Raw genomic sequence first — 115,343 nt, 5'->3', positions numbered from 1 at the left:
GTTATTTCCGCAGTCGTACTTGTAGAGGAGCCACTCCAATGACTGAAGGCAAAGCCCGGTAACGGAATCGCCTTTATCTTAACCGGAATGTTGTGAAAATAAATGCCGGTCCACGGATAAGGTGTTGACGGAACGCCTGGAGTTGACGGAAGAATATCTATCGTATTCATTTTGATATACCCGTGCGCCAGATCGGATACGTTTAGGGTTACATTGATGTCACTGCTGATTCCGAATTTCTGGCGGATGTGCTGTCTTTGGAAGGCAGGGCGTTCGTTGGCAAAACTATGCATATTGCCGATACTTTCTTCCCACCATTCGAAATCGGAGGCTTGCCATCGGTTCAGATGTTCCTGTATTTCGGGTAGGATTCTGTTTTTCATGGCCGTTGAAACCGCTATAAACCGGCTTGGAAGAAAATAGGTATTCATTAAATCGGCAAAACGGTTGATGAAGTCGTTTTTAAAAGTAGGATTTACCAATAAACTTCTTAGTATTACGGTTGATTCCACCACTTCAGGGTCGGTGTCCGTAGCCACAAATAAATTATCGTGGTTGTTAACGCCATTTGTTGAGCCAAAGCAATCGTCATTATCTTTCATGGCAGCGCGCCATCGTCCGTCCAGTCCATATAAGGCATTTGGGTTATAAGCGGTTCTTTTTCTCCAAAGGAGCATGTTCGCATCAGGCCAGTCGGTATTGTCATAATAAATGTTCGCAATATGATAATCCCGCATATTGTCTACATCCATTTGTGTTTTTATGTAATCATAATTTGCAGGTATTGCCAAGCTGTTGTTGTTCAGAAAGGTGGCCATAGCCTCATAATGTAAGGTGTCTCCTTCGGATTCGTTTATGTTTTCGATTAAGTCCAATTCCGTTTCTCCGATTCCGCATACATTGTTGAAATAAAATTTGTCATACCTTTCACGGAGGTTCAAAATTCCCCAGTATTCTCCGTTGACAAAAGTTATTGTCGGCTGATATGCCATGGTTTCCAAGCCGATCCCTTTGATTAGTTCATCGGCAAGAGCGTCTCTGTACATCGTGTCGAAAAAGTCACCACCGGCGTTTCGTAAAAGCAGTCGGTTAAAAACTGTCAGATTTTCATCATTGAAAAAGGAGTAATTCATACTGTCGTCTCCATAATCGTTTCGGGCCAGTAACCGGAAAGATTTGCTTTGCCAGCCGCGGGAATAACCACCGTTGATCCGGATTCCGATATCCTGATTAATAACTTCGGTTCCGTTTACAAAGTAATTGAAGTTTCCGGATCGCTCTGTAGGATCGCCTTCAAGCCTGAAATTCCCATCATAATTATATTCGGTGGCGTCTACAGTCGGATTGGCATCCCGCCACATATCGAAGACTATTCCCGCTACAAAGATACCGTTGGAGTAGTCAAAAAGTTTGCTCTCGGTTAAACTCAAAGAGGCTACCGGTAATGAGAATTCACTGCTTCCGGACGGAGTAACGAAATAGGTTTTGGTGACCGTTTTACTGGGGATGGATCCGGCTTTGATTACTTTTGCCCTAACCACGGTTCCTTTGAAAATGGGACTGGTAGGAATGTAATACGGAACATTGTGATGCGTGGAAGACATCGATGCCAGTTTGTTAGGGAGCGATGAACGGTTGGCGATGGGAATCGGAGCGGTGTATGTAAAGGAACGATAGCTGTTTTGCAGTAATGGCCCTTCGGTTTGTCCGACCAGTTCCTCGTAACTGTTCTTATAAGAATACGTGGTGCCCGCCAGATTGTTCGGGTCGGGATCGGAACCGTCCAGGGTGTATATGATAGTAGTGCCAGGTGTTGCGTTGGAAAGCGTCAGATTGAATCCGGCAGTGCGAAAGCCGCCCGGCTGTGAAAATACAGGCACGGTCATAGCTTCGGAATAGGCTGTGGTGGAATTTGGCTGACCCGGAGTGGGGACATTGAAATAAAAATAACTTCCGGTACCGTTGGGCGACCTTCCGTAAGAGATATTTTCCTGTAGTGCAGTGGCGGGGAAAGTAGCCAGGTTCAGCGTTGACTGGTTGGTAAGATACAGTGTTTCTCCCGGTGAAGCGCTAATTTTAAAATTGGTGTGTAACGGACTTCCGGGTGTGGTTCTGTTTTTATCGGAACACCATACCAACAGGTATTGCCCCGGATTTAAGGTAACCGCAGGAAATGACCATTTGTGAGGCAAGAGCACATCATCGGAAAGGCCGAAACCGTTTAGATTTATGGGTGTGGCGCCATAGTTATACAATTCCACCCAATCTTCGTAATTCCCGTTCTCATCCTGGTTCACGTTAGTGTTGGAGGCAAGTACTTCGTTTATGGTGACACTTTGGGCAAAAGTTATGTTAGTATAAAGTATGCCGATGAAGAGCAGTGTAAAAATCGATTTCATAATACAATATCTTGATAATTAAACACATAAATTTATTTAATATAGATGGGAGTTGCTCTTTTTTTCGGTTAAGGGGGGATATAAACGATGAATTACCCAATATGATTTTTTGGACAAACATTTCTTTGTACTAAAAAAAAACACTTTTTTTGATAAAAATAGAATAGTTTTACGGTGTTTATTTGAATGTCGATTTGTTGTAATAACATATTGATTTGAAAACGAAATAGTAACTTTTAATTTTTCAATGTGATTGATATTTCGATTATTGTACCACTGTACAACGAGGAAGCTGTTTTTAGTCAATTAATAAACAGATTAAAAAGCGTTATCGACAAAACAGAATTTACCTGTGAAGTCATTTTAATTAATGATGGAAGTATTGACAACACTGCTCAATTAGTGGAAGAAATTTGTCTTCAGGATAATCGATTTACGGGGATATTATTATCCAGAAATCATGGGCATCAATTAGCGGTAAGCGCTGGATTAGCAAATTTTAGAGGAAAAAAAGGAGCGATGATTATTGATGGAGATTTACAAGATCCTCCTGAATTAGTTAACGATTTCTATAAACTGTTGATGAATGGGTATGATGTGATTTATGCCATTAGAAAAAACAGAAAGGAGAGTTTCTTTAAAAAAACGGCCTATTCGGCCTATTACCGTCTTCAGAAAAAAATATCCAGTTTTAACATCCCAATCGATAGCGGTGATTTCTCTATGCTGAGCAGAAGGGTTGTGGACAATATGAATGCCATGCCCGAGCAAAGCCGTTATTTGCGAGGAATGCGTGCCTGGGTTGGTTTCAAGCAGATAGGCTATGAGTATGACCGTGACGAAAGGCAAGCTGGGGAAACCAAATACAGCTGGTCAAAATTGTTTGAATTGGCGTTTAACGGCATTTTTAATTTCAGTGATTTCCCGGTGAAGTTTATAACAAGATTAGGTTTTATAACGGTTGTGTTTTCATTGATTTATTTTGCCTATAATCTTTATAGAAAATTCTATTTTAACGATGTCCCGCACGGTTTTACCGCGACGATATTGGCAATAATCCTGTTCAGTGGAGTCCAATTAATTTCATTGGGGCTGATTGGAGAGTATGTGTTAAGAATTTACAATCAGGTAAGAAACAGACCGCTTTTCATTGTAGATAAAATTGTACGAGACGGGGAACAGATAGCTAACGAAGGTAAAGAATGAAGCACGATTATTACAAAGAATATTATGAATTAGAGCGGAACCATTGGTGGTTTGTGGCTCGTGAGAAAATAATCTCGAACTACATAAAAAAATTACTCAAGCAGGATAATTTACAGGATACGAAGATTAAAATCTTAAATATTGGCTGCGGACCCGGAAGAAGTTCTGAATATTTATCGCAATTTGGAGAGGTCGTTTCTATAGAATATGATAAATTCTGCTGTGAGTTTGCTTCTGAAAAAACCGGACTCGAAATCATTAACGGTTCCATTACAGAGTTGCCATTCGATGATAACGTATTCGATTTGGTCTGCGCTTTCGATGTAATCGAACATGTGGAAGACGATCAATTGGCTGTTTCGGAAATGAAGCGGGTTGCCAAAAATAACGGACTCCTTTTTATTACCGTGCCCGCCTTTATGAGCTTGTGGAGTCATCATGATGTGATAAACCACCATTTCAGAAGGTACAGATTAGCGGAAGTGAAGAATTTGTTCTCCTTTAAAAAGGACGGGAAAATGATTTTTTCTTCCTATTTCAATACGCTTCTCTTTCTTCCGATTTTCCTTTTCCGTCAATTGAGCAATTTGTTGCAATCGGGTGAAAAAAGAACCGGTTCCGGAAGTGATTTTGAGGCTTTCAAACCCGGAATACTCAATTCGATCCTGTACCGTATAATGTATTTTGAAAGCAATTTTATAAATAGACACATCAGGTTGCCTTTTGGTGTGTCAATAATGTATACTTGGAAAAAAAATAATCAGAATGAATAAGATTTTAGAAAACAAATATCTAGTATCAACAATAATTGCAGTAGTTGTTTTTGAAATTACGTATGGATTTTTAACGCTTGATCCAAGAAATATAAATTGGTTGATGTCTGCCTATCATGATTGGGGGACACATTATTTAGGATGGGCTTTTTATCGTAACGATCCATGGGGGTTTCCGTTGACGGAAATGAATAGTTACTATTATCCTATTGGGACAAATGTTGGTTTTACAGATACAATCCCTCTTTTAGCTTTATTCTTTAAGATTTTCTCGGGATTTTTACCGGAAGATTTTCAATTTTATGGAATTTGGTTTTTAATTAGTTATTTTCTGATAGCGTTTTATTCTCTAAAAATTTTCAGTTATTATAAGATCCGACCTTTTTACGCTCTTTTAGGAACAATAATTATAACGGCTAACCCTGTTTTGGCGTTTAGAGGAATGCATCCTTCCCTTTGTGCTCATTGGCTTTTATTAGCATCTTTTTATAATTACATTATTGTCAGTAATGAAAGTAATGTATTGAAAATCAATAAATCGCAACTTTTTCTTTTTGTGTTGAGTGCAACCATAAACCCATATTTGGCTGCTATGGTAGCAGGATTTAATATTATAGTTCCTTTTAAACATTATTTTTACGAGAAGACTTTGAAACTTAGTCGGTTTGTTTTTTTTCCAACGGTTTCTTTTTCCATCGGAATACTAGTTTGGATAGTTTTTGGACTTATCGTTTTCGAGAACAGCACAAATTTAGACGTTGGGAATATTTATGGTCTTTATGCCTTCAATCTTAATTCATTTTTTAATTCATACGGATATTATTCAAAATTTATTCCGGATTTAAAGATGGTTACTGAACGTCAGCATGAAGGTTTTGCTTATCTGGGTTTAGGAATGATTATCTTAACTTTCATAAGTGTATTCTATGTTTTATTATTTAACAGAAGAATATTTCAAAACAATAAGCCGTATTTACCGGTAGCTGTTTTAACGCTGTTGCTTTTCGTTTTTGCGATTTCTAATCAAGTTACTTTCGGAACCAAGGTATTGTTTCATTATCCAACCCTAGGGATAGTTGAAAAATTAGGAAATATCTTCCGGGCAATAGGGAGGTTTGTCTGGCTCCCCTACTATCTTTTGATTTTGGTTTCCTTCGTTGTTTTTTCAAGAATGAAGATAAATCATCATCTTAAACTTGGAGTCGTTTTATGCCTTACAATACTTCAACTTTATGATATAGAAAATGTTTTGACATCCAGAGATCTTAAGAGTGGTTCATTCCATACGAAATTACAAGATGAGAAGTGGATGCAGATTCTGAGAAACTTCGATGAGATAGTTACGTATCCCGTTTATACGAATAACTTGGTGTACAACATGGACTATCAGGATTTGTCTTTTTTGGCTTTAAAAGCCAAAAAGCCAATCACAAATGGATATGCGGCACGTGAAAACCTTGATGCAATAAAAAAATTCAGAGATAGCTTGTCTGAAGTATTGAAAGGAGGAGAAATCGAGAACAATAGAATTTATATAACAAACAAAGCAAATATTAAAGACTTCAACGTATTGTTATATAAGGATAAAGTAGAGTTAAAGATTATAGATAATTTCTTTCTTATTTATTCAAAAAAAGTAAAATTGCCATTAGATTATCGCAACAGTGCAGCAGAAAGTAAAACATTAGATTCAATTAAAAAATCATTTTCCGGAAGCAGATTCAGATTATTGCAGAATAATTGGAAAACCAAGGATAACTTAGAAAACAATATCGAAAGGTACAGTTTTTCGGAAGACGTTTTACAAATTAGTGGCTGGGCATTTAACAGAGAAGCTGCCAGTTGTCTAAATGATTCCATTTTTATTGCATTCTCGAATAAATCAGTTTCGTATGTATTCCCAGTCAATAAGGTTGTGAGAGGAGATATTTCAGATAAGTATAAAAGAAAAGACCTTGACGGAGCAGGCTTCAATGCTACAGTTTTTACAGATAAATTGCCCAAAGAAGCTTTTAGTGTTGCATTGTTGGTTAAAGACGGCAAGGGCAATTATCATTATTCCGTTACCGACAAAATGTCTGAAGTTGGAAAGAAAAAATACCAAGCACCTGTTTTGATTAATAAGTTGCCAGCTCAGGCTTCCATAATGCTTAATATGGAAGTGGTTAATATTGTGAACAAGGTTGTAAATGTAAGTGGCTGGGCAGCTTTAGAAAATGTGTCTTCTAAAGATAAAAAAATAAAAATTGTCTTGATTTCAGGCACTAAAATTTATAAGTATGATACGAATCTTGTTATGAGAAGTGATGTGACTGAAGCAATGAAAACTAAGATTAACTACAATTATTCAGGATTTGAACTAAAATTTTTAACCAAAGATTTAGCTAAAGGGACCTATAAGACAGGTGTCATAATTGAAGATATAGCGAGCGGAAAATCTTTTTATAAAGAATTTGATAAAACAATATCTTTGTGAAAAAAGATTTAATATTTTTAGAAAAATTATATATTTGCGCATTAAATAAAACTTAGAATGAAAAAATTTATTTTATCAGGATTATTGACAAGTGTTTTATTCATTTCCTGTAAGGATGATAAGGCAGCATCAAGTGAGTCAAGTGTTAAAGATGAGGAAAAACCTTTTACAGTGACTGTTAATGCCGTTGTAAAACAAGATGACATATTCCAGTTTTTCTACAATGAGGATGGTTCAGATTCTTTTGCGCCAGAAAATTCAATAACAGTTAACGTGAAGGGGAATCAAAATCCACAGGATATTGTGTTCAGTTTTCCAAAAGATGCAGCACCATATGCACTTCGCTTTGATTTAGGAGGTAATGAAAAACAAGAAGATGTTAAAATAAACAAGTTTGAAGTGAACTACCTGAAAAAATCAATTGTAGTTAAGGATACATTGTTCAGATATTATTTCTACGCAAATGAACATATTAAATATGATGTTAAAACGGCAATTGCTAAGCCTTCTCCAACCGGAGATATTCCATATGATCCGATTTTTATGCCTACAGCAGATTTAAAAAAGGAATTAACAAAAATCTATCAATAATAATTTGTTTGTAAAAATAGAAGTACTAAACAGGTTAGATAAATTAAATAAAAAAAGGAGCTTATTTAGCTCCTTTTTTTATTTTACCGCCATAACATTTCAAGAACGTAATGTAATGATTGAGATAAATGGTAAGTTTTGAATCGTAGTTATATTTCAACCGAACCTTAAGTGCCTCCTTCAACGCTTTGTTGATCTGGTTGCTCACCCCGTTATTTTCCATGGTTGCGGTAACCTCCTTAAAATAGTAAGGTTTGATATAGTCCTTTCCGCGAATATAAAAATCCAAGTCACTCACAATTCTGTACTCCAGCGAAAAAGGACCGATTTCCTGAAACAGCTCCCTTTTGTGAAAAGAACCCACTTGTGCGATATTCATGTTTTTCAACATGTTTTTCCATTGGTATGCTTTTCCCATGGTTCGCATTACGTTTCCGTTTTCATCGACCACATGAACTTGCGAAGAGATATAATTCTCATTATTTTGAAGCTGCGAAATTTTTTCGAAATAGGTAATTAATGCATCAGGGAAGTAGCAATCGTCAGAACCCAAAAAACTAATCCATTTTCCATCAGCCATGGCGACTCCTTTATTCCAGGCGTCATAAATCCCTTTATCTTTTTCCGATATGAATTTAAAGGTGATGTTTTTTGCTGCAAATTCAGGTTCAAAGGATTTAATGATGGTTACTGTTTTATCGGTTGAATTGCCGTCAACTATAATGTACTCAAAGTCGCTAAAATTTTGAATCAACAGCGATTCAATGGTTTTTTTTATGGTCCGTTCGCTATTATAGCTGGCTGTAATTACAGAAAAGAAAGGGGCAGTATTCATTTGGCATGTTTGTTTAATACAATCGACGATTCTACTCTAAAGAATAGGGCCCAAAGTAACATAAAAATAAATAACTGCAAAAATATTCCATTTAAACCATACCCGTTTTTTAATAAATAGACGGTTAAGGGAATCTTTATCAGGGCTGTCACGCCCATTACTATTATCTGACTTTTCAGTTTATTTATCCCATTGAAAAAATTGGCATAAAAAGTAAAATATACCCTTGATAATATTGCCAGTGTCATCAGGAACAAAACAGACATTCCTATAGAATCGCTAATGCCTTTTCCAATCCAAAACTGTAAAATATATTTGGCAATCACCGTAAAGAATAACAGGGCAATTGTGATTAACAAAAAGATCCGTTCGAATTTTTTAAAAATATCCCTAAACCATTCAAAATCTTTTTCATGAAATTTTTGAGAAAAAAAGGGCCAAAAGGACGCTAACCCGGAAGTAATCACTAATAGAGGGAGTTGATACAGTTTGTTGATGACGTCAAAAATTGAAACCTCCTCCGGGCTGCTATAGGATGCAATAAAGTATGGATCGGAAAAAAAGATAACAACCATGAAAGTTTGAATAATCATAAACTGCATGCCGTTTTTGAAAATATCTTTCGAGATAACCTTGTTTATGGGGGCAAACACCGAAAGGGCATAGCTTTTTTTCCGGAAAAAAGAATAAAAATAAAAACCGTTAATTAACGTTGCGCTCAAACCATTCGCTACAGAAATCAGCACCAATCTCAATGGAAGGGAAAGGTGGTCTAATGCAAAATAAAAAATGCAGACGATAAGCAAGAACAGGATTTGCGTTATTGTAGCCGACAGTTCTGCAATTTTCGGATTGAGTATCCCTATGAAAAGTGATTTGTTTATGGATAAGACAAAATTCAAACAGAAGAAAATGCCATTAATCAGGAATAAAAACTGAGTAAATTCAGAATCGAGCTTAATGTTGAATATTGAAGTAAGATTCAATGAATAAATTAAAACACTACCCAATAACAATAACAAAATCGAAATTATTAGGGTGAGTTTAACCGATTCTGAAATATAACCATTGATTTTTTCAAAATCTTTTTTCGTCAGCAATTCGGGTATTTTTGATTTTAAAACATTGGAAACACCAAAATCAAAATACAACCCCCATTGCGAAAAACTGAAAACAAGGACCCATATCCCGTACCCGCTTTCACCCAAATACCGCACCAGCAATGAAATTGAAATGAACATACAAAAACCGGTCAGCCCTTTTAATAAAGCACTCTGTGTTGCTTGGCTGGACAGTTTTTGTATGCAATAATTCCAAAACATTAAGATAAAACTTTATACAAGTGATGAATTTCTTCGGTTAAGTCTATTTGATGGTTTCCGACAAAAAATCCGTGGCTGTCTAGGTACTTTGCATTTTTCATGTCACCAAAAATTTCATGGTCAAAATATCCCAACACTTCATTTTTTGTAAAATTTCCGGTCACAATCGGGCGGCAGTCAATATGGTTTTCATCCAATAGTTTTACGACCTCTTCTCTTTTTAAATCAGAGTCGGGTTTGATGATTAAACTGAATCCAAACCAGCTGCTGTTGTCGATGTTTTTCTGAATGTAAAAGTCTTTGTGATTTTCGAATAACGAAACGAATAATTCGGCATTTTTTCTTCGCTGCTCGATAAAAGACGGTAATTTTTTTAACTGCTCAACGCCAATAGCACCACTCATTTCTACCGGTCGGACATTATAGCCAGGAAGAAGAAATCGAAAAGATTCTTCGAACCAATTATCACTCTTATTTGAAATTTTATTTTCCTTTGGCAAATGGCGTGTCCATCCGTGGGCTCTTAAGCAAATCATGACATGGAACAGTTCCTCGTCATCCGTACAGATAAGTCCCCCTTCCATAGTGGCCATGTGGTGCGAGAAGAATGTCGAGTAGGTGCCTGCCAGTCCAAAGGTTCCGGTTTGTTTTTTCTTATATTCGGCCCCCATCGATTCACAGTTGTCTTCCATTAAAATGATGTCGCGATTGCCTATAATTTTACTAATGGCATCAAAGTCATTTGGGTTTCCTAAAAGATTTACAGCCAAAATCATTTTTGTACTATCTGAAACAGCATTTTGCAACTGATTCAAATCAAAATTTAAGGTATGCAAATCAACATCAACGAATTTTAATTTTAATCCGTATTGGTATAAGGGGAAATAGGTGGTTGACCATGAAACCGCCGGAACGATTACTTCGTCACCACGTTTTAATTTTGGGTTCTTGGTATAAAACATGGCGGCAACAGCAATCAGGTTTGCGGAAGAACCGGAATTAACCATCACACAATATTTAGAACCGGCAAATCGTGCGAAATCTTCTTCGAACTGTTTCACACTTTCTCCCATGGTGTACATGTCTTTTGCAATTACGCTGTTGATTGCGTTTATTTCTTTCTCATCCCACGTTGAGGATGCCAATGGATACTTAATCATTTGATTTTTGATTTTTATAGTAGGCTATTGTTTTTTTTATTCCGTCTTCCAAGGAAGTTGTGTGCTTCCAGCCAAATTCTCGCAGCTTGGTGTCGTCGATTAGTTTTTGTCTCATGCCTACAGGTTTTGACAAGTCATGAACGAATGTTCCTTTAAAATCCAGGACTTTGGCGATGACTTCATAATATTCGTTTATGGTATAGTCATGACCTAACCCAACATTAATGTTTTGAGGCAGGTCTTCAAATTTATCAAGAGCGAAGAAAACAAAATCAGCCAGGTCACCGGCATACATGAATTCCCTCCTGGATAGGCCATCTCCCCATATGTCTATGCTGGTATGATGATTTTTTTTGGCATCATAAATCTTCTTGACAGCTGAAGGAATCATGTGTGAATGCTTGGGAGAAAACTTATCATGCCTTCCGTATAAATTACACGGGATGACGGTTTTGTACTTGTACTCGGGATTTTCTCTGGAAATATATTCGCAAAGTCGGGTCGACACTATTTTAGCCAAAGCGTAACCTTCATTGGTGGGTTCCAGTTCGCCTTTTAAAATTAAATCTTCCTGTAAAGGGTTTTGAGCGTTTCGGGGATACATACAGGAACTTGCCAAATTCATAAAATATTTAACGCCGTTATTTCTGGCCGCTAAAATTATATTTCGGCCCATATCAAGATTGTCAACGAGAAAGTCAACAGGTCGCTCGATATTGGCTTGTATGCCACCGACCAATCCCGCTGAATGTATAACGATTTCGGGCTGGTGTATTTTTATGTAATTTTCAACCTCATGATAATTTTTAAGATTGAGTTCTTTGCTTGTAGGTGAAAAAATGGTATGAAAGGAGGCTTTTAGATGTTCTAAAATGTTTTTTCCCACCATTCCATTGCCTCCGGTTAACAGAATCTTCATAACCTGCAAATTATTCGTAACGAAGAAGAGAATCCCTGTCTTTGAAACGGGAGACATAATTTAAATCATGACTCATCATTATTTTAACCAATTCTTCAATGGAAGTTTTACTTGGGTTCCAACCTAATTTCGTTCGGGCGTTGGTCGGATCGCCAAGTAAGCTTTCAACTTCTGCCGGGCGATAGTAATTAGGGTCAATTTCAATGATTACTTTTCCGGTAGCTTTGCAGATACCTTTTTCATTTTCATTTTCGCCTTGCCATTCGATTTCAATCCCGGCTTCTTTAAAGGCCAGTTCACAGAAGTACCTTACAGAGTATTGTTTCCCGGTAGCAATAACGTAGTCTTCCGGTGTTTCTTGCTGTAGCATTAACCACATGCATTCCACATAATCTTTGGCGTATCCCCAGTCGCGTTTGGCGTTTAGGTTCCCCAAATATAATTTTTCCTGTAAACCATGTTTGATTCTGGAAGCCGAAAGTGTAATTTTTCTGGTTACGAAAGTTTCTCCCCTGCGTTCTGATTCATGGTTAAAAAGAATTCCGTTAACAGCAAACATATCATAGGATTCACGATAGTTTTTGGTTATCCAATATGCATATATTTTTGCAACTCCATACGGAGAACGCGGATAGAAAGGAGTCGTTTCTTTTTGAGGCACTTCCTGCACTTTTCCATATAATTCCGAAGTAGATGCCTGGTAAATACGGGTTTTAGTTGTTAAATCACAAATTCTTATGGCTTCTAACAATCGTAAAGTTCCGACAGCATCTGTTTCGGCAGTATATTCCGGCATATCAAAAGATACTTTTACATGAGACTGAGCCGCTAAATTATAAATTTCATCAGGACGTATTTGTTGTATTAGACGGATCAAATTGGTTGAATCCGTCATATCACCATAATGTAGGTTTATTTTTTTGTTTTTATGAAGATCACGAATCAGTGAGTCAATATATAAATGTTCAATTCTTGCTGTGTTAAAGGTAGAACTCCTTCTTATTATGCCGTGTACTTCATATCCTTTATCAAGTAAAAATTCTGCAAGATAAGAACCATCCTGACCATTTATACCTGTAATTAATGCTTTCTTCATTCGAACTTAAATTAAGAAAACAAATATAGGTTTTATTCATAAAAATTTGTTTTAATTTTTATGAATTGAAGTATATTTGAAAATATTTTGAAAGTTTTGAAATTAAGGGCAGTTGTAACTTTATCGTTGTTAGTTTTTTTGCTGTTTTGTGAAAGGTATTTGCCTTCTTACAAAATCAATTTTTTAATCCAGTTTCTGACATTACTTTTTGTAATTCTTACCTCCAAAAATTTCTTAAGTACAAATTTTGTAAAGGTTATAATGCCGTTAGCGGCTGTTTTTCTTCTCGGATTTTTAGGAATGTTTTTTTTTGAATGGAAAACAGATTCAACACTAAAAGATGTAACATATTTCACAAAACCCATTATAGTGGTGGTTTTGAGTTATTTTTTGGTAAAAAAAGTAAATGATTTTAGTCTTTTTTTAAAGACAGTTGTTTTGGTCGGGTTTTCAATGGCCTTAATTCATATTTCCGGTATTTTTCTGTTTGGTAAGTCAAACACAAGCATAAATGATCTTAGAGGAAGTTTTGGTCTAGATAATTTTATAGAGATTGTTTCTTTTTACATCGTTCTTTTTTACAGGAAAACATATAAGTCATCACTAGTGAAAAATTTGTTTTTTGAAACAATTATAGGTGTGGTTTTATTGATTTCTATTTACCTCTATTTTTCGCGAACGATGTTAGTGTCTTTGATTTTGATTGGACTTTCTGTGTTTGGATATACAAAAGTAACTAAAAACAAATTGGTGTTTTTAGGGGCTTTTCTTGTTTTTTTAAGTCTTTTATATGCTTATTTGTTTTCTGTGAAAATTGACAGAAACGGTAAAGGAATTGAGGCTTTTCTTTATAAAGTGAAAATAGCCCCGGAAGAGATTTTTAAAACTAAAATTGACAGGGAAAACCATAAGGATCTTTGGGATCACTGGAGAGGATATGAGGCCAAAAGAGCTTTCTCACTAATGGATAGCAGACCTATTAGCTATATGATCGGAAATGGTTTTGGTTCTTTGGTTGATCTGAAATTTACCGCGCCTCTAGATGAAAAAGGAATGCGTTACATTTCAAGATTACACAATGGTTACGTTTTTGTTTTTTATAAAACCGGAGTTATCGGCTTGTTTTTTTACTTGTATTTTATTTTTCTGTTGATTAGAAAAACAAACAAAGAAGGGATTTCAAGTTACATGTCAAATAGGTTTACTGGAAGCATTGGGCTTTTCTTTCTTTTCACATCATTAATAATTAGTGGGATTTACATCCCCCTGGATTTAATGCTGTTTCTTCTGGGTGGATTTTTAAGTTTTACCAATAGGGAACAGGTAATAGTTAAAGCCATATGAAAAAAATATTAATCGTTCATCAATCTTCGGAATTATATGGTTCAGACAAAACCCTGCTTTTGTTTTTAAAATATTTGAATAAAGAACAGTTTTACCCTGTTGTAATCCTGCCAACTGAAGGCCCTTTGTTGACTGAACTTCAAAAGTTAAATCTCGACGTGTATGTGATGCCAGTAATAAAACTGCACCGTAAGATGTTTGTTTTTAAAAATTTGTTTTTAACAGTGATACAAACGGTCAGAAGCATAAAGCAACTTAAAAAACTTGACGGGAAATACAAGTTCGATTTGGTTTATTCTAATACTCTAGCTGTTTTACTGGGGTATTTATATGCAAGATTTAGCGGGAAGAAGCATCTTTGGCATGTACATGAAATAATCAGGTCTCCAAAAATAGTAACATCATTGTTTTTGTTACTGTTAAAAAGCAAGGCAAATCATTTTACCATTTACAACTCTTTTGCTACAGCGAATTACTGGGAAGACCATTTTCCTCTTCCAAAAAGAGAAAATTATTCTGTTGTCCATAATGGGGTAGAATCAGATAAATTAGACCAACACTCATCTTTAAGCAAAGAAATTAGGAAGGACTTTTTTGATGTGAATGATGAAATTGTAATTGGGTTAGTCGGGAGAATAAACAAATGGAAAGGACAAGAATTATTGTTGAATGTGTTTAATTCACTATTAAATAAGCATAACGGTATTCGTCTGGTGTTTGTGGGTTCTCCACCCCCTAAATTAGAAGTGTATTTAGAGGATTTAAAAAATAAAATTAGTGCTTTAAAAAGAGAAGAGTTCGTCAAGATAATACCTTTTAGGGATAAAATTGGCGAAATTTGGAAAGCTATTGATATTGCCGTAGTCCCTTCAACGGAACCTGAACCATTCGGATTAGTGGCTGTAGAAGCTATGTTCGCAAAAAAACCCGTAGTGGCATCCAATCACGGTGGTTTAACAGAAATAGTAGAAAATGGAGAATCAGGTTTTTTAGTCGAACCTAATAATGTTGAAGAATTTGTGGAAGCAATTGAAAAATTAATTTTGAATAAAAATTTAAGAATACAAATGGGTGAGCGTGGTCATCAAAGAGCAGAAAAGATGTTTTCCGTCAAATCTTACGTCGATTCAATTCAAGAAGTTTTGTTACGTCAAATTTGATATTCAGTTTTTTATCTACAGAAATTTACAGTAATGAAAATAGCCATACTTGGAACCCGTGGCGTTCCAAACTATTACGGAGGATTTGAGCAGTTTGCCGAGTTTTTTTCAGTCTATCTGGCCCAAAAAGGGCATGAGGTTTTCGTTTACAATTCCCACAATCATCCATATCAGGAAAAAACATTTCAAGGGGTAAATATTCTTCATCAATACGATCCCGAGTTTAAGATAGGTACTGCAGGTCAGTTCATTTACGACCTGAACTGTATTCTGGATTCCCGTAAGAGAAATTTCGACATCATTCTGCAACTCGGTTACACCAGTAGTTCGGTTTGGCATTTTCTGTTACCCAAAAAACCTCTGATTATTACCAACATGGATGGGCTGGAGTGGAAAAGAACCAAATATTCCAAACCGGTGCAGAAAGTATTGTTGTTTGCCGAGAAATTGGCCGTAAAGAGCAGCGATTACCTGATTGCCGATTCCTTAGGAATAAAAAAATATCTATTAGAGAAATACGCAAAAGATTCCACTTATATCGCTTATGGCGCCCATGTTTTCGAAAATCCGGACGAACAAATCCTCGCAGCGTATGAGGTGGAAAAACATAATTTTAATATGATACTGGCACGTCTGGAACCGGAAAACAACATCGAAACCATTCTTGACGGTATCGCTCTGAGTGATGATACAACCCCAATGCTGGTCATCGGCAACCATCAGACAAAATTCGGAAATTACCTTAAGGAAAAATTTCAGTCTTATCCCAATATCCGGTTTATCGGAGCCGTTTACAATCTGGAGCATCTGAATAATTTAAGATGGTATTCCAATCTTTATTTTCACGGGCATTCGGTAGGAGGAACCAACCCTTCTTTGTTGGAGGCTATGGCATCCAAGGCTTTAATCATCGCGCATGATAACGATTTTAACAAAGCCATTCTTAAAGAAAATGCCTATTATTTTTCGAATTCCGAAGATGTTAAAAAATTAACACTTCAAACCAAAAAAAATGATAACTTGCACCTTATTCAGAATAACTTTGCTGCGATAGCAAGCGAATTCAATTGGGACAAGATAAATGGCGAATACTTACAATTATTTCAATCAAGCATATCAGAAAATTAATGGATTAATAAAAGAAAACAGTGTCTTTACCTACCTTTTAGCAGCAATATTAATTGCAATACCATTAAAGTATGCCTTTAGCAGTATAGCCACTATTCTTTTTGTTGCTGTTGCTTTTTCTTCTTTTTTTAAAATTAAATTTTCATTTAATAAGTGCTTAATTTTTCCGGTTGTATTTTATGTCCTTATGGTACTCTCATTGATTTGGACCAAGGATGTCGATTTAACCTCAGGAGGATTACAAAAAGAACTTGCTTTTTTATTCGTGCCAATACCCTTTTTGTTTGTTGGTGAACTTAAAAGAATCTCAAAGCATGAAATTTTAAGGTTGTTCAGTTTCAGCATGGCTTTTTATGCAGTTTTCTATTTTCTGAAGGCAGCAATCCAATATTTTTCCACTGGCGATATATCTGTTTTTTTCTACCATGAATTGGTTAGCCAGGATCTCAATGCCATTTATGTGTCTGTTTTTGCTTCTTTGGGGATATTTTATTTTGTTTCCCAAAAAAAGAAATCATTGTACGATAATGCAGCATTGTTTGTTTTAGTGATTTTGGTATTCCTGTTGTCTTCCAAAAGCATTATTACGATCGATTTTATTCTGATTGTCTGTTACTATTCTTTCTTTTCAACGATACCCAATACTGTAAGAATAACTACCGTTGTAGCGGTATCTTCATTTCTGTTTTTTTCATTAGTTTTTGTGAAGGAAGTCAAAGAACGGTTTCTGCTGGAATATGAAACAGCCTTTGTGGATAATACGGTTAATAATAAAATAGGGAATGACAGCGCCAAAATTTACAATGTCAGTTTAAAACAGGCCTGGTACAATGAAAAATTCCAGCCTAACCATTTTTTTCCGGGAACCGCACTCCGGGTCTATCAGTTCAGAATTTTTAAGGAGATGCTCAATACCGACAGTATCTTCTTTACCGGCTACGGATTGGAAGCTTCGCAGGATAAGATTAGGGAAAAAGTTTCCGAAAACAATCTCTATTCGGGATATGGTGATTTTAATTTCCATAATCAATATGCGCAGACTTTCGCCGAATTGGGAATTTTTGGATTTTTGATATTGATCGCAATGCTTTTTCTAAACCTGAAAAATGCATGGAGACACAAAGATTTTCCTCATATTGCTTTTGCAATAACAATGATAATCCTATTTTTGACAGAATCCTTTTTTTGCCGACAAAGAGGAATTCTTTTTTTCATCACACTCTATTGTATATTTAATTCCGTAGTGAAGTCTGAAGAAAAAAAACTATAAATTTAAAATCATGAAAAGAATACTAATTACAGGTGCCGCCGGATTTTTAGGCTCGCATCTGTGTGACCGTTTTATAGCAGAAGGTTACCATGTTATAGGCATGGACAACCTGATTACAGGAGATTTGAAAAACATCGAGCACTTATTTAAATTGGAGCATTTTGAGTTTTATCACCATGATATCACCAAGTTTGTCCATGTACCGGGTAAGTTAGACTACATTTTGCATTTTGCTTCTCCGGCTTCCCCTATCGATTATTTGAAAATTCCTATCCAAACACTGAAAGTAGGTTCTTTGGGAACACATAATCTTCTAGGATTGGCCAGAGTTAAAAAAGCACGAATTCTTATCGCGTCTACGTCAGAAGTATACGGTGATCCGTTGATCCACCCACAAACCGAAGAATACTACGGAAATGTAAACACCATCGGACCGCGAGGTGTTTATGACGAAGCCAAACGTTTTCAGGAATCCATCACCATGGCCTATCATACCTTCCACGGCGTTGAAACCAGAATCGTTCGTATATTCAATACTTACGGACCACGAATGCGACTGAACGACGGCCGTGTTATTCCTGCTTTTATTGGTCAGGCACTTCGCGGCGAAGATTTAACCATTTTCGGTGACGGTTCTCAAACGCGTTCGTTCTGTTATGTGGATGATCAGGTAGAGGGTATCTTCCGTCTGCTGCATTCCGATTACCATTTGCCGGTAAATATTGGGAATCCGGACGAGATTACCATAAAGGATTTCGCAGAAGAAATTATAAAATTAACAGGGACCAATCAAAAAGTGGTGTACCATCCTTTGCCGGTTAATGACCCGATGCAACGCCAGCCAGACACCACCAAAGCCAGAGAAATTTTGGGTTGGGAAGCAAAAGTATCCCGTTCGGAAGGAATGAAAATTACGTATGAGTATTTCAAATCTTTGTCACCGGAAGAACTGGCTAAGGAAGAGCATAAAGATTTTTCTAAATATATTTTCTAAGTGGGAAAACATACAGGAAGATATTCGGGTTATCTGAGACCATTTTCGTATTTGCTGGACTTAATTATCATTAATGTTTTAGCATCTATTTTGTTACTGGACTCACTTAATGTTGTCTATTACCATCTGTTTGTTTCTGTTTCATGGATAATAATTGCATGGAACGTAGGTTTTTATGAAGTCTATCGTTTTACAAAAGTATTGGAGATATTAAGCAAAATCTTAAACCAGTATGTCTTGTTTGTTATACTGAATTTTGCTTATTTAGGGTATTTTTTAAAGTTTTCGGAGCCTTCCCAAATCATGAAATTTGTTACGTTGGCAATCGTTCTGATCTCGCTGGTTAAACTTTTCATTTTCTATTTTTTAAGGCGTTTCAGAGCCGTTTTCGGAGGGAATTTCAGAAGGGTTGTAATTGTTGGTGAAGGGAAAAATGTGATGGAACTGACCGACTTCTTCAATGAAAATCCGGATTACGGTTATAATCTCGTCTCCCATTTCAATCTGAGGGGAAATAAAGAGGAACAGATCAAATCCTGTTTTTCATTTGTTTTGGATAACAAAATAGACGAGATCTATTGTTCGCTTTCGGATATAGAGAACGAGCAATTAAACAGGTTTATCGACTTTACAGACAATAATCTGAAGGTGCTGAAATTTCTGCCCGACGATGATGAAGTATTGTCGAGGAATATGAAGTTCGATTATTACGGCTATATACCGGTGGCTTCGTTAAGGGACATTCCTTTGGATAAAACGGTGAACATGATTGTGAAAAGAGGATTCGATATCATATTTTCATTGATAGTTATTATTGGAGTGTTGTCTTGGTTGACCCCAATTTTAGCTTATCTTATAAAAAAAGAATCGAAGGGACCGGTTTTTTTCAAACAAAGAAGAAACGGCTTGGATTATCACGAGTTCGACTGCTATAAGTTCCGCTCCATGAGGCCCAACGAAATAGCCGATCTGGAACAGGTTTCCAAAAACGATCCAAGAATTACCAATATCGGGAGGTTTATCCGTAAAACCAGTATTGATGAATTACCGCAATTTTTTAATGTTTTGTTAGGCGATATGTCTGTAGTGGGACCAAGACCCCACATGGTAAGCCATACGGAGATGTATGCAAAAAGCGTGGATAAATTCATGGTGCGCCATTTTGTTAAACCCGGAATTACAGGTTTAGCCCAAACCAACGGCTACAGAGGGGAAGTGGAAAACGACAAGGATATCATCAATCGCGTGAAATACGACATTTTCTATCTTGAAAACTGGTCTTTGCTGCTCGATCTGAAAATCATTTTCATGACCGTGTTTAACGCAATCAAAGGCGAAGAAAAAGCATATTAATGAACGAATTGGTTTCCATAGTTACACCTACTTTTAATTCTGCAAAATTTATTGCTGAAACCGTTCGGTCTGTCCAAAATCAAACGTATCAGAATTGGGAAATGATTATCGTTGATGACGGATCTTCCGATGACACGGCAGCTGTTGTGAACGGACTCGCTTCAGAAGAACAGCGGATTAAATTTTTTCCGTCAGCCACGAATGCAGGTCCCGCCAAAGCCAGAAATAAAGGCATTGAAAACGCATCGGGTTCGTATATGACCTTTCTTGATGCCGACGATGTCTGGTATCCGGATTTTATCGAAAACAGTATCGCCGCCATAAAGGAGACAGGGGTTCATTTTGTGTTTTCGTCGTACCGCCGTTCCAATGAAAATATGGAATTTGTCTATTCTGATTTTATCGTACCTGAAAAGGTAACCTATACGGATATATTAAAATCCAATTCCATCAGTTGCCTTACCGCTTTTTTAGACATTAAAACTTTAGGAAAGAAAACCATGCCCGAAATCCGAAAACGTCAGGATATGGGATTATGGCTGAAATACCTGAAAGAAATTCCTTTTGCACACGGTATTCAGGAACCCAAAGCCATTTATCGTATTCGTGAAAACTCCTTATCCCGAAACAAGAAAAATCTGATCCGATACCAATGGCAGTTCTACCGTGAAGTGGAGCAGTTAAATATCCTTCAGTCGGGATATTACATGCTGCATTGGATGTATCGTGGGTTTATGAAATACAGAAACTAAAGTTCAGACTGAAATTGTTTCAGCTTCCCCCTAAGGGTTCTTTCAAGAGTTTTTTTCCGATTGTAAGCAAAACGCAATCCCGGTTCCAGATATTGGTCAATCGCCTGTTGAATCCCTTTTATCTGTTCCGGAGTCAGTTCTTTTTCGGAAACATAATCGATTTCAAACGTATCGATTTTCGTCTGACGGATGATAAATTCCTTTACGTTACCATCGTCTTCGATAATGCTCTTGGTTACGTAGTAAAAGGTTAATCCCGGCGATTTCTTGCCGCTGGGCAAAAGGGCCACGTCATTTGTTCTTCCGATCAGTTTTTTCAGAATCGGTTTTTTCGGAGTACTTCTTTCGTCCAAAATTCCAACGTCTCCGATATCATAACGGATAAAAGGATGTGCTTTGTTGTACAGCGAAGTGATGACAATCCGACCTTCCTGTCCGTTGGGAACCGGCCGATTGTTTTCGTCTAAAATTTCTAAAAATAAGGTTTCCGAATTCACCTGCCATTCGCCCTTCGGATTCTGAAAAGCAATCAGATCCAGTTCAGAAGCCCCGTATTCATTTACAATCGGAATGCCGAATTGCATTTCCATCAGTAGTTTATCCTCCTCAAAAAGCATCTCCGAAGTGACCATGCATACTTTTAATGTCGGACAAATGTCTTTGAGATGAATGTTTTTTTTCTGCAGAAATTTAGCAAAAAGCACAATCGAACTTGTATAACCGTTGATGTAATCGAATTTTTTGCTTCGGAAATGCTTCAGTACTTTCTCAAGAAAAACATCGGATAAATCAAAAATAGGAAAACGGTAACGCTGTCCCAAAAAGTCTTTCAGGCGTTCTTTCCGGTAGCCGATAAAATCCAGCGGAATCCCATAAAACCGTGCCTGATAGGATTTGTTGAAGTCGATTCCGTACCAACCGAAACGGTGAATAATCGAGGCCCAGGTAAGGGCATGTGCTTCCTTGTCTTTTGCAAAAACAAAAGGGTCACCACTGGAACCGGACGTTTTATTAACGAAAACCGATTTCGGGGCATACCCTTCGGAAAGCCGTTCCGCCAAGGGTTGCTGCAAATCCTTTTTGGTCAGAACGGGTAAATCTTCCCAGTTTTGGAAAACATTTTTCCCGACAAGTTCCTGATAAAAAGCATTGTTTTTTAAATGGAAATCGGTTATTTGTTTCCGCTGTCTTTCAATGTACTGCTGATAGTCTTCTTCCGGAATGGCAAGAATTCTATCAAAAGCGGTATGGGCTTCCTTCATCGGGAAACCGCTCATTTTTAAGGAAAAATCAAATAATCGAAACACGTATCGGGTAAATTTCTCCAAAAATAATAAAACCCATCGCCATAAACTATCGCCATAAACTTTTTTTTCCGTTCAAAACCGACTATTTTTGCAGGCAAATCAACAACACAACAACATGACTATTTTATTGTTAGGTTCAGGCGGAAGAGAACACGCTTTGGCTTGGAAAATGCTTCAGAGTTCTCATTGTTCGAAATTATTTGTAGCGCCCGGAAATGCCGGGACTGCTTCAATAGCGACAAATGTTGCCATCAATCCCAATGATTTTGCAGCGGTTAAAAATCTGGTGCTTGCCGAAAACATCGGAATGGTGGTCGTAGGTCCGGAAGATCCCTTGGTGAACGGTGTGTATGATTTCTTTAAAAACGATGCTGATCTGAAAAATATTCCCGTAATCGGTCCTTCAAAACACGGAGCACAATTGGAAGGAAGTAAAGAATTTGCCAAGGAGTTTTTGGTGAAACACAACATCCCGACAGCGGCTTACGACAGTTTTACGAAAGACACCGTTGAAAAAGGCTGTGAATTCCTAACGACGTTGCAACCACCGTATGTGTTGAAAGCTGACGGATTGGCGGCCGGTAAAGGTGTTCTGATTTTAAACGATTTAGCTGAGGCACAACAGGAATTGCGAAATATGTTGGTGGATGCGAAATTTGGAGATGCTTCTTCCAAAGTGGTTATCGAGGAATTTCTGGACGGAATTGAATTGAGTTGTTTCGTTTTAACCGACGGGAAAAACTATAAAATATTGCCAACAGCTAAAGATTATAAGCGAATTGGAGAAGGAGATACCGGTTTGAACACGGGCGGAATGGGAGCGGTTTCCCCGGTTCCGTTTGCGGATGCCGAATTCATGCAGAAAATTGAAGAGCGTGTGGTGAAACCTACGATTGCTGGTCTTCAGAAAGATAATATTGAGTACAAAGGGTTTGTATTTATCGGATTGATTAAAGTAGGTAACGATCCTTTCGTAATTGAATACAATGTACGAATGGGTGACCCGGAAACCGAAGTGGTTATGCCACGTCTGAAATCGGATTTGGTGGAAATTTTCCAGGCGATTGCCAATCAGACATTAGATACAGTGGATTTTGAAATCGATGAGAGAAGCGCAACTACCATTATGGTTGTTTCCGGTGGTTATCCTGAAGACTATCAAAAAGGGAAAGTAATTTCCGGTTTGGATAACGTTGATGGTTCCATTGCTTTTCATGCCGGAACGGCTTTAAAGGACGGTCAGGTTGTTAGTAACGGTGGCCGTGTAATTGCGGTAACTTCGTATGGTGATAACTTTAAGGAAGCGATTGCAAAATCCTATGAGAACATCGCAAAAATTCAATTTGACGGTATGTATTACAGAAAAGATATCGGGTTTGATTTATAGATTTCTACTGAGCATCTAATATATAACTGATAGCTATATTAAAAGCCGCCTCAAAACAAAATTTTGAGGCGGCTTTTTATTTCGTTTAGTCGCCGATTCCTTTATTTCAAATCACCAAAACACATTTCAATCATGACCGTTTTTCCTGGAAGACGTCGTAATTATTCTTTAGTTGCGTATTTGTAGCTATCAGGAACATTATTGGAGGGCATCAATTTCTCCGGTTTTTTCATTATCTCCATTTTTTATTGCCCAGAGAATAACTGGCATATAGCATCACGCCGCTATGCCCCCAATCCACATCGTAACTTACATTATCAGTATCAAAATTTACATTTAAATCCAAACCGGAATAACCAAGTGACAAATCGAGTTTTTTCCAAACTCTGTAAACCGCTGACACGTTGTAGCCGAAAGTTCTTCCGTCGAAAATGTCAACCTTTAACTGAAAGTAGTTTATTTCTCCTCTCAACGCAAACCTGTCGGTAAAAGCGTATCCGCCCCACACCCCAAAATCAACCAGCGGTGCAACTGCATCATAGGTTTTGTTCTTTTCAAAATCGGCATTTTCTCCTTCAACCTTTATTCCGATTTTTGTGGTAATCGTATGGGTTCCTACCAGTAATCCAACCTCATATTTTGGTTTGCTCAAAATGGCATATCCATAGGAAAAACGGAAAAAATCAGTTTCAATAGTAGTATTTAGATTGGTATTTATAGCATAGGTTTCATCGCCAATTGTAATATCCCTGTCCAGGGTTCTGCTGTTTTTTCTTCGTGAATTGAAATAATTAAGATTAAAACGGGAACGACTGGAAGACCTCCATTCAAAATCAGCATAAAACGTTTCATTGGTCTTGTCTATTCCTAAATCCCTCTCGAAATCAAGATCAGTTCCTTGATTAGAAGAGCCTTGAATCGTTACATTGGTTTTGTTGATCATTTCGTAAAAACCTGCCGATATCCTATATCGTTCCACATACCAGGGCACATCCCGAAGATTACTGTCTCCAACTGTATCCTTAGCGACAGGGATTACTTCTGTAGTTTTTGTTATTTCTTCTGTTTGTGCATGCAAAACACTGCCAAGCAGTAGCATCAATGGAACCGATACTTTTGGTATAAATTTTCTCATAGCTAAAAAATTGATTTAGTTGAAAAGAGTGATTTGAAAAAAGAAAACACGGTACTCAAATTTACGAAAACATTTGTTAATATTCTATGTGATTTTTTTGGTAATCATGGCTTTATAACGAAGATTTCTAGCAAGTTATCCTATATTTTTTTCATTTATGATAAATGTCAAAATAGTATACGGCAATGGCAGAATTTTTTCAATTATGATATACTTGTTTCCCTCTTTAGTGTCCAAGCCGTCTTTTAATCTGTCTATAGCACATATGGGAGTTCATTTTCATATAAACGTTGAGAATAAGATTCTAAGCATTAAACTTCATCAGGTTAGGACTTCCCAGTTTATTTTTTGTTTAGGGATAGTATTAGTCTACTGTGCCATTTTGTTAATTTTAATTAAAACAACAAAGTAGATTTTCAAATTATAAAAGGAGTCAATAGTTTTAAAATCAATATTTTGCGTCCTTAAAAAGTTTCTCCGGCGTTCAGGTAAAATGCTTTTGAATCCCGGCCCCAGGCATAATTAAGAATGATGTTGGTCCTGGTGGGTTTGTCGATTAAAAAGCGGAGCCCAATACCGGCAGCCGGTTGGATATACTGAAACAGTTTGACATCGGTATCATCATTACTGGCCGTGGTGAAGTTGGCAAAGACGGTTCCGCTGATCAGCTGATTGCAGGTAATGGGAAACCGGTATTCCGTTTCAAAATACACCAGGTCAAATCCGCGAAACAGACCCTGAGTATATCCTTTTCCGCCCCTACTGCGCTGATCCCATCCGATAGCCGGTAAATTGAGATATGGCAGATCGCCTTGTATCAGGAATTGTCCATAAGTCCAAAAACCCAGCACATGTTGTTTGTTGGTAGGACTTAACGGGATAAAATGGCGGTACTCGCCGAAAAGGATCTGACTTTTTCGCTGTCTGTCGTTCAGACTTGGATTGAATCGATAATTAAAGTTCGCAAACCAGCCATTGTTTGGATTTATCTGATTGTCCCGCGAGTCGTGAACCATGTTAAAGCTCAAACCATTCACAACATATTCCAGATTGTCAAAGCCGTGCAGTTGGCTATAATTATAGTGTTCGGTATATTGTCCTTCTTCGACTTTCAGGTTCTTATCTTCTATAGAAGTATAGATGTCAATTGCAACACCACCCCCCATGTAATAATTTTTTTCAAATTCCCAGGAGATCGTTTGGTGAAACTTAAAATAGTCATAATCCATGGGTTCGGTAATAGCGTCCAGACTGAATCCATCGTCGGAACTGTTGGGTGGAATAATATCGGTGCCCAAACCATAATTGGATTGTGTGAAAATGTAATAACGCCAATCACCACTCAGGAATATGGAATTGTTTTTCAGCAAAACGTTGTTTTTAACGTTTATCATCAATTGTTTTTTCGTGGTATAGGTCACATTCAGGCTTACGGTAGAATATTTGTCTTTTGGCTGATCGCCTTTAAAGGTATATTGCGCCACGGCACCATACATGAATCCCGTTGCCGGTTGGGAACCGATTATCGGCATGACAATTAAAAAACTGTTTTTGATGGGTTTGAGAATGGTAGTGGAATCCTTTTTTTTAAAAAGGTCCGGTATGGCAACTATCTTACACGGACTGATCGAATCCGCTTGTGTCTGAGCCGAAACAGTGCCGCAGAACAGCAGCATCACTACACCATAAAGAATCGGAATGGATTTGTTTCTTAAAATCTGCATCGTGTTTCTGCTTTAAATTATTTCGGTCTATATAAAATTAAACAGAAACATCCTATAAAGTTTCCACGGAACCGATTTTATCGATGAACCGCTTTTTTTTAACGAGCATTTTAAAAACCGAAACAATTTTTTATTTCCCTTTTTGGAAACAGATAAAAAAAATCCCGATGAGAATCGGGATTTTATAAAATTCTTATTTTAAGAAAGAATGTGCCGTAGTATCCTGCTCATCTTCTCCTTTGTCCTTGAACATTTTCAGTTCTTTTGTCCAGTACCATGTAGCATAACAGCAGATAACGATAAAAATCCAATTTAAAATATTTGCTGTCCACCAGTTAGATAATTCTAATTCTCTCATCCAATTCATAGGAGCAAAAAGAATTTCTTCGAATAAATAGGCTATTCCTTCAAAAAAAGCTTTCATAGTGTTTTGTTTTAGTTTATTTCGAACTCACAAGCAAAGAAAATAAAACTTCTCCTGTCTTGTTAGTCTCTTTTTTATACAAGTGTTATCTTTACCGTCACAAAAATATAAAATATCTGCATGATAGCAAGTCTTTTTAATAAATCTCGACCAATTAATTATGTTTTAATCAGTTTATTGCTGATTGGATTTTACTTTTTGTACCTGACCAAGGACTTTTCATGGACCGAACAGTATTACACGGTCGCTCAAAAAACAGGATTGTTATTTGTGCTGATTGCCTCTTTGTTTTTGGTTCGGTTCATCACCAAACGAAACGGATTGAGTAAAGACAACAGTTATGCGCCTTTTTTGTTTGTTATTTTTCTGATTCTTTTCCCCACGACATTAGTCAATACGAATATCATTCTGGCCAATCTGTTTTTACTGTTGGCTTTGCGCCGATTGATTTCCATGCAGTCGTTAATTACCCCGAAAGAAAAGATTTTCGACGCGTCCTTTTGGATTTTAGTGGCCTCGCTGTTCCATTTCTGGTGTATCTTGTTTCTTGTTTTGGTTTTCATTTCGATCATTTTCCACGTATCCAGAGATTACCGCAACTGGATAATTCCGTTTATAGCCTTTTTTGCCGTATTGGTTTTATTTGTGATGGCGGTTCTCCTTTTCGATCACGATCTGTTAGCTTATGTGGCCGATAAGATGCAAATCAGTTTTGATTTCACCTATTTTGAAAACGTGTTTCAGAACATAGCGCTGGCTTTTTTCTCTTCGGTAGCTGTTTTGTTCTTCTCCACTCAGGTTTTGGTGTTGCAGAACCGACCGTTGAACATGCAGTCATCGTATAAAAAAATACTTTTTACCTTTCTGTTTGGGGTGGCGGTATATGTGTTGTCGTCATCTAAAAACAACAGCTTTCTGATATTTACCTTTTTTCCGTTATCGGTTCTCGGAACCAATTTTCTGGAAGGACTGGATAATAAATGGGTAAAGGAAAGTGTGTTGGGCGGATTGGTTTTGGCGGCGTTTATTATCTTTTTTGCACAATTATAATTTATTCCCGTAAGCCAAATCTCCCGCGTCGCCCAATCCGGGAACGATGTAGTTGTGTTCGTTAAGTTTTTCATCCAAAGCGGCTACCCACAAATGACAATTTGATGGCAGGTTTTCTTCCAGAAACGCAATGCCTTCCGGTGCGGCGATAACCACGGCAATGTGAATTTCCTTCGGCTTCTGTTCCAAATGAAGTTTATGAAGTACCGCGACTAAGGATTGCCCGGTGGCCAACATCGGATCAACCAAAATCAGGTTCTTTCCTTCAAACGAGGGTGCAGCCTGATATTCCACCAGAATTTCAAATTTGTCGTCGTTGTCGTAATGGTGTCGGTAGGCCGAAACAAATCCGTTTTCCGCATCATCGAAAAAGTTCATAAACCCCTGATGTAATGCTAGGCCAGCTCTTAAAATGGAACACAAAACCACCGGTTCCGCAATCGTTGTGGTGTGTTTTATTCCTAGCGGAGTCTGTACGGCTACATTTTTGTATTCCAGAGTTTTGCTTAGTTCATACGCCATTATTTCTCCGATACGTTCGATATTTTTTCGAAAACGCATGCTGTCTTTCTGAATCGTAATGTCACGAAGCTGGGATAAAAAGTGATTCAGAATGCTGTTTTTTTCGGAGATATAATGAATGTGCATAATTTTTATTTAAAGTTTGAAGCTCAAAGTTAAAGGTTAAAAGTATAAAAACTATCTTTGCAAATAAAATTAAGAGCTATGTTTGCTGAATTTGCATTTCCTATTTTTGGGCAGAGCATCAAAGATTATCATATCATTGACGATGTTTACCAACCAACGTTGAACCCGTATGAAAAAGGGTCTATCGAATATTTGTTATATGCTAAAAACTGGGTAGATACCGTGCAATGGCATTATGAAGACATTGTTCGTGATCCCAATATTGATCCGGTAGCGGCATTGGATCTGAAACGTAAAATCGATGCGTCCAATCAGGTTCGTACCGATATGGTGGAATACATCGACAGTTATTTTCTTCAGAAATACAAAGATGTTCAGGTAAAACCTACTGCAAAAATCAACACCGAAAGTCCGGCATGGGCTATCGATCGTTTGTCGATTTTAGCTTTGAAAATTTACCACATGAGCGAAGAGGCCAACCGTGCAGAAGCCACTGAGGAGCACCGTGCCAAATGTCAGGAGAAACTAAATGTATTGTTGGATCAGAAAAACGATATGTTTACGTCCATCAGTCAATTGATTGAAGACATCGAAAACGGAGACAAATACATGAAAGTGTACAAACAAATGAAGATGTACAACGACGAGGAATTGAATCCGGTACTGTATCAGAATAAAAAATAGTCATCGTATTGGTGTCTAAAAAACAACATATTGCTGTAATAAGGCTCTCGGCCATGGGTGACGTCGCAATGACGGTTCCTGTACTGAGAGCCTTAGTTTTGCAGTATCCTGACGTGGAAGTGACCGTGGTTTCCCGTCCTTTTTTCAAACCTTTTTTTGATGGCATTCCGAATGTGAATTTTTTTCCGGTCGATCTGAACAAACGCCATAAAGGATTCCCTGGTTTACTCCGATTGTATTCCGATTTGAGAAAACTGAATGTTGACAAAATAGCCGATTTGCATAACGTATTGCGCTCCAAAGTCGTTCGGAACCTGTTCGCGATGAGCGGAAAAAAGGTAGCCGCCACCGATAAAGGCCGATCCGATAAAAAAGCGCTCACGCGTTCCGTAAATAAAATTTTTGCTCCGGTCAAGCCGATGACGGAAAGACATGCAGAGACCTTCGCACAATTGGGATTTCCTCTGAATTTGTCCCAGCCGAAGTATCCCAAAAAAGCGATTTTATCGAATGAAATCATTTCAATTACCGGAAATAAAGACGAAAAATGGATCGGAATTGCGCCTTTTGCTCAGTACGAAGGCAAGGTGTATCCCATCGATCTGATGCAAAAGGTAATTGACGGTCTGGCTAGCGAAGCCAATCTGAAAACATTTTTATTTGGAGGCGGTGAAAAAGAAATACAACGGCTTAATCAACTGAAAAATAATCATTCCAACGTATCTGTTTTAGCCGGAAAACTGAAATTCAAACAGGAGCTGGAAGTCATTTCCAATTTAGACCTGATGCTTTCCATGGATTCCGGAAACGCACATATTGCCGCCATGCTGGGGGTGAAAGTGATTACGCTTTGGGGCGCGACGCATCCTTATGCGGGATTCCAGCCGTTCGGTCAACCCGACGATTTTTGTCTTACCGCGAACAGGGAGCAGTATCCGCTGTTACCAACATCCGTTTACGGAAATAAAAAAGTGGAAGGCTATGAAGACGCCATGCGGACCATTCTGCCCAATACCGTAATTGATAAAATAAAAAAGGAGCTTTAAAAAGCTCCTTTTGTTTTATACGTCGTCGAAATCGATGTAAATTTCTGGTGTGGTCGGATGGGCCTGACAGGTCAGGATCAGTCCTTCTTCAATTTCTGCATCAGACAGAATCGAATTCTTTTTCATTTCTGCCGCGCCTTTTGTGATTCGGGCTAAACAGCTACTGCAGATGCCACCCTGACAAGAGTAAGGGGCGTCAATTCCCTGTTTTAATGCAGCTTCCAAAAGGGTTTGCTTCTGTGCCATTTCGAAGGTCGTTTCTTCGTCATCCACCATAACGGTAATCTTGGTGTGCCCTCCTAAAGTGTTTTCAATTTTGGTTTCGGTTGTAGAAGTGGTAAACAACTCAAATTTAATGTCTTTCTCCGGAACATTGTGTTCCTTCAAGGTGTTGCTTACATTGGCAATCATGTCTTCGGGTCCGCATAAATAGAATTTCGAAAAATCTTTTTCGGCGTGTTTGTTTTTGATTACAAAATTCACCACCGACTTGTCAACCCTTCCGAATAAAGCATCATCAACATTCGCTTTAGTGTATACAAACTGAACAAAGAATCGGCCCACATGTTTTAACTGCAAATCATGAAGCTCATCGTGAAAAATGGTCTGCTCCGGATTTTTGTTACCGTAAGTCAGCACAAACGTACTTTTCGGTTCGTTTTCCAAAACCGATTTTATGATGGACATAATCGGCGTGATTCCGCTCCCAGCCGCAAACGCCGCATAATTCTTTTGGGCATCGGCTTTCGGTTCAAAGGTGAATTTTCCTTCCGGAAAACCGACTTCGATTAAATCACCTTGTTTTAAAATGGTATTGGCAAATTGTGAAAAAACGCCATCTTCCACCGCTTTAACGGTAACGCATAACTCGCCACTGTTCGGAGAGGAGCATATCGAATAAGCTCTTCGGATTTCTTTTCCGTCCAACGTTAGTTTTAAAGTAACATACTGGCCGGCTATAAAGGTATAGTTTGGTTTTAATTCTTCTGGTACATTGAAGCATACCGAGACCGCACTTGGCGTTTCCCGACGTACTTCTTTTATAGTTAGTTTATAAAATGTCGACATGGTATAGTTTGTTTAAGTAGCAAAAATAACTATTCTATTTTTTTTAAATATGATAAAAATCAGAAATTAATACCCAAGTCTTTTATATATAAGAAACTTATGTATATTTGTGAAAAGGATTTTATGAAAAGTTCACAATTGTATAAAGGCAGCCTGAATACCATCATCATGAAACTGTTGGAGGAAAACGGACGCATGTACGGCTATGAGATTACGAAGAAAGTGAAGGAAATCACCAAAGGGGAACTAAAGATAACAGAAGGCGCGTTGTATCCCGCACTTCATAAACTGGAAGCCGAAGGTTTTCTCGAGGTCGAGGTGGAGAAAGTAGACAACCGGCTTCGAAAATATTACAAACTTACCGAAAGCGGCACAACAGAAACCGTGAACCGGTTGTCGGAACTGGAAGAGTTTATCCGAAACATGCAGACCTTGGTGAATCCTAAATTGAGTTATTAAGATGAAATTAGAAAAAGAAGACATTTCGTTTATTGACAACTATTTAAAAAAGGAAGGTATAACCTATTCGGATATCCGTTATGAGATGGTGGACCATATCGCTTCCGCCGTTGAGGAAAAGATGGAAGTGCAACAAGCAAGTTTTTATTATGCTTTCAAAGCGTATATGGCTGCGAATAAAAGTGAGATAATCAAGAATAACAGAAAATATATTCTACTTGCCGGTTATAAGGCTTTATCTGTTTTGTTTAAAAATTTCATAAATCCGGTTTTCATATTTTTAATAAGCTTATTCTTTTTGTTGTTTTACAGTCTAGCAGCTGTTTTTCCTGATTTTGATTACCAGAGCACTTTTCAGATTTCACATTTTATAGTGACGATCTTATTGGGAGGAACTTTTCTGTACAAACAATTTTCAGGAAAAGAGCGGTTTTCCGTGGCGGATAAAATGCTGGGGTTCTATTGTTTTCTGAATTATCTTCCGAATTCATTATTTAGAGTTCAAGATAAAATAGCATCACTTAATTTGCTTTTTATTTATTATTCGGTAACGCTCAGTTTTTCAATTGTGGTCTATTTGTCTTATCGGGAGATAACAAAAAGTTATAAAAACCAATATCAATTGCAATGAAACTAACTTCCGACCAAATAGAACGCCTTTACCAATTCACCCGCCAGCATTACGTGGAATATTACGATTTGCAGACCGAACTGACAGATCATCTGGCCAACGGTATTGAAGCGCTATGGAATGAAAATCCGAAATTATCTTTCGAGGAAGCGCTTCAGATCGAATTCAAAAAGTTCGGCATTTTCGGATTTATGAATGTGGTAGAGGAAAGACAGATAGCACTGACCAAAAAATACAACGGTCTGGTCTGGCAGCATTTTAAAGATTTTTTTAAACTGCCGCAAATTTTAGGAACACTAAGTGCAATATTGGTAATATATCGGATTTTGACCTTTTTGGCAGATGTTTATATGATATTCATGATTCTTTTTGCGGTCATTATGATTTTCTTTTTTGGAGGATTGATTGTTATGCGAATTAAAAACAATCGATTGAATAAGCAATCTGGTAAAAAATGGCTTTTTCAAGAAATTATCTTCAGTTATGGAAGGTTCGCCGGTTTTAGTTACTTACCTATGCAATTGTTCATTCACCTTGAAGGAATATCAAAAACAAATTATGGAATCATATTTATTAGTGTGGTTTTAGTTCTCATGATTTTATTGGACTATATCTTGTTGATTCGAATTCCTAAAAAATCCGAAGAATACCTTACTGCCACTTATCCGGAATATAAATTAATGTAAGAAGTGTAACAGTTTTACTTTTTTTGCAACTAACTTCTTACAACAAGTAATTGCATTTATATGTTTAAACGTTTTATTACACTGGAATGGAAATCGTTTTTAAGATCGGCTTCGCTTTCCACTAACTTGGTCCTTAAAATTCTGATGATTTTAGGAGGCATCTATTTCGGCGCCTGCTTTTTGGTTCTCGGTGCAGCATCCTATTATCTGATTGCAGATTATGGGCTGCAACCGCTGGAAACCATAAACAAATACCTGATTTACTACTTCTTTTTCGATCTGGCAATTCGTTTTTTCCTGCAGAAAACTCCGGTTATGAATATCAAACCGCTGCTGTACATTAATATAAAAAGAAAAAGCATCGTGAATTTTGCGTTGGGAAAAACCATGCTGTCGTTTTTTAACGTCATACATATTTTCTTTTTTATTCCGTTTTCGATCGTTCTTTTAAGGGAAGGGTTTGATGTGGCAGGTGTACTTTGCTGGTTTACGGCCATGTTCGCGATCATCTTCTTTACTAATTTCCTGAATATCCTAATCGACAAAAAAGAGGTGGTGTTTTATGCAGTGGCTGCAATTTTTGTGACTTTGGGAGGTTTGCAGTATTTCAACCTGTTTGATATTACGCAGTACACAGGTGCGTTTTTTCAGATGATTTTTCAAACGAAGTGGATGGCGTTGTTACCGGTATTGCTTTTCTGCGCTTTGTATATTGTAACCTTCCGGTTCTTTAGAAAAAATCTTTATTTGGATGAAGGTCTTTCCGTAAAACAAACCATCGCCAAAACCGAAGACCTAACCTGGCTGAATCAGTTCGGGACGTTAGGCACTTTTCTGAAAAACGACATTAAGCTCTTAAAAAGAAACAAGCGTTCCAGAACAACCGTTTTCATGAGTGTGCTTTTCATTTTTTATGGTTTGCTGTTTTTTACTAACAGTATTGAGGCTTATCAAAACCCGGTCATGCAGGTTTTCGCAGGGGTTTTTGTTTCCGGAGGTTTCCTTTTTACCTTCGGACAGTTTGTGCCGAGTTGGGACAGTTCTTATTATCCGTTACTGATGAGTCAGAACATCCAATACAAAGAATACCTGAATTCCAAATGGTGGCTGATGGTAATAGCAACGGTTGTTTCCACAATTTTGGCTTCCTTCTATTTGTATTTCGGTTGGGAAATTTACCTTTTAATTGTGGTGGGTGCCATCTATAATATTGGAGTAAATGCGCATTTGGTACTGTTGGGAGGCGCCTATGTTAAAACCCCGATCGATTTGTCTTCGTCCAAAGGCGCTTTTGGAAACAAGCAGGCATTCAACGTGAAGACGATGTTAATTTCCATTCCGAAATTAGTGGTACCGATGCTGTTGTATGGGCTTGGGAAGTTCTTTTTCGGTTTCGAAATCGGCTTATTGCTTGTAGCAGTGGCAGGAATAATCGGCTTTGCGTTTAGAAACAAGATGTTCCGCATCATCGAGAATGTGTACAAAAAGGAAAAATACAAAACCATTGCCGCATATAATCAGAAAGACTAATACAGAAAAATCATGATACAAGTAACGAATTTATCAAAAACATATAACGGGGTAACCGTATTGAACATTGAAAACCTTGAAATTAAGAAGGGTGAAAGTTTTGGCCTGGTGGGTAACAACGGTGCCGGGAAAACCACCTTTTTCAGTTTGTTGCTGGATTTAATTCAGCCGTCCAGCGGAAAAATTTCAAGCAATGGAATCCAGATCAACACCAGTGAAGACTGGAAACCGTTTACCGCCGCTTTCTTGGATGAAAGTTTCCTTATCGGTTATTTGACTCCGGAGGAATATTTTTATTTCATCGGCGAATTGCGCGGTCAGAACAAAGCGGATGTAGATGCTTTATTGGCCAAGCACGAAGATTTTTTTAACGGTGAAATCCTTAAAAATAAAAAATACCTACGCGATTTGTCCAAAGGGAACATGAAAAAAGTGGGGATTATTGCGGCTTTAATCGGTAACCCGGAAGTAATTATTCTGGATGAACCCTTTGCCAATCTGGATCCGACCACACAAATCCGTTTAAAGAAGATTATTAAAGAACTGGCCGACACTCCGGAAGTGACCATTCTGGTTTCCAGCCACGATTTACAACATACCGTAGAGGTTTCCGACCGAATCGTAACCCTTGAAAAGGGAAAAATTGTGAAGGACATCCAGACCTCAGGGGAAACTCTGAAAGAGCTGGAAGCCTTTTTTGCAATATAAGCTTAAATCCTCTGAGAAATCAGGGGATTTTTTTTCCGATAAGCTGATTTTTCCCTTCAAATTTCCCATATATTAAAAAGAAACGTATTTTTACCCGTAGTTATACTAAAAAAAGTTTTTAAAAGTTAAAGGAATAAAACGTTTTGCCTTGAAAAACACACGATTAAAATACCTGTTTGCGGTTGCATTTCTGGTGCTGTTAATAGCCTGTTCAACAAAAAAGAACACATGGCTCAGTCGGAATTCACACGCTGTTTCAGCCGAATACAACATTTTATATAACGGCCAGATGGCTTTTGATAAAGGGGTGGAAGATTTGAAAAACACTTATAAGGACAATTTTTGGGATATCCTCCCGGTAGAACGTATGCAGGAACAGACAGAGGCGATACTTCCCGGACAAACCAAAAATCCCAACTTCGAAAGAGCTGAAACAAAAGCAATTAAGGCTATTCAGAAACATTCCATGAATATCGACGGAGGGGAAAAGAATCCGCAAATGGATGAAGCGCACCTGCTCTTAGGGAAAGCCCGTTATTACGACAATCGTTTTCTTCCGGCACTGGAAGCGTTCAACTATATATTGTATAAGTACTCCGACAGCGATAAGATTTATGAAGCCAAAATCTGGAGAGAGAAAACAAACATTCGTCTTGAAAACGATGCACAGGCAATAAAAAATTTAAAACTGCTTCTTAAGGGGAATGACCGAAAATTGGACGGCCAGATCCATGCCGATGCAAGTGCGATTTTAGCACAGGCCTATCTGAATACAGGCGTTAAGGATACGGCCATTGCGAAACTGAAAGTCGCCCGCGAACTGACCAAACACAAAGAGGAAAAAGCGCGTTACAATTTCATTTTGGGACAATTGTATGAAAGCCAGAATTATCCTGACAGTGCCTATGCTGCCTTTCAGGAGGTAATCGATATGAAACGGAAGTCGCCGAGACGCTACGTAATCTGGGCACATGCCAAACAGGCGCAACAGTTTGATTACAAAAAAGGAGATACGCTCGCGTTTTCGGAAAAATACGATGATTTACTGAAAGACCGTGAAAACCGCCCTTATTTGGATGTAGTCCACTATCAAAAGGGATTATTTTATGATAAGCTGGGTAAAAATAAAGACGCTAAAAAACAGTACAACAAATCGCTGAGGGCTGTTTCTCAGGATAATTACTTGGTAGCTTCGACCTACCGTAATCTTGCCGCCATTTATTTTGAAGAGTCGAAATACAGAACGGCCGGTCAGTATTATGACAGTACGTTGCTTCGTCTGGATGTGAAATCGAGAGAATATTACAGCGTTAAGAAGAAGCGTGAAAATCTGGCCGATGTAATAAAGTATGAAGATATAATTCAAATCAACGACAGCATTCTCAATGTGGTGGCAATGAGTGAAAACGACAGAAGAAATTTCTATCAGGCCCACATTACCAAGCTGAAGATTGAGGATGAACGAAAAGCACTGGAAGCAGCCAAAAAGGAGAAAGAAGCCCAAGAGCAAAAAGGCGGGGATCCCCAAAGCATGACTCAGGGTGGCAATCAGCCTCTGTCAACAAAAGACGGGAAGAAGGCAATGGTAACCGATGAACCTTTAAGTATGCTGCCGCCAACGATGCAGCCTCCAACTACGCAACCACCCGTACAGCCACGCGGAGGTCTGGAAAATCAATCGAGTTTCTATTTCTATAATCCCACCACGGTGGCTTACGGAAAAAATGAATTCCGAAAAAGATGGGGTAGCCGTACTTTAAAGGATAATTGGCGCTGGTCTTCAGCAGAAGAATCGGCTGATATTAAAGAAGAAGATATTGTGCCGACAGAAGAAGTGGTTAAAGTAGATGAAAGTCCGGTAACGGAAATGGAAAAACCGGAATATTCCGTAGATTTTTATACCAATCAACTGCCTACCGATCAGAAAATATTAGACAGTTTGGCCAGAGACCGGAATTTTGCCTATTTCCAGTTGGGGAATATTTACAAAGAAAAATTCAAGGAATACGAATTGGCCGCATCCAGACTGGAAACGCTGCTGACCAAGAATCCGGAAGAGCGACTGGTGTTGCCTGCAAAATACAATCTGTATAAAATATACGAACTTATCAATCCGTCGAAAGCGGAAATGATGAAAAATGAAATCATAGCGCAATATCCGAACAGCCATTATGCGAAGATTTTATCCAATACCGCCGTGGATCTGATAACAGATGCTCCGGAGGTGGCTTACGGCAATCTGTATAAAGACTATGAGAAAGGACTGTATCAGGAAACTTTGGTGCAGACCGAACGTATGATTCAGAATTTCGCCGGAGATCCGATGGCGTCAAAATTTGAATTGTTGCGTGCCAGAATCATTGCCCGATTGGAAGGTTTGGAACAATACAAAAAAGAATTGACAACCATCGCCAAAAATTATCCTACTATTGATGAAGGTAAAGAAGCGGATGCCTTGCTTAAAAACGATATTCCGAAGTTAGAGCAACTGCAATTGGGTAAAGAAACACCGGTGAGCTGGAAAATAGTTTTTCAGATTCCGTATCCGAATGTTGGTGATGCAAAAGTTAAGGCATTAACGGATAAACTGGAGAAATTCATCAAAGACAGGGACAGCAAAAAAATCTTTTTATCCAATGATGTCTATCTGGCGGATAAGAGTTTTGTCGTAATTCACGGTTTCGCAAGTAAAGAAGGAGCGGAGTCAACCATTTCGGTGTTGAAGGATTTCAAAGGATATAAAGTTAAGGAAGATGCTTTCGTGATTTCGAATGAAGATTATAAAGTGATTCAGATCAAGAAGAATCTGCCCGAATACCTGACAGCAATTAAATAGTTTATGTTCGATAAGCCACAAAAATCATACACGGATTTGTTGGGTAAAACCAACCGGATAGTTGAAGGGACAACCATTGAAGGAACCATTGTCTCTCAAGCCGATTTTCGTTTGGACGGACATCTGAAAGGGAACTTTACCTCGTCCGGTCGTTTGGTTATCGGTCCGGCCGGAAGTGTTACGGGAGACGTGATTTGTAAAACGGCGGATATCGAAGGGAAATTCAACGGAAAAATCGACGTTACCGATATTTTAAATGTTCGTTCGAAAGCTTCTATAAAAGGAGAGGCTGTTGTAGGGAAACTGTCTGTAGAACCTGGCGCCGATTTCAGTGCATCCTGTGTGATGCGGAATGCCGGTAAAAATCAGTAATTTATATGGAAGAGCCCAAAAAAAAACAACCGAATAATAAATGGATGGCACTGATCAATATTCCGTTTCAGATGGGTGTGATTATTGCTGCCGGGGTTTTTTTTGGCAGTTGGCTGGATGATAAATTTAGCGACAAAGGTTCTCTTTTTACAATTATATTTTCACTCTTAGCTGTGTTTTTAGCACTTTATAATGTGATCTTGCAAGTAAAAAAATTAAACAAAGAATAATTTATCCCATAATGAAAGAAAAAATAATACCTTTTTTAAAACAATTTCTTCCTTTTTCTGTTTTGTTGTTCTTTGCTCAAAAAATTCTTGTTGAAACTTATTTTACCGGGATTACTTTCTATTATGAAACACTGAGTATTTATCTGTTTCATTTTATATGCACACTATTGTTTTTTTTCTTTTTGGTGTTTGTAAATCAGACCTTTTTCGATAAAACCGGGTATGCCTTTTTAGCCACCGGAATTTTAAAAATGATGGCGTCGGTTGTTTTTCTGCTGCCTTTGATTCAATCGGATCTGGACGACAAAAAACCGGATGTCATTGCTTTTTTTATTCCTTTTTTCCTTTTTTTATTATTTGAAACTATTCACTCCGTAAGGCTTTTAGGTCAGAAATAAATATTTAATTCAAAGATTTCAAGAGAATTAGCCACGCTTTTTAAAATTTGTGATTTTATATTTTTGTTTATTAATTTAAAATGTACCTTTGCACAAAATTTATAGACCGTAAAAATTAAGATATTTAATAAGGTATGGCGATTTCAAAAAAACCTGTTAGTTTTATTGTAGCAACTTTTGTAGGACTTGTTTCTTCAATTGCTTTGGCGAACCCAACAACTGATTCAGTTCAAGTAAAAACAGAAGTAGCACATGAAGAGCATCATACAGCTGCTCCAGCAGCTCATGGTGAGGGAAAAGAGTTTAGTGCTACGGAATTAATCAATTCGCATATTGGTGATGCACACGATTTTCACATTGCAGATTGGGATGGTCATCCAATATCGCTTGCCCTTCCTATTATTTTATGGACTGATAATGGTTTGAAAGTTTTTTCTTCAGCAGAATTTCACCATGACAATACAGGTCATCACGTAGTATCGGTTGACGGAGAGAGTTTCGTTCGCTATAATGAAGTGGTTTATTATGCGGATAAGTTTGCAGAGATAAAAGACTTTGGTATGATTCCTTTAGACTTTGATGTTCGTCCATTGAATTTTTCTATTACGAAAAATGTTTTCTCAATGTTGTTGTCTGTAATCGTATTGTTGTTATTGTTTACAGCTATGGCGCGTTCTTATAAAAAGAATGACAAAGCGCCGAAAGGATTGGCCGGATTCTTGGAGCCATTGGTACTTTTCGTAAGAGACGAAATTGCAATCCCGAACATCGGTCATAAGAAATACGCTAAATACATGCCGTATTTGTTAACGATATTTTTCTTTATCTGGATTAACAACTTGATTGGTTTGATTCCTTTCTTCCCGTTCAGTTCAAATTTAACGGGTAATATTTACTTTACCTTTGTAATGGCTTTCATTACCTTTATGATTACTACAGCCAGTGCCAATAAAGCATACTGGGGTCATATTTTCGCGCCACCTGTGCCGAAAGCATTGTACCCGATTATGTGGCCGGTGGAAATTATCGGTATGTTTACAAAGCCCTTCGCTTTAATGATTCGTTTATTCGCGAACATTACTGCAGGTCACATTATTATTTTGAGTTTAATTTCGTTGATTTACATATTTAAGTCGGTTGCAATAGCACCGGTTTCCGGAGCATTCGTTTTGTTTATGAGTGTGTTGGAGATGTTGGTTGCTGCGTTGCAGGCTTATGTTTTCACATTGTTGTCAGCGTTGTTTATTGGTCAGGCTGTAGAAGAGCACGATCATCATTAATAGCGAGTTTTATTAATTATTAACTATATAAATTTATTCTTATGGTATTAGCTGGAATCGGTGCTGGATTAGCTGTAATTGGTGCAGGAATCGGTATTGGAAAAATTGGTGGATCTGCTATGGACGCTATGGCAAGACAACCAGAAGCTGCTGGAAAAATTCAAACTGCAATGATTATTGCTGCTGCTCTTATCGAGGGTGTTGCTTTATTCGCTGTTGTAGTAGCATTAATTGCTAAGTAATTTAAGATAAAAGTTTCGCAACGGTTGGTTGCGAAACTTTTTAAAAGTAAAACACAATTTAATTATATAAGAATATGAACTTCACTTCACCGGAAAGTTTAATTTTTTGGACAACCTTAATCTTCTTGGTTTTCTTTTTGCTAATGAAAAAATTAGCTTGGAAACCAATCTTAGGCGCTGTTAAAAGCAGAGAGGAATCTATTAATAATGCCTTGGCTTCTGCAGAAATTGCCAAAAAAGAGCTATTAAACCTTAAAGCTGATAATCAAAGATTATTGGACGAGGCGCGTGCGGAAAGAGATACAATGCTTAAGGAAGCCCGTGAAATAAAAGAAAAAATAATTGCAGATGCAAAATCAGAAGCACAGATACAAGGTGCTAAAATGATTGATCAGGCAAAAGCGTCTATCGAAAGCGAGAAAAATGCCGCTTTGGCTGAATTGAAAAGCCAGGTATCTGATCTTTCAGTGGAAATTGCTGAAAAATTATTAAAAGCTGAACTTTCTAACAAAGCGTCTCAAACAGCATTGGTTGAGAAAATGTTAGACGAAGTAAAATTAAATTAATCGTATATGTCAAGAGCAGCGATTAGATATGCAAAAGCAATTTTAGATATTGCGAACGCCAACGGGAAAGCGACAAACGTAAACGAAGATATGAAATCTATCGTAGCGGCTGTGGCGGAAAGCGTTGAGTTGAAAGAATTTTTATCGAACCCGACAGTTAAGGGAGATGTAAAAGTTGCCGCATTATCCGAAGTATTTGCTTCCGTGCAACAGGAAACCAAAAGTTTGTTCCGATTGTTATTAGAAAACAAAAGATTTGAGATTTTACCTGCCGTAGCGTCTCAGTACAATCTGTTGTTTGACGAATTAAGCGGTGTGGAAGTGGCAAAAGTGACAACAGCTTTTCCTATCACTCCGGAATTGGAAGTAAAAGTATTGGCGAAAATCAAAGAATTTTCCAATAAATCCGTAACCATCACGAATATCGTGGATGAGTCCATCATCGGAGGATTTATTTTAAGAATCGGCGACAAACAGTACAATGCGTCTGTGGCAAACAGTTTGCAAACATTAAAAAGAGAACTTTTAAATTAGTATTTACCACACCGAAAGGTGTTTAAATTATAAACAGAATGGCAGAAATTAAAGCTGCTGAAATTTCAGCAATATTAAAGAAACAATTATCTGGTTTTGAATCAGGTGCTACTTTAGAAGAAGTGGGAACAGTTCTTCAGGTAGGAGACGGTATCGCTCGTGTTTACGGTTTGTCTAATGCACAATACGGTGAGTTAGTACAATTCGAAAACGGGTTGGAAGCTATTGTATTGAATCTTGAGGAAGACAACGTAGGGGTGGTATTATTAGGACCATCAACCGGAATCAGAGAAGGTTCAACTGTGAAAAGAACTCAGCGTATCGCTTCTTTAAAAGTTGGTGAGCAAATGGTAGGTCGTGTTGTGGATACCTTAGGTTTCCCTATCGACGGTAAAGGACCAATCGGTGGTGACCTTTATGAAATGCCATTGGAAAGAAAAGCTCCTGGAGTTATCTTCCGTCAACCGGTAACTGAACCATTACAAACAGGTATCAAATCTATCGATGCGATGATTCCTGTAGGTCGTGGACAACGTGAGTTGGTAATTGGTGACCGTCAAACTGGTAAAACTACAGTATGTATTGATACCATTTTGAATCAAAAAGAATTCTATGATGCTGGTAAACCAGTATTCTGTATATATGTTGCTATTGGACAAAAAGCGTCTACAGTAGCAGGTATCGCAAAAACATTAGAGGAAAAAGGAGCTATGGCTTATACGGTTATCGTTGCAGCTAATGCTTCCGACCCTGCTCCAATGCAGGTATATGCTCCAATGGCAGGTGCTGCTATCGGAGAGTACTTCAGGGATTCTGGTCGTCCTGCTTTAATTATCTATGATGATTTATCAAAACAGGCGGTAGCTTACCGTGAGGTGTCTTTGTTGTTAAGAAGACCACCGGGACGTGAGGCGTATCCTGGAGACGTTTTCTACTTGCACTCTCGTTTGTTAGAAAGAGCTTGTAAAGTAATTGCTGATGACAGCATTGCTAAAAACATGAATGATTTACCTGAAGTGTTAAAACCAATCGTTAAAGGTGGTGGATCGTTAACAGCGTTGCCAATCATTGAAACACAAGCGGGTGACGTTTCTGCTTATATCCCAACAAACGTAATTTCGATTACGGATGGTCAGATTTTCTTGGATGGTGATTTATTCAACTCTGGTGTTCGTCCGGCGATTAACGTAGGTATTTCGGTATCGCGTGTTGGAGGTAATGCACAGATCAAATCGATGAAAAAAGTATCTGGTACTTTGAAATTAGACCAAGCGCAATTCCGTGAATTGGAAGCGTTCGCTAAATTCGGATCGGATTTGGATGCGGTTACTTTAAACGTAATCGAAAAAGGTAAACGTAACGTTGAAATCCTGAAACAAGCGGTAAATACTCCGTTTACAGTGGAAGAGCAGGTTGCTATTATCTACGCAGGAACGAAAAACTTATTAAGAAGCGTACCTGTAAACAAAGTAAAAGAATTCGAAAAAGATTTCTTGGAATACTTAAATGCGAAACACAGAGATACTCTTGATGCATTAAAAGCAGGTAAATTCGATGATAACATCACTGATGTATTAGAGAAAGCTGCAAAAGAAATTTCTGCAAAATATTAATAAAAAGTGATTGGTGATTAGTAGTTAGCAAAATACTGACTACTAATTACTGACTACTAATTACTAAAAGAAGAATGGCAAATTTAAAGGAAATACGTAACAGGATCACTTCCGTTTCGTCCACGATGCAGATTACATCGGCGATGAAAATGGTATCTGCAGCAAAGTTGAAAAAAGCACAAGATGCAATTACAGCGATGCGCCCTTATGCCGAAAAATTAACCGAGTTAATCCAGAATCTTAGTGCTTCATTGGAAGGTGATTTCGCCGGACAATACACTGAGCAGAGAGAGGTTAATAAAGTATTGTTGGTTGTGGTGACATCAAACAGAGGTTTGTGTGGTGCTTTCAATGCTAACATATTGAAACAGGTTAAAAATCTTTCCGAAACTACTTATGCTGGTAAAGAAGTAGGTGTTTTCGCTATCGGTAAAAAAGCACATGATGCTTTGGTGAAAACGAATTTCGTGGTAGCCAACCGCAGTGACATCTTCGATGACTTAACATTTGACAATGCAGCTCATATCGCAGAAAGCCTGACACATTTATTTGTGGATGGAGAATACGATAAAATCGAATTGGTATACAACCAGTTTAAAAATGCCGCTACGCAAATTGTAGTTACAGAGCAATTCTTACCACTGGCGCCAATAGAAAGCAAAGAGGTTAGTACTTCCGATTATATTTTCGAACCGTCAAAAGAGGAAATTGTATTGACTTTAATACCGAAGTCGTTAAAAACACAATTGTACAAAGCAGTGAGAGATTCTTTCGCAGCAGAACACGGCGCACGTATGACCGCAATGCACAAAGCAACGGACAACGCAACCGAATTGAGAAACCAATTGAAATTAACTTACAATAAGGCTCGTCAGGCTGCTATTACCAATGAGATCTTGGAAATCGTTGGTGGAGCGGAAGCGTTGAATAACTAAGATTATTTTCAAAATATATTTTAAGAGCCGACAATTGTTGGCTCTTTTTTTGTTTAAATTTATACGATAATTCAATCGACTCGAAGTGGAAATCAGAGAACTCACTTTATTGGATGAAATGACGGAACAATTGGAATTAATCCGACAGTTGTATCCAAAGATGACCTTGGAGAAATACCAGTCTTTTTTGAAGGAAATGATTCCGCGCAACTATACCCAGATTGCCGTATTCCATAACGGGGAATGCATCGGAATAACAGGCTGTTGGTTTTCGATCAAATTGTGGAGCGGAAAATATCTGGAGATCGATAATTTTGTGGTACACGAAGCCTATCGTTCACAAGGTGTCGGAAAAATGCTGACGGATTTTGTCGAAAAAAAGGCGTTACAATTGGGTTGTACCAACATTGTTCTGGACGCGTTCACAACAAATTTCAAGGCGCATCGTTTTTATTACAATCAGGGCTACGCACCGAAAGGCTTTCACTTTGTGAAAATTTTGGATGAGGAGGGGCTGACTTAAATCACCAATATGAAACACTTTATTTTCCTGATTTCCTTTATGGTCTTTGTTTCCTGTGTGTCACAGAAACAGGTTCCGGAAAAAGTAACTGAATCCATCGATGAGATTTATTTCCAGAAGTGGGTGGCCGGAGTTCGGGGTGGTGGTGCCGGTATTACTTTTTGCGTGAATTTTAAAACTCCGCTTCAAGTGGGAACCGCATTAAACAAAGTCATTTTTAAAGGTAAAGAAGCCGTCTTTACCACACAGGATGGTCTGCACTATATGGCAACTATCATCACAATAAAAGGAGGAAAATCTAGTAGTGATGAGGAAGAAAACAACGAGGTTCTACCGGAAAGCAATGCCGCCAAACTGTATTTTACGGTAAAAGGCCAATCGGCGGTTCACGCACTGGAAAATGTTAAAGAAAAAGAAATGCTTGCCTATCCTTCTATGAACAAAGAAAGATTATAATTACTTTTGCGCATCATCTGTCAAAACAAAATACCTTGAGTTTATACAAAAATCTTTTCAAGCAAACCTTCATTTACGGAATCGCCACAGTGCTTCCGCGGATGTTGAGCTTCCTGCTTGTTCGTTTATACACGGATTTGATGCCCACCAGCGCGTACGGCGAAGTTACCATAGTTTTATCATGGATGGTGTTTTTCAACGTGATACTTTCCTATGGGATGGAAACTGCTTTTTTCCGTTTCTACAATAAAGAAGAAAATAAAAAAAGCGTCATTGAAACCACAACGATTTCTATTTTTTGGACTTCAATATCATTTCTGTCCATCGCCTTATTGTTTCGGAATACATTGGCAGATTGGGCAGGTGTGGAAATTCAGTATGTAACGTATGCCATCTGGATTTTGGTTTTTGATGCGTTGGCAATCATACCGTTCTCAAAATTACGCGCCACGCAACGACCAATGAAATACGCAGTGATTAAAATTGGGAATGTGGTTGTAAACCTGGGACTCAATGTTTTTTTCTTATTGGTTTTGCCCAATTTGTCAGATTCAAATCCGGATTCCTTCTGGAGCAGCATTTACATTCATGATTTTCAGGTAGGTTATATATTTGTGGCCAATTTGATAGCGAGTTTGGCGACATTACTGGTTTTTCTTCCGGATTATATTTTCCTGAAATGGCAATTCAACATTCCGCTTTGGAAAAACATGATGAAGTACGGCTGGCCCATTTTATTTGCAGGTTTGGCTTTTGGAATTAACGAGCATTTCGATAAAATTTTATTGGAAAAATTATTGCCCGAAAATATAGCTTTATCCGAAGTCGGAGCTTATTCAGCCTGTTATAAATTGGGATTGTTCATGGTCCTGTTCCGAACTGCCTATACTTTGGGGATTGAGCCTTTTTTCTTCAGTCATGCCGGAAATGAGAATGCTCCGCAAACCTACGCGACCGTTACTAAATACTTTGTGATTTTCGGTTCCCTGATTTTATTGTGCGTGGTCGTGTTTGCCGATGTGTTGAAAGTAATTTTAATCGGAAATTCGGATTACTGGGAAGCCATGAAAGTGGTTCCTTTGATTATCCTGGCGAACTTCTTTCTCGGAATTTACACCAATCTTTCGGTTTGGTATAAGTTGATTGACAAGACAAAAGTCGGTGCTTATATTTCTGTTTTAGGGGCCGTAGTTACCCTGGTTTTAAACTTTTTGCTGATACCGAAATTCAGTTATATGGGTTCGGCCATAGCCACTTTGGCAGCCTACGGCTCTATGATGGCCATTTCATATTATCTGGGAAATAAGCACTATCCGATTCCGTATGATAAAAAACGCATCTTCGGGTATTTAGGCATCTCAACACTTTTGGCCGGACTTTCGTTTTATGTTCCGATTTTCCGCGAAAGCTATATTTTCGGAATCGTTGCCATCTTGGTTTTTACGTATTTCATTTATCACAACGAAAAAGAAACTTTACTGCGCGTAATCCGACGTAAAGTGGCTTAATTTTTTTACTTTTAGACTTTCATTATTTAAATTATCCAAAGAATGACCATTAAAATCATCAATAAATCACAACATCCGTTACCTAATTACGAAACAAACGCTTCGGCAGGGATGGATTTGAGAGCCAACCTAACTGATCCGATCACACTAAATCCTTTGGAAAGAGCCTTAGTGAAGACCGGACTTTTCATAGAATTGCCTATTGGATATGAAGCCCAAGTGCGTCCGAGAAGCGGATTGGCTTTCAAAAAAGGAATCACAGTACTGAATTCCCCCGGAACGGTTGATGCGGACTACCGTGGTGAAATCGGAGTTATATTGGTAAATTTATCCAACGAGCCTTTTGTAATCGAAAACGGTGAAAGAATTGCTCAACTAATCATCGCTAAACACGAACGCGCCGAATGGCTGGAAACCGTTGAACTTACCGAAACTTCCCGTGGCGAAGGCGGATTCGGGAGCACAGGAGTGAAGTAAGTCGGCAGATTTCAGTGTTCAGTTGGCACAGTTAGAATATCTGAGAAAAATAATATAAAATATCACTTTGCGCACCTGGGAAAAAACCTTTGCGCACTTTGCGGTTAAATTGAAATAAAAATGAAAATAATAGTACCAATGGCGGGACGTGGTTCCCGTCTTAGACCACATACATTAACTATACCAAAACCATTAATTCCCATTGCCGGAAAACCAATCGTTCACCGTTTGGTGGAAGACATAGCCGGAGTGATTCATCAGAAAATTGAAGAAATCGCCTTCATCATCCACGAAAGTTTTGGAAAGCAAGTGGAAAAGGATTTGATTGCGATTGCTGAAAAATTAGGTTCGAAAGGAACAATTTATTATCAGAATGAAGCCTTAGGGACAGCCCATGCCATTATGTGTGCCAAAGAAAGTATGAGCGGACCGATAGTGGTGGCTTATGCCGATACGCTTTTCCGTGCCGATTTTACGTTGGATACTTCGGCCGACAGCGTAATTTGGGTAAAACAGGTAGAGGATCCAAGTGCGTTTGGTGTGGTTCAATTGAATGAAAACAACGTGATAGTCGATTTCGTAGAAAAACCGAAAGATTTTGTGTCGGATTTGGCCATCATCGGTATCTATTATTTCAAAAGCGGCGAAACTTTACGTGCTGAATTACAATATTTATTGGATAATAATGTTGTTAAAGGAGGCGAATACCAATTGACCGACGCATTGGAGAACATGAAACAGAAAGGCCTGAAATTTGTACCGGGTAAGGTAGACGAATGGATGGATTGCGGAAACAAAGACGTAACGGTGGATACGAATTCCAGGATGCTGCGTTTTCTTCATAATGACGGTTCCAATCTGGTTTCGGATACGGTATGCATCGACAATTCCACCATTATTCCGCCGTGTTTTATCGGGGAAGATGTGGTTCTGATCAATTCGACTGTCGGACCCTATGTGTCATTGGGAAATGCAACGCATGTGATTAATACGAAAATAAAACATAGTCTGGTACAGACGCATGCACATATCAAAGACGCAAGTCTGGATAACGCCATGATAGGAAATCACGCCAAGTTTGACGGTAATTTCAAAAGTGTAAGTATCGGAGATTATTCCGTTTTAGAATAGTTTATGAAGGTAAGAGTTTGGATAAAAGAAGTAACTGTTTTGGGAACCATATTGTTTTCGGGACTGGCTTTTGCCCAAACCGAACCGGATTCGATTGCTTTGGCTAAGAACGATTTTGAAGAGCATTTTTTCGAAGCGTTAAAGCAGAAAGGCATAGAAAATTATGATAAAGCGATAGTTGAAATTGAACAATGTCTCGCCAAAGAACCCAATAATCCGGTGTTGCATCACGAGCTGGGAAAAAATTACCTGGCACTGAAAAAGTATCCGGAAGCACAACGGGCTTTTCAGAAAGCGGTCGATCTGAATCCGAAAGAACGCTGGTACTGGAACGGATTGTATGATGTTTTTTATGAAACGAAGGACTATGCACAATCGATCGTTGTGGTTCAGAAATTAATTGAGTTTGATAAGGATTTCCAGGACGATTTGGTTTCGCTGTACATGTACACCCGTCAGTTCGAAAAAGCCCTTGCCCTTATTGAAGAAATGGAGCGCACTTCGAATATTTCCCAAATGATGGAAACCTACAAGCTTCAGATTCTGAGCGAAAGTCAGTTCAAAAAACCGCAGAAGGAACATTTGGAAGAAGCCATACGCAAGTATCCGCAGGTGGAGGAAAACTACATTCAGCTGATTTACTTGTATACCGAAAGCAATCAGGAGGAAAAAGCAATGGAAGTGGCCAGGAAACTGGAACAGAACATTCCGAATTCCGATTGGGCGCAGGTAAGTCTGTTCAAACTTCATCTGAATAACGGAAACGGGGAAAAAGCTTCACAGGCAATGTATGCTATCCTGAACAGTTCCAAAATCGAACAGAAAATCAAGCACCGGGTTTTAAACGAATTCCTGATTTTTGTCAACAATACCAATACGTTTGATAAAGAATTGGAAAAGGCCGTGGATACTTTCGGAGACGAAACAACGGTCAACGTTGCCAAAGAGGTCGGCATCTTTTTTTTCAACAAGAAGAAAGCTGACAAAGCGATTTATTATTTTGAGAAGAGCCTGCTGAAACAAAAAGACGATATACTCGTTATAGAATTATTGCTACAAGCTTATACCGAAAGTAACCGGTTTGATAAAGTGTCCAAACGCTCAGAAGAGTATTTGGAGATGTATCCCACTCAGGCCCGATTGTATTATTACGCCGGGTTGGCACAAAATCAACTGAAAAATTATAAAAAAGCCATTACTTTTTTAAATACAGGAATGGATTTTGTAGTAGGTGATATTGATCTGGAAATTAATTTCAATATTCAATTGGGAGAAGCCTACAACGGACTGGGAGATCAGACAAAAAAATACACCTATTTCAACAGGGCGGAACAATTGTTAAAACAAAAAAAATAATGAAGAAATGGCTCGCAGTCTTCGGACTTCTTCTTATAGTTTGCTGTAAACCAAAGCAGTTGGTTGCCGAGAGCGGCGCCTCTGAAAATGTGGCTGTGTCCAAAGTGATTTCCGGGCATTACGCCAACAGGAAAAATTTTGAGACGGTAAATATTAAAGCCAATGCCCGTTACGAAGACGATAAGCAAGCACAAAATGTTACCGCAGAAATCCGCATCAAAAAAGATGAAAAAATATTGGTGATCGTTCGTTTTTTTGGGATTACGATGGCCAAGGCGATGATTACTCCCGAGAAAGTAAGCTATTACGAAAAAATGAACGGCAAATATTTCGAGGGGGATTACTCGCTTTTAAGCAAATGGTTGGGGACCGATTTGGATTTTCAGAAAGTACAGAATTTATTCCTCGGACTCGCTTTGGATGATCTGACGAAAGGGAAATATGAAGAATCGGTAGAAAACAACATGCATAAGCTGAAAAGTAAAAACAACGGTGCCACCGAAAAGGAGTTTTTGTTTGAAGGAGCCAATTTTCTGCTGAAAAAGGAAATTCTTACGCAAGAACAGGAAGGCCGTTCGGTGGAAATCAATTATCTTTCACACAAGGAATCCTCCAAAGGGATCATGCCTTTTGATATTTTCATACAGGCAATGCAAAAGGAGAAAGTTTCCATAGAAATAGGTTACAATTCGGTTGCTTTTGATGAAGAATTATCTTTTTCTTATGATGTGCCGAATGGCTACGAACAAATTTTTATTGATTAAATTTGCCAAAATTATTTACAATGCATAAAGTACTGCTCACTATATTTTTCTTTTGTTTAGCCACCGTTGCCTGGGCACAACCCAACGACGAGAAACAACGCCAACTGGAAGAACGAAAAGCCCAACTTCAGAAAGAAATTCAGGAGGTGCAACTTCGTCTTCAGGAAGAAAAGAAAAAAGAAAAAAATATTTTGGGACAGATAGCACAACAGAATAAAAAAATTCAGTTGAGCCAAAAACTGATCAACACCACTTCAAAGCAGAAGCGTTTGCTTTCGGATGATATTTATCTGAAACAATTGGAAATCAATAAACTGAACCGCGAACTGAAAGACCTGAAAACGGATTATTCCAATATGATTGTGAAATCCTATAAGAGTCGTTCCGAACAGAGCCGTTACATGTTCATCCTTTCTTCGCAGAATTTCCTTCAGGCCTACAAGCGCATGCAATACATGAAACAGTATGCCAGTTTCCGGAAAATGCAGGGGGATGAAATCAAAGTAAAAACCAATCAACTCTCCCAGGCAACCACGGTACTTGAAGTGAAGAAGAAAGAAAAAGAAAAAGTACTTAAGGAAAGCGAGCAAGAGAAAAGGGAGTATGAAAAAGACAAGGCCGAACAGCAACGCTTAGCCAAAATCGTTCAGAAAGACAAGAAAAAATACGCTGCCGAAATCAAGAAAATGCAGGCAGAGACAAGAAAGATCGACAAACAAATCCAGAAAATGATTCGTGAGGCGATTGCCGCAGCCAATAAAAAAGCCGCCGCTTCCGGAAAAACGATTGTCAACAAACCTTCATCCGGAGCAGCCGATCCTTCAAAATTTGTTTTAACAACGGAAGGAAAAGAATTGGCCGACAATTTCAAAGCCAGTCGCGGAAGATTGCCATGGCCGGTACAAAAAGGATTCGTATCGTTGGGTTACGGTGACCAGCCACACCCATCCTATCCGGATTTAACGGTTCATAACAGTGGGGTGGAAATTACCACGGAAAGCGGTTCCAATGCCCGTGCCGTTTTCGCCGGTGAGGTTTTGCAGGTACAGGTGATTAATGCTAATAATAAAGCGGTCTACATCCAACACGGAGATTATATCACGGTATATCTTAACTTGTCGAGCGTGGCAGTTGGGAAAGGTGATAAGGTTTCAGCAAAGCAGAGTATCGGTAGAATTCATACCAACTCCTCCGGAAAATCAGTGATGAAATTCCTGGTGTTGCAAAATACGACGACGCTTAATCCGCAGAGTTGGATTAGTAATATGTAAGAATAAAAAAGGCTGTCAATTTTTTGACAGCCTTTTTTAAATCTATAATCTTAATTCTGCAATCTGTAATCTGCAATCTACATTATTCCCCTAAAAACAACGCCTTCAATTCCGTAGCATCCGCCGCTTTCATTTTACCGGCCAGAATCAAACTCAATTGTTTTCTTCGTAAAGCCGCTTCAAAACGTTTTTTGTCTTCTTCGGTTTCCGGCACTACCTGAGGCACAGGTACCGGGCTTCCGGTATCGTCTACGGCTACAAAGGTGTAAATGGCCTGACCGACACTGTTTTTTATTCCGGTTTCACGGTCTTCGGTCCATACATCGCTTACAATTTCCATCGAACTGGTAAAGGTTCTGGAAACCCTTGCTTCAATCGTAACCACGGCACCCAACGGAATGGCTCTGTTAAACGCCACATGGTTTACCGAAGCGGTCACACAAATTCTCCGAGAATGTCTTCGGGCGGTGATGCTCGCAGCACGGTCAATACGTGCTAACAATTCGCCTCCAAAAAGATTGTTTAAAGGATTGGTTTCCCCAGGCAAAACCAGGTCGGTTAAGATGGTCAGGGAGTCGGATGGTTTTTTCTCTTGCATAGCGTGTGTGTTTTTACAAAGTTAGCAATAAAAACATAAAAAAATCCTCAAAAATTGAGGATTTAATAATTTTATAGCTCTTTAATCAGTAACCAGGCTTCTTTGCTGTGTGATTTATGAATTTCTTTCATTTTGGTTTGCGCTTCCGTATAACTTGCAAAACTGCCGTATAAAACCGGAAACAGTCCAAACTGATTCTGTTCAAGACGGATCGGTTCAAAGCCCAAAGCCTTCAGTTCGTCAAATATTTTATTGGCGTTGGTCTCATTGCGGAACGAACCCGCTACAATGTGATACGGTTTTATTGCATTCCCGGATACGTTCAATGTAACGGCCGGCAATGGATTTTCGATAAAGAAAGTCGCTTCCTGAATTTTGTTCTGAACTTTCTCCTGAACGGCTTTTTCCACCATCAGGCTGTCGTTGGCAAACTGTTGTTCGTATTGGTATTTATAAGCGGCTCCTCCCGCGCCAAGCGTCATTACTATGGCAGCGGCATATTTAAGGAAGGAGTAATTTTTCTTTCTTTCCGGTGTGAAAACGATTGGTGCTTTTTCTTCCAATGCTTCCACCTGAGCTTTTAACACTTCGCGTTGTACCGATGGGGAAACAACGGTGCTCAATCCGAATGCATCCGCAAGATAATTTACGGAAGTAATCGGTTCAAAAACCCAATTCAGTTCGGCATTCACCGAAATGGCACCGATGTTTTTAAGTGCCAGGGTTTCTCTTCGCTGCAATTGTTCTTTCCAAAGTGCCACCTCATTCTGAAGCGCAATTACCGCCGCATCATAGGTAATCTTTTCCTGTAAGGCCACATGGTTCGCCAACAAGCCGTCATTGTTTTTCAAATGCGGGTTATACGAAACCACCTTTTTGGGCGGATAAAACGTGTTGGTGTTTCCGTCGAGCTGAGCCGAGCGGATTTCCGTAAGAAATGCACCAAAACCAGGTACGATAACGCACTGGTAACGATAGAGTAAAGCCGAGATGTAGTTTTCAATCTTCATATTTACAAATTTAATTAATCAACAGCCATAACCAAAAATTATCAACAAATGTTATTAACAATTATGGTTTTTGTTGTAAACAATTGGGAGCGAATGGCTTGGGCTTTCTTGTGGTCCATTTTCCCGTTTTCCGTTATATTTTTATACCTGACAGGTTTCGAAAACCTGTCAGGTATAAAAGATGCCACTCCAACCGGGGCTAGGAAAGAAACGAAATTAATTTTTGTAATCTTTTTATTTCATATTCAAAGAAAAATGATTTTCTTTGAGCTTTATTATACGCCATGACAACATCCGATTTATATTACACGCTTGCCTTGTTAAAAGTGGAAGGGGTAGGTGACATCGTCGCCAAAAAACTCATCAGCCATTGCGGTTCCGCCGAAAAAGTTTTTACCGCCAAAAAATCCCAGCTCTTTGCCATCGACGGTGTGGGGGAGGTGCTTTATAAAAACCTTCAGCAGACTTCCGTTTTCGATGAGGCCAAAGCCGAGCTGAACTTCATTGAAAAAGAAAATATTGATTTCACTTTTTATCAGGAAGCACTTTATCCCGAAAGACTTAAACATTGCATCGACAGTCCCACAGTATTGTTTCAGTCCGGGAACATCGATTTGCAGAACAGAAAACTCATCGCCATTGTCGGAACCCGACAGGTCACCAGTTACGGTGCCGATTTCACCCGAAAATTAATAGAAGATTTAGCGCCGTTACATCCGGTAATCGTGAGCGGTTTTGCTTACGGTGTGGATATCGTCGCGCATCAGGCCGCCATTGATTGCGGTTTGCAGACCATAGGCGTATTGGCCCATGGCCTCAATCAGATTTATCCCAAAATGCATAAGAAATACATTGGAAAAATGGAGCAAAACGGCGGTTTTCTGACTGAATTCTGGAGTGGTTCCAGTCCGGAGCGCGAGAATTTCATCAAGCGTAACCGCATCGTGGCCGGAATGACTGAAGCTACTGTGGTGGTTGAGAGTGCCGAAAAAGGAGGTTCCCTGATCACCGCAAATCTTGCCAACGATTACAACCGCGATGTCTTTGCCGTGCCGGGAAGAAGCAGTGACAAGTACAGTCAGGGCTGCAACAACCTGATCAAGACGCAACGAGCGCATCTGCTGACTTCCGCCGCGGATATCGTGTACATACTTAATTGGGAAATTGAGAAAAAAGGTGTCAAACCTGTTCAGAAGCAGTTATTCGTTTGGTTAGAACCGGAAGAGCAAAAGGTGTATGATTTTCTTCAGAAAAACGGCAAGGAATTGCTGGATAGTATCGCACTGGAATGCGCGTTGCCGATTTTTAAAATTTCTTCCCTTTTATTAAACATGGAACTCAAAGGTGTCATTCGGCCTTTGCCGGGAAAATTGTTTGAGGCTATTTGAAAAGAGGATAAAATAAATAACCGCAGATTCTCAGATTATTAACGGAAATCTGTGAATCTGCGGTAGTTTAAAATGTATCAGAGTAGTCACAATTGGAGATTTTGACGTCTTCCTAATTATTCAAATCCTAATTTTTCTCTAACCCTTGCCAGAACGGCATCGGCTACTTTATGTGCTTTTTCGGCACCAATTTTTAGCAGGCGGTCTACTTCTTCAAGGTTATTGATGTAATGGTTGTATTTTGTTCTTTCGTTTTCGAATTTTGAAACAATCAGTTCGAACAATTCTTGTTTGGCATGTCCGTAACCGTAATTTCCACCCAAATAATTGGCTCTCATTTTTTCAATCTGTTCTGCGGAAGCCAGTAAAGTGTATATGGCAAAGGCGTTACAGGTATCCGGATTTTTCGGAGCTTCCAGCGGCGTGCTGTCGGTTTGAATATTCATGACCTGTTTGCGCAGCGCTTTATCGTCAAGAAAAATATTGATGAAATTATTTCGGGATTTACTCATTTTTTCTCCGTCTGTACCCGGAATAATCATTGTGTTTTCGTCGGTCTTCGCTTCTGGCAATACAAACGTTTCGCCCATCTGGAAATTAAAACGCGAAGCCACGTCACGGGTAATTTCCACGTGTTGCAACTGGTCTTTTCCTACCGGCACAAATTCGGCATCATACAATAAAATATCGGCTGCCATTAACATCGGATAGGTGAACAATCCGGCGTTAACATCTTCCAAACGGTCGGCCTTATCCTTAAAAGAATGAGCTAAGGTTAATCGCTGGAACGGGAAAAAGCAACTTAAATACCAGGACAGTTCTGCAGTCTGCGGCACATCACTCTGACGATAAAATACGACTTTATTGATATCCAAACCACAGGCAAGCCAGGCTGCCGCCGTACTGTAGGTGTTTTCGCGTAACGTTTTTCCGTCTTTGATCTGTGTTACCGAATGTAAATCGGCGATAAAAAGAAACGGTTCATTTTCGGGTTGGTTCGCCATTTCGATGGCGGGTAAAATAGCACCCAAAAGATTTCCTAAGTGTGGCGTTCCTGTACTTTGAACTCCGGTTAATATTTTTGCCATTTGTAAAAAAATTTACGCAAAGGTAAACGTTTTACTAAAATGTTTGGCCTGAATTGTTACATTTGGTGCTATGAAATCGCCACTAACAACAGGTTTGCGAAAGCAAACACCAATAAATAAAGGCGATACCATATATGACCTCTGACAGATAAATTTCACATATATGAAAATTTTAAAGATTCTTTTCTGGACGCTGTGGCGCATCTGGTTTTACATATTGGTTGTCGTACCAATCCTTGTGATGTTTCCTTTTTTGGTTTTGTCCATTCTCTCCGAAAAAACATACCCGCAATTTTTTGTATTAGCCCGGCTTTGGGCACGAATTATCCTTTACGGTATGGGGTTTTATTATAAGGTGGAACAGGAATACGAATTGGAGGACGGGAAAAGTTATATGCTGGTAGCGAATCACACTTCCATGATGGATATCATGCTGATGTTACTTTTGGTGAAGAAACACCCGTTTGTTTTTGTGGGCAAGAAAGAATTGGCTAAACTTCCTATTTTCGGATTTTTCTACAAACGCACCTGTATAATGGTAGACCGGAACAGTTCCAAAAGTCGTTTTGCGGTTTTTGAAAGGGCGCAAAAAAGAATTAATCAGGGTTTGAGTATTTGTATTTTTCCCGAAGGCGGTGTCCCGGAAGACGAGAGTGTGATGTTGGATGAGTTTAAGGATGGCGCTTTCCGCATTGCCATTGAGCATCAGTTGCCCATTTTACCGATGACCTTCGGAGATGTGAAAGAGCGTTTTTCGTTTACGTTCTTTAGTGGTAGTCCCGGTAGAATGAGGGTGAAAATACACAAGCCGTTTGAAACGATGGGGAAAACACTTGAAAATAAGAAGGAACTGAAAGATAAGGTTCATAATGTGATTTTAGATCAACTTTTGAAATTCGAAAACACAAAATAATAGAAATAAAAAAGCACTCTAACCCAGAAGAGTGCTTTTTACGCCGCTTCCCACCACAGGAAGCAACTGACTTAACTAAAACTTAACTTAACTAAAACTTAATTAACTAAAAAACTTACTAACTAACTAAAAAACTTACTAACTAACTTAAAAACTATAACTTATTCCGCTGTAAATGCCCACGAAATAGGGTTTGAAATTTCCGGCATTATCATTGTATGTATTGATTTGATATTTTAACATGGGCTCTACATTCGCATGAAGGTTTTTCATGAAACTGTAGCGCATTCCCAATCCGATATTGGTGCTGAAATGCAGTTTGTTCAGATTGTTCGCCTCGCCGATCGCAAGACTTGAATCGTGTGTAACCAATGAGACTTTGTTGTAGTTCAGCAATAATGAACTGATTCCTCCAATTGCCTCAATACCAAATTTTCTGTCCAGAATTTTATAGGTAACCTCAAGTGGGATTTCCACATAATTTATCTTGTGGCTTAGGTTTCCGGAGAACTGTTCGGTTACGATGCCGTTTTCGTCGTAGGCAATGTTTTTCGTTGACGAATTTGGATTATCAATCACAACACCTGTTCCTCTTCCGTTTTCATTCACATATTGCAAACCAGCACCATTTGAGGAATAGTAATAAGAAATATTATTGGTGCTGTATTCGAAATTAAGTGCGTTTAATCCGGTTCTTACCGACCATTTTTTATCCCATTCATATTTTAATCCGACACCGTAACTCATGCTGGTCTGGTAGCTTTTGGAGCTATTGTCAAATTTGGAATCCAGAGCCGAACCGGAACCGTTCAGATTCATGTAAATAGGGGCAATATTTGTACTGGCAATCCACTTTGAGTTTTTCTCTTTCGTGTCTTCCGAATCCCTCTTGTCGGTTTCTTTTTTGGCCTCGGTTCCTTCTGCAATCCTTATTTGTTTAGCCGCTGAAGAATCCGTAATCATAGGGGTGATTTCTTTAGCGTTGAAATTTGACATACTGTAGTTTGATTTTGGCTTGTTGTCAGCAACAGACAGAGAGGTTGTTTCTTTTGTTTCCAAAACGGGTTTGGTTACAGCTGTTTTACGGGTCTCCACCGCTTTGTTCGGAATATATTTATTGCCTACTTCATACGCTACTTTTGACGAATTCACATAAGGGTCGTGGTTGATGTCATAAGTGTTTTCGTCTGTAATTTCGTCCGTTTCAGAAATTCCGCTGAACAGTGTATTTATCTCATCTGATTCTGAAGCGCTTTTCTGTGTGATGGCTGTTTTTGCAGTTTGTCCGTTTTTCTCGCTTTGGGCAATGATGTCCGATTCGGATGACTTAACCGATATTGAAGCATTGGCAACTTTGTTTTTTCCGGCTGTTTGTGAAACGGTCGCCAAGCCATTTTGCAGGGTGTTGCCGTTGGTTTCTGAAGCAGTATGCTTTGCTTTGTTTATTCGGTTAGCTGAATGATGTTCCGCGGAAGCAACATTCTTATTGTTTTTATTGAGTGCGATATTGTTTTTTTCTGAAACTGATTTCGGTTCGGTTTCATCAATCTGCGCAACACCGTTATTGTCTTGTTTTGTTCCGTCTTTCTCAAAAGAACCCGGGGTAACAATACTGTTTTCATTCCGGTGTCCGGAAGAGTTGGGTTTCTCTCCCAGAGATTGTTTGTTGTCTGTATTTCTGTCAAAAGGGTTTGTCAGTCCGAAAGGCCCAGCGATAAAGGTTGTTGCAACCGAAAATCCGATTAGAAAAACCGCAATGAAACTGCACAGTCGCAACCATAGGGGAAGAAGTTTGGTTTCTTTTTCCTGCGGGTTCATTTTAGACTGAATGTTCTCCCACACCTTATCGGAAGGGGTCACTTCAAAGTCCTTGAATTTTTCCTTAAAAAGACGGTCTATGTTATTTAGTTCGCTCATTTAACAGATGAGAATATTTTATTTGCGTGTTGCGATTCAATTTTTTCTTTTAAAATCATACGGGCTCTGGCCAGATTTGATTTGGATGTTCCGACGGTTATCTTCAGCATTTCTGCTATTTCCTTATGTGAATAATCGTCCACCACATAAAGATTGAAAACCAGACGGTACCGGTCGGGCAGTTGCTGGATTATGGAAACCAGAAAATCCATTGAAACGGAATCTTCTTCTAATTCCACATCGGGCGAATCGGGAATGTTTTCATGTATTATCTCAAAAACACCCTCCGTGCGGTATTTCTGCAAAATATTATTTATCAGTACCCTTTTTGCCCACCCTTCAAAAGAACCTTTGAATTCGTACTTGTTTATTTTTTCAAAAATCAGGATAAAACCATCCTGCAGGTTGTCTTCGGCTTCGGTATAATTTCTGGAATATTTTAAACTGACACCGAATAATTTTGAGGCAAGAAGTCTGTACAGCTGCTCCTGAGCGGCTGTATCATTTCTTTGACAATTGTGTATGATTTGTTCTAACCCCAAGACAATTACTTTTTTTATTCGACCAGAATGGTATAGGTCAAAAACAAATCGACTCCATTACTATCTTTTCCGTTCCAGAATTTTAACGTATACTCACCGGTTTGATCCGGATTAAATTTTAAATTTTGGGTTGCCACGTTATTGTTTTGTAAAACGGCGCAACCTCCGTTATCGTATTTAAAAACTGTTGATTCAACTGCAATGGTTCGAGAAGAACCGTCTTTCTCAAAGTAAAATTTGTTAAACGCATGGCATTCCGTCGGGCGTACGAATTTTATTCTGATAATATTTTCCTTGTTAACATTAAAACTTACGGGTAATTCCACCTCGTTTACAGGCAATAATTCAAACGCCACATCTTCCGTTTCCGGCTCTTTAGTGCAGGACAGGTATAGAAAAGGAATCAGTATTAACAGAAAAATCTTTCTCATTCAACAGCTTATTATGATAGTAAGATGGATTAGTTTTCAAAAGGTTGCGTTAAAAAAATAAAAATCCCGAAAATTTTCGGGATTTTTTTGTTTAGTTGGCATTATCTTTAATCAGGGTTTTGATTTTTTGTTCCAATTCGTCCATCAGTTCCGGATTGTCTTTTATTAAAGCTTTCACGGCATCACGGCCCTGACCTAATTTGGTGTCGCCATAGCTGAACCACGAACCGCTTTTCTTGATGATTTCAAATTCAACGGCCAAGTCTAAAACTTCACCGGTTTTCGAAATTCCTTCGCCATACATGATGTCGAATTCTGCAGTACGGAACGGTGGTGCCACTTTGTTTTTTACGATTTTCACTTTGGTGCGATTCCCCAGCACATTTTCCCCGTCTTTAATTTGGGTCGATTTACGGATGTCGATTCGCACCGAAGCATAAAACTTCAAGGCATTACCCCCTGTAGTTGTTTCCGGATTTCCGAACATCACGCCGATTTTTTCACGCAACTGGTTGATGAAGAAAACGGTACAGTTCGTTTTGTTGATGGTACCCGTTAATTTTCGTAACGCCTGAGACATCAAACGCGCGTGCAATCCCATTTTGGAATCACCCATTTCGCCTTCGATTTCGCTTTTAGGTGTTAACGCGGCCACCGAGTCAATTACCACTAAATCGATAGCGCCGGAACGGATCAGGTTTTCGGCAATTTCCAATGCCTGTTCCCCGTTGTCCGGTTGTGAAATGATAAGGTTGTCGATATCAACTCCTAATTTCTGAGCGTAAAAACGGTCGAATGCATGTTCCGCATCGATAAAGGCAGCAATTCCTCCTGCTTTCTGAGCTTCAGCAATGGCGTGTAAGGTTAACGTGGTTTTACCCGAAGACTCCGGACCGTAAATCTCTACGATTCTTCCGCGTGGGTAACCGTTTACTCCAAGGGCAAGATCAATACCTAAAGAACCGGACGGAATTGCTTCCACCTCTTCCACGGCAGTGTCGCCCAATTTCATTACGGTACCTTTTCCATAGGTTTTATCCAGTTTGTCTAATGTTAATTGAAGGGCTTTTAATTTGGCTTCTCTTTCTGAACTCATAACTATCTATTTTGGGTAAAAATAGTGCTTTTTTTTAAGTTTCAAATAAGATGTTATCAACAGTGAACGAAAAATTTATCAGCCGCGACAATTTAAAAGACTTTATGGGTGAAAACGGAATGTGGTTCGGATAACTTTGTAATTTTTAGATTATTAAATGAATATAACGGTGTTCTGTATAAATGCTTTTTTTGATTAATTTCTGAATTTTTATTGGCTTCAGTGGCTATTTGTGATTGTTTTTCTCAAGGTGTTTATCGGATTGGTTTTACTAATTCCAACCGCCGCCCAAAGCTTTGTACAATTGCACCGTTGCGCTTAATTGCTGTTGCGATAGTCTGGAAAGTTCCAGTTCCGCTTCGTACAAATTCCGTTGAACATCCAATACTTCCAAATAGGAAACATAACCATTATAGTACCGGGCATCGGACAGTTCAAGATTCTTTCTGGCTGCCTGTACTTGCTTATTTCTGGCTTGCCATTCCTGCTTATAGGTTTTTACGTCCTGTAAAGATTGCTCCACTTCGGAAATGGCGATGAGATAGGTTTTCTGATAATAGAACTTGGATTGCTCAGCCTCTTGTCTGTAAATTTCCACCCTGCGTTTGTTTTTTCCGAAGTTGAATATTGGTCCGACAACACCCGCCGAGGCATTCTGTTTGTAGGAACTGTCCTGAAACAGATCGCTCACATAAACGCTTGCAAAACCAGCGATGGCAGCAATGTTAAAGGAAGGGTATCGCATGGCTTGTGCCACTCCGATTTTTTCGTTGGCAGACACATAATAGAGTTCTGCCTGTCGCACATCCGGCCGGTTTTCAAGTAACTTTGAAGGAAGCGATAAAGGAATGTCGGTCACAAGTTTTTGATCACTGTTGGCTTTACCGCGTTCAATTCTTCCGGGAACCTGACCCAACAAAACCGAAATGACATTTTCCAAAAACGTAATCTGTCTTTCGATACGCGGAATTCCGGCTTCGGCGATGGCTACTTGTTGTTCGATCTGAACTTTATCAACCTCGGACACATAGCCTTTTATAAATCGTTCGTTGATGATGTTAAAAGATTCCTGTCTGGCAACTAACGTTTTTTTAGTGATGTCCAATTGGTTGTCCAGATCCCTGAGCTGGAAATAGGAAATGGCTATATCGCTGATAATCCCTGTCAGTATCACTTTTCGGGCTTCTTCGGTAGCCAGTAATTCCGCTTGCAATGCTTTATTCTGATGACGGACCTTACCCCAAAAGTCCAGTTCCCAATTCATGCTTGCACCCACATTCGTCGGTAAAAAGGCATCTTTATTGGCGTAGACAGTACCTCCGTACTGGAAAGACGGATACAGATCGGCTTTTGAATAGCCTAATTCGGCTCGGGCACGTTCCAGCCGGGCCATAGCGATTTTCATGTCGTAATTGTTTTCAATACCTTTATTGATGAGGCCTTCGAGCACATCATCGTCAAAAATATCAAACCATTTCAGATTGACAACTGATTTGGCCGTGTCTATAGGAATCTCAGTGTTTTGATACCTTTCGGCTTTTTGTTCCTCCGGTCTTGAATATTTCGGACCTACCATACAACCCATCGGAAGCAATGCCAGAGCTAAAATGACAAAACTTATTTTATACTTTTTAATCATGGCTTGTTGAATTTGGTTCACTATTATTTTCCGTAGTTGTCGTTTCCGTTTTCTTTTTTCCGAAACTTTCTATGAACACAAAAAGTGTAGGGATAAAGCACACTCCTAATATAGTGGCGACTAACATTCCACTAAATACAGCCGTTCCCATTACTTTTCGGGCCTGAGCGCCGGCACCGGAAGCCGTCAGCAAAGGAACAACCCCTAAGATAAACGCAAAGGCCGTCATCAGGATAGGACGGAAACGCAATTTGGCTGCGGTTAATGCCGAATCCAATAATGAAACGCCTTTCTCGTGTTCCGCTTTGGCAAATTCGACAATCAATATGGCATTTTTAGCTGCCAATCCGATGAGTAATACCAGTCCGATTTGTGCAAAAACATTATTCACATAATCCGGACTGAACAGTTTACAGAGGTACAATCCGAGGAAGGCTCCAAAAACGGCAAACGGTGTTCCTAACAATACACTGAAGGGGAGTTTCCAGCTTTCGTATTGTGCTGCGAGAATTAAAAAAACGAATACCAAAGCCATTATGAAAACCACGCTTCCTTTTCCTTCAGCGGCTTTTTCCTGAAAACTCATGGCCGACCATTCGTAACCCATACCTTGCGGCAACACTTCCTTGGCGGTTTCTTCCAATGCTTTTAAAGCCTGTGCCGAACTGTAACCCGGTGCAGGAGTTCCCCCGATTTCTGCCGAACGGTACAAGTTGAATCGGTTGGTGAATTCGGGGCCGGTTTCCCGTTTTATAGTTGCAATCGACGACAACGGAACCATGTTACCGTCTTTCGATTTCAGAAATATTTTACTGATATCCGTCGGATTGATGAATTCATCCGGATTACCCTGAATCAACACGATATACTGACGGCCGTACCGGTTAAATTCGTTGATGTATTGTCCACCCAAATTCGCGCCGACAGTCATATTCACATCGGCCAACGAAAGATTCAGTTCTTTTACTTTATCCCTGTCGATTTCCAGACGTATTTGAGGAACACTCGCATTAAAAGTGGTTCTGATGGTACCGATTTCGGGACGTTTTTTGGCGGCGGTCATGAAATTCTTGGTGTTTTCAGCCAAATATTGAGGATTGTTTCCCCCTTTGTCCTGTAGCATCATGGTAAAACCTGCTGCATTCCCGATACCGGCTATCGGAGGTGGTCCGAAAGCGAAAACCGTAGCGTCGGTAATTTGGGTCAGAAATTTAGCGTTCAGTTCCTTCATGATTTCCGCCACATTCTTATCCCGGTGGCTCCATTCTACAGGGGAGATGAAGATCAGGGCATTATTGGTGGCATTGGAGTTTTTCAATAAACTGAATCCGGCATTTGTGGTGTAGAATTCAATGTTTTTATCTTTTGCCAATATGCCTTCAATCTGCTTGCAGACCTGGCTGGTTCTTTCCAATGAAGATGCCGAAGGAAGTTCGACATTGATATAGAAGTAGCCTTCATCTTCTTCCGGTACGAATCCGGATGGAATTTTAGCACCTAAAATCACGATCACCCCAACAACAATTCCGATAAAGATCAGACTTCGGATGGATTTTTTTATCAGATAAGCCGCTATTCCGGTGTATTTTTCGGTAACCGAATCGAAAATCCTGTTAAACCCTCCGTAAAATTTTCCGAGCCATCCTTTTTGCTCTTTGGCAGGTTTGAGCAGCATGGCACATAAAGCGGGACTTAGCGTCAATGCACTAATGGCAGAGAAAATTACCGATATCGCAATGGTAATGGCAAACTGTTGGTACAGTCGACCCGTAATTCCCGGCGTTAACGCAACAGGAATAAATACTGCGGTAAGTACTATTGCGATAGCGATTACTGGCCCCGATACTTCTTTCATGGCTTGATTTGTGGCTTCCCTTGGCGTCATCCCATGCTCGATATGATGCATCACCGCCTCCACAACCACGATGGCATCATCCACCACAATTCCGATTGCCAACACCAAACCTAAAAGTGATAATACGTTTACCGAAAATCCTAAGAGCGGGAAAAGCATAAACACTCCGATTAAGGAGATAGGAACGGTAATCAACGGAATTAGAGTCGCTCTCCAGTTCTGAAGGAAAATGAACACCACGAGAATTACCAGAAAAATAGCTTCAATCAAGGTGTGTACAATTTCATTAATCCCTTCGGAAACGGCTAAAGTGGTATCCAGTGAAACATCATATTTTAAATCATTTGGAAATCGTTCGCTTAGTTTTGCTATGGTCTTTTTCACATTCTCTGCCACTTCCAAAGCGTTGGAACCGGGCATTTGTTTGATACCGATAACACCTGCCGGTTTGCCGTTTAGTCGTGCCTGAGTGAAATAGTTTTCGGTTCCCAATGAAACGGTGGCTACATCTTTCAGTCGGATTTGCTGGTTTTTTATATTCGATTTTATAATGATGTTTTCAAAATCTTCCTGCATTATCAATCGATCACTCAGCATTACATTGTAGGTGAATTCGTTGCCATTTTTTGCCGGTGGTCCTCCAAATTTACCACCCGGCGCAATCGCATTTTGTTCCTGAATCGCACTCATCACATCCAATGCGGTCAAATCGTATTTGGATAACACATCGGGTTTGATCCATACTCGCATCGCGTAATTACTTCCTCCGTAAAGTAAAACTTCCCCAACACCTTTAATACGCGCCAAGGCATCCACGACATTGATGGTCGCGTAGTTATTTAAAAAGGCGGCGTCGTAGGTGTTGTTGGGAGAGTGTAACGAAATAAGCAACATCGGAACCAACAAAGATTTTTTTGTGGAAACTCCGGTAGTTCTAACATCTTGTGGTAGTTTAGGTGTTGCTTCGGCCACCCTGTTTTGGGTCAGCATGGTGGCAATATCCAAATTGGTTCCGATATCAAAGGTGACGGAAAGCCCCATATTACCGTCTCCGGCATTGGTGGATTGCATGTAGATCATGTTTTCCACACCGTTTACCTTTTGTTCTATGGGTGTGGCTACGGCCTGTTCCACATTGATGGCATTGGCTCCCCTGTAACTGCCGTTCACATTGATAATTGGTGGGGCGATATCAGGGTATTTTGATATAGGAGTAGATCTTAATGATAAAAATCCGATAATTACGATTAAAATCGAAAGCACAATGGCGACAATCGGCCTCCTTACGAAAAAATTATCCATAATTATTCAGTTTGATTTGAGACATCTTTTTCGACATTTTCCGCAAAAGGAATCGGCTCGACAACAGAACCGGGCTGAACAAATAAGGTACCGACTATAGCCACGCGGTCTCCGGATTCCAAGCCTTTGGATACAATCCAGTTTGTTCCTATCTTTTCGCCCACTTCCACAACACGTACCTGAATTTTCTTGGCTTGATCAATCGCATAAACCTGATAGATGCCCTGCATTTCGGTAATTGCTTTTTGCGGAATAACGATGGCATCTTTCTGCGTACTTACGACGATACGGATTTTCACGAATTGTCCGGATCGCAATATTCCTTCAGGATTTGGGAATTGGGCTTCGAAGGTTACCGTTCCCGTGGTGGGATCTACACTGGCATCGGAAAAATTCATTTTGCCTTTATGTGCGTAAGTGCTTCCGTCTGAGAGTATCAGTTCTAAGTCGGTTAGTGTGGTGGGAGTTTTTCCGAATTTTTTCTGATATTGTAAAAAGGACGCTTCGCTAACTGCGAAACGGACACGCACTTCGTTTAATTTTGAAACGGTATTCAGATGCGAAGTATTTCCTATTCTTGAAATATAATCGCCTATTCTGGCATTGCTTATCCCGATAACGCCGTCAACAGGTGCGTAAATATTACAGTATCCGCGTTCTATCTGTTGGTTTCTTAAACTTGCCTCGGCACTTTCCAGACTCGATTTTGAAGCTTTTGCCCGGGCAACGGCGGCGTCCAATTCTCTTTTACTTACGGCATTCATCTCTGCCAAGGGGCGTATTCTTTTTAGTTCTTCCTCTGCATTTACATAAGAACTTCTGAAAGCGGCTACCTGTCCTTTTTCACGTTCTACTTTTGTATCATATTCTATCGGATCAATGGTGTATAGCAGCTGTCCTTTTCTGACTTTGTCGCCTTCTTTGAAATGAATTCCCTGTAGAATTCCGTCTACACGTGCCACTAAATCCACATCTAAATCCCCAAAAGTCTGAGCGGGATATTCCCTGTGCACCGGGACATCGCTTTTTTGAACGACTACAAATGGAACTTGTATTGGCGGCATGACTTTTTCTTCTTTCTTGCAGGAAACCCAAATGCCTGACAAGAAGAGCAATATAAACAGGACTTTTGATTTTTTTAGCGCATTCATCTTCGATTCATTTTAAAAATTATAGAATAGCAGGACTATTGTTTCTTTCCCAAGTGACATTTCTTAAACAGCAATCGGTTGACAACTGTTGCATACTTTTTTCGGAATTAATGAATAACCAAAAAGTGTGTTTTAGAAATAATTTAAATATAAATGGGGGCAATAACTTTAAAAAATGCCCTTAGCGGCATTGTGAATTCTGATAAGAATATTTGTAGGTTTTTATACAAATATAAAAAATACTATATTGATTTAACAGTTTTCATTTGAATAATTCTTTATTTAAGCTTTTGTACGATGATTTGTGTAATTTCAACGATTGTTGTGATTTTTTAAATGATTTGGATATAAGTTTTTGGATTTATTTGCGGAAACCCGATTTATGTCTGCTCCGGAATAAAATAAAATAACAGGGCAATAAGCAAGTATAATGTAATCATCTGAATCCCTTTAAACCAATTCGACTTCCCGTCTCCGGAAACCACCGTGGTGAGTATGACCGCCATAAGCAAGGCTCCGATTTCTGCGCGGTTGAAATTTAAAAACATAGGTTTTGGTCCGACAAAAAAACTCAGCAGTATCAGTAAGGGGGCTATAAAAAGTGCAATTTGTATGGAACTTCCCAAGGCGATGCTAATGGTCAGATCCAGTTTGTTTTTGGCCGCCATAGTGATGGCAGAGATGCTTTCTGCCGCGCCTCCGATTACGGCAACAAAAACAATTCCGATAAAGGCAGAACTCATGCCCAGTTCTTTGCCGGTTCCCTCCGCGGCACCGACGAGTATTTCACTCATGAATGCCGCGGTAACAGAAGCCACAATAAGAGCGCCTATTGCCTTTTTTTTGCTCCACGGTTCGTGTTCTTCTTCTTCTTTTACCACAGGTGCTTTTTTGATGCTTTTAAATAAGTCCGGATGTGTTTTAATCATGAAGTACAGATAAAAAACATAAGCCAACAGAAGACTGACCGCAAGCAGTATGTTAAGATTGCTCTCGTTCTGCCTGTAAACGGTATTTTCTCCCGTAATGAAAAAACGATGGAAGGAGCTGGGAATAAGCATGCTGTACACGGCCAGAAACATCATGGAATTGTACATCTTTATGGTGACGGGATTGTACTCCTGATTGTGGAATTTTATGCCGCCTACCAGAAAAGAAATCCCAGTGGCCATCAATAAGTTTGCAAGAATTGCTCCGGCGAGAGAGGCCAGAACCATTTCATGCAGACCGGCATGCAGTGCCATAACGGCAATAATCAACTCCGGAGCATTGCCGAAAGTCGCATTCAACAGGCCGCCAATCGTATCACCGGTGTAATGCGCCAGGTTTTCGGTTGATTCGCCGATTAATTTTGCTATGGGAATTATCGAAAGGGAAGCCGAAAAAAATACAAGCGATTCACTTGTTACTATTCTTTCCAACAGAACCGTTACCGGAATAAAGATGAAAAGCCAAAAGACGGACGGTTTCAGATATCTTTTCATGTTTGATAAATTAGGAATCGGTCTGATAAAGATAGAAAAATTATATCGTTTAGTACAGATTCTTCTTATGTTTTTTGGGTTGTTTATGTCTGAAAAACAGTAGTTTATCGAATTTTTTGTCTGTTTTTATGATATCGAGAGCCATTCTGTCAGAAAATAATTTTCTTTTTTTATTTCCCTTAAGATGTTGTCAGTCAATATGTTTTGAATTTATTTTAAAATGTTTATTTTTGCACCCGGATTCTTCCATTTAGAATTCACAACTTATTTATTTCTCACTTAACGTTTATAGCATGCAACTGTATAACACCTTAAGCGCAGAAGAAAGAGCCGAGCTTATCGATCAGGCCGGTAAACAACGTCTTACGTTGTCTTTCTACACCTATGCGCACATTGAAGATCCTAAACAATTCAGAGACGATTTATTCATCGAATGGAACAAGCTTGATGCTTTGGGCCGAACGTATGTTGCCAAAGAAGGTATTAACGCACAAATGTCGGTTCCTGCCGAAAATTTCGAAGCCTTCCGTGAGACTTTGGAAGCTTATGATTTCATGAAAGGCATCCGTTTGAATGTGGCGGTGGAACACGATGATCACTCGTTTTTGAAACTGACCGTGAAAGTACGTCATAAAATTGTGGCCGACGGATTGAACGACGAAACGTTTGATGTAACTAATAAAGGCGTCCATCTTGATGCCAAAGCCTTTAACGAGATTTTGGACGATCCGAATACGATAGTGGTGGATTTCAGAAATCACTATGAAAGTGAAGTGGGGCATTTCAAAGGAGCAATTACCCCGGATGTGGAGACTTTCCGCGAATCGTTACCGGTTATCAACGATCAGCTGAAAGATTTTAAGGACGATAAAAATCTGGTAATGTATTGTACCGGAGGTATCCGTTGTGAAAAAGCATCGGCTTATTTCAAACATCAGGGATTCAAAAATGTTTTCCAGTTAGAAGGCGGTATTATCAATTATGCCAAGCAGATTAAGGAAGAAGGTCTGGAAAGCAAATTCATCGGAAAGAACTTCGTGTTTGACCACCGTTTGGGAGAGCGCATCACCGACGATATCGTTTCCCAGTGCCACCAATGCGGAAAACCATGTGACAATCATACGAACTGTGAAAACGACGCCTGTCATTTGCTGTTTATCCAATGTGATGAATGTAAGGAAGCGATGGACAATTGTTGTTCGACTGAATGTTTAGAAATTACCCATTTGCCGTTAGCCGAACAGGTGAAATTAAGAAGAGGAGCGCAGGTGGGGAACAAAGTCTTCCGAAAAGGAAAATCAGAATCGCTGAAATTCAAGAAATCAGGTGAGCTGACCGATACTCCTTTGGCTGTAGCCGAAAAACCGAAAACTATCCGTCAGAAAATAAAAATCAAAAAAGTGTTGCTTGGCAAAGCCGAACATTATTATGTGAAAGCACAAGTCGGACTTTTCATCATCGAAAATCAGGAATTAAATCTTGGGGATAAAATTTTAATCTCCGGACCAACAACCGGTAACGAAGAACTGATTTTAGAAAAAATGTTCGTCAACGGAAGTGAAGGCACTCAGGCAAGACCGGGTGATAAAGTCACTTTTGCTGTTCCGTTCCGAGTGCGATTATCCGATAAATTGTTTAAAATTATCAGCTAATGACAACTTCGGGAAGAATTGAGCTGATGGCTCCGGCAGGTAACTTCGAATCGATGCAGGCCGCTTTGGACAATGGTTGTGATTCAATTTATTTTGGTGTCGAACAATTGAACATGCGCGCGCGCGCGACGGTGAATTTCGTTTTGGACGATTTACCGGAAATTGCACGCCGCTGTAATGAAGAAAACGTCAGAACCTATCTGACTTTAAATACGATTATTTACGATCACGATTTATCGGTTGTGAAAACACTTTTGACCAAAGCGAAGGAAGCAGGGATAACTGCGGTAATCGCTTCGGATCAGGCGGTAATCATGACGGCAAAAACGATGGGAATCGAAGTGCACATCTCGACCCAACTGAACGTGACCAACATTGAAACCGTTAAGTTTTACAGTCTGTTTGCGGATACCATAGTGTTGTCCCGCGAACTGAGTCTGCGTCAGGTAAAGAAAATCACCGATGATATTGAAAAGGAACAAATCAAAGGTCCTTCGGGGAATTTGGTGGAAATCGAAATTTTCGGTCACGGCGCGTTGTGTATGGCGGTTTCGGGGAAATGTTACCTTAGCCTGCATTCACATAATTCATCTGCCAATCGTGGCGCCTGCAAACAAAACTGCCGTAAAAAATATACGGTAATCGATCAGGAAAGCGGCTTCGAAATCGAAATCGACAACGAATACATGATGTCGCCGAAAGATTTGTGTACGCTGGATTTTCTGGATCAGGTTATCGATTCAGGGATCAAAGTACTGAAAATTGAAGGTAGAGGAAGGGCTGCCGATTACGTGGCAACCGTGGTACGAACCTACAGAGAAGCTATCGATGCTTATTATGAAGGCACTTTTACCAAAGAAAAAATAAGCGTTTGGATGGAAGCTTTGTCAACCGTTTACAATCGCGGATTTTGGTCTGGTTATTATTTGGGTCAAAAACTGGGCGAATGGTCGGACAATCCGGGGTCGAATGCCACGCAGAAAAAGGTGTACGTTGGGAAAGGCATGCATTATTTCCCGAAATCCAATGTGGCCGAATTCAAAATCGAAGCTTACGATATTAAAAAAGGCGATAAGATTCTGATCACCGGGCCAAGCACGGGAGCACAGGAACTGATTCTGGAAGAAATGCTGGTAAACGATGAGGCTTCGGAAAAGGCAACCAAAGGCGACAGTTGTACGCTGAAAGTGCCGTTCCGCATCCGTTTATCGGACAAAATGTATAAAATTGTGGAGAACTAATGGTTATTGTTACCTTACAGAGAAATAAATGTATTGGTTGTAATTATTGTGTAGAACTGGCTCCGGCGCAATTTCAGATGTCAAAAAAAGACGGGAAAACGGTCTTGCTGAAAGCCGTAGATTCTAAAGGTTTTTATACTTTAAAATCACCCGATCATACCATAGTTGAAAGTTGTGAGTTGGCTGAGAAAGCCTGTCCTGTTAAAATAATTTCGGTAAAGGAAGTCTGAGACAAAAATGCCGCAATACAAATTAAAAAACCTGTCCTGTATAAATACGGGCCAGGTTTTTTTATGAAATAGTTTTGGTTGCAGTAAAAAATCAGATTCAGAGCTCAACCCCTTCGTGCGATTCTCCCACAACAGGTGTACTTTCTTTTACAGTCTCTTTTCCCTCATGCATCCAGGCATCAAACAATTGGTAGCCGATGGAAAATACGATCGGACCCACAAATAAACCGATAAATCCGGACATCATGAACCCGCCGATAACACCAAGGAAAATAACCAGCACGGGAACGGAGGCTCCTTTGCCTAAAAGCAGTGGTTTCAGCACATTATCGGATAAGCCGCTGACCGCGAAAAAGACTGTCCATAAAACAGCAGTGGTAGTACTGTCGCCAGTTGAAAAAAGATAAATGATTACCCCGATATTGACGATGATAGGACCAATCTGTAAAATGGATAATATCAGACAGATTAAGGTCAGAACTCCAGCAAAAGGGACACCACAGAGAAACAATCCGAAGGCCTGAATGATGGTCTGTATTACCGCTACGCCTAAAATTCCTTTCACCACCTGATATACGGTAGATACCGTTATGTCGATGATTTCTTCTCCTTTTGTGGGTCCGGCGACTCTCATGATTAAATCTGTGGCTAAATTTTGAGAGCTTTTGGACGCCATCAGGAATCCTGCAATAATAAGCGAAAGGATGATTTGGAGAAACGTCAGTCCTGAACTGACAATGCTTCCCAATAGCATTTTGGAGACTTCCGTTATTTGTTCTTTGTAGTCCATCACGGCCTTTTCAAGATTAACAGAGGCAGCATGCAGGAAGTTGTATATTTTGTCTCCGATAATAGGCCAATCCTTCATTTTTTGGGCCGGGGTTTCTATTTTCAGGGTTCCGGCTTCCATTTGGTCTTTTACATCAATAATGCTGGAAACTGCCGAATTGAAGAAAGTAATCGTAGGCAGGATGATTGCCAGCAATATGACCGTTATTATTAAAAATGAAGCCAGACCTCCGCGTCCCTTTAATTTTTTCTGGACAAAATTATACAAGGGATGTATTATTATGGCAAAGATGATTGCCCAAAGGATAGGCATCATAAAAGGTAGTAAAAGCCTAATACAGAATCCCATGATAAGGAATATCATTCCCAATTGAAGGATGATGTCGAATAGCGTTTTGCTATTAAGTTCGGAATTGTTTTTCATGCCCTTTGGTTTTTAAAAGTTAGTGAAACGGATAAAAATTGAATAGTCAGGTTTTATTTTTTCTGAGATCCGGGGTGTTACTGTCTGATACCAGACGTCCAATCAGAATTACAGGATATAACACGCCAAATATGGCCTCCATCTGAACCATTGAGCGCGCAAACGGATGCAACGGAAGGATTTCGCCATAACCTGTGGTTGTGATAGTGATATAGCTGAAATATAAAAAATTGGCTTCCAGGCTGTTTCTTTCAAATGGTGGTAGGGTGATTTGGAATGAGCCGTCGATACGTTGGAAAAGGAAAAGGTAAATGATAGACCAGAGGCTTGCCATCAGCATATAAACCACTACTGAGCCCGCTACCCTGAATATAGTTACAGGCCCGGGTTCAAACACTTTTATAAGGACCAAAGTAATTAACAGCAAAAGGACGGCAAGCGAAAGGACGAAATCGGTAATTATAATGAAATTGCTGGTATCGAAAAGACTGATCCAGCCAACGATTACAAACAAAACAGGAATAATGGAAATCAGTGAGGCTTGTTTTTTACTGGTCCCCAATGCAAAAATACCTGACAAAAGAAAGAGTACCCAGAAAATCTGCATAGCTAACTTTAAAAAGGAATGGTTGCCAAACAGAGGAATAAAAAGGAAGTGCATGATGAAAAGCAAAACCAACATACTTAAAAGTCCGTCCTCTTTATCCCATAAATGATTGAATAAACGATATTTTTTTGCTTTAACCATAAGGTTTTAATTTTAAATGGAAATCAATCAGTAATTGCAAAAAACCAAAAAGAACGAATTGTATTTAAATAGGTATCGGTTCCAGTTCCACTCTTCCCAACGGCCTTCTTCCCAGTCTGAAAAGCAGAATAATGAGAACCGGCAAAAAACAGATGGCGGACAATACCAGATAAATATCCTTGTAAGCAAGTAAAATGGCGGCTTGTGATGTTTGATTGGAAAGGTTCTTTTCTGCCATTTTTTGTGCCTCTTTTTCGGACAAACCTTTACGTAAATATACGGTTTTTGATTGATTTAACTGATTTTCAGCTAATTGATTTGTAGGGGATAACTGTTGGCTTAAACCGGTTTTATGATGAATGTTAGCATTGGAAATCATTGTTCCTAAAATTGCGCCGCCCAACAGTGTAGCTAAAATGACTCGGGCTATGACGCCGCTCATCATTCGGGAATCGCCTAAATTTTTAGGAATTCCTTCGGCAATGTAAAGTGCTGAGGCGGGATACAGAAAACCGATGGCCAGTCCTTTGATAATAAAGGGCAGGAAAAAGTCGGACGGACTGATTTCGGGATAAAACCGAAAGAAGATAAGGGTGTGATATAATCCGAAGCAGGTAAATCCGGTAATCCAAATGGTGGCGATGTAAATTCGTTTATACAGTAGATACGTCGACAGCGGTATGGCGATGAAAATCCCGATCAGCAATGCCAAATGCGTCCGTGCCTGGTACAGTGTGTCAAACCCAAGAACGTTGGTCATGTAGCCCGAAACGATGCTTCCGGTTCCGTTCATCACGCCGGTATAGAAAAAGAGAAACGAACCAAATACCACATTTTTGTACCTGTACACATCCGGATTAATCAGCGGTTCTTTTGTAAAACGGGCATGGAGCAGGTAAATCCCGATAATGATCAGCAAGAAAGCAACAGAAATCGATATTTTCGGATCACTGAACCAGTTTCGGGTCTGTCCTTCGGCACAAAGAAAAAGGATAACAGTAAAGGATAAAATCATCAGAAACCACCCTCTCCAATCAAACTGAAAAACGCTTTTCATCGGAGCCACATCTTTTTTATAGAAAATCCACGCCAGAACAATTCCGATAAAAAAATTGAAATTCAGAAAGTAAATGCTGAAGGTCCAATCGTATAAACTGGTAAAATTAGTGCCCAGATATTTATAAATGTGTTGGCTCCCCTGAAGAATGAACTGCATGATGCCGTACATAATGGCCATATTGAAGGCTGGGTTGTATTTCAGGATTATGGGTATCATGGTGGCGAATATTCCGATGATGGAAATGATGGATAAAAGGGAGCGCCAAACCGTAAACCATTGAATGGATGTCGTATATAAAGAAGCGGTATTGAACAGTATTGCCAAAAAACTGACGGATAAAATCATCGTGCGCAACGGAATTTGTTTTGCAACTATTAATGCCAACGGTAAAAAGGCTAACATGGCAAAAGCGGGAATGTAACTCGAATAGGTAAAAACCGTCGTGGAAGCGCCGAAATGACCCAAAATCTGAGAATTGTCGTAGGCAGTTACGTTCAATGTATTGAAAAAAGGAATGGTCAGAACATAGAGCCCGACAAGAGTGAAAACGCTTCCTTTTTTTAGTTTGGCCATGACTTATTTTTTTACTTCTACCGTTACGTTCATACCGGGTTTTACGGGTTGCAGTTCTTCTGCTGTGGCTTCGAATTCAATTTTTACCGGAATCCGTTGGGTGATTTTTACAAAATTTCCCGTGGAATTATCCGGTTCCACCATCGAAAATTTGGCTCCGGTTGCCGGCGAAAAACCAACGACTTTGCCTTTAAATTCCTTGTCATCAAGTGCATCAATCGAAATCGTCACGGCTTGTCCCACTTTAATCCGTTCCACCTGAGTTTCCTTGAAATTGGCAATCACCCATATTTTGTGTTTTAAAACAATGGAAGCTACAGTCTGATTCGCATTCACAAGATCGCCAACGGAAAGTTCCCGTTCCCCCACAAAACCATCGATTGGAGCGGTTATTATGGTATAGGATAATTGTAGTTTTGCCGCATCCAGATCGGCTTGCTTTCTGGCCACCGTTGCTCTGGCGGCTTCCAGGTTGGTTTTGCTTTGTTGGGTGATGGAGCCACTGGCCAGTAATTCATTTTCGCCCGCTTTCAGATAGGCTTCCGCAGATTTCATTTTCGCCAATACCTGATCGTATTGATTGCGGGTTACAGCCGAGTCGGCAAACATTTTTTGAAAGCGTTGGTAGTCTTTTCTGGCTTTTTCAAGTTCGGCTAAATCGCCGGCTAATTTTTCTTTGGAAGCAGCCTGGTTGGACACCGACGTGGTTATGTTTTGTTCCAAAGAATGCAGATTTCCTTCGGCTATGGCCAAATCCGCTTCGGCCTGTTTTACTTTGATGCGGTATTCCTCATCATCCAGAATCACCAGCGTGTCTCCTTTTTGTACCCGCTGGTGTGCTTCGAACCGGATTTCTTTTATATGTCCGTTCGCCCTCGCTGCGATAGTGTTGATATAGGATTCCACTTGCGCATTGTTGGTGGTTTCATACTTGCTGAAATCAAAAAATAAACTCAAAATCCAAAAAACGCCTCCCAGCAAAAAAATAAACGAGAGAACCGTCAGAAGGGTGTTTCTCTTTTTTTCTGTTTTTTGAATTGCCTCTTTGTTTGCACTTTCCTCGCCCATAGCCTTTCGGTTTAAAGTTTCCCCATCGCATACTGTAGGGTGAAATATTGAATAATCAGATCCAGATTGGCATTGACTAGGGAGATTCTGGCTTCGTTTACCTGTAATTCGGCATCGACCATATCACTGATCAGCGCAAAATCATTGTCATACCTACTCTTTACGATTTTATAGTTGCTTAATGATAACTCCACGTCTTTTTTATACGTTGTTATGTTTCTTTGGCTTTCAATATATTTCACATAAACGGTTTTCACCTCTTTGTCTATCTGGTCTTTGGTTGCTTCTAAAGCGATGTTGCTTTTCTCGATGTCCAACTTATCACTGTTCGCCTGATGTTTCAGGTTGTAAAAACTGGAAATTTCCCAGTTCAGGGAAAGGCCGACCGTCCAGAAATTGACAATATTCGGATAATTGGGCCATTGGGCCGGGTACTGCGAATTCAATGATGCTCCGGCATACAGATTGGGCAGGTAACCGCTTTTTGTAATGCTCAGGTTGGATTCAGACAATTTCACCTGAAGTTCCGATCGCTTGATTTCATACCGGTTCTGATAGGCTTCTGATAAACATTCTTTTAAACTCATTTCTTCCACCGGAATCGCGGTTTCTGCCAGTTCGGGTTTCAGCACGGTATCGGTTGGGAGTCCTATAAGAATGTCAAGGAAATTGCTGACTAATTTGATGTTGTTGGTGTCCTCAAATACGGAAACCTCAAACCGGGATTGTTGTAATTCCGTCCGCAACAGGTCGCTTTTCAGGTTTTGTCCGTTGGCAACTCTTGACTGAAGCTGTTTGATTCGTAAATTGGTGTTTATTATATTTTGTTTTGTGACTTCGATCTGCCGGTAGAGTTTTTCGAGTGTGAAGTATTGCTGTACAATGGTAAGCTTCACTTCTGCCTCGGTCATTTTAACTGCCGCTTCCTGTAACTCGCTCAGTAATTCCTGTTTGTTTATCCTGTTGTTGATGAGGTTTCCGGTGTAGACGGGCATGGTGGCCAGAATACCTGCGGACCCCTGATAGTCAAGATAATCCACCGTAACACTTCGCTCATAGAAACCCTCGTAAACTTTCGGATTGCCTATGTGATTGTAGTCCATATTTAAACCGATCCAGGGTGTTTTGGCTGTTTTGGCCTGGCTTACATTTTCGTTGGCAATGGCAACATCGGTAGTAGCCATTTTGAGCTGTCGGTTGTTCAGAATTCCCAGTTGAAGCGCCTCCTCTAATTTTATGCTTCTGACATTCGTCAGGCTGTCGTTCTGACCATGACATACAGCAATAGAAGAGCAGGCGACTATGAGTAGCAGAAAATTAAATCTTAAACTTCTTAGATGCGTATCGGTTATCAATTTTTTAATTTATTTAAAAACGGAATATTAATAACGAACAGCTTTGGGGAGGTCAGAATAAAAAATACAAGTGAAACTGTATTAATCATCTGACTATCAAATATAAAGAAATTAACAATAAAAACCTTCCCATACTTGTTAAAAATGTACTTGATTGTGATTATGAAATTTGTTTAATATTGAAAAATGATGTAATCAAGTGTAAATCAAATGATTGTGTTTTGTTGTGTGACGCATTGTTTTGCATTTTGAGATTTCCATTCCTTCTTTAAAAGCAAAACGGTATAATTTCCTGAAATAAGATGCGTTTGTCTATAAAGTTAAACCCTCTGATCACAAAACAAAAAAACACTATCTTTACACACAAAATCTATTTACGAATAAGTAGTTCAGCTAATGGCGGACGATCAATATATATATTCAAATTATGGCATGTAACAGTTGTTCAACTTCCGATGGCGGCGCGCCAAAGGGGTGTAAAAATAATGGGACTTGCGGCACCGATAGCTGCAACAAATTAACCGTTTTCGATTGGCTTTCCAACATGACGCTTCCGGGCGGTCAGGAACCTTTTGATTGTGTTGAGGTTCGTTTTAAAAACGGACGAAAAGAGTTTTACCGCAATGCCGAAAAAGCAACCCTGAGTATCGGTGATATCGTTGCTACGGAGGCTTCTCCGGGACATGATGTGGGAATCGTTACCCTGACCGGGGAATTGGTAAAGGTTCAAATGAAGAAAAAAGGTATGAATCACGAAGGTGAAGTGCCGAAAATCTACAGGAAAGCCTCCCAAAAAGATATCGATATCTGGAGTGATGCCCGTGATAAGGAAGAACCGATGAAGGTGCGTGCGCGTGAAATCGCAATCGCGTTAAAACTGGAAATGAAAATTTCCGACATCGAATTCCAGGGCGACGGCTCTAAGGCGACGTTCTATTATACGGCAAACGACCGTGTCGATTTCCGTCAGTTAATCAAGGATTTTGCCAAGGAATTCAGTACCCGAATCGAGATGAAGCAGGTAGGTTTCCGTCAGGAGGCTTCCCGTTTGGGCGGAATCGGTTCTTGTGGTCGCGAATTGTGCTGTTCCACCTGGCTGACCGACTTCCGAAGCGTGAATACCTCGGCGGCGCGTTACCAGCAATTGTCACTGAATCCGCAAAAATTGGCCGGACAGTGCGGTAAATTGAAATGTTGTTTAAATTATGAATTGGATACGTATCTGGATGCTCTAAAAGGTTTTCCGGATATGGAAACGAAATTATATACCGAAAAAGGGGATGCGGTTTGTCAGAAAATCGACATTTTTAAAGGATTGATGTGGTTCGCTTACACCAATAATTTTGCCCAATGGCACGTTTTGAAGGTTGATCAGGTAAAAGAAATTGTGGCGTTAAACAAAGAGAAGACACGTGTTTCCGCGGTTGAGGATTATGCGATGGAGACTGTTGTGGAGGAAGAGAAAAACTTCCAGAATGCCGTAGGACAAGACAGTTTGACCCGTTTCGATCAGCCTAAAAAGAAAAAACGTCCGAATAAAAAACGTCCGACCACTACCGCTGATGCTGAAAAACCTAAAGGCGCTCCGGAACGACAAAACAGGATTGCTCCTGAGGGACAAAGCAGACAAAATCGCCCTGCACCCGACGGCCGAAATAAAAACACACCTGAAGGACAGAACAGACCAAATCGTCCTGCACCCGAGGGACAAAGCAAGACCAATCCCGAGGGACAAAGCGGACAAAAGAAAACCAATCCCGAAGGACAAAACCGAAACAAAAACCGAAGACCGAAACCAAATAGAAACAAACCATCGAACGATAAAAATGATTCAAAACAATAAATTTTTAATTTTTGGATTTGCCTTGTCACTCTTGTTTTTTTCCTGTGACAAAAAAAGGGTTTTTGATGAATACCGCGAAATTGACGGTTCCTGGCACAAAAAGCAAAAAGTGACGTTTAGCTTTGAACAAAAGGACACGATTCAGGATTACAATATGTTCGTAAACATCAGAAATAACAACGATTATCCTTATAATAACCTGTTTCTGATTGTTTCCATGCTGCAACCGGATGGTGTTACCAAAGTGGATACACTCGAATATCAGATGGCCAATCCGGACGGTACATTGATGGGTGAAGGGTTTTCCGATGTGAAAGAAAGCAAACTCTGGTATAAGGAAAATACGAAATTTCCAAAAACGGGTAAGTATGTGGTTAGCATTCAACAGGCAGTCCGCGAGAGTGGAAAAGTGCCCGGAGTGGAACAATTGCAAGGTGTTTCGGAAGTAGGTTTCAGAATTGAAAAAACGAATTAATAATGGCTCAAATCAATAATAAAAAAGAGGATTTTTCTCCTTACGTTAAAAAATTCTGGAAACTGTTCTTTTACTGTTTCGGAGGTGTTATTTTATTCTTCCTCTTCGCTTCATGGGGACTTTTCGGATCGATGCCGTCATTCGACGAACTGGAAAATCCGAATTCCAACGTGGCTACGGAAATCATCTCTTCCGATGGGGTAACCATCGGTAAATTTTATCTGGAGAACAGAACGCCGGTAAAATATGCGGAACTTCCGGATCATTTGGTGAAAGCCTTGGTGGCAACCGAAGACGAGCGTTTTTACGAACATTCCGGCATCGACAGTAAAGGAACCCTTCGTGCCATGTTGAGCCTGGGCAGAAGTGGTGGTGCGAGTACCTTGACCCAACAGTTAGCCAAAAATCTATTCCATGGTGAAGGTTCCAAATTTATTTTGTTCCGAATTGTCCAGAAAGCAAAAGAGTGGATTATCGCTACTAAACTGGAGAGACAATATACCAAACAGGAAATCATTGCCCATTATTTAAATACCGTGGATTTTGTAAATACCGCTGTGGGAATCCGTTCGGCATCCAAAGTGTATTTCGGTAAAGAACCGAAAGACCTGACCGTTGATGAAGCGGCCATGTTTGTGGGAATGTTGAAAAACCCTTCGTTGTTCAATCCGTTACGCCGCTTACAGAAAGTAACCGACCGCCGTAACGTGGTGTTGCATCAGATGGAAAAAAACAAGTTCCTGACCAAAGAACGAAAAGAATTCTTCCAGGCGAAACCGATCGTGTTGAAATTCACACCGGAAAGTCACATCGAAGGAAGTGCTACCTATTTCAGAGAATACCTTCGTGATTTTATGAAAAAATGGGTGAAAGACAATCCTAAAAAAGACGGCGACGGCGAATATGATATTTACCGTGACGGACTGAAAATTTATACCACCATCGATTCCAGAATGCAGCAATATGCAGAAGAGGCTGCAGCAGAGCACTTGGCCAATCTTCAGGAAGAGTTTAATAAAAGACAGAAAGATAATCCGAATGCGCCTTTCACCGGCATCACACCGGATGAAACAAAGTTAATCATGGAGCGTTCCATGAAAAATTCAGAGCGTTGGCGTATCATGAATGAGAAAGGTTTTGATGAGAACAAAATCGTAAAATCATTCGATGTTCCAACCAAAATGAAAGTATTTACCTGGAAAGGGGAGAAAGATACTTTACTGACACCTCGTGATTCCATCATATATTACAAGCATTTCCTTCAGACGGGAATGATGGCGATGGAACCGCAATCCGGGCATGTTAGGGCTTGGGTAGGCGGAATCAATTACAAGCATTTCCAGTACGATCACGTGGGACAAGGGGCACGACAGGTAGGTTCTACTTTTAAACCATTCCTATATGCCACAGCGATTGAGCAATTGAAGATGTCGCCTTGTGATTCGATAGTCGATTCTCCGTTTACGATGCCGAAAGGGCGTTATAATATTGATGCCGACTGGACGCCTAAAAACTCCACCGGAAATTACCGCGGTTTGGTTAATTTAAAATCTGCTTTAGCGAATTCCATAAATACGGTTTCTGCAAAACTGATTGATAAAGTAGGACCGGAAGCGGTGGTGGATATGACTAAGAAATTAGGTGTCAGTTCGGAAATCCCTGTTCAGCCTTCCATCGCTTTAGGTGCGGTAGATATTACCGTGGAAGAAATGGTGGCCGCTTTCAGTACATTTGCCAATCAGGGGGTGTACATGAAACCGCAGGTAATTGTAAAAATTGTAGATAAAAACGGAGTGGTTTTATACGAACCGGTTCCGGAATCAAGAGACGTAATGAGTAAGGACGTGGCTTATACTATGATTAAACTGATGGAAGGCGTTACCGAATACGGTACCGGTTCCCGTTTGCGTTGGGGCAGTGCACCCGAAGCAGCCAGAGTTACCGGAGTTCCGTATAATCTGAGAAACCCGATTGCCGGAAAAACGGGAACATCCCAAAACAATTCCGACGGATGGTTTATCGGTATGGTGCCGAATCTGTGTGCCGGTGTATGGGTTGGTAATGAAGACCGTTCCGCCCATTTTGAACAAACCAATATGGGACAGGGTGCTACCATGGCATTGCCGATTTGGGGAATATTCATGAGAAAATGTTATGAAGATGAAAGTCTGAATATTTCTCAGAAGCCTTTTGAAAAACCTGAAAATTATTCCGTTAAAGTGGATTGTTGGGTGCCTAAAAAAGTGGTTGTCGACAGTCTTGCCGTCGAAGAAGATACACAAACCGAAGAATTCGATTTCTAAATACAAAACGCCTTTCAAAAAAGGCGTTTTTTTTATACTTTTAGGCCAAAATTAAACAAACACAATCACCATATGATTAATAAAAAAGTAGGTAATGTTCAGGAAGCATTACACGATATAAAAGACGGGCAAACCATCATGCTCGGTGGTTTCGGACTTTGCGGAATCCCCGAAAACAGCATTGCCGAGCTGGTTAAAAAAGATGTAAAAGAATTAACCTGTATTTCAAACAATGCGGGAGTGGACGATTTCGGATTGGGATTGTTGTTGCAAAAACACCAAATCAAAAAAATGATTTCTTCGTATGTGGGCGAGAATGCCGAATTCGAACGTCAGATGTTAAGCGGCGAATTGGATGTGGAATTAACTCCGCAAGGAACCTTGGCCGAAAAATGCCGTGCAGCACAAGCAGGGATCCCTGCTTTCTTTACACCTGCAGGTTACGGAACCGAAGTGGCCGAAGGAAAAGAAGTGCGCGAATTCAACGGAAAGATGCACGTAATGGAATTGGCCTACAAAGCCGATTTTTCTATTGTTAAGGCATGGAAAGGCGACGAAGCCGGAAATTTGATTTTCAAAGGAACCGCCAGAAATTTCAATAGTTGTATGGCCGGAGCGGCCAAAATTACAATTGCTGAGGTAGAGGAATTGGTGCCTGCAGGAACTTTGGATCCGAACCAAATACACATTCCGGGAATCATGGTGCAACGCATCTTCCAAGGGGAGAAATTTGAAAAGAGAATTGAGCAACGTACAACCCGTAAAAGAGAAGAATAGTCATGGCTTTAGATAAAAATCAAATAGCAAAAAGAATCGCACAGGAAGTTAAGGACCGTTATTTCGTTAATTTAGGTATCGGAATTCCGACTTTGGTTGCTAATTATGTCCGTCATGATATCGCTGTGGAATTTCAGAGTGAAAACGGGGTTCTTGGTATGGGGCCTTTCCCTTTTGAAGGTGAGGAAGATGCCGATATCATCAACGCCGGAAAACAAACCATCACAACATTGCCGGGCGCGAGTTTCTTTGATTCAGCGTTCAGTTTCGGAATGATCCGTGCACAAAAAGTAGATTTGACGATTTTAGGCGCGATGGAAGTTTCTGAGAATGGTGATATCGCCAACTGGAAAATACCGGGTAAAATGGTAAAAGGTATGGGAGGCGCTATGGACTTGGTAGCATCTGCTGAAAATATCATTGTGGCTATGATGCATGTAAATAAAGCAGGCGAATCGAAAATTCTTAAAAGATGTACGCTTCCGTTAACAGGTGTGGGCTGCGTTAAAAAAGTGGTAACCGAATTGGCGGTTTTGGAAGTGACACCAAAAGGATTTAAACTTCTTGAAAGAGCACCGGGTGTTTCCGTTGAGGAGATTATCAAAGCTACAGAGGCCGAATTAATTATTGAGGGTGATATTCCTGAAATGGCTATCGATTAATTCAATCAAAATATATTTAAAAGCATCTTTGGTAAAATATACTAAAGATGCTTTTTGTTTTTAACTTTGCACCAAAATACAAAACAATGAGTTATCCGAAAGTAATATTAAAGCCGGGAAAAGAAAAATCAGTGCAACGCCGTCACCCTTGGGTGTTCAGTGGGGCGGTTTATGGTGTGAGTCAGGAATTGAATGACGGGGAAATGGTGGATGTGGTGGATTCCAACAACAAACACCTGGCGACCGGTTATTTCAGTGACCGCGGTAGTATCGTGGTGCGTATTTTGACTTTCGGAGACGAAGCATTCACCGAAAATTTCTGGGCCGACCGATTAAAAGGTGCTTGGGAACTACGAATGAAATTACTGAAGTTAGAGGAAACCAATGCCTTTCGTCTGATTCACGGGGAAGGTGACGGGATTCCGGGGCTGATTATAGACTATTACGATAAAAACTGGGTATTACAGGCCCATTCAAGCGGAATTTTTCAGGAGATTGAGAAAATCGCCGATGCCATAAAACAAAATTTCGCTGACTATTGCGAAACCATCTATTGCAAAAGCAGTGGCACCTTACCACAAACGGGAAGGGACTTTTTCCTGTTTGGGGATAAACCGGAAATCATTGCTAAAGAGAACAACATTATGTTTTCCGTGAATTGGGTGGAAGGTCAGAAAACCGGTTTCTTCCTGGACCAGCGCGATAACCGAAAATTGCTTGGGCATTATGCCAAAGGGAAAAGAGTATTGAACACGTTCTGCTACACCGGAGGATTTTCCGTGTATGCGATGAGTGCGGGTGCCGAATTGGTAACCTCCGTGGATATTTCAGAAAAAGCAGTTGCTTTGGCCGAAAGAAATATGGAACTGAACCACGACGACTGCAATCACGAGGCTGTAGCTTCAGACGTGTTTACCTACATGAAAGAACACACGCAACAATACGATCTTATCGTTTTGGATCCGCCGGCATTCGCTAAAAGCATCAAAAGCAAACATACCGCAACACAAGCCTACAAACGGTTGAATATTGCCGGTATGAAAGCCATGGCGCCAAAAGGAATCTTATTTACGTTTTCCTGTTCACAGGTTATCGACGACGTATTGTTTTACAACACCGTTGCCGCGGCTGCCATTGAAAGCGGAAGAAATATCAGAGTGTTACACAAATTAACACAAGGTCCGGATCATCCTGTAAATATGTACCATCCGGAAGGAGCGTATCTGAAAGGATTGGTGCTTTACGTTGAGTAGGGAGGTCTGTTTGAAACAATAGAATTCATTGCGGATGATAACGACACATCAATATCTTGAAAAGTATCCGATTTTGAAGGATAGTGAAAAACTTATTGTCGGGACTATTCATCCTCATAATCATGCGGATTTTGCGCTTCCTTTTTTCTATGGGAATGTAGCAAGTATCTGGAAAATTTTAAGTGAAGCCTTTCCGGGCGATTTGCAGCAGCCATTAACATTGGAAGGGATATTGACTTTTTTACAGAAGAAGAAAATTGCCATCAGTGATGTCATATTGAAATGTGAACGGACAACTCCAACCGCATTTGACAGTGATTTGATTCCGCTGGAACTAAACCAGCAAATCTTGTCGGATATTAAAAATTCGAATATCACGGAAATCTTTTTTACCAGCGGTTTTCAGAAAAATGGTGCTTTCCGTCTTTTTTACGTGAATATCCTAGGGAAGAGAATTACGCAGGATATAAGACAAAAGAGGGAAGTTGTTGAAGATACTTTTTTTGGCCGACCGATTAAATTGACCGTATTGTATTCTCCTTCCGGTAGCTCAAACATAGGGCTTTCAAAGTCGAAATTGTTTTTGGAAAACAAAGATAAATACAAGGATTCGAAAAAACCAATTCATGATTTTAAAGTAGATTATTATCGCGATAAATTTGATATAAAATAAAAACCCGTCTCCAATATTTGAAGACGGGTTTTTCTATTTTCTTTGCTCTTTATTCTATTCTCTCTAATAAAGATTACAAATTCTCAAAGAAATCATTCCCTTTATCATCGGTAATGATGAAAGCAGGGAAATCTTTAATCGTTATTTTACGTACCGCTTCCATGCCCAACTCTTCGAAATCCACCACTTCTACGGAAAGAATGTTCTCCTTGGCTAAAATTGCGGCAGGGCCACCAATCGAACCTAAATAGAATCCGCCGTATTTGTTGCACGCATTCATCACGTCTTTTGAGCGGTTTCCTTTGGCCAACATAATCATGCTTCCGCCATGTTTCTGGAATTCGTCCACATACACGTCCATACGTCCGGCAGTGGTTGGTCCGAAACTTCCCGAAGGCATTCCTTCCGGAGTTTTGGCTGGACCTGCATAATAAATCGGGTGGTTTTTGAAATACTCCGGCATTGGTTTTCCGGCGTCCAATAATTCTTTGATTTTCGCATGAGCGATATCACGTGCCACGATCAACGTACCGTTCAGTTTCAAACGGGTTTTGATTGGGTATTTGGATAATTCAGCCAAAACTTCCGACATCGGACGGTTCAGGTCGATTTCAACCGGATCTTCCAAATGTGGAACTGTTTCCGGTAAGAACTGTTTCGGATTCACTTCCAATTGTTCTACGAAAATACCGTCTTTGGTAATTTTTCCTTTGATGTTTCTGTCAGCCGAACAGGAAACCCCCATTCCAACCGGACAAGAAGCAGCGTGACGCGGTAAACGGATTACACGAACGTCATGCGTTAGATATTTTCCGCCAAACTGTGCGCCGATGTGGCTTTCTTCACAAATTTTCTGTACGCGTTTTTCCCATTCCAAATCACGGAAGGCCTGACCAGCCATGTTTCCGCTGGTTGGTAAATTGTCGAAGTATCCGGCTGATGCTTTTTTCACGGCAGCTAAATTCGCTTCCGCAGAAGTACCGCCGATAACGATCGCCAAGTGATAGGGAGGACAAGCCGAAGTTCCCAAATCCATGATGCGCTCGCGAACGAATTCATCCAGAGATTTTTCGTTTAATAATGATTTTGTTTTCTGATACAGGAAAGTTTTGTTGGCAGAGCCACCACCTTTTGCTAAAAACAGAAATTCATAAGAGTTTCCTTTTTTTGCATATATATCGATTTGCGCAGGAAGGTTCGAACCGGAGTTCTTTTCTTCAAACATCGAAATCGGAACAATCTGTGAATAACGCAGGTTTCTTTTTTCATAGGTGTTGAAAATCCCTTTCGACAACCATTCGCCGTCATCAGCTCCGGTATATACGTTTTCTCCCTTTTTACCCATTACGATTGCCGTTCCGGTATCCTGGCACGATGGCAATTGCCCATCTACAGCCACTACGGCATTTTGCAATAAGTTATAGGCCACAAAACGATCGTTGTCGGTCGCTTCGGGGTCTTCGATGATGTTTCTCAGTTTTTGCAAATGCGAAGAACGCAACATGAACGATACGTCGCTCATTGCTTCTTCGGCTAATAATTCCAAACCTTTTGGGTCTACCATTAAGATTTCACGGTCGCCCAATTGTTCCACTTTAACGTAGTCGGAAGTGATTTTTCTGTATTGTGTATCGTCTTTTTGAATCGGATACGGGTCTTGGTATATAAAGTCCATATAATAGTAATTTTAGGAGCGTAAATATAAGGAATATTGAGGGAATGAAGAATGGATTGCTGTTGATTTCCTGCTAGGTTTTTTAAACCTTGTAGGTATGCTTTAGTTCATTCCAAAGCAAATTTTTCGGTTAGATGACTACTTTTTTGATTATGACAAGACACGAAATTCCCTTTGTTTTCAAATAATGCCAAAACATCATTCCTTTTTATTTTGGTTTCATCTGAACGATTCAAAAGCGGAATGTCTGTGGTTGCCCAAATTATAAGAATCAGGGCACTATAATCCTTTTTGAAATTTGTATTCGGAAGGAGTAACAGAGGTGAATTTTTTAAAAGCTGTGTAAAATGCTGATTTGGAATTGAAGCCGCACTCAAGTCCAATGGCAATGATAGTATAATTGGAAAAGTTAGAGTCGGTTAGGTATTTTTTTGCATTTTCAACTCGTAAATGATTGATGAAATCTGAAAAATTATGTCCGCTTTCTTTATTGATTAGTTGTGACAATTTGCTAGTGCTCATCATTAATTCGGTTGATAATTTATCCAAACTGAAGTAAGGATCACGATAACGTTTGTTTTTTTCAATGTGTTTTTTAATCATCAGAAATTTATCATCCGAAAAATGATTGTTTGGCAAAATGTTGTTTTTGCATTTGTCATCGGCTAAAATTTCTTTTCTCAAAGCAATCCTTTCAATCATTAAGGAGTAATTATAATACCCATGATAAGCGAGCCAATAGAATAAAGCGGTGGAACTGATACGCACCGGATAATAAATCCATACTTTAGGAGTAATTGGGTCGTTAAAATTTAAAATAATAGCGCAAATCCACATAAGGAGTACAATCCCACTGATAAAAGCAAAGTTTTTCATCCATTTCAGATTGTCATAAGCGAGAATCGGGCTATATAAATCGGAATATTTAAATATTACGACTAACGTTTTTATGAAAATAAATAGCATTAAGGCAGTATTTGCAATTTCTTCAAATTGCTTATATTTTCCGATGAACATACTGTTTTCCTGATGAAAATAATGAGTAAATAGCATTACTCTGATTATGATTTCTACTGTAAAAATGAGAAGTGCAGCTTTAATATATGATGGTACCTTTTTTTCAATTTTTAAATAATACATGAAAAAAGTATAAAAAGCAGGAAGAATCAATGCATACCAAGGAATAAGTAACCTGCGGATAAAGAAGGGAGCTTCAGTAAAAACGGATTCAAATAAAAACGATTGGAGGTTACTAAGCAGTAAAAAAGCAATGAATAAGTCAAGATAAATGATGGTTTTATCATTTCTGTTTTTTGAGCACTGCGTGGCGATTATAAAGACAATGCCAAGCAATACACCTGAGATCATAAAAAAATCGAATAACTGTTTCATCTTTGACTTTATTTCAAGTAACAGATTTTATGAATTTCTTCTAAGAAATGGTTCCCGATAGACGTCACTTCGAGTAGCGAATCCAACGTATCGAGAAGTTTTGTTTCATTAAACCAAAAACTCTTGAATTGACTTTTTTTACAATTTCACCCAAGGGGTAATAATTGTTCTTTTCTAAAACTTTTAACTTCATATTTGGAATCGTTCTTAAAACTGTAAGGACCTATAGGGTTTTGAAAACCTTGCAGGAAACGATTAAAAAAACCAACTAGCCACGAAAATCGCCGTAATCACACAAATTACATCCACCAAAAGCATTGTTCCTAAAGCGTAACGGGTATTTTTTATATTAACCGAACCAAAGTACACCGCAATCACATAAAACGTGCTTTCTGCGCTGCATTGGAAAATACTGCTTAATCTTCCGGTTAAGGAATCGGCTCCAAAAGTATTCATCGAATCGATTAAAAATCCTCTTGATCCTGCAGAACTAAAAGGTCGAAGCAATGCCACCGGTAACGCATCGGTGATTTCTTTGCTTACACCCATATTGGAGAAAACAAACGCGATCCAATTACTGATAATTTCAAATAAACCGCTGTTTCTGAATAACGAAATGGCCACTAACATTCCCAAAACATATGGAAAAATAGTAACCCCAGTTTTAACGCCGTTATTGGCACCTGTTACAAAGGCTTCAAAAACAGTGGTGTTTGACTCAATAAACTTCTTTTCCTTTCGGAAGGAAAAAATCAAAGTAAAAGCAATAATTCCCACTAATATTAATGCGGAAAGATTGGAAGTGAAATAGTTTTTACCGATTAGATCCAAATGGTTTACATACATCAGCAAGCCAATGATTCCGGCAATTAATGCCATCAGGACGGCCACCAAAGAAGCGCTCTTGAAATTAATTTTTTGTTTAACGCCAACAATCAGAAAAGCGGCAATCGTACCGATAAATGAAGTGATAATACAAGGTAGCATAACATCGGCTGGGTTGGTAGCACCCGCAGCAGCCCGATAACCAATAATGGAAGTGGCAATTAAAGTGAGCCCCGAAGCATGCAGACACATGAACATAATTTGGGCATCGCTGGCTTTGTCTTTTTCGGGATTGATTTCCTGTAAACTTTCCATGGCTTTTAACCCAAATGGAGTGGCCGCAGAATCCAATCCCAAGAAGTTAGCAGCAAAATTTAAAGTCATATAAGAAATAGACGGATGGTTTTTCGGAATACTCGGAAACACTTTTACAAACACGGGGCTTAGTACTTTAGCTAATTTTCCGGAAGCACCCGAGATAATCAAAAGTTCCATTAAACCACAGAAAAAGGCCAGGTACGCAATTAGCGGGAGAATCAGATCAACTAATGTACTTTTACAAGTTGGCAGTAAACCATCCGATTTTTGTACGCCGCTGAAGATTTTTACCGTTTGGTTCTTGTAAACGTAAGTCGTATCCGGATTGGTTTCGATTGTATTGATGACGATGGTGTTCTCCGGCGCTTTTTCAATGCTGTCTTTGATGAAAGCAGGGACTTCCTTCAGGTATTTTTCGGAGATCAGTAGCGGTTCGTCTTTTTTTCCGTTCAGTGCGTAATCGATGGAATAACTGTTTCCGGAAAATAAACTGATGACAATAAAGGCAATCGAAGAAATAAAAATTGCCAACCAAAATCTGCTCAATACCATAAAATCTGTTTTTTTGTAAATGTACTATTTAACCGCAAAGTTCGCAAAGGTTTTTTACTTCGTCTGTTTGACCTTTGGTCTCGGGTCGCAACGAACACGATTAAAACTGAAGTTTCCAAATGCCTTAGCCCCGATTACTTCGTCAATTCGCTTCGCTCGGGTGGAACGACGTCCTTTTTTACTGTACGGATATTTCCACCGAGCATGACAGCAAAAAAGATAAAGTGTCCCGATAGCTATCGGGAAGCGGGAAAGAGCTCCTAAATATGAATAACTTCCTCCTCAATCAGCAAATCCTCCCTGCGCAATCGCAACAACACCTGCGCTACCGCAATCACGTCCTTTTCACAATACGTAATGATACGGTCGATGTCTTTCTCCACATAAAACGTATGCGCCACTTCGCTGCCGTCGATATCGTCTTTCGGGGAAGGAATCCCGAGTACGTTGGTCAATAATTTCAGCGAGGTAAAGGTTTTGTAATCGCCGAATTTCCACAATTCCATGGTGTCCAGATGCGGAACTTCCCAAGGTTTTTTACCGAACAGGTTCAGTTTCATCGGAATCGCAATCTGATGGATAATCATGCGTCTCGCGATGAACGGAAAGTCGAATTCCTTGGCGTTGTGTCCGCATAAAATATGTTGCGGCTGACTGAAATGGTTGTTCAAAAGGTTGCTGAAATCCTTGAGGATTTTAACTTCGTCACCAAAAAAGGAAGTCACCCTAAAATGACGAATGTCGCCCTTAAAAGTAAAATAACCTACCGAAATGCAGATGATTTTTCCGAATTCGGCCCAAATACCGGCGCGTTCGTAAAATTCTTCGGCGGTAAAATCGTCTTTGCGCTGGTATTTCGTTTTTGCGTCGAAAAGCGCCTGTTTGGTTTCGTCTAAGACGTTAAAATTTTCTTCTTCCGGAACCGTTTCGATGTCTAAAAAGAGAATGTTCTCCAGATTAATTTTCTCAATCATGTTGCATGGTTTGTATTAGGATTATTTGGCTTATATATGAAAATCACTACAAATAAAAGAATTATTTTCTTTTTTCCAACATTTTATACGCTTCATTTACATAAACATACAAATCGTTGCTGTGCGGATCTTCTTCGGTCTGTAAGCCCTTGATATGGCCTAAGCGCACGATGATCACATTGTCTTTCGGAATCACAATCACGAATTGCCCCAAATGCCCGCGCATGTAAAACAGTTGTTTCCCGTTGATGTTGTGCAGCCAGAAACCGTAACCGTATTGCGGGCTGTTAGGAAATCTCGGGGTAATCGATTTAGCTACAAACGCACTGTCCAAAAGTTGTTGACCGTTCCATTTTCCACCTTGTTTGTACAGTTTTCCGAAACGCGCAAAATCCCTCGCATTACTTGCAATACAGCAATAGGCTTTTTCAATACCGTCCGGATTATGGTCAAGTTGCCAAAGCGCGTCGTTTTCCGCACCCATCGGTTGCCAGAATTTCTTGGAAACATAATCGGAGACGTGTTCTCCGGTTGCTTTTTCAATGCACATCGCCAATAATTCCGTGGAACCGCTCAAGTATTTGAAGGATTGTCCCGGTTTTTCTTTCACGTCCAAACCTAAAATCACTTTCTTTAAATCGTCGTCAAAATAGGCGCGGGTTACGATGGAAAGCGGACTGTAATATTTTTCGTCCCAGTTCAATCCGGAAGCCATCGACGACAAATCGCCCACGGTCACTTCTTTGGCAAATTGGCCTTTCAGTTCCGGGAAAAAGTCGGTCACTTTTTGGTCCAAACTTTTGATTTTCCCTTCCATAATCGCTTTACCCAACGCCGCCGAAATCACACTTTTCGCCATCGAAAACGAATTGGATTTCGAGTTTGTTCCATAGCCGTCAAAATAACTTTCGTGCCAGATGCTGTCGTCTTTAATGATTAGGTACGCCACGGTGCCCAGTTCTTTATGCGTTTTATTCAGTTCTTCGGTAGCGGGAACCGAATTGTAGTCTTTTGCAATCGCCCAGGGTTGCGCGGTTCCTTTCTTGATTTCGCGATTCGGGAAATGGGTATAATCATCCAGGAAAGCCGTGGTATAGCCTCTGAAATAAATGGTGCGCACTGCCCGAAGCAGGTAATCTACATCAAAGATGTACATCAGAATGATAATGCTTGCAAAAATGATTGCAAACCATTTCAGGAATTTTTTAAGGAAAGTCATGTTGATTCAGTTATATTGATAAAAGTAACAAAAATTATAAAATGTATTAGAAATTTATTTTGACGCAACCTTCTCTTACAATTTTCATCTTTAATTTAAAAATATACTTGTTATGAAGACTACAGTAAAGGGGTTACGGTTTTTATTTTTCTTCTTTTTTCTTTTGGGTTGTTCTGACCAGGATGATGCAATTGTGAATCACGATCCGGTTTGTGATGTTGGTAATACAACGTTTCAACAAATGTATAGTAGTCTGGCAGTAGCATCCTCATCACATGAATTGGTAACCATGGATAGCGAGATACATGAATATTCTTTTACACTTTCTTCTTCTAAAACCATCTGTAGTATAGGTTATCAGAGTGTTCATAGTGACCCTGCTATACCTTATATTATTGAGATAGAAAACAATGACACCAATATAGTTCTCTATAGTGGAACTCATATTTTTTCACAGACAGCAACAAGTTATGTGGCCCCGACTTCTACAATATCTCTTTTGCCAAATGTTTCTTACTCAATCCGACGTATTCAAACAAATTGGGATGGTGATGCTTATAATGTTTGCGGCAGGCTAATAGAATCCTATGATAATCTGAACACAATAAGTGTTTTGCCGATTTCTTTAAATGGTATGACTGTCACAGGCTCTAAATTTAGTGATGTGTCAGATGCTACAAATGGCCCTGGGGATATTGATTTCATATTGCCTTATATTGATATAGTGTTTGAGAACTAAAACAGGCTCTGTTGCGCAGAAGGATTCTCATGTTCCAACAGCCATTTTTTCCGCCACAAGCCACCGGCATAACCGGTAAGCGATCCGTCGGAGTCGATTACTCTGTGGCACGGCACAACAATCCACAACGGGTTTTTTCCATTGGCGGATGCCACGGCACGAATGGCTTTCACATCACCCAGTTTCTTCGATAAATCCATATAAGAAGTGGTTTTGCCATACGGGATTTCCAATAACGCTTTCCAGACTTTCTGCTGAAAATCTGTGCCTTTCGGGTTGAGAGCAAAAGTGAATTGGGTTCTTTTTCCGTCAAAATATTCCTGAAGTTGTTTCACGGCATCTTTCAATTCATGCGGAATGACTTTCGATATTTCACCTTCCTGAAGAATCGAAATGACCGAAACGCCGTTTTCATCGCCTTTAATTTTGGCGGTTCCTAGCGGCGTATTGATAAAGACGGTTTGCATTCGATAAAGGTAGCAAATTAGTCGGTGGCTTCCAATTCAAATATCTCGTTAACCGATTTTTCAAATAGTTTTGCCATCTTCAACGCCAATACTGTGGAAGGTACATATTTTCCGGCTTCAATAGCGTTGATGGTTTGTCGGCTCACGCCAATTTTTTCGGCCAATTCGGCTTGGGTGAGGTTGGCAATCGCGCGCTGTACTTTTACGTTATTCTTCATCGTCGGAAATTGTGTTGTTTTTGTAAAGCATCCAGTGAAAACGTATGATGAAAAACAATAAAAGCGTAAACATGTTGTACATCATTACGTTCAGAAAAGGCAGGCCATAAATAAAAAGTATGCAGAACAGCAGGACGCCATAATTCACATAAGTCGCCCATACCAAACTCTCCAATCGGATTTTGGAAACCATTTCGTCTTCGATCTTCTCTTTGGAAAAGGCGAATAGGAGTCCGCTAACGATGAATACCGTCATTACTATTTCATCCAGGATGTTGTTTTTCGTCCAAACGAAATAGTTAGTGCCTTTTAGGGATTCATCCGAGAATAAGGCAAACATAGTTACTTGTAATTGTACTGTTTCATCTTCATTCAGAAAGAAGATAAATAATAATCCCAAAAGTGACAGAACGAAAAGAACGCCGCTGATTTTCTTGAAGGAATTCGGAAATAAATGGTTCGTTTTCATGAGTAATGATTTTAATATCAATTCAAATGTAAAACATAATTTCCAAAAAGACAAGTAAACTTTACATTTTTACTGCTAAAAATGTCCCCCGAAGAGGACGATGTTTTTTATGGACCAAAACTCAGTATGTAGGTTTCAAGGGCTTTTCGCTCTTCGTCAGTAAGCGCTTTGGTAATGGTGAAGTTGGCTTTCATCATCGTGTATTGTTTTGGATCTACGATAGGGCCGCTTTTCTCGGTCAGGAAATCAGGGATGCTGGCTCCTTTCTCCTTGTAGGTTTTGGCAATTAAGGCTAAAGGAGGGCCTATTAATTTCTCGTTGGGTTTGTGACAGGTATGGCATGTGCCCTTTCCGTTAAAGATTTCTTTTCCCAATTCCATGGAAACTTCTTCCGCTGATTTTTTTATTTCAGGGTATAACGGTTCTTTTTCTTCTTCCTTTTCCTTTTTGCAGGAAATTAAAGTAATCAATAACGATATTAGGAGGATTGTTTTTTTCATTTTATATGCCTCTGTTCGCTTAGTAAAAGACATGAATAAAGTTACAAAAATTAAAAAAGGCGCACAAGTTAATTGGCGCCTAATTGTCTAATTCCTGACTTTCTGAAAGTCTGGTCTGTGTTTATTTTTTCAATAAAATAGCCGCTTCTTTGGCGAAATAAGTTGAGATTAAACTCGCACCTGCACGTTTAATGCACATCAATTGTTCCATCATGATTTTGTCGTGATCCAGCCAGCCTCGTTCGGAAGCCGCTTTAATCATGGCGTATTCTCCGGATACATGAAATACAGTCACCGGAACATTCACCGCATTTTTCACTTCGCGAACGATGTCCAGATAAGCGATTCCCGGTTTTACCATTACCATGTCGGCACCTTCTTCCACATCCATTAACGCTTCTCTGATGGCTTCGATACGGTTGGCATAATCCATCTGGTAGGTTTTTTTGTCTTTCGGAACTTCAATATCGGCCTCTTTTGGAGCACTGTCCAACGCATCACGGAATGGTCCGTAAAACGCCGAAGCATATTTCGCCGAATAGCTCATGATTCCCACATTGTGAAAACCAGCCGCGTCCAAACCTTCACGCAAACGCAACACACGTCCGTCCATCATGTCGCTCGGTGCCACGAAATCGGCTCCGGCCTGTGCATGGGAAACGGCCATTTTTACTAAAGCGTCCACAGTTTCATCATTAGCGATATCTCCGTTTTTTATAATTCCGTCATGTCCGTAAATGGAATACGGGTCTAACGCGACATCCGGCATCACAATCATTTCCGGGCAGGCCGTTTTGATGGCTTTGATGGCTTGTTGCATCAGTCCGTTCGGATTCCAGGCTTCTTTACCGGTGTTGTCTTTTAAATCATCGTTTACTTTTACGTAAATGTTTACCGCACGAATGCCTAAAGCGAATAATTCTTTCACTTCTGCTACAGTCAAATCTATGGAACGACGATAGATTCCAGGCATGGAAGGAATTTCCACTTTTATGTTTTCGCCTTCAGCTATGAACATCGGAAACATAAAGTCGGCCGGACTTAAACTGGTTTCACGCACTAAACTTCTTATGGATTCGTTGACTCTTAGTCTTCTGCCTCTGTGTAATGGAAACATGGTAATTGATAATTTATAATTGACGATGGACAATTAAATCCAGTCAACTGGTTTTTCTAATACGTTGATTAATTTTTCCTCCTCACTTCCCGCTTCCGGATGATGGTCGTAAACCCACTGCACATGCGGCGGTAAGCTCATCAGGATGGATTCAATTCTTCCGTTGGTTTTTAATCCGAATAGCGTGCCTTTATCGTGCACTAAATTGAATTCCACATAACGACCGCGACGGATTTCCTGCCACGTTCTGTTTTCTTGTGTGTATGGTAATTCTTTTCTTTTTTCTACAATCGGGACATATGCTTGAAGGAAACTGTTGCCGACTTCCGTTACGAAAGCAAACCAGTTTTCCATCGACATGGCTTCGGTGGCTTTGCAATGATCGAAAAACAATCCACCAATTCCTCTTGCTTCGTTGCGGTGCGCGTTCCAGAAATATTCGTCGCATTGTTTTTTAAACTTCGGATAGAATTCCGGATTGTGTTTGTCGCAAGCCGTTTTACAGGTTTGATGAAAATGTTTTGCATCTTCTTCAAACAGATAGTACGGCGTTAAATCCTGTCCGCCGCCAAACCAACTGTTGATGACTTTTCCTTCCTTATCGTACATTTCGAAATAACGCCAGTTCGCGTGAACGGTTGGCACCATCGGGTTTTTCGGGTGGATGACCAAACTCAGTCCGCAGGCAAAAAAGTCGACTTCGCCTACGCCAAAATAAGTCTGCATGGCTACTGGTAACGCTCCGTGAACGGCTGAAATGTTTACACCGCCTTTTTCAAAAACGTTTCCGTTTTCAATTACGCGGGTTCTTCCGCCACCGCCTTCCGGTCGTTCCCATAAGTCCTGACGGAATTTTGCCTGACCGTCAACGGCTTCCAGACCTTTGCAGATTTGGTCTTGTAGGGTTTGTATGTATTGATAGAATTGCTCTTTCATTTTTCTGCTAACTGAATACTGCGACTGCCTACTGATTATATTCTTTCACCGCTTCCACAAACGCCTTGGCATGATCCACCGGGATATTCGGTAAAATACCATGTCCTAAATTCACGATGTATTTGTCTTTTCCGAATTCGTCAATCATTTCGTGAACCATTTTCTTGATGGTTGGAATTGGTGATAACAATCGTGACGGATCGAAATTACCTTGTAATGTAATATTTCCACCTGTTAAATATCTTGCATTTCTTGGCGAACATGTCCAATCCACACCTAAGGCAGATGCTTTCGATTTAGACATTTCATTCAGTGCAAACCAACAGCCTTTTCCGAATACGATAACTTCCGTTTCTTCGGCTAAAGCTTCTACGATTTGGTTGATATACTTCCATGAAAATTCCTGATAATCGGCCGGGGACAACATGCCACCCCAGGAATCGAAAATCTGAATCGCGTTACAACCTGCTTTTACTTTTTCCTTTAAATATAAGATAGTCGTATCGGTAATTTTTTGCAATAAAGTATGAGCTGCTACCGGATTTGAAAAACAGAATCCTTTCGCCGTATCAAAACTTTTAGAACCTTTTCCTTCCACGGCATAACAGAAAATCGTCCAAGGTGAACCCGCGAATCCGATTAACGGCACTTCGTCGTTCAGCATTTCTTTGGTCAGTTTGATGGCATCCATCACATAACCTAAAGTTTCTTCGATATCTGGAATGAAAACCTGATTTACCTGTTCCATTGTACGGATCGGATCCGGGATAATCGGACCTAAATTGTCTTTCAGTTCCACATGGATTCCCATCGCTCTGGGTACCACTAAAATGTCGGAAAATAAAATAGCAGCATCCGGTTTTACGATACGGATTGGTTGTACGGTAATTTCAGCAGCCAGTTCCGGGGTTTCGCAACGGGTGAAAAAATCGTATTTGTCGCGAAGCGCTCGGAATTCCGGTAAATATCTTCCTGCCTGACGCATCATCCAAACCGGTGGGCGTTCTACAGTTTCTCCTTTTAGGGCTCTTAAAAATAGGTCGTTCTTAATCATATTTCTTTTATAGTTGCAAAGTGGTAAAGCGCCAGTGTTGCAAAGTTTTATTTAAACTCGTTTATGCATTGTATAATCACGTTTTCAACGGAAGGCTGATTGGCGATTATGATGTTTTTGATTCCGGATAGTGCAGCGGCTTCAGCAGTAGTTTCGCCTATGCAGAACACTGTTTCTGTGGTGATTTTATTTTTTTTCAGATAACTTTCCACGCCGGACGGACTGTAAAATAATATACCGTCCACTTTAGAATCTATTTTCTGAGGCGTTAAAAGCGTCTGATAGACTTCGATTTCATTGAAAGTGATTCCGGCTTCGGTTAGCGCTTCGGGTAAGGTATCTCGACGTAGATTGCCGCTGAAAAACGTATAACTTTCATTCGGATACACTAAAGCAATAATTTCGGCTAAATCGGCGGCGTAACCAGTGTAAGCCTCCACTTTAAATCCGTTTTCTTCGAGTAAGGCTTTCGTTTTTAATCCGACACAAAATACTTTTTTCGATTTCAGTTCGTTGCTTTTCGGATGTTGTAATATGCTCTGAACACCATTCTGACTCGTGAAAATCAATGTTTCGTTTACGTTTTTTAATTCGAAATCGTTGGTTTTGGTCTCAATGAAATCGGCTTCAATCACTGAGAAATTTGCATTCAGCAGAAATTGTTTCTGATTACTCAATAATTTTTTGGTGGATAGTATGCGAATCGCGTCACTCATTATTTTTTCAGTTTCGATTTAATGTCGGCCATTAATTCCGAACCTCCATTGGTTAAAATTTCCTGAGCGGAATTGTAGCCCAGTTTTTTCCATTCGGAAATATCCACGACTTTATTGATTTCGAATTTCTGACTTCCGTCCAACGAAAACAAAACACCCTGAAAATGTAGCGTGTCGTCAATCTCGTTGTATCTCGCAATAGCACCGATCGGAGCGGTACAACCGCCTTCCAGGGTTCGTAAAAACTGGCGTTCAATATAAGTACAGATTTCGGTTTCGATATGATTCAGTTGTGCTAAAGCGTCCAATGCGAAGTCGTCGTTTTCCATGGCAACAACCATCATGGCGCCTTGTGCTGGTGCGGGAATCATCCAGTCCAAATCGATGTATGTTTCGGGTTTCAGGTTGATGCGTTCCAGTCCGGCTGCGGCAAAAACGGCTCCATTCCAATCACTATCCTGTAGTTTCTGCATGCGCGTATTTACGTTTCCGCGTAAATCCACTACGTTGTGATTTGGGTATTTGTTCAGCCATTGTGCCTGACGTCGTAAGCTTCCGGTGGCGACAGTCCCGTTTCCGTTTAAGAAATCAAGATTGCCTTTGTGAACTAAAATGTCGACGGTGTTGGCTCTTTCCAGAACGGCGGCCTGAACGATACCCTGAGGTAAAGCGGTCGGAACGTCTTTCATGGAATGTACCGCGATGTCAATCTGACCCGAAATCATGGCGACATCCAGGGTTTTGGTGAAGATTCCGGTGATGCCCAATTCGTATAAAGGCTTGTCCAGAATAATGTCGCCGGTAGATTTTACGGCAACGATTTTGGTGGAATATCCGAGCTGTTGCAATTGATGCTCAACAGTGTGTGCCTGCCATAAGGCCAGTTCGCTGTCGCGGGTTCCGATGCGTATGGTTTTAGTCATTCTTTACAGTTTCTATCTGAAAGATTTTTTCAATCCACTCGATGCTTTCATCGACCATGGTTGCGTCGTCTTTGAGATGATTGGCAAAATGGTTTGTGATTTTCTGAATAATGCGGTTGCTGATGATTTCAGCTTGTTCCTCATGGAAATTGTTGAATTTCTTGCGGTGAGCAGTCAATTCTTTTTCCTTGATGGTGTTCAGTTTTTCTTTTAGGGCATGTATCGTTGGGGCAAATTTTCGAGCCTTGGTCCAACTGATGAATTCGTCTTTGATTTCCTCGATGATGGCTTCGGCTGCCGGAACGTGTTTTTTTCTGTTTTCCAGGGTTTCGTCGGTCATTTGCGATAAATGATCCATGTGGATCAATGTCACATCGTCCAATTCCTGAACGTTTTCGTTTACATTTTTCGGAACAGACAAATCCAGAATTAAAAGTGGTTTTTTTAGGTTTAGTATCGCCTTGTCAATAGTGGGATTCTGCGCTCCTGTTGCTACCACCAATACATCTGCCTTTTGTATTTCTGCTTCCAGATTAGCATAGTCTTTTACGATTACATCCAGTTTACGGGCTAGTTTTTCGGCTTTGTCCTTGGTTCTGTTGATTAAGGTAATCTGCTCGTGTTTGGTATGTTTTACCAGATTTTCGCAGGTGTTCCTTCCGATTTTTCCGGTTCCGAAAAGAAGAATGTTTTTATTGGAAATGTCTTCGACGTTGTTGAAAATATAGCGAACCGCGGCAAAAGAAACTGAAGTGGCTCCCGAGGAAATTTCGGTTTCGTTTTTGATTCGTTTGCTGGCCTGAATTACGGCGTTACACAAACGCTCCAGATGACTGTTCACCAGATTGTGGTTTTTACTGGCCACAAAACTGTTTTTTATCTGACTGATGATTTCAAAATCACCCAAAATCTGACTGTCCAGTCCGGTTCCTACACGAAACATGTGGCCAATCGCCTCCTTGTTTTTATGTACGTAGGCTACTTTCTGAAATTCTTCGATGGTTCCAAGACTGTTCTCGCACATCAGCTTAATCAGCTGAAAGGGATGTTGTGCAAAGCCGTAAATTTCGGTTCTGTTACAGGTGGAAGTAACTATCAGACTTTCGATTCCCTCATTTCTGGCTTGTAGTAACAAGGCCTCTTTTGCTTCATTGTCCAGGCTGAATTTTCCTCTGATTTCGGCGTCCGCTTTTTTATAGCTCAATCCGACAACATAGAAGGAAGCAGGCTTTGATATCGTGTAATTTTCCATGCTTTTCACTTTAAACTTAAAGTTAAACAAATGTATTACTAACCCATTTATTAAAATAACGCTGGAAGGACTTTTTATGTCGCTAAGAGATTTTTTTGTCCTCTAAATGATTCTTTAGCGTTATTTCTATTAAATTTGTATATAAATCAAGTCTTTTGAACGCTTTTATTTAGAGTTATTCTAAATAAAATTAAAAAATCGTTCAGTATTATTTTTTAAAAAATATCGCTATGGGTTCTACAGAAGAAATAAAAATTGAGGAAGATTTCATTTTGCTTCGTTTTCAGAATGATTCGGATGAAACCGTTCGTTTTGAACGCCAAGTAAACATGGGACTTATACAGTTTCATTTTGGGTTGAAGGGAAGTGCGAAGTTTATTTTCAATCAGGGCAATTATGCTTTGGAATTAAGGGAAGAGAAATCACTTTTACTGTATAATCCGCAAAAGGAATTGCCGCTTCAGATGGAAATTGCACCCAAATCCTGGGTGATTTCTGTTTTGGTTTCGATTAAAAAGTTTCACGGATTGTTTTCGGAACAGGCGGAACACATTCCGTTTTTAAGTGACGAAAATCGCGACAAAAAGTATTATGGCGAGGAAAACATCAGTCCGTCAATGGCCATTGTACTAAATCAGATGTTTCATTATTCGCTGAATCCTTCGATAAAAAACATGTACTATAAAGGGAAAGGCTATGAGTTGCTGAGTTTGTTTTTCAACCGAAATGAAGATCCTAATGCCGAACAATGTCCGTTTTTGATTGACGAAGAGAATGTTCTGAAGCTTAAGAAAGCCAAAGAAATTGTGATGGCACATATGGCAGAACCTCCCGGATTACAGGAATTGGCCGATCAGGTAGGGCTGAATCTGAAAAAATTAAAAATGGGTTTTAAACAGATTTACGGCGATACGGTATATGGTTTTCTGTTTGACTACAAGATGGAATACGCGCGTCGTTTATTGGATTCCGGTTCGTATAACGTGAACGAAGTGGGACTGAAAATCGGTTACAGCACTGCCAGTCATTTTATTTCGGCATTTAAGAAGAAGTTTGGAACCACACCTAAAAAATATTTGCTGGAAAAGACAGCATAGAAACCTACCGTCTGAATACAAATATCAGATAGAATATTGAAAAACACAAATTGTACAAATTTTTACAAATTAATCCGTTAAATCTGTGGAATCTGTGTTTGATTATTTATAAAGTGGCTTCAATTATCACTCCGAATCCGTCCAATAAATACCCATCTGTTACGGTTTATACATATGTCCAGACGGTAGCATAAAACACCTTTTCGGTTGTTTTTTAATGATAATAGTGTGCGATAATCTGGACTTCGTCGCTCCCGGTTCCCAAATACATTTTCTGTGATCCGGTTCCTACGGCTGCTGATACTGCCAATTGCGCTGAAAACATTGGACAGTAAGTCCCGGCGGGGAGTTTTACGTAGTCCGTTCCGGTAATGTGAAAATCTTCATATTCCCCTTTGTTCGAATCTTTATTGGTATAGTATTGTCCGCTTATTCCCAATCCTCCGCCAATCGTTGAAGTCCCTGAATCGATTAAAAATGAACCTCCGATAAGGTTGCCTTCTAAATCGGTTGTGACAATAGGGCCTGCATAATTCCCGCTTCTGAAATACAGTAAGGTCTGAACCGCTCTGGCATAACCGTCATTAACTCTGTTGCTTCCGTTTTTTTCAATCATAAAAGAAACAGAATAATTGATCTCAATTATTGCCGGTTGTGTTAATGTAAAGGTAGAATTAGGGATGTCTCGGGGGATTCCCGCAAAATCAAAACCGTCGCCATATCCGTGTTGTGTTATCTGGTTGATACTTGGGTCTTTGGGGTCATTCAGGTAATTTTCGGAATCGAATAAAATGGCAATATTATTCTGTGCGGTTCCCAATATCAGATCGCCATTGGCGTTAACAAAAACACGGCTGACAGAGCCTGGGCCAAGATTGTTTGTGTTGGCGGGATAGCTTAAGCCGTCAATTTTAACTGTCGAAGCAGATCCGGCAACATGAAGACCTTGTTGCGGAGTATTGGTGTTGATCCCAACCTGCGCTAAGAAACATGAAGGTATCAACAATAGCAGAAGGAAGTAGTTTTTTTTCATGGGAATTGTTAGTTATAAATTCGTACTCTTAAAAGGTCCTGCATGCCGCCAAAGCCAATGCTGGTATGTTTATTTGCTCCATCCGTCGTTTCCGCAAAGAAATGAAGCGAGTGGTTTCCGGCCGGAATAGTTGAGTATCCGTGGCCATTGGTATAAGCATAACCCAATATTCCCTGATCGTCTGAAGCATAACTTTGGGCGTTTAACCCGTATTTTTTTGATAATTCGATGGCACTCAACCCGTCATCATTGATGTCAATGCAGAAGTATATTTTGTAAGTTCTGGCCGAAACATCGTTAAAAGCCGTTTCTGAAATGTTCAAATCGGTTTTAGAAAGCAATACGGAGATGCTGTATTTAACCTCAATCAGGGCTGTACCGGCCGAACTGAAATCTACCGTGGTAATCAACCCGGCTGATGACGTTGCGGATGTGATGTTGTTTAAAATCTGTCCCCGGTTACTCGCTCCGTCGGGAATAAAATTATTGTTGGTCAGTAGAAAATTAATGGGAGCAATTATGCCTCCAGGTCCGGTTCCGTTCAGGACAGATGGGTTTATGGTTACATCTCCTGAGTCATTTACAAAAGCATGTGCCGGTTTTATACCGTTATTGTACATGGGACTGTTAACTGCATTTAAACTTTCAATCCGGATAGTGGATGTATTTCCTCCAACATGTAAGTCGGCCAGCGGATTAGCGGTCCCGATTCCTATTTGAGCATTCATCCAAAGAGGAAATAATAAAAGGATTATTTTTTTCATAACCAATGGTTTTAATAAAGTCTCATGAATACGGAATCGATGTCTACGGCCAGTCGCACATAAGTTTCTAATGAAGGCAGACTGGAAGATAGTTCTGTCTTAAAGTGTACCGTATGTGTACCCGGTGTTAACTGGATATACGTCGTGCTGGAGTTATAGAGTTGTCCCGTTGCTCCAATCCTTTCTGTCGGGAGGAACGGTGCCGGATTGTTGATGTTTTGGTTCATGTAGCATTTTGAAGCCTGGCCGTATTTTCTTGTAGCTGAATCGAGAGTATAATAAGTGGTTATTCTTCTGGCTCCTCCATCGCGAATCATGGTTAAAGGGGAATTGGTTTGGTATACTTCAAAACTTAAACTGTATTTTACTTCGAGAACCGCTGCCCTTGGAACCGTTATGGTGTAAGTGAAAAAAGTTTTTTCCACTTTACCGTCTGCATCATCAGTTGTCAACGTTATTGAGGATGTTGGTATGGACATATGGTCAATGGCATCTAAACCATCACTGTTTGTCAGTGCTTGTGTGCTTAATGTAAGTATTCCGTTGCTGTCAACATAAAGCGGATAGGTTCCACCTGGTTGAAGGTTGCCGCCATTATAAGCATTATTGTCTTTGTCCAGACTCTCAATTCTGAGAGTTCCCACACTGTCATCCAGATGAAGTTTTTGTTGAGGGTTGGTCGTTCCGATCCCAACAGCTGCGGTTTGTGCCTGTAAAAAAACGGAAACCAATAATGTGATTAGAGTGTAGAGTTTTTTCATGCATTTGGGGATTTAGATTACTACTTGTTTTACGTTCAAAATGTTAAAATTGTTGTTTCTTGTTGGCTACAGTTACCGTCAATAATCTTAAAATCCGACCGAATGAAATTCCTACGGAAATGCATTATTGTTTTTGGTAAACTTTATTAAATAAAAAAAACTACTTTTTAATTCTTGAATAAATGTCAGTATGGAATTAATTTTGCAGATTATTTTTTATTAATATTTAAATTTATTGCTAAAAAATGTAACTATTTATCATAAAATCTGAATATTCTATAAAATGACATTTAGTATCGATAAGTTGCAAAAAAAGGATAGTTGTGGCGGTGGAAAATGGCCAAGTCTGAAATTAAATTGTGGATAATTGTCTTACCTTTGACAAAAATTACAAAATGAAGGGAGTATTACTGGTAAATTTAGGGTCGCCTGAGAGTCCGGAACCCAAAGACGTCAAGCCGTATCTGGACGAGTTTTTAATGGATAAATATGTGATAGACGTTCCTTATCTGTTACGTGCTTTTCTGGTACGAGGGATTATATTAAGAAAGCGCCCTGAAAATTCATCAAACGCTTACAAAAGGATCTGGACAGATGAAGGTTCTCCGCTTATTGTCATTTCGAAAAAAATGCATGAGAAAGTTAAGGGAAGGGTTGATCTTCCGGTTGCTTTGGCCATGCGTTACGGGAAGCCCAGTATGATGTCGGGATTACAGGAGCTGGCTGATAAAGGCGTAACTGAGGTAATGTTGTTTCCGTTGTACCCGCAACACGCCATGGCTTCCACAACAACCATTTTAGTGTTGGCGGAAGAGTTACGAAAAAAGCATTTTCCACAAATGACCTTTACCATTGTTCCGGCCTTCTATAATAAAAAGGACTACATTCAAAATCTGGCCGATTCCATCAAAAAACACCTGGAAGGTTTTGAATACGATCAGTTGTTGTTTTCCTATCACGGGATTCCGGAACGCCATATCCGCAAAACCGATGTAACCAAATCGCATTGTAAGATAGACGGATCGTGTTGTAATACGCCTTCACCGGCCCATGAATTCTGTTACCGTCACCAGTGTTATGAAACGACACGGCAGGTGGTTGAAATCTTAGGACTTCCGAAAGAAAAATACAGCCAGACGTTCCAATCCCGATTGGCAGGCGACAAATGGCTAGAGCCGTACACTGATGTGGAAATCAATAAAATGCCCGAAAAAGGAATTAAAAACCTGGCGGTGGTAACACCGGCTTTTGTAGCAGATTGTCTGGAAACACTGGAAGAAATTGCCATGGAAGCGAACCATCAGTTCAAAGAACACGGCGGTGAAAACTTCAAATTTATCCCATGTTTAAATGATGACGAAGATTGGATGGATACCATTGCAAAATGGATCAACGATTGGGCTAAAAACTAATCATGGACGAATACTATAACTACATAAAATCCCTGCATCTCATCTTTGTAATTACATGGTTTGCAGGGCTTTTTTATATTGTACGCTTGTTTGTGTACCATGCCGAGGCGAAATTAAAACCGCAGCCGGAACAGGATATTCTTATCAAGCAATACCAATTGATGTCGTACCGTCTTTGGTATATCATTACCTGGCCATCGGCCGTTCTGGCCAGTATTTTTGCGTTTTGGATGTTGTTCGGTACCGAGCTGGGAAGTGCTTGGCTGAAAATGCCCTGGATGCATGTTAAGTTAGGTTTTGTTTTCTTACTATATTTATACCATCTGAAATGCCATCAGATTTTTGTTCAATTGCAGCGAAACGAAGTAAAACATTCTTCCGGGTTTTTCAGATTGTGGAATGAAGGCGCAACACTTATCCTTTTTGCAGTGGTTTTTCTGGTGATACTGAAAGACGCCTTCAATTGGATTTATGGCGTAATCGGAATTTTTCTTTTTTCGGTTATACTGATGCTGGGCTATAAATTCTATAAAAAGGTGAGAGAAAAAAACAAGTCCTAAACAATGGCTAAACCAATTAAAATAACGCAGTTATCGCTTCGATTACGAATTTTTCTGTCGATGATATTGCTTACCTTAATTGCGTCGGTCTTAATTGCCGCGGTTTCCATTTATCAGTTTAAAAAGGAAGCCAGGGACTACCATCAGGACCGTCTGGAACGAAAAGAAGATGCCATAACGGAGCACATCAATTACATTCTTTCCACGACAACCTATCCGCTTACCACCAAAAACCTGCCGCTGATCTTCAAAGAAAAAATCTATGAATTGGCTAATATCCATAGCCTTGAAATCAACATCCATGATTTAAAAGGAAACCTGCTTATTTCTTCCAAAGGCGCCTTTTCCGTAGATAAAGTGGCCGAACCGATTCCGCCCATTATTCTTAAAATCATACAGTCCTCCACCAGCAAACGCTTCGTGGATCTGCAAATGATAAATGGGCAGCGCTATCGTTCTTCCTACAGTTATCTGAAAGACACCAAATTCAAACCGCTCGGCATCTTAAACCTTCCGTATGTGGAGGAGACCACTTTTTATCAGAATGAACTCCGCAATTTCCTTATGCGCTTTGGTCAGGTCTATCTGTTCATGCTGCTGATTTCGTTTGTCATCGCTTATTTCCTTTCGAGTTATATTACGAAATCCCTGCAAACCATCAGTGATAAGATCCGCGAAACACAACTGAACAAAAAGAACGAAAAAATCCAGTTGGAGTCTACCAGTCATGAAATCAAATCCTTGGTGGATGCTTATAATGGGATGGTGGACAAACTTGAAGAAAGTGCAGTTTTGTTAGCGCAAAGCGAAAGGGAAGAGGCTTGGCGCGAAATGGCCAAACAGGTGGCACACGAAATTAAAAACCCATTGACGCCCATGCGGTTGACGGTGCAGAGTTTTCAACGGAAATTCGATCCGAACGATCCGAACGTCTATCAGAAAATGAATGATTATTCGAAAACACTCATCCAGCAGATTGATACGATGAGTTCGGTGGCATCGGCGTTTTCCAATTTTGCGTCGCTCCCGGCACAGCAGAATGAGACCTTAAATATTGTCTATGTTGTTCAGTTGGCACTGGATATTTTCAACGAACATTATATCCGATTTGCGGCACCGGAGGCGGAAATTATCACTAAAATAGACCGGACCCAATTAATCCGTATTATTACCAATCTGGTTAAGAATGCCATACAGTCGATTCCGGAGGATGAAGAAAATCCGCTTGTTTCCGTAAATGTTTTCCGAGAAGGCGATACGGCTAAAATTGTGGTAAAAGACAACGGGAAAGGCATCAGCATTGAAAATAAAAATCGTATTTTCGAACCTAAATTCACCACCAAAACCAGTGGAATGGGATTGGGTCTCGGAATCATAAAAAATATCGTGGAAAGTTACCACGGCAGCATAACCTTTGAAAGCGAATTAGGAGCAGGGACCGAATTTACGGTGACCCTTCCCATCATAAATACGTAAACTAATGAACTACGAAAACATTTTAATCGAAAAAGAAAACGGAATTGCCGTTATCACTATCAACCGACCAACAAAGTTAAACGCGTTAAATAAAGCTACCATAGAGGAATTGCATAACGCATTTAAAGCCGAAAATGAAGATGCAGCGACGAAGGTAATTATCGTAACCGGAAGCGGAGAAAAAGCCTTTGTGGCCGGAGCCGACATCTCTGAATTTGCCAGTTTTTCAGTAGGACAAGGTTCTGAATTAGCTGCGAAAGGTCAGGAATTATTGTTTGACTTCGTTCAGAATCTGTCCACTCCCGTAATTGCAGCCGTAAACGGATTTGCCTTGGGAGGCGGTTTGGAACTGGCCATGGCAGCACATTTTCGTGTAGCTTCGGACAATGCTAAAATGGGGCTTCCGGAAGTGACTTTGGGTGTGATTCCGGGTTATGGAGGTACGCAACGTTTGCCGCAATTGGTAGGGAAAGGACGTGCCATGGAAATGATCATGACCGCCGGTATGATAGACGCGCCAACGGCATTGAATTACGGATTGGTAAACCACGTGGTTGCTCAGGAAGAATTGCTTGCCTTTGCCAAAGGGATTGCATCAAAAATCGCCAAAAACTCCAGTGTGGCCATAGCTAAAGCGATTCAGGTTATCAATGATAATTATGTCGACGGGGTTAACGGGTTCCAATCGGAAATCAGAGCCTTCGGAGAATGTTTCGGAACGGAAGATTTCAAAGAAGGAACCACAGCATTTTTAGAAAAAAGAAAAGCGGAATTTCCCGGGAAATAATTTTGAAGCGAACTGTAACAGGTTCGCTTTTTTTGTACTTTTATTAAACATCACACTAAACCACTATCATATATGTTACAAAAAGTCGCCGATTTTCTTGCGGGAGTAGCCCAAAAGAATCCAAATGAACCTGAATTTTTACAAGCCGTAAGAGAGGTTGCCGAAACGGTAATTCCGTTCATCGAAAAAAATAAAAAATACCAGAATAAAATGCTTTTGGAGCGTATGGTGGAACCGGAAAGGGTTTTAATGTTCCGAATCGCGTGGATTGATGACGCCGGAACTATCCACGTGAACAAAGGCTACCGTATCCAGATGAATTCGGCTATCGGGCCTTATAAAGGAGGATTGCGTTTTCATCCCTCGGTGAATTTGAGTATTCTGAAATTCCTGGCGTTTGAACAGGTATTCAAAAACAGTCTGACCACGTTGCCGATGGGTGGCGGTAAAGGAGGTTCCGATTTTGAACCGAAAGGAAAATCCGATATTGAAATCATGCGTTTCTGCCAGGCTTTCATGACCGAGCTGGCGCGTCATATTGGTGCAGATACCGATGTTCCTGCAGGAGATATCGGAGTTGGAGGTAGAGAAGTGGGTTATATGTACGGCCAGTACAAGAAACTGCGTAACGAATTTACCGGAGTATTAACCGGTAAGGGAATCACTTTCGGAGGATCGCTTATCCGTCCGGAAGCTACAGGGTATGGAGATGTGTATTTTGCACAGAGTATGCTGCAAACCCGAGGCGAAAGTTTTGCCGGTAAAACCGTAGTGGTTTCAGGTTCCGGAAACGTAGCGCAGTATGCCATTGAGAAAGCAACACAATTGGGAGGGAAAGTGGTTACGGCTTCAGACTCTTCAGGGTATATTTATGATGCCGACGGAATTGATGCCGATAAACTGGCGTACATCATGGAAATCAAAAATGAACGTTACGGCCGTATCAACGAATACGTTGCCAAGTATCCGAATGCCAAATTTGTGGAAGGACAAGAGCCATGGGGAATTAAATGCGAGATCGCGTTACCATGTGCCACGCAAAATGAATTGGACGGAGAAGCGGCAAAAACACTAATCGCAAACGGATGTTTCTGTGTGGCCGAAGGGGCTAACATGCCGTGTACGCCGGAAGCGGTTGAAGCTTTTCATCATGCCAAAATATTATTCGCTCCAGGAAAAGCGTCCAATGCCGGAGGTGTGGCCACATCGGGCTTGGAAATGTCGCAAAATTCCCTGCGTCTAAGTTGGACAAGAGAAGAAGTAGACGAAAGACTGAAAGCCATTATGGAAGATATTCATGAGGCTTGTGTACTGTACGGAACCAGTCCGGATGGTTACATTGACTACGTGAAAGGGGCTAATATTGCCGGTTTCGTTAAAGTGGCCGATGCGATGTTAGCACAGGGAGTGGTTTAGTTAGTAGGCAGTCGCAGTTTACAGTTATAGTATAAGAATCGCGGTTATCAGTTGTAGAATTGATGACCGCGATTTTTTTATTGTAACAGGTAAGCTGAATTTTGTTAGTAATAAAAATACTATGATTTTTTCATTCCCAATGATTTTATTTTTCTCTAATTTGGCGTCGAATCGAATGTTATTACAAATCTGATTATGTGATATCGCAAAAGAAGTATTTGATTTGACACAAGACCCAAAGTATGTATAAAACAATAGGCCTTTTTCTTTTTTTCTGTAACCTTGTAAATGCTCAGGTTTCAGTAAATATCTTTAATTCGGTTGATAAGAAACCCGTTGCTTATGCCAGTGTCTGGAAAGACAAAAACATATATAAAACAGCCGATTCCATAGGCCATTTTGTTTTAGATAAAGGAGATACGAATGGAGAATTTAAAATTTCGGCAATCGGTTTTCATGAAAAGATTTTCAAAATCGAAAAAAATGAAAGTGAGATTTTTTTAGAACCGAAAGTTGTCCAACTTGAGGAGGTTAAAATCGTAAAAAGAAAACATAAAAAAAATCAGAAACTTGGAAAGGCTAGGGGAGGTGATTCTGCTTACGCAGGTCAATACGATTCTAAAAGTTGTATAACAGCAAAGTTTTTTCCAAATAATGGTAATATGGATGGTTTTCTAAAGTCGATTAAATTTAAAGCAGGCTCTAGTGAAGGCACTCGTCTTTTGAATGTACACTTCTATTCTGTTGATGAAAACGGAGCTCCTGGGGAACCGCTTTATAATGAAAATTTGATCTGTAAAGTTAAAGAAGGAACGAGAAAGATCCATTTTGAAATTGATGATTTAAATATCATGTTGCCTGAAGATGGCTTGTTTGTGGTTCTTGAAACACTTTTGCTGGAACAAAATAAGCAATATTATAAAGGGCCTGGTTCACTTCCGACTTCCTTTATATATGAGCCTTATGTTTCTATAAATTTCATTGATGAAAACTTTGATACTTGGTTTTTCGAAGGTGATAAGTGGCACAAAAACACTAGGTTTTCTGTAAATATGGAACTAGTTGTTTCAGATTAATTGCAAATTTGTGCAATCGGGTTTAGTTCTACTATTAAACTTTTGAAAACAGAAGCTAATCAAATTTCACATGTCATAATACAGTAATTAACTGTATTTTTTAATAGCATTCATTAAAATTTTACTGAGGGTTACTAAAACTTTAGTAGTTGTCACCAAAATTTTGATAGACTGCACCAAAGTTTTTGTAAGAGTCGCTAAAATTTTAGTAAGAATTAGTAAAATTTTACTAAAGCAAACCAAAATTTTCGTAAGAATCATCAAAGTTTTACTAGAACATACCCAAATTGTGGTCTATGGAACTAAAAAAATTAGTGCTTTTATTGAAGTGTCAGATAATCTTCTGCATGCAGGCATAAAAAAAGCGGTTCTCAAAATCCTGAAAACCGCTTTCTATTTTCCGTCAACTGCGACTGCCAACTGTGACTGCTATTTATCCCCCTCCCATTCCGCATAAAACTGCGATAGGAAATTTTCCATGTAGCGGTGGCGTTCCAAAGCGATTTTCTTTCCGGTTTCGGTGTTCATCTTGTCTTTTAAAAGCAACAGCTTTTCGTAGAAATGGTTTAATGTTGGGGCGTTGTTGTTCTTGTATTCCTCCTTGCTCATGTTGAGGTTTGGCTGGATGTTCGGGTTGTACAACGGTCGGTTTTTGAATCCGCCATAATTGAATGTTCTGGCAATGCCAATCGCACCTAAAGCATCTAGGCGGTCAGCATCTTGAACTATCTCCAGTTCTTTGGAGTGGAACTCCTTTTCGAAATTCCCGCCCTTAAACGAAATGTTTTCGATGATGGCAATCACGTGTTGAATGGTTTCTTCCGAAACATCCTGACTTTCCAGAAAATCGCGGGCTGTTTTCGGACCCACATTTTCGTCGCCGTCATGAAATTTACTGTCGGCGATATCGTGCAGTAAGGCGCCTAATTTCACAACGGTCAAATCACAGGTTTCGTCCTGGGCGATTAAAAGCGCATTTTTATAGACGCGTTCGATGTGGAACCAGTCGTGACCGCCTTCGGCATTTTCAAGTTGTTGTTTTACGAATCGTATGGTATTGTCAATTACTGTCATTGCTGTTCGGATTAAAAAAAATCCCTTCGGTAAGGAAAGGATTTGTCTTGGTTCTTGTCTCTTGATTCTTTGTTTATAAAAGAAAATTATTTTATCAGTGCAGGCTGAACCCACTTGAATAATTTTTCTTCGGTCGGAACTACCATTCGCTCTGCGATTCGGGTCATTCTTGCCGGTAATTTCAATAAGTAATCGCGAGCTTTTTCGGCTTCATCTGTCAGTCCGGTGATTTTATCGATTTCCCATTTAACGTTTAATTTTTCAAGAATATCTACATAATCCATTGCGGTATAAACCCCGATACGTTGTGCCGATTCCGAGAATTTTTCAAACGCTGTTCCGATACTGTCACCGGATTCACGGATCAAATGCGCCGGCATTGTAATTTTCTGTTTCATCATGTATTGGAAAGCCAACATCATTTCGCTTGGATCCACCTTGAAAATACGATCCACGAATTCGCTGTAAGCCAAATGGTGACGCATTTCGTCTCCGGCAATAATTTTACAGATTTTCGATAGTTTGTTGTCGCCGTATTTTTTAGCCAATTGTGCCACACGGTTGTGGGAAATGTAAGTGGCTAATTCCTGAAAACTGGTAAATACGAAGTTTTTATACGGATCTCTGTCGGTTCCCGGATCGAAACCGTCGTTGATTAAGTGTTGCGTGGTCATTTCCACTTCGCGCATGTTTACGCGACCTGACAGGTATAGGTATTTGTTCAGTAAATCACCATGACGGTTTTCCTCACCGGTCCATTGGCGTAACCATTTTGCCCAGCCGTTATCGCCGGTTGATGTTTTCTGGTCTACACCATCCACATCCATTAGCCAGGATTCATAAGTAGGCAGGGCTTCTTCCGTGATGGTGTCTCCAACAAGAACTACCCAGAAATCATACGGTAAATCCTTGGCGATTTCACGTAATTCGGTCACTTCATCCAAAAAAGTATCTTTTTCGGAGTTAGGTAACAAATCGCTTGGTTGCCATATTTTTTCAACCGGAATCAGATAGTTTTCTACGAAACTGTCTATGTTTTTCTCCAGAAATTGCATTACTTCCAGACGTACATTTTGTATTGACATAACTTTAAAATTGTATTCCTTCCACCACGGCCTTTTCCGTTTTTTCCATCAATTCTGCAAAAGAATAGTCTTTAACGGCCATGGGTTCATGAATGGTGAATTGTAATCGGTTGCCCAATCCCATGGGAAATTGTCCGTAGCGGATCATTTTCCAGGAATTGTTTATAGATATAGGTACAACATACGCGGATGGCGCATATTTGCACAGTATTTTCAGTCCGTTTTCCGAAAAACGTTTCGGAACGCCGTTTCTGCTTCGTGTCCCTTCCGGGAAAATTACAGCAGAACGGTTGTTTTTTTCAATATACTCGCCTAAACCTTTAATCAGCGGTAAGGCTTGTTTTGCATCTTTTCTGTCGATTAGGATAGAACCTCCGTGACGTAAATTGTACGACACACTTGGTATTCCTTTGCCGAGTTCTTTTTTGCTGACAAATTTCGGATGAAAACGTCGCAAATACCAAATCATTCCCACGATATCATACAAACTCTGATGGTTGGCTACAAATATAATCGGCACTCCTTTCGGAATCTTGTTTATGTTTTCAAAATGGTAGGTTGCACCCAAAATATTGGTACACTTTCCAAGTAGAAAATTCAGATAATCGACACTTTTTTTGTGTGCCTGATACCCGAAAACGTTAAAACAAACCCATTGTATCGGATGAAACAGCAGTAGACATAACGCAAAAGCCAAATAGAATACAATGGAGATTGGGTATGAAATTATTTTTTGCATTAATCGTGGTATTTGCTACAAAGATAAGGCTTTAAATAAAAAAAACCACGTACAAACGCGGTTTCAATTGTGACTTTTTATATACTAGCAGTATTCGTTGAATGCGTCCTTAAGGTTTTCCGCGATTAATTCTGCCGGTCGGCCTTCAATATGATGACGCTCTAACATGTGAACCAACTCCCCGTTTTTGAATAGTGCCATACTTGGTGATGACGGAGGGAAAGGGAACATGTGCTGACGCGCTGCATCAACCGCTTCTTTGTCTACTCCTGCAAAAACCGTAATTAAATTGTCTGGTTTTTTGCTGTTGTCTAAACTCATTTTTGCGCCCGGACGTGCATTTCTTGCCGCACAACCGCAAACGGAATTTACCACTACCAAGGTGGTTCCTTCTTTTGCTAAAGCTTGTTCTACTGCTTCAGCGCTATATAAATCCTGAAAACCTGCTTCTGATAATTCAGCTCGCATTGGTTTTACCATTTCTTCTGGATACATAATTTAAATTTCTAAGTTAATGTGCTGCAAAGTTACAAAGTAAAATTGTATTTTGTGTTAGAATGTTGTTAATGAAAATCAGCTGCTTCTTTCAGCAAACTTATCATGGTTTTAGGATCGGTAAATTCACTGATCTGCAACAGTATCGTATTGTTTTTATCAAGGATTGAAAACGTCGGGTAAGTGATTCCGCCGTCTACGGTAGCCAATGCTTCGGCGAGTTCGTGTATGCCTGTGTTTTTTCCTTTCGGCTTAAAGATAAACGTCTGGTTTTTGAAAACGATGGGCGCTTTACTTTCCGCATCCAGCGAAACAAAGTAGAAATTCTCATTTAGCAATTGAATGACCTCCTGATTTTTAAACGTCGAATTTTCCATCATCTTACAATACTTGCACCACGAGGTATGCACGAATACGAAAATCGGTTTTGGGTTTTGTTGCTCCAATTTTTCCGCTTCCGAAAAGGTATAGGTTTTCAGTTGCGCGAATCCGGAGAAGGCACAAAAGAGAACAAATAGTATTGCAAGTTTTATCTTCATTTTATGGAACTGAAATATGCTTAAATTTGCGTATTTCAGTACTTTTTTTGTTTTTAAAATTTTAAGCCACAGATTACACAAATTTACACAGAGTAATCCGCGTTAATTCTTGAAATCTGTGGCAAAAATAAACATTCTGACTGTGGCAGATTTTCAGTCTATGTGGTTTATTTCAGAGTATACCGGATTCCAAAAAAACCTCTGATGCCCTGATTCGGACCATACACATAACCGGGATCGAATGTTAACGCATATGGATTGTCCGGTGTAACCATAACGCTGCCGTCCGGATTATATTGCACATTCTCGTCAAACGGATCATTTGCCCGGGCAATGATAAACGGATTGCCTTTATTCGGGGTCCAATTGAGTAAATTTTTGATTCC

111 protein-coding genes (2 of these 111 only partly in view) are annotated in these 115,343 nt (G+C 39.8%); 59 read left to right on the top strand and 52 right to left on the bottom strand.

Annotated features, from left to right (window positions below; translation table 11 throughout):
* Positions 1 to 2,399: the 5' portion of a CotH kinase family protein gene (locus tag FLJC2902T_RS15685; protein WP_023578181.1), read on the bottom strand. 934 nt of this gene lie to the left of the window's left edge; 2,399 of the gene's 3,333 nt are visible here — the first part of the coding sequence; it begins with the start codon at positions 2,397 to 2,399; its stop codon lies off the left edge, out of view.
* 249 nt (positions 2,400 to 2,648) lie between these two features.
* Here FLJC2902T_RS15685 and FLJC2902T_RS02335 point away from each other — a divergent pair, with 249 nt between their 5' ends.
* Genes FLJC2902T_RS02335 through FLJC2902T_RS02320 form a run of 4 tightly spaced genes read left to right on the top strand, consistent with a single transcriptional unit; the run spans position 2,649 to position 7,445 of the window.
* Entirely contained in the window at positions 2,649 to 3,605 is a 957-nt protein-coding gene (locus FLJC2902T_RS02335) for a glycosyltransferase family 2 protein (protein ID WP_023578180.1), read from the top strand.
* Entirely contained in the window at positions 3,602 to 4,378 is a 777-nt protein-coding gene (locus FLJC2902T_RS02330) for a class I SAM-dependent methyltransferase (protein WP_051364221.1), read from the top strand. The genes FLJC2902T_RS02335 and FLJC2902T_RS02330 overlap by 4 nt, the downstream gene beginning before the upstream one ends.
* Positions 4,371 to 6,854 carry a DUF6311 domain-containing protein gene (locus tag FLJC2902T_RS02325; RefSeq protein ID WP_035676749.1) on the top strand — a complete coding sequence of 828 codons (2,484 nt, stop codon included), beginning with the start codon at positions 4,371 to 4,373 and terminating at the stop codon, positions 6,852 to 6,854. Before FLJC2902T_RS02330 ends, FLJC2902T_RS02325 begins: the two co-directional genes overlap by 8 nt.
* Before the next feature lie 57 nt (positions 6,855 to 6,911).
* Complete coding sequence (locus FLJC2902T_RS02320; RefSeq protein ID WP_023578178.1) at positions 6,912 to 7,445, top strand: hypothetical protein; 534 nt, start codon at positions 6,912 to 6,914, stop codon at positions 7,443 to 7,445.
* Positions 7,446 to 7,506: 61 nt separating this feature from the next.
* On the opposite strand, the gene FLJC2902T_RS02315 is transcribed toward FLJC2902T_RS02320, so the two are convergent.
* Genes FLJC2902T_RS02315 through gmd form a run of 5 tightly spaced genes read right to left on the bottom strand, consistent with a single transcriptional unit; the run spans position 7,507 to position 12,777 of the window.
* The gene (locus tag FLJC2902T_RS02315) at positions 7,507 to 8,280 is read right to left on the bottom strand and encodes a glycosyltransferase family 2 protein (protein ID WP_051364220.1); all 774 of its coding nucleotides are present in this window, start codon (positions 8,278 to 8,280) and stop codon (positions 7,507 to 7,509) included.
* Positions 8,277 to 9,602, bottom strand: a complete 1,326-nt coding sequence (locus FLJC2902T_RS02310; protein ID WP_035676747.1) for a lipopolysaccharide biosynthesis protein — start codon at positions 9,600 to 9,602, stop codon at positions 8,277 to 8,279. Before FLJC2902T_RS02310 ends, FLJC2902T_RS02315 begins: the two co-directional genes overlap by 4 nt.
* Complete coding sequence (locus tag FLJC2902T_RS02305; protein ID WP_035676744.1) at positions 9,602 to 10,762, bottom strand: DegT/DnrJ/EryC1/StrS family aminotransferase; 1,161 nt, start codon at positions 10,760 to 10,762, stop codon at positions 9,602 to 9,604. The genes FLJC2902T_RS02310 and FLJC2902T_RS02305 overlap by 1 nt, the downstream gene beginning before the upstream one ends.
* On the bottom strand, positions 10,755 to 11,681 hold the full coding sequence (locus FLJC2902T_RS02300; protein WP_035676743.1) for a GDP-L-fucose synthase family protein: 927 nt from the start codon (positions 11,679 to 11,681) through the stop codon (positions 10,755 to 10,757). Before FLJC2902T_RS02300 ends, FLJC2902T_RS02305 begins: the two co-directional genes overlap by 8 nt.
* A 10-nt stretch (positions 11,682 to 11,691) precedes the next feature.
* Positions 11,692 to 12,777 carry a GDP-mannose 4,6-dehydratase gene (gene gmd, locus FLJC2902T_RS02295; protein WP_035676741.1) on the bottom strand — a complete coding sequence of 362 codons (1,086 nt, stop codon included), beginning with the start codon at positions 12,775 to 12,777 and terminating at the stop codon, positions 11,692 to 11,694.
* Positions 12,778 to 13,146: 369 nt separating this feature from the next.
* Between gmd and FLJC2902T_RS02290 the strand changes: the two genes are divergently transcribed.
* The 7 genes from FLJC2902T_RS02290 to FLJC2902T_RS02260 all read left to right on the top strand — a co-directional run bounded on the left by FLJC2902T_RS02290 (position 13,147) and on the right by FLJC2902T_RS02260 (position 20,778).
* Positions 13,147 to 14,121, top strand: a complete 975-nt coding sequence (locus FLJC2902T_RS02290) for an O-antigen ligase family protein (RefSeq protein WP_162147671.1) — start codon at positions 13,147 to 13,149, stop codon at positions 14,119 to 14,121.
* The gene (locus FLJC2902T_RS02285; protein ID WP_023578172.1) at positions 14,118 to 15,281 is read left to right on the top strand and encodes a glycosyltransferase family 4 protein; all 1,164 of its coding nucleotides are present in this window, start codon (positions 14,118 to 14,120) and stop codon (positions 15,279 to 15,281) included. The genes FLJC2902T_RS02290 and FLJC2902T_RS02285 overlap by 4 nt, the downstream gene beginning before the upstream one ends.
* A gap of 33 nt (positions 15,282 to 15,314) precedes the next feature.
* On the top strand, positions 15,315 to 16,409 hold the full coding sequence (locus tag FLJC2902T_RS02280; RefSeq protein ID WP_023578171.1) for a DUF1972 domain-containing protein: 1,095 nt from the start codon (positions 15,315 to 15,317) through the stop codon (positions 16,407 to 16,409).
* Between the two features lie 187 nt (positions 16,410 to 16,596).
* Positions 16,597 to 17,679: an O-antigen ligase family protein gene (locus tag FLJC2902T_RS02275; protein WP_162147670.1), complete on the top strand. Its 1,083-nt coding sequence runs from the start codon at positions 16,597 to 16,599 to the stop codon at positions 17,677 to 17,679.
* 10 nt (positions 17,680 to 17,689) lie between these two features.
* Positions 17,690 to 18,673, top strand: coding sequence for a UDP-glucuronic acid decarboxylase family protein (locus tag FLJC2902T_RS02270; protein ID WP_023578170.1), 984 nt, complete (start codon positions 17,690 to 17,692; stop codon positions 18,671 to 18,673).
* Positions 18,674 to 20,026 carry an undecaprenyl-phosphate glucose phosphotransferase gene (locus FLJC2902T_RS02265; RefSeq protein ID WP_023578169.1) on the top strand — a complete coding sequence of 451 codons (1,353 nt, stop codon included), beginning with the start codon at positions 18,674 to 18,676 and terminating at the stop codon, positions 20,024 to 20,026.
* The gene (locus FLJC2902T_RS02260; RefSeq protein WP_035676729.1) at positions 20,026 to 20,778 is read left to right on the top strand and encodes a glycosyltransferase family 2 protein; all 753 of its coding nucleotides are present in this window, start codon (positions 20,026 to 20,028) and stop codon (positions 20,776 to 20,778) included. The genes FLJC2902T_RS02265 and FLJC2902T_RS02260 overlap by 1 nt, the downstream gene beginning before the upstream one ends.
* Here FLJC2902T_RS02260 and FLJC2902T_RS02255 read toward each other — a convergent pair.
* Entirely contained in the window at positions 20,775 to 22,085 is a 1,311-nt protein-coding gene (locus FLJC2902T_RS02255; protein ID WP_035676727.1) for a phenylacetate--CoA ligase family protein, read from the bottom strand. The two genes, FLJC2902T_RS02260 and FLJC2902T_RS02255, sit on opposite strands and share 4 nt — an antisense overlap.
* 115 nt (positions 22,086 to 22,200) lie before the next feature.
* Between FLJC2902T_RS02255 and purD the strand changes: the two genes are divergently transcribed.
* Positions 22,201 to 23,472, top strand: a complete 1,272-nt coding sequence (gene purD / locus FLJC2902T_RS02250) for a phosphoribosylamine--glycine ligase (RefSeq protein WP_035676725.1) — start codon at positions 22,201 to 22,203, stop codon at positions 23,470 to 23,472.
* Between the two features lie 232 nt (positions 23,473 to 23,704).
* Here the strand turns inward: purD and FLJC2902T_RS02245 are convergent, their stop codons facing one another.
* The 3 genes from FLJC2902T_RS02245 to FLJC2902T_RS02235 all read right to left on the bottom strand — a co-directional run bounded on the left by FLJC2902T_RS02245 (position 23,705) and on the right by FLJC2902T_RS02235 (position 26,755).
* The gene (locus tag FLJC2902T_RS02245) at positions 23,705 to 24,607 is read right to left on the bottom strand and encodes a porin family protein (RefSeq protein ID WP_023578165.1); all 903 of its coding nucleotides are present in this window, start codon (positions 24,605 to 24,607) and stop codon (positions 23,705 to 23,707) included.
* A 464-nt stretch (positions 24,608 to 25,071) separates the two neighbouring features.
* The gene (locus FLJC2902T_RS02240) at positions 25,072 to 26,331 is read right to left on the bottom strand and encodes a BamA/TamA family outer membrane protein (RefSeq protein ID WP_023578164.1); all 1,260 of its coding nucleotides are present in this window, start codon (positions 26,329 to 26,331) and stop codon (positions 25,072 to 25,074) included.
* Positions 26,332 to 26,524: 193 nt separating this feature from the next.
* Entirely contained in the window at positions 26,525 to 26,755 is a 231-nt protein-coding gene (locus FLJC2902T_RS02235) for a DUF6341 family protein (protein ID WP_023578163.1), read from the bottom strand.
* A gap of 120 nt (positions 26,756 to 26,875) precedes the next feature.
* Between FLJC2902T_RS02235 and FLJC2902T_RS02230 the strand changes: the two genes are divergently transcribed.
* Complete coding sequence (locus tag FLJC2902T_RS02230) at positions 26,876 to 27,805, top strand: DUF6427 family protein (RefSeq protein WP_023578162.1); 930 nt, start codon at positions 26,876 to 26,878, stop codon at positions 27,803 to 27,805.
* On the opposite strand, the gene upp is transcribed toward FLJC2902T_RS02230, so the two are convergent.
* Positions 27,800 to 28,453, bottom strand: a complete 654-nt coding sequence (gene upp, locus FLJC2902T_RS02225; RefSeq protein ID WP_023578161.1) for a uracil phosphoribosyltransferase — start codon at positions 28,451 to 28,453, stop codon at positions 27,800 to 27,802. The genes FLJC2902T_RS02230 and upp overlap by 6 nt on opposite strands.
* 78 nt (positions 28,454 to 28,531) lie before the next feature.
* Here upp and FLJC2902T_RS02220 point away from each other — a divergent pair, with 78 nt between their 5' ends.
* Together FLJC2902T_RS02220 and FLJC2902T_RS02215 are read left to right on the top strand one after the other, a co-directional pair.
* Entirely contained in the window at positions 28,532 to 29,137 is a 606-nt protein-coding gene (locus tag FLJC2902T_RS02220; protein ID WP_023578160.1) for a DUF4254 domain-containing protein, read from the top strand.
* Between the two features lie 11 nt (positions 29,138 to 29,148).
* Positions 29,149 to 30,183 carry a glycosyltransferase family 9 protein gene (locus FLJC2902T_RS02215; RefSeq protein WP_051364228.1) on the top strand — a complete coding sequence of 345 codons (1,035 nt, stop codon included), beginning with the start codon at positions 29,149 to 29,151 and terminating at the stop codon, positions 30,181 to 30,183.
* Positions 30,184 to 30,198: 15 nt separating this feature from the next.
* On the opposite strand, the gene FLJC2902T_RS02210 is transcribed toward FLJC2902T_RS02215, so the two are convergent.
* On the bottom strand, positions 30,199 to 31,251 hold the full coding sequence (locus FLJC2902T_RS02210) for a ferredoxin--NADP reductase (protein WP_035676721.1): 1,053 nt from the start codon (positions 31,249 to 31,251) through the stop codon (positions 30,199 to 30,201).
* A gap of 123 nt (positions 31,252 to 31,374) precedes the next feature.
* Between FLJC2902T_RS02210 and FLJC2902T_RS02205 the strand changes: the two genes are divergently transcribed.
* From FLJC2902T_RS02205 to FLJC2902T_RS02095, 23 genes are all read left to right on the top strand, one after another.
* Complete coding sequence (locus FLJC2902T_RS02205) at positions 31,375 to 31,710, top strand: PadR family transcriptional regulator (RefSeq protein ID WP_035676719.1); 336 nt, start codon at positions 31,375 to 31,377, stop codon at positions 31,708 to 31,710.
* 1 nt (position 31,711) lies between these two features.
* Positions 31,712 to 32,341 carry a hypothetical protein gene (locus FLJC2902T_RS02200; protein ID WP_023578156.1) on the top strand — a complete coding sequence of 210 codons (630 nt, stop codon included), beginning with the start codon at positions 31,712 to 31,714 and terminating at the stop codon, positions 32,339 to 32,341.
* A complete protein-coding gene (locus FLJC2902T_RS02195; protein WP_035676717.1) occupies positions 32,338 to 33,027 on the top strand; it encodes a hypothetical protein in 690 nt (229 codons plus the stop codon). Before FLJC2902T_RS02200 ends, FLJC2902T_RS02195 begins: the two co-directional genes overlap by 4 nt.
* Positions 33,028 to 33,087: 60 nt before the next feature.
* A complete protein-coding gene (locus FLJC2902T_RS02190) occupies positions 33,088 to 34,557 on the top strand; it encodes a DUF5687 family protein (protein WP_035676715.1) in 1,470 nt (489 codons plus the stop codon).
* A 12-nt stretch (positions 34,558 to 34,569) separates the two neighbouring features.
* Entirely contained in the window at positions 34,570 to 35,265 is a 696-nt protein-coding gene (locus FLJC2902T_RS02185) for an ABC transporter ATP-binding protein (RefSeq protein ID WP_023578153.1), read from the top strand.
* A gap of 148 nt (positions 35,266 to 35,413) precedes the next feature.
* The gene (gene porW / locus FLJC2902T_RS02180) at positions 35,414 to 38,101 is read left to right on the top strand and encodes a type IX secretion system periplasmic lipoprotein PorW/SprE (protein ID WP_023578152.1); all 2,688 of its coding nucleotides are present in this window, start codon (positions 35,414 to 35,416) and stop codon (positions 38,099 to 38,101) included.
* Positions 38,102 to 38,104: 3 nt separating this feature from the next.
* Positions 38,105 to 38,473: a bactofilin family protein gene (locus FLJC2902T_RS02175; RefSeq protein WP_023578151.1), complete on the top strand. Its 369-nt coding sequence runs from the start codon at positions 38,105 to 38,107 to the stop codon at positions 38,471 to 38,473.
* 44 nt (positions 38,474 to 38,517) lie between these two features.
* Positions 38,518 to 38,703 carry an AtpZ/AtpI family protein gene (locus tag FLJC2902T_RS02170; protein ID WP_245594735.1) on the top strand — a complete coding sequence of 62 codons (186 nt, stop codon included), beginning with the start codon at positions 38,518 to 38,520 and terminating at the stop codon, positions 38,701 to 38,703.
* Positions 38,704 to 38,714: 11 nt separating this feature from the next.
* The gene (locus tag FLJC2902T_RS02165; RefSeq protein WP_023578149.1) at positions 38,715 to 39,101 is read left to right on the top strand and encodes a hypothetical protein; all 387 of its coding nucleotides are present in this window, start codon (positions 38,715 to 38,717) and stop codon (positions 39,099 to 39,101) included.
* 134 nt (positions 39,102 to 39,235) lie between these two features.
* The gene (gene atpB, locus FLJC2902T_RS02160; protein WP_023578148.1) at positions 39,236 to 40,381 is read left to right on the top strand and encodes a F0F1 ATP synthase subunit A; all 1,146 of its coding nucleotides are present in this window, start codon (positions 39,236 to 39,238) and stop codon (positions 40,379 to 40,381) included.
* 41 nt (positions 40,382 to 40,422) lie between these two features.
* Entirely contained in the window at positions 40,423 to 40,623 is a 201-nt protein-coding gene (gene atpE / locus FLJC2902T_RS02155; protein ID WP_023578147.1) for an ATP synthase F0 subunit C, read from the top strand.
* 74 nt (positions 40,624 to 40,697) lie between these two features.
* The gene (locus FLJC2902T_RS02150) at positions 40,698 to 41,189 is read left to right on the top strand and encodes a F0F1 ATP synthase subunit B (protein ID WP_023578146.1); all 492 of its coding nucleotides are present in this window, start codon (positions 40,698 to 40,700) and stop codon (positions 41,187 to 41,189) included.
* Positions 41,190 to 41,195: 6 nt separating this feature from the next.
* Positions 41,196 to 41,723: an ATP synthase F1 subunit delta gene (atpH, locus tag FLJC2902T_RS02145; protein WP_023578145.1), complete on the top strand. Its 528-nt coding sequence runs from the start codon at positions 41,196 to 41,198 to the stop codon at positions 41,721 to 41,723.
* Positions 41,724 to 41,761: 38 nt separating this feature from the next.
* Positions 41,762 to 43,336, top strand: coding sequence for a F0F1 ATP synthase subunit alpha (gene atpA, locus FLJC2902T_RS02140; protein WP_023578144.1), 1,575 nt, complete (start codon positions 41,762 to 41,764; stop codon positions 43,334 to 43,336).
* 74 nt (positions 43,337 to 43,410) lie between these two features.
* Positions 43,411 to 44,271: an ATP synthase F1 subunit gamma gene (gene atpG / locus FLJC2902T_RS02135; protein ID WP_023578143.1), complete on the top strand. Its 861-nt coding sequence runs from the start codon at positions 43,411 to 43,413 to the stop codon at positions 44,269 to 44,271.
* 118 nt (positions 44,272 to 44,389) lie between these two features.
* Entirely contained in the window at positions 44,390 to 44,794 is a 405-nt protein-coding gene (locus FLJC2902T_RS02130) for a GNAT family N-acetyltransferase (RefSeq protein ID WP_051364227.1), read from the top strand.
* 9 nt (positions 44,795 to 44,803) lie between these two features.
* Positions 44,804 to 45,250 (top strand): hypothetical protein, encoded by a 447-nt coding sequence (locus tag FLJC2902T_RS02125; RefSeq protein ID WP_023578141.1) that lies wholly within the window; start codon positions 44,804 to 44,806, stop codon positions 45,248 to 45,250.
* A gap of 35 nt (positions 45,251 to 45,285) precedes the next feature.
* On the top strand, positions 45,286 to 46,758 hold the full coding sequence (locus FLJC2902T_RS02120; protein WP_023578140.1) for a lipopolysaccharide biosynthesis protein: 1,473 nt from the start codon (positions 45,286 to 45,288) through the stop codon (positions 46,756 to 46,758).
* A gap of 42 nt (positions 46,759 to 46,800) precedes the next feature.
* Entirely contained in the window at positions 46,801 to 47,235 is a 435-nt protein-coding gene (dut, locus tag FLJC2902T_RS02115; RefSeq protein ID WP_023578139.1) for a dUTP diphosphatase, read from the top strand.
* 120 nt (positions 47,236 to 47,355) lie between these two features.
* Complete coding sequence (locus FLJC2902T_RS02110; RefSeq protein ID WP_035676712.1) at positions 47,356 to 48,366, top strand: sugar phosphate nucleotidyltransferase; 1,011 nt, start codon at positions 47,356 to 47,358, stop codon at positions 48,364 to 48,366.
* 3 nt (positions 48,367 to 48,369) lie between these two features.
* Positions 48,370 to 49,722, top strand: coding sequence for a tetratricopeptide repeat protein (locus FLJC2902T_RS02105; protein WP_023578137.1), 1,353 nt, complete (start codon positions 48,370 to 48,372; stop codon positions 49,720 to 49,722).
* Entirely contained in the window at positions 49,722 to 50,486 is a 765-nt protein-coding gene (locus tag FLJC2902T_RS02100; protein ID WP_035676705.1) for a DUF4292 domain-containing protein, read from the top strand. The genes FLJC2902T_RS02105 and FLJC2902T_RS02100 overlap by 1 nt, the downstream gene beginning before the upstream one ends.
* A 20-nt stretch (positions 50,487 to 50,506) precedes the next feature.
* A complete protein-coding gene (locus FLJC2902T_RS02095) occupies positions 50,507 to 51,757 on the top strand; it encodes a murein hydrolase activator EnvC family protein (protein WP_023578136.1) in 1,251 nt (416 codons plus the stop codon).
* Between the two features lie 82 nt (positions 51,758 to 51,839).
* On the opposite strand, the gene FLJC2902T_RS02090 is transcribed toward FLJC2902T_RS02095, so the two are convergent.
* On the bottom strand, positions 51,840 to 52,355 hold the full coding sequence (locus FLJC2902T_RS02090; protein WP_023578135.1) for an acyl-CoA thioesterase: 516 nt from the start codon (positions 52,353 to 52,355) through the stop codon (positions 51,840 to 51,842).
* A gap of 71 nt (positions 52,356 to 52,426) precedes the next feature.
* Positions 52,427 to 53,365 carry an HU domain-containing protein gene (locus FLJC2902T_RS02085; protein WP_023578134.1) on the bottom strand — a complete coding sequence of 313 codons (939 nt, stop codon included), beginning with the start codon at positions 53,363 to 53,365 and terminating at the stop codon, positions 52,427 to 52,429.
* 48 nt (positions 53,366 to 53,413) lie between these two features.
* Here FLJC2902T_RS02085 and FLJC2902T_RS02080 point away from each other — a divergent pair, with 48 nt between their 5' ends.
* Together FLJC2902T_RS02080 and dprA are read left to right on the top strand one after the other, a co-directional pair.
* A complete protein-coding gene (locus FLJC2902T_RS02080) occupies positions 53,414 to 53,653 on the top strand; it encodes a hypothetical protein (protein ID WP_035676702.1) in 240 nt (79 codons plus the stop codon).
* Positions 53,650 to 54,753 carry a DNA-processing protein DprA gene (dprA, locus tag FLJC2902T_RS02075; RefSeq protein ID WP_023578133.1) on the top strand — a complete coding sequence of 368 codons (1,104 nt, stop codon included), beginning with the start codon at positions 53,650 to 53,652 and terminating at the stop codon, positions 54,751 to 54,753. The genes FLJC2902T_RS02080 and dprA overlap by 4 nt, the downstream gene beginning before the upstream one ends.
* A 116-nt stretch (positions 54,754 to 54,869) precedes the next feature.
* Here the strand turns inward: dprA and trpS are convergent, their stop codons facing one another.
* Positions 54,870 to 55,841, bottom strand: coding sequence for a tryptophan--tRNA ligase (trpS, locus tag FLJC2902T_RS02070; RefSeq protein ID WP_023578132.1), 972 nt, complete (start codon positions 55,839 to 55,841; stop codon positions 54,870 to 54,872).
* 163 nt (positions 55,842 to 56,004) lie between these two features.
* Here trpS and FLJC2902T_RS02065 point away from each other — a divergent pair, with 163 nt between their 5' ends.
* Positions 56,005 to 56,754 carry a lysophospholipid acyltransferase family protein gene (locus FLJC2902T_RS02065; protein ID WP_023578130.1) on the top strand — a complete coding sequence of 250 codons (750 nt, stop codon included), beginning with the start codon at positions 56,005 to 56,007 and terminating at the stop codon, positions 56,752 to 56,754.
* A 147-nt stretch (positions 56,755 to 56,901) separates the two neighbouring features.
* On the opposite strand, the gene FLJC2902T_RS02060 is transcribed toward FLJC2902T_RS02065, so the two are convergent.
* The 8 genes from FLJC2902T_RS02060 to cax all read right to left on the bottom strand — a co-directional run bounded on the left by FLJC2902T_RS02060 (position 56,902) and on the right by cax (position 68,171).
* On the bottom strand, positions 56,902 to 58,671 hold the full coding sequence (locus tag FLJC2902T_RS02060; protein ID WP_035676699.1) for an outer membrane beta-barrel protein: 1,770 nt from the start codon (positions 58,669 to 58,671) through the stop codon (positions 56,902 to 56,904).
* Complete coding sequence (locus FLJC2902T_RS02055) at positions 58,668 to 59,213, bottom strand: RNA polymerase sigma factor (RefSeq protein WP_023578129.1); 546 nt, start codon at positions 59,211 to 59,213, stop codon at positions 58,668 to 58,670. The genes FLJC2902T_RS02060 and FLJC2902T_RS02055 overlap by 4 nt, the downstream gene beginning before the upstream one ends.
* 14 nt (positions 59,214 to 59,227) lie before the next feature.
* Positions 59,228 to 59,644, bottom strand: coding sequence for a hypothetical protein (locus FLJC2902T_RS02050; protein WP_023578128.1), 417 nt, complete (start codon positions 59,642 to 59,644; stop codon positions 59,228 to 59,230).
* 91 nt (positions 59,645 to 59,735) lie between these two features.
* The gene (gene recA / locus FLJC2902T_RS02045) at positions 59,736 to 60,740 is read right to left on the bottom strand and encodes a recombinase RecA (RefSeq protein ID WP_023578127.1); all 1,005 of its coding nucleotides are present in this window, start codon (positions 60,738 to 60,740) and stop codon (positions 59,736 to 59,738) included.
* A gap of 271 nt (positions 60,741 to 61,011) precedes the next feature.
* Positions 61,012 to 62,379, bottom strand: a complete 1,368-nt coding sequence (locus FLJC2902T_RS02040; protein ID WP_035676697.1) for an efflux transporter outer membrane subunit — start codon at positions 62,377 to 62,379, stop codon at positions 61,012 to 61,014.
* Positions 62,372 to 65,536: an efflux RND transporter permease subunit gene (locus tag FLJC2902T_RS02035; RefSeq protein WP_023578125.1), complete on the bottom strand. Its 3,165-nt coding sequence runs from the start codon at positions 65,534 to 65,536 to the stop codon at positions 62,372 to 62,374. The genes FLJC2902T_RS02040 and FLJC2902T_RS02035 overlap by 8 nt, the downstream gene beginning before the upstream one ends.
* A gap of 2 nt (positions 65,537 to 65,538) precedes the next feature.
* A complete protein-coding gene (locus FLJC2902T_RS02030; protein WP_023578124.1) occupies positions 65,539 to 66,687 on the bottom strand; it encodes an efflux RND transporter periplasmic adaptor subunit in 1,149 nt (382 codons plus the stop codon).
* Between the two features lie 380 nt (positions 66,688 to 67,067).
* The gene (gene cax, locus FLJC2902T_RS02025) at positions 67,068 to 68,171 is read right to left on the bottom strand and encodes a calcium/proton exchanger (protein WP_035676696.1); all 1,104 of its coding nucleotides are present in this window, start codon (positions 68,169 to 68,171) and stop codon (positions 67,068 to 67,070) included.
* A gap of 293 nt (positions 68,172 to 68,464) precedes the next feature.
* Here cax and trhO point away from each other — a divergent pair, with 293 nt between their 5' ends.
* From trhO to FLJC2902T_RS02010, 3 genes are read left to right on the top strand one after another with little or no spacing between them, the layout of a single operon-like run.
* Entirely contained in the window at positions 68,465 to 69,823 is a 1,359-nt protein-coding gene (gene trhO, locus FLJC2902T_RS02020) for an oxygen-dependent tRNA uridine(34) hydroxylase TrhO (protein ID WP_023578120.1), read from the top strand.
* Positions 69,823 to 71,064 carry a peptidase U32 family protein gene (locus FLJC2902T_RS02015; protein WP_035676693.1) on the top strand — a complete coding sequence of 414 codons (1,242 nt, stop codon included), beginning with the start codon at positions 69,823 to 69,825 and terminating at the stop codon, positions 71,062 to 71,064. The genes trhO and FLJC2902T_RS02015 overlap by 1 nt, the downstream gene beginning before the upstream one ends.
* Positions 71,064 to 71,294 (top strand): ferredoxin, encoded by a 231-nt coding sequence (locus FLJC2902T_RS02010; protein WP_035676690.1) that lies wholly within the window; start codon positions 71,064 to 71,066, stop codon positions 71,292 to 71,294. Before FLJC2902T_RS02015 ends, FLJC2902T_RS02010 begins: the two co-directional genes overlap by 1 nt.
* 97 nt (positions 71,295 to 71,391) lie before the next feature.
* On the opposite strand, the gene FLJC2902T_RS02005 is transcribed toward FLJC2902T_RS02010, so the two are convergent.
* From FLJC2902T_RS02005 to FLJC2902T_RS01985, 5 genes are all read right to left on the bottom strand, one after another.
* On the bottom strand, positions 71,392 to 72,507 hold the full coding sequence (locus FLJC2902T_RS02005) for an AI-2E family transporter (protein ID WP_023578117.1): 1,116 nt from the start codon (positions 72,505 to 72,507) through the stop codon (positions 71,392 to 71,394).
* Positions 72,508 to 72,553: 46 nt separating this feature from the next.
* The gene (locus tag FLJC2902T_RS02000; protein WP_023578116.1) at positions 72,554 to 73,255 is read right to left on the bottom strand and encodes a potassium channel family protein; all 702 of its coding nucleotides are present in this window, start codon (positions 73,253 to 73,255) and stop codon (positions 72,554 to 72,556) included.
* Between the two features lie 64 nt (positions 73,256 to 73,319).
* The gene (locus tag FLJC2902T_RS01995) at positions 73,320 to 74,888 is read right to left on the bottom strand and encodes an MFS transporter (RefSeq protein WP_023578115.1); all 1,569 of its coding nucleotides are present in this window, start codon (positions 74,886 to 74,888) and stop codon (positions 73,320 to 73,322) included.
* A gap of 3 nt (positions 74,889 to 74,891) precedes the next feature.
* The gene (locus FLJC2902T_RS01990) at positions 74,892 to 75,956 is read right to left on the bottom strand and encodes an HlyD family secretion protein (RefSeq protein ID WP_023578114.1); all 1,065 of its coding nucleotides are present in this window, start codon (positions 75,954 to 75,956) and stop codon (positions 74,892 to 74,894) included.
* 11 nt (positions 75,957 to 75,967) lie between these two features.
* On the bottom strand, positions 75,968 to 77,311 hold the full coding sequence (locus FLJC2902T_RS01985) for a TolC family protein (RefSeq protein WP_081712522.1): 1,344 nt from the start codon (positions 77,309 to 77,311) through the stop codon (positions 75,968 to 75,970).
* Between the two features lie 427 nt (positions 77,312 to 77,738).
* On the opposite strand from FLJC2902T_RS01985, the gene ricT reads away from it, so the two are divergent.
* The 7 genes from ricT (at position 77,739) to FLJC2902T_RS01950 (ending at position 85,297) form a co-directional block, all read left to right on the top strand.
* A complete protein-coding gene (gene ricT, locus FLJC2902T_RS01980) occupies positions 77,739 to 79,154 on the top strand; it encodes a regulatory iron-sulfur-containing complex subunit RicT (protein WP_023578112.1) in 1,416 nt (471 codons plus the stop codon).
* Positions 79,138 to 79,629: a gliding motility lipoprotein GldH gene (locus FLJC2902T_RS01975; RefSeq protein WP_035676687.1), complete on the top strand. Its 492-nt coding sequence runs from the start codon at positions 79,138 to 79,140 to the stop codon at positions 79,627 to 79,629. Before ricT ends, FLJC2902T_RS01975 begins: the two co-directional genes overlap by 17 nt.
* A 2-nt stretch (positions 79,630 to 79,631) precedes the next feature.
* Positions 79,632 to 81,932: a transglycosylase domain-containing protein gene (locus FLJC2902T_RS01970; RefSeq protein WP_023578111.1), complete on the top strand. Its 2,301-nt coding sequence runs from the start codon at positions 79,632 to 79,634 to the stop codon at positions 81,930 to 81,932.
* A 72-nt stretch (positions 81,933 to 82,004) separates the two neighbouring features.
* A complete protein-coding gene (locus FLJC2902T_RS01965) occupies positions 82,005 to 82,709 on the top strand; it encodes a CoA transferase subunit A (protein ID WP_023578110.1) in 705 nt (234 codons plus the stop codon).
* Between the two features lie 2 nt (positions 82,710 to 82,711).
* A complete protein-coding gene (locus FLJC2902T_RS01960) occupies positions 82,712 to 83,371 on the top strand; it encodes a 3-oxoacid CoA-transferase subunit B (protein WP_023578109.1) in 660 nt (219 codons plus the stop codon).
* Positions 83,372 to 83,457: 86 nt separating this feature from the next.
* Positions 83,458 to 84,624, top strand: coding sequence for a class I SAM-dependent rRNA methyltransferase (locus FLJC2902T_RS01955; RefSeq protein ID WP_035676860.1), 1,167 nt, complete (start codon positions 83,458 to 83,460; stop codon positions 84,622 to 84,624).
* Positions 84,625 to 84,658: 34 nt separating this feature from the next.
* Entirely contained in the window at positions 84,659 to 85,297 is a 639-nt protein-coding gene (locus FLJC2902T_RS01950; protein ID WP_023578107.1) for a uracil-DNA glycosylase family protein, read from the top strand.
* A 73-nt stretch (positions 85,298 to 85,370) separates the two neighbouring features.
* Here the strand turns inward: FLJC2902T_RS01950 and FLJC2902T_RS01945 are convergent, their stop codons facing one another.
* The 5 genes from FLJC2902T_RS01945 to FLJC2902T_RS01925 form a co-directional block, all read right to left on the bottom strand.
* Entirely contained in the window at positions 85,371 to 86,972 is a 1,602-nt protein-coding gene (locus tag FLJC2902T_RS01945; RefSeq protein ID WP_023578106.1) for a fumarate hydratase, read from the bottom strand.
* A gap of 279 nt (positions 86,973 to 87,251) precedes the next feature.
* Entirely contained in the window at positions 87,252 to 88,364 is a 1,113-nt protein-coding gene (locus tag FLJC2902T_RS15680; RefSeq protein ID WP_023578104.1) for a helix-turn-helix domain-containing protein, read from the bottom strand.
* A gap of 255 nt (positions 88,365 to 88,619) precedes the next feature.
* On the bottom strand, positions 88,620 to 90,059 hold the full coding sequence (locus tag FLJC2902T_RS01935) for a nucleoside recognition domain-containing protein (protein WP_023578102.1): 1,440 nt from the start codon (positions 90,057 to 90,059) through the stop codon (positions 88,620 to 88,622).
* A 260-nt stretch (positions 90,060 to 90,319) separates the two neighbouring features.
* A complete protein-coding gene (locus tag FLJC2902T_RS01930) occupies positions 90,320 to 91,033 on the bottom strand; it encodes a 3'-5' exonuclease (protein WP_023578101.1) in 714 nt (237 codons plus the stop codon).
* Between the two features lie 61 nt (positions 91,034 to 91,094).
* Entirely contained in the window at positions 91,095 to 92,252 is a 1,158-nt protein-coding gene (locus FLJC2902T_RS01925; RefSeq protein ID WP_023578100.1) for a serine hydrolase domain-containing protein, read from the bottom strand.
* 112 nt (positions 92,253 to 92,364) lie between these two features.
* On the opposite strand from FLJC2902T_RS01925, the gene FLJC2902T_RS01920 reads away from it, so the two are divergent.
* Complete coding sequence (locus FLJC2902T_RS01920; RefSeq protein WP_023578099.1) at positions 92,365 to 92,991, top strand: hypothetical protein; 627 nt, start codon at positions 92,365 to 92,367, stop codon at positions 92,989 to 92,991.
* Here FLJC2902T_RS01920 and FLJC2902T_RS01915 read toward each other — a convergent pair.
* The 10 genes from FLJC2902T_RS01915 to hemA all read right to left on the bottom strand — a co-directional run bounded on the left by FLJC2902T_RS01915 (position 92,988) and on the right by hemA (position 100,643).
* Positions 92,988 to 93,458 (bottom strand): methylated-DNA--[protein]-cysteine S-methyltransferase, encoded by a 471-nt coding sequence (locus FLJC2902T_RS01915; protein WP_023578098.1) that lies wholly within the window; start codon positions 93,456 to 93,458, stop codon positions 92,988 to 92,990. The genes FLJC2902T_RS01920 and FLJC2902T_RS01915 overlap by 4 nt on opposite strands.
* A gap of 17 nt (positions 93,459 to 93,475) precedes the next feature.
* On the bottom strand, positions 93,476 to 93,676 hold the full coding sequence (locus FLJC2902T_RS01910) for a helix-turn-helix transcriptional regulator (RefSeq protein ID WP_023578097.1): 201 nt from the start codon (positions 93,674 to 93,676) through the stop codon (positions 93,476 to 93,478).
* Positions 93,666 to 94,145, bottom strand: coding sequence for a hypothetical protein (locus FLJC2902T_RS01905; RefSeq protein WP_035676684.1), 480 nt, complete (start codon positions 94,143 to 94,145; stop codon positions 93,666 to 93,668). The genes FLJC2902T_RS01910 and FLJC2902T_RS01905 overlap by 11 nt, the downstream gene beginning before the upstream one ends.
* Positions 94,146 to 94,252: 107 nt before the next feature.
* Positions 94,253 to 94,645: a c-type cytochrome gene (locus FLJC2902T_RS01900; RefSeq protein WP_035676855.1), complete on the bottom strand. Its 393-nt coding sequence runs from the start codon at positions 94,643 to 94,645 to the stop codon at positions 94,253 to 94,255.
* Between the two features lie 121 nt (positions 94,646 to 94,766).
* Positions 94,767 to 95,762 (bottom strand): porphobilinogen synthase, encoded by a 996-nt coding sequence (hemB, locus tag FLJC2902T_RS01895; RefSeq protein WP_035676683.1) that lies wholly within the window; start codon positions 95,760 to 95,762, stop codon positions 94,767 to 94,769.
* A gap of 33 nt (positions 95,763 to 95,795) precedes the next feature.
* Entirely contained in the window at positions 95,796 to 96,698 is a 903-nt protein-coding gene (hemF, locus tag FLJC2902T_RS01890; RefSeq protein ID WP_023578094.1) for an oxygen-dependent coproporphyrinogen oxidase, read from the bottom strand.
* A gap of 28 nt (positions 96,699 to 96,726) precedes the next feature.
* Positions 96,727 to 97,752, bottom strand: a complete 1,026-nt coding sequence (gene hemE / locus FLJC2902T_RS01885; RefSeq protein ID WP_023578093.1) for a uroporphyrinogen decarboxylase — start codon at positions 97,750 to 97,752, stop codon at positions 96,727 to 96,729.
* Between the two features lie 47 nt (positions 97,753 to 97,799).
* A complete protein-coding gene (locus FLJC2902T_RS01880; RefSeq protein WP_035676679.1) occupies positions 97,800 to 98,468 on the bottom strand; it encodes a uroporphyrinogen-III synthase in 669 nt (222 codons plus the stop codon).
* On the bottom strand, positions 98,468 to 99,391 hold the full coding sequence (gene hemC / locus FLJC2902T_RS01875; RefSeq protein ID WP_035676676.1) for a hydroxymethylbilane synthase: 924 nt from the start codon (positions 99,389 to 99,391) through the stop codon (positions 98,468 to 98,470). Before hemC ends, FLJC2902T_RS01880 begins: the two co-directional genes overlap by 1 nt.
* Positions 99,384 to 100,643: a glutamyl-tRNA reductase gene (gene hemA, locus FLJC2902T_RS01870; protein ID WP_023578090.1), complete on the bottom strand. Its 1,260-nt coding sequence runs from the start codon at positions 100,641 to 100,643 to the stop codon at positions 99,384 to 99,386. The genes hemC and hemA overlap by 8 nt, the downstream gene beginning before the upstream one ends.
* A gap of 230 nt (positions 100,644 to 100,873) precedes the next feature.
* Here hemA and FLJC2902T_RS01865 point away from each other — a divergent pair, with 230 nt between their 5' ends.
* A complete protein-coding gene (locus FLJC2902T_RS01865; protein ID WP_023578089.1) occupies positions 100,874 to 101,740 on the top strand; it encodes a helix-turn-helix transcriptional regulator in 867 nt (288 codons plus the stop codon).
* Positions 101,741 to 101,954: 214 nt separating this feature from the next.
* Here FLJC2902T_RS01865 and FLJC2902T_RS01860 read toward each other — a convergent pair whose 3' ends face one another.
* The 3 genes from FLJC2902T_RS01860 to FLJC2902T_RS01850 are packed head-to-tail and all read right to left on the bottom strand — an operon-like array spanning position 101,955 to position 104,298.
* Positions 101,955 to 102,773, bottom strand: coding sequence for a hypothetical protein (locus FLJC2902T_RS01860; RefSeq protein WP_023578087.1), 819 nt, complete (start codon positions 102,771 to 102,773; stop codon positions 101,955 to 101,957).
* Between the two features lie 8 nt (positions 102,774 to 102,781).
* Entirely contained in the window at positions 102,782 to 103,537 is a 756-nt protein-coding gene (locus FLJC2902T_RS01855; RefSeq protein WP_023578086.1) for a hypothetical protein, read from the bottom strand.
* A gap of 11 nt (positions 103,538 to 103,548) precedes the next feature.
* Positions 103,549 to 104,298: a hypothetical protein gene (locus tag FLJC2902T_RS01850; RefSeq protein ID WP_023578085.1), complete on the bottom strand. Its 750-nt coding sequence runs from the start codon at positions 104,296 to 104,298 to the stop codon at positions 103,549 to 103,551.
* A gap of 395 nt (positions 104,299 to 104,693) precedes the next feature.
* On the opposite strand from FLJC2902T_RS01850, the gene hemH reads away from it, so the two are divergent.
* The 6 genes from hemH (at position 104,694) to FLJC2902T_RS01820 (ending at position 111,025) form a co-directional block, all read left to right on the top strand.
* On the top strand, positions 104,694 to 105,710 hold the full coding sequence (gene hemH, locus FLJC2902T_RS01845; RefSeq protein WP_023578084.1) for a ferrochelatase: 1,017 nt from the start codon (positions 104,694 to 104,696) through the stop codon (positions 105,708 to 105,710).
* A 2-nt stretch (positions 105,711 to 105,712) separates the two neighbouring features.
* Positions 105,713 to 106,270: a CopD family protein gene (locus FLJC2902T_RS01840; protein WP_023578083.1), complete on the top strand. Its 558-nt coding sequence runs from the start codon at positions 105,713 to 105,715 to the stop codon at positions 106,268 to 106,270.
* 60 nt (positions 106,271 to 106,330) lie between these two features.
* On the top strand, positions 106,331 to 107,746 hold the full coding sequence (locus tag FLJC2902T_RS01835) for a sensor histidine kinase (RefSeq protein ID WP_035676672.1): 1,416 nt from the start codon (positions 106,331 to 106,333) through the stop codon (positions 107,744 to 107,746).
* 4 nt (positions 107,747 to 107,750) lie between these two features.
* Positions 107,751 to 108,533, top strand: a complete 783-nt coding sequence (locus tag FLJC2902T_RS01830; protein ID WP_023578081.1) for an enoyl-CoA hydratase/isomerase family protein — start codon at positions 107,751 to 107,753, stop codon at positions 108,531 to 108,533.
* 72 nt (positions 108,534 to 108,605) lie between these two features.
* Positions 108,606 to 109,949, top strand: a complete 1,344-nt coding sequence (gdhA, locus tag FLJC2902T_RS01825) for an NADP-specific glutamate dehydrogenase (RefSeq protein ID WP_023578080.1) — start codon at positions 108,606 to 108,608, stop codon at positions 109,947 to 109,949.
* Between the two features lie 242 nt (positions 109,950 to 110,191).
* Entirely contained in the window at positions 110,192 to 111,025 is an 834-nt protein-coding gene (locus tag FLJC2902T_RS01820) for a hypothetical protein (RefSeq protein ID WP_023578079.1), read from the top strand.
* Positions 111,026 to 111,454: 429 nt separating this feature from the next.
* On the opposite strand, the gene FLJC2902T_RS01815 is transcribed toward FLJC2902T_RS01820, so the two are convergent.
* The 6 genes from FLJC2902T_RS01815 to FLJC2902T_RS01790 all read right to left on the bottom strand — a co-directional run.
* Positions 111,455 to 112,099: an HD domain-containing protein gene (locus FLJC2902T_RS01815; RefSeq protein WP_023578077.1), complete on the bottom strand. Its 645-nt coding sequence runs from the start codon at positions 112,097 to 112,099 to the stop codon at positions 111,455 to 111,457.
* An 86-nt stretch (positions 112,100 to 112,185) separates the two neighbouring features.
* Positions 112,186 to 113,184: an acyl-ACP desaturase gene (locus FLJC2902T_RS01810; protein ID WP_023578076.1), complete on the bottom strand. Its 999-nt coding sequence runs from the start codon at positions 113,182 to 113,184 to the stop codon at positions 112,186 to 112,188.
* Positions 113,185 to 113,188: 4 nt separating this feature from the next.
* Positions 113,189 to 113,923 (bottom strand): lysophospholipid acyltransferase family protein, encoded by a 735-nt coding sequence (locus tag FLJC2902T_RS01805; protein WP_023578075.1) that lies wholly within the window; start codon positions 113,921 to 113,923, stop codon positions 113,189 to 113,191.
* Between the two features lie 84 nt (positions 113,924 to 114,007).
* Positions 114,008 to 114,418, bottom strand: a complete 411-nt coding sequence (locus FLJC2902T_RS01800) for a BrxA/BrxB family bacilliredoxin (protein WP_023578074.1) — start codon at positions 114,416 to 114,418, stop codon at positions 114,008 to 114,010.
* Between the two features lie 68 nt (positions 114,419 to 114,486).
* Positions 114,487 to 114,957 carry a thioredoxin family protein gene (locus tag FLJC2902T_RS01795; RefSeq protein WP_023578073.1) on the bottom strand — a complete coding sequence of 157 codons (471 nt, stop codon included), beginning with the start codon at positions 114,955 to 114,957 and terminating at the stop codon, positions 114,487 to 114,489.
* A gap of 167 nt (positions 114,958 to 115,124) precedes the next feature.
* Positions 115,125 to 115,343, bottom strand: partial view of a TonB-dependent receptor gene (locus tag FLJC2902T_RS01790; protein WP_035676669.1) — the final stretch only. 2,037 nt of this gene lie beyond the right edge of the window; the window shows 219 of its 2,256 coding nt (coding positions 2,038–2,256); its start codon lies off the right edge, out of view — the gene reads right to left on this strand; its stop codon occupies positions 115,125 to 115,127.

Origin of the sequence: Flavobacterium limnosediminis JC2902 (assembly GCF_000498535.1) — a bacterium.
GTDB lineage: Bacteria > Bacteroidota > Bacteroidia > Flavobacteriales > Flavobacteriaceae > Flavobacterium > Flavobacterium limnosediminis.
Note: the sequence above shows the minus strand (reverse complement) of the source record. Positions and strands in the feature narration are given on the sequence as shown.

Excerpts from the sequence above, each read along its gene's own strand:
- FLJC2902T_RS02105 (WP_023578137.1), top strand. The coding sequence starts at position 48,370 with ATGAAGGTAAGAGTTTGGATAAAAGAAGTAACTGTTTTGGGAACCATA.
- FLJC2902T_RS02010 (WP_035676690.1), top strand. The coding sequence starts at position 71,064 with ATGGTTATTGTTACCTTACAGAGAAATAAATGTATTGGTTGTAATTAT.
- FLJC2902T_RS02095 (WP_023578136.1), top strand. The coding sequence starts at position 50,507 with ATGCATAAAGTACTGCTCACTATATTTTTCTTTTGTTTAGCCACCGTT.
- FLJC2902T_RS01880 (WP_035676679.1), bottom strand. The coding sequence starts at position 98,468 with ATGAGTGACGCGATTCGCATACTATCCACCAAAAAATTATTGAGTAAT.
- atpE (WP_023578147.1), top strand. The coding sequence starts at position 40,423 with ATGGTATTAGCTGGAATCGGTGCTGGATTAGCTGTAATTGGTGCAGGA.
- dut (WP_023578139.1), top strand. The coding sequence starts at position 46,801 with ATGACCATTAAAATCATCAATAAATCACAACATCCGTTACCTAATTAC.
- recA (WP_023578127.1), bottom strand. The coding sequence starts at position 60,740 with ATGAGTTCAGAAAGAGAAGCCAAATTAAAAGCCCTTCAATTAACATTA.
- FLJC2902T_RS01965 (WP_023578110.1), top strand. The coding sequence starts at position 82,005 with ATGATTAATAAAAAAGTAGGTAATGTTCAGGAAGCATTACACGATATA.
- FLJC2902T_RS01935 (WP_023578102.1), bottom strand. The coding sequence starts at position 90,059 with ATGGTATTGAGCAGATTTTGGTTGGCAATTTTTATTTCTTCGATTGCC.
- FLJC2902T_RS01840 (WP_023578083.1), top strand. The coding sequence starts at position 105,713 with ATGGACGAATACTATAACTACATAAAATCCCTGCATCTCATCTTTGTA.
- FLJC2902T_RS02305 (WP_035676744.1), bottom strand. The coding sequence starts at position 10,762 with ATGATTAAGTATCCATTGGCATCCTCAACGTGGGATGAGAAAGAAATA.
- FLJC2902T_RS01970 (WP_023578111.1), top strand. The coding sequence starts at position 79,632 with ATGGCTCAAATCAATAATAAAAAAGAGGATTTTTCTCCTTACGTTAAA.
- cax (WP_035676696.1), bottom strand. The coding sequence starts at position 68,171 with ATGAAAAGATATCTGAAACCGTCCGTCTTTTGGCTTTTCATCTTTATT.
- FLJC2902T_RS02320 (WP_023578178.1), top strand. The coding sequence starts at position 6,912 with ATGAAAAAATTTATTTTATCAGGATTATTGACAAGTGTTTTATTCATT.
- hemA (WP_023578090.1), bottom strand. The coding sequence starts at position 100,643 with ATGGAAAATTACACGATATCAAAGCCTGCTTCCTTCTATGTTGTCGGA.
- FLJC2902T_RS02050 (WP_023578128.1), bottom strand. The coding sequence starts at position 59,644 with ATGAGAAAGATTTTTCTGTTAATACTGATTCCTTTTCTATACCTGTCC.
- dprA (WP_023578133.1), top strand. The coding sequence starts at position 53,650 with ATGACAACATCCGATTTATATTACACGCTTGCCTTGTTAAAAGTGGAA.
- hemH (WP_023578084.1), top strand. The coding sequence starts at position 104,694 with ATGAAGGGAGTATTACTGGTAAATTTAGGGTCGCCTGAGAGTCCGGAA.
- FLJC2902T_RS01865 (WP_023578089.1), top strand. The coding sequence starts at position 100,874 with ATGGGTTCTACAGAAGAAATAAAAATTGAGGAAGATTTCATTTTGCTT.
- FLJC2902T_RS01860 (WP_023578087.1), bottom strand. The coding sequence starts at position 102,773 with ATGAAAAAAAACTACTTCCTTCTGCTATTGTTGATACCTTCATGTTTC.
- FLJC2902T_RS02175 (WP_023578151.1), top strand. The coding sequence starts at position 38,105 with ATGTTCGATAAGCCACAAAAATCATACACGGATTTGTTGGGTAAAACC.
- FLJC2902T_RS02325 (WP_035676749.1), top strand. The coding sequence starts at position 4,371 with ATGAATAAGATTTTAGAAAACAAATATCTAGTATCAACAATAATTGCA.
- FLJC2902T_RS02090 (WP_023578135.1), bottom strand. The coding sequence starts at position 52,355 with ATGCAAGAGAAAAAACCATCCGACTCCCTGACCATCTTAACCGACCTG.
- FLJC2902T_RS02170 (WP_245594735.1), top strand. The coding sequence starts at position 38,518 with ATGGCACTGATCAATATTCCGTTTCAGATGGGTGTGATTATTGCTGCC.
- FLJC2902T_RS01955 (WP_035676860.1), top strand. The coding sequence starts at position 83,458 with ATGAGTTATCCGAAAGTAATATTAAAGCCGGGAAAAGAAAAATCAGTG.
- FLJC2902T_RS02060 (WP_035676699.1), bottom strand. The coding sequence starts at position 58,671 with ATGAGCGAACTAAATAACATAGACCGTCTTTTTAAGGAAAAATTCAAG.
- FLJC2902T_RS01945 (WP_023578106.1), bottom strand. The coding sequence starts at position 86,972 with ATGGACTTTATATACCAAGACCCGTATCCGATTCAAAAAGACGATACA.
- FLJC2902T_RS01810 (WP_023578076.1), bottom strand. The coding sequence starts at position 113,184 with ATGTCAATACAAAATGTACGTCTGGAAGTAATGCAATTTCTGGAGAAA.
- FLJC2902T_RS02270 (WP_023578170.1), top strand. The coding sequence starts at position 17,690 with ATGAAAAGAATACTAATTACAGGTGCCGCCGGATTTTTAGGCTCGCAT.
- FLJC2902T_RS01995 (WP_023578115.1), bottom strand. The coding sequence starts at position 74,888 with ATGGCCAAACTAAAAAAAGGAAGCGTTTTCACTCTTGTCGGGCTCTAT.
- FLJC2902T_RS02205 (WP_035676719.1), top strand. The coding sequence starts at position 31,375 with ATGAAAAGTTCACAATTGTATAAAGGCAGCCTGAATACCATCATCATG.
- FLJC2902T_RS02015 (WP_035676693.1), top strand. The coding sequence starts at position 69,823 with ATGACAACTTCGGGAAGAATTGAGCTGATGGCTCCGGCAGGTAACTTC.
- hemE (WP_023578093.1), bottom strand. The coding sequence starts at position 97,752 with ATGATTAAGAACGACCTATTTTTAAGAGCCCTAAAAGGAGAAACTGTA.
- FLJC2902T_RS02125 (WP_023578141.1), top strand. The coding sequence starts at position 44,804 with ATGAAACACTTTATTTTCCTGATTTCCTTTATGGTCTTTGTTTCCTGT.
- upp (WP_023578161.1), bottom strand. The coding sequence starts at position 28,453 with ATGCACATTCATTATATCTCCGAAAAAAACAGCATTCTGAATCACTTT.
- FLJC2902T_RS02200 (WP_023578156.1), top strand. The coding sequence starts at position 31,712 with ATGAAATTAGAAAAAGAAGACATTTCGTTTATTGACAACTATTTAAAA.
- FLJC2902T_RS01920 (WP_023578099.1), top strand. The coding sequence starts at position 92,365 with ATGAAGACTACAGTAAAGGGGTTACGGTTTTTATTTTTCTTCTTTTTT.
- FLJC2902T_RS02110 (WP_035676712.1), top strand. The coding sequence starts at position 47,356 with ATGAAAATAATAGTACCAATGGCGGGACGTGGTTCCCGTCTTAGACCA.
- FLJC2902T_RS01925 (WP_023578100.1), bottom strand. The coding sequence starts at position 92,252 with ATGACTTTCCTTAAAAAATTCCTGAAATGGTTTGCAATCATTTTTGCA.
- FLJC2902T_RS02030 (WP_023578124.1), bottom strand. The coding sequence starts at position 66,687 with ATGAATGCGCTAAAAAAATCAAAAGTCCTGTTTATATTGCTCTTCTTG.
- FLJC2902T_RS01805 (WP_023578075.1), bottom strand. The coding sequence starts at position 113,923 with ATGCAAAAAATAATTTCATACCCAATCTCCATTGTATTCTATTTGGCT.
- hemC (WP_035676676.1), bottom strand. The coding sequence starts at position 99,391 with ATGACTAAAACCATACGCATCGGAACCCGCGACAGCGAACTGGCCTTA.
- FLJC2902T_RS01990 (WP_023578114.1), bottom strand. The coding sequence starts at position 75,956 with ATGGGCGAGGAAAGTGCAAACAAAGAGGCAATTCAAAAAACAGAAAAA.
- FLJC2902T_RS01795 (WP_023578073.1), bottom strand. The coding sequence starts at position 114,957 with ATGAAGATAAAACTTGCAATACTATTTGTTCTCTTTTGTGCCTTCTCC.
- atpG (WP_023578143.1), top strand. The coding sequence starts at position 43,411 with ATGGCAAATTTAAAGGAAATACGTAACAGGATCACTTCCGTTTCGTCC.
- hemB (WP_035676683.1), bottom strand. The coding sequence starts at position 95,762 with ATGTTTCCATTACACAGAGGCAGAAGACTAAGAGTCAACGAATCCATA.
- FLJC2902T_RS01850 (WP_023578085.1), bottom strand. The coding sequence starts at position 104,298 with ATGAAAAAACTCTACACTCTAATCACATTATTGGTTTCCGTTTTTTTA.
- FLJC2902T_RS01800 (WP_023578074.1), bottom strand. The coding sequence starts at position 114,418 with ATGTATCCAGAAGAAATGGTAAAACCAATGCGAGCTGAATTATCAGAA.
- FLJC2902T_RS02300 (WP_035676743.1), bottom strand. The coding sequence starts at position 11,681 with ATGAAGATTCTGTTAACCGGAGGCAATGGAATGGTGGGAAAAAACATT.
- ricT (WP_023578112.1), top strand. The coding sequence starts at position 77,739 with ATGGCATGTAACAGTTGTTCAACTTCCGATGGCGGCGCGCCAAAGGGG.
- FLJC2902T_RS02130 (WP_051364227.1), top strand. The coding sequence starts at position 44,390 with ATGACGGAACAATTGGAATTAATCCGACAGTTGTATCCAAAGATGACC.
- atpB (WP_023578148.1), top strand. The coding sequence starts at position 39,236 with ATGGCGATTTCAAAAAAACCTGTTAGTTTTATTGTAGCAACTTTTGTA.
- FLJC2902T_RS02275 (WP_162147670.1), top strand. The coding sequence starts at position 16,597 with ATGGTACTCTCATTGATTTGGACCAAGGATGTCGATTTAACCTCAGGA.
- FLJC2902T_RS01815 (WP_023578077.1), bottom strand. The coding sequence starts at position 112,099 with ATGACAGTAATTGACAATACCATACGATTCGTAAAACAACAACTTGAA.
- FLJC2902T_RS01950 (WP_023578107.1), top strand. The coding sequence starts at position 84,659 with ATGATAACGACACATCAATATCTTGAAAAGTATCCGATTTTGAAGGAT.
- FLJC2902T_RS02150 (WP_023578146.1), top strand. The coding sequence starts at position 40,698 with ATGAACTTCACTTCACCGGAAAGTTTAATTTTTTGGACAACCTTAATC.
- FLJC2902T_RS02000 (WP_023578116.1), bottom strand. The coding sequence starts at position 73,255 with ATGGTTAAAGCAAAAAAATATCGTTTATTCAATCATTTATGGGATAAA.
- FLJC2902T_RS01975 (WP_035676687.1), top strand. The coding sequence starts at position 79,138 with ATGATTCAAAACAATAAATTTTTAATTTTTGGATTTGCCTTGTCACTC.
- FLJC2902T_RS01820 (WP_023578079.1), top strand. The coding sequence starts at position 110,192 with ATGTATAAAACAATAGGCCTTTTTCTTTTTTTCTGTAACCTTGTAAAT.
- FLJC2902T_RS01830 (WP_023578081.1), top strand. The coding sequence starts at position 107,751 with ATGAACTACGAAAACATTTTAATCGAAAAAGAAAACGGAATTGCCGTT.
- atpA (WP_023578144.1), top strand. The coding sequence starts at position 41,762 with ATGGCAGAAATTAAAGCTGCTGAAATTTCAGCAATATTAAAGAAACAA.
- FLJC2902T_RS02220 (WP_023578160.1), top strand. The coding sequence starts at position 28,532 with ATGTTTGCTGAATTTGCATTTCCTATTTTTGGGCAGAGCATCAAAGAT.
- FLJC2902T_RS01910 (WP_023578097.1), bottom strand. The coding sequence starts at position 93,676 with ATGAAGAATAACGTAAAAGTACAGCGCGCGATTGCCAACCTCACCCAA.
- FLJC2902T_RS02280 (WP_023578171.1), top strand. The coding sequence starts at position 15,315 with ATGAAAATAGCCATACTTGGAACCCGTGGCGTTCCAAACTATTACGGA.
- FLJC2902T_RS01855 (WP_023578086.1), bottom strand. The coding sequence starts at position 103,537 with ATGAAAAAAATAATCCTTTTATTATTTCCTCTTTGGATGAATGCTCAA.
- FLJC2902T_RS02210 (WP_035676721.1), bottom strand. The coding sequence starts at position 31,251 with ATGTCGACATTTTATAAACTAACTATAAAAGAAGTACGTCGGGAAACG.
- FLJC2902T_RS02040 (WP_035676697.1), bottom strand. The coding sequence starts at position 62,379 with ATGATTAAAAAGTATAAAATAAGTTTTGTCATTTTAGCTCTGGCATTG.
- FLJC2902T_RS15680 (WP_023578104.1), bottom strand. The coding sequence starts at position 88,364 with ATGAAACAGTTATTCGATTTTTTTATGATCTCAGGTGTATTGCTTGGC.
- FLJC2902T_RS02085 (WP_023578134.1), bottom strand. The coding sequence starts at position 53,365 with ATGAAGATTGAAAACTACATCTCGGCTTTACTCTATCGTTACCAGTGC.
- FLJC2902T_RS02065 (WP_023578130.1), top strand. The coding sequence starts at position 56,005 with ATGAAAATTTTAAAGATTCTTTTCTGGACGCTGTGGCGCATCTGGTTT.
- gdhA (WP_023578080.1), top strand. The coding sequence starts at position 108,606 with ATGTTACAAAAAGTCGCCGATTTTCTTGCGGGAGTAGCCCAAAAGAAT.
- purD (WP_035676725.1), top strand. The coding sequence starts at position 22,201 with ATGACTATTTTATTGTTAGGTTCAGGCGGAAGAGAACACGCTTTGGCT.
- FLJC2902T_RS02080 (WP_035676702.1), top strand. The coding sequence starts at position 53,414 with ATGTTATTAACAATTATGGTTTTTGTTGTAAACAATTGGGAGCGAATG.
- FLJC2902T_RS02005 (WP_023578117.1), bottom strand. The coding sequence starts at position 72,507 with ATGAAAAACAATTCCGAACTTAATAGCAAAACGCTATTCGACATCATC.
- FLJC2902T_RS01900 (WP_035676855.1), bottom strand. The coding sequence starts at position 94,645 with ATGAAAAAAACAATCCTCCTAATATCGTTATTGATTACTTTAATTTCC.
- FLJC2902T_RS01960 (WP_023578109.1), top strand. The coding sequence starts at position 82,712 with ATGGCTTTAGATAAAAATCAAATAGCAAAAAGAATCGCACAGGAAGTT.
- FLJC2902T_RS02100 (WP_035676705.1), top strand. The coding sequence starts at position 49,722 with ATGAAGAAATGGCTCGCAGTCTTCGGACTTCTTCTTATAGTTTGCTGT.
- FLJC2902T_RS02330 (WP_051364221.1), top strand. The coding sequence starts at position 3,602 with ATGAAGCACGATTATTACAAAGAATATTATGAATTAGAGCGGAACCAT.
- gmd (WP_035676741.1), bottom strand. The coding sequence starts at position 12,777 with ATGAAGAAAGCATTAATTACAGGTATAAATGGTCAGGATGGTTCTTAT.
- FLJC2902T_RS02260 (WP_035676729.1), top strand. The coding sequence starts at position 20,026 with ATGAACGAATTGGTTTCCATAGTTACACCTACTTTTAATTCTGCAAAA.
- FLJC2902T_RS01915 (WP_023578098.1), bottom strand. The coding sequence starts at position 93,458 with ATGCAAACCGTCTTTATCAATACGCCGCTAGGAACCGCCAAAATTAAA.
- FLJC2902T_RS02285 (WP_023578172.1), top strand. The coding sequence starts at position 14,118 with ATGAAAAAAATATTAATCGTTCATCAATCTTCGGAATTATATGGTTCA.
- atpH (WP_023578145.1), top strand. The coding sequence starts at position 41,196 with ATGTCAAGAGCAGCGATTAGATATGCAAAAGCAATTTTAGATATTGCG.
- FLJC2902T_RS02315 (WP_051364220.1), bottom strand. The coding sequence starts at position 8,280 with ATGAATACTGCCCCTTTCTTTTCTGTAATTACAGCCAGCTATAATAGC.
- FLJC2902T_RS02035 (WP_023578125.1), bottom strand. The coding sequence starts at position 65,536 with ATGGATAATTTTTTCGTAAGGAGGCCGATTGTCGCCATTGTGCTTTCG.
- FLJC2902T_RS01930 (WP_023578101.1), bottom strand. The coding sequence starts at position 91,033 with ATGATTGAGAAAATTAATCTGGAGAACATTCTCTTTTTAGACATCGAA.
- FLJC2902T_RS01905 (WP_035676684.1), bottom strand. The coding sequence starts at position 94,145 with ATGAAAACGAACCATTTATTTCCGAATTCCTTCAAGAAAATCAGCGGC.
- FLJC2902T_RS01835 (WP_035676672.1), top strand. The coding sequence starts at position 106,331 with ATGATATTGCTTACCTTAATTGCGTCGGTCTTAATTGCCGCGGTTTCC.
- hemF (WP_023578094.1), bottom strand. The coding sequence starts at position 96,698 with ATGAAAGAGCAATTCTATCAATACATACAAACCCTACAAGACCAAATC.
- FLJC2902T_RS02185 (WP_023578153.1), top strand. The coding sequence starts at position 34,570 with ATGATACAAGTAACGAATTTATCAAAAACATATAACGGGGTAACCGTA.
- FLJC2902T_RS02245 (WP_023578165.1), bottom strand. The coding sequence starts at position 24,607 with ATGAGAAAATTTATACCAAAAGTATCGGTTCCATTGATGCTACTGCTT.
- FLJC2902T_RS02240 (WP_023578164.1), bottom strand. The coding sequence starts at position 26,331 with ATGCAGATTTTAAGAAACAAATCCATTCCGATTCTTTATGGTGTAGTG.
- FLJC2902T_RS02195 (WP_035676717.1), top strand. The coding sequence starts at position 32,338 with ATGAAACTAACTTCCGACCAAATAGAACGCCTTTACCAATTCACCCGC.
- FLJC2902T_RS02230 (WP_023578162.1), top strand. The coding sequence starts at position 26,876 with ATGATAGCAAGTCTTTTTAATAAATCTCGACCAATTAATTATGTTTTA.
- FLJC2902T_RS02310 (WP_035676747.1), bottom strand. The coding sequence starts at position 9,602 with ATGTTTTGGAATTATTGCATACAAAAACTGTCCAGCCAAGCAACACAG.
- FLJC2902T_RS02190 (WP_035676715.1), top strand. The coding sequence starts at position 33,088 with ATGTTTAAACGTTTTATTACACTGGAATGGAAATCGTTTTTAAGATCG.
- trhO (WP_023578120.1), top strand. The coding sequence starts at position 68,465 with ATGCAACTGTATAACACCTTAAGCGCAGAAGAAAGAGCCGAGCTTATC.
- FLJC2902T_RS02165 (WP_023578149.1), top strand. The coding sequence starts at position 38,715 with ATGAAAGAAAAAATAATACCTTTTTTAAAACAATTTCTTCCTTTTTCT.
- trpS (WP_023578132.1), bottom strand. The coding sequence starts at position 55,841 with ATGGCAAAAATATTAACCGGAGTTCAAAGTACAGGAACGCCACACTTA.
- FLJC2902T_RS02235 (WP_023578163.1), bottom strand. The coding sequence starts at position 26,755 with ATGAAAGCTTTTTTTGAAGGAATAGCCTATTTATTCGAAGAAATTCTT.